This is a genomic window from Streptomyces sp. NPDC056479, from assembly GCF_042795335.1.
Classification (GTDB): domain Bacteria; phylum Actinomycetota; class Actinomycetes; order Streptomycetales; family Streptomycetaceae; genus Streptomyces.
Genome location: NZ_JBHTRZ010000007.1, coordinates 340494 through 452738, shown reverse-complemented (window position 1 = coordinate 452738; position 112245 = coordinate 340494). Strand labels below are relative to the sequence as shown.

Sequence of the window (112245 nt, the reverse complement as noted above, 5' to 3'; positions counted from 1 at the left end):
GGGCACCATCGGCAGCTGGACCACGTTCGGCATGCTCATCGGCGCGCTCACGGCCGGCAACCTCACCGACTGGCTCGGGCGGCGGCTGATGCTGGTCTCCAGCGTGACCCTGTTCTCCGTCGGCTCGGCGATCTGCGCCCTGGCAGGAGGCGTGGGCCTGTTCGGTGCCGGCCGGTTCGTCTCGGGGCTCGGCCTCGGCGGTCTGATGCCGCTGTGCCTGGCCATGGTCATGGAGTTCGCGCCGCCGCGCCGGGCGGCCCTGACCACCGGACTGCTGATGACGTCGTACCACTTCGGCGGCATGGCGGCGACCGGCCTCGGACTCACCCTGGCCCCGGCCGCGGGCTGGCGCTGGGTGTTCTGGGCCGGCGTACTCCCGGCCCTCATCGCCGTACCGCTGCTGCTCAGCCTGCTCCCGGAGTCCCCCGGCGTGCTGCTGGCACGCGGGGACCGCGCGAAGGCCGATGCCGTCGCCGACCGCTACGGCCTCCCCCGGCCCACCGCCGCGGCCGCGCCCGCCGCCGGGGCGCAGGGCCGCCTGGCCGCCGTACGGGACCTGTTCCGCCCGGGGTCGCGCTGGGCGACCCCGCTGCTGTGGCTGGCCTCCTTCAGCGGTCTGCTGCTCGTGTACGGCGTCAGCACCTGGCTGCCGCAGATGATGCGCGCCGAGGGCTACGGCCTGACCTCCTCGGTCAGCTTCCTCATGGTCATCAACGCGGGAGGCATCGTCGGCCTGCTGATCGCCGGCCGCACGGCCGACCGGTTCGGCGCGGTGCGAGTCTCGGCGATCTGGTTCGTCCTGACCGCCGTCGGAGCCCTGCTGCTCAGCACCCACCTCCCCCTGGGGCTCACCTACGTCGTCGTCGCCGTCACCGGTGTCTGGCTGTTCAGCGCGCAGGTCATGGTCTACGCCGCCACCAACACCGTCTATCGCGACAGCGAGCGGGCGGCGGGACTCGGCTGGGTCACCGGAGTCGGCCGCACCGGAGCCGTCGTGGGCCCCTGGCTGATCGGCACCCTCGCCACCAGCGGCAACCAGAGCTGGGGCTTCACCACCTTCGCCCTGGCCGGACTGCTCGGCGCGGTGGCCATCGCCCTCGTCCCGCTCGCCCGGCGCGTCGGGCGCGGCGACGCCCCGGCCATGACTCCGGTCGCGGCGACGGCGGGGGCGTCGGAGGGCTGAGGTTCGCTGAGGTTCGGTCTCTCTCACGGACCCGGAGGGCACAGGAGGGTGACGGCCCCTGGTTGTCACCTGTCCGCAGGGGCTCCGATGATGTTGCAGATGTCCGCGTCGGTGCACGTGCTCGGGTCGGTCACGGCGGCGCGTTCGGCCAGGCCGCGAAGGGCGGCTCGGGTCTTGCGCAGCTCGGCCATGCGCCGCTCGATGTCCGCGAGGTGCTGCTGGATCAGGTCCGTGACGTGAGCGCACGGTGCCTCGCCCGAATCGCGCAGCGCGAGGACCGAGCGGATCTCGGCGAGCGTGAGGCCGGCCGACCGGGCGTCGCGGATGAAGGCGAGCCGGGTGCCGGTCTGCGGCGGGTAGTCGCGGTAGCCGCCCGGTGTGCGGGGCGGGGCAGGCAGCAGTCCGGCCTGCTCGTAGAAGCGGAGCGTCTTCGGCGTCAGGTCGTTCGCCGCGGCCAGCTCTCCGATACGCATACAGCCGAGGCTACGCCTTGACCTTCCAGCGCACTGGAAGGTCTAGCGTCGGCCGCATCCGCAGTGACCTGGGAGGACGCGGCCATGCGCATCACGCTACTGACAGTGCCCGACTGCCCCAGCGCACCGCTGGCGCGGGAGCGGATCTGCCAGGCGCTGGACGGCAGGGCCGCCGTGGTGGACGTGGTCGAAGTCGCCGATGAGGCGCAGGCCGCCAGGGTGGGTATGGCCGGTTCCCCCACCGTCCTCATCGAGGGCGCCGACCCCTTCGCGGTGCCCGGTGCTGCAGCCGCCTCTGTCTCCTGCCGGCTGTACCGCACCCGGGACGGCCGGACCGAGGGGGCGCCGAGCGTGGCCGACCTGCGCCGCGTCCTGGACCTGGCGCAGGCCGACGAAGACGGCGACTGCCTGCCCCTGGACGCGGCGGTGCGAAGTGGCCGCGGTCGGCCGGCGCCGGTGGCCGGAGGGCTGCGCGCCGTGCAGCAGGCCGTCCTGCGATCCTTCGCGCGCACCGGCCGGGCACCTGCGGCCGCCGACCTGGAACAGGTGACGTGCGACTACGGCCGCCGACCCGGCGAGATATTGGCCGAACTGGCCTCCGAGGACTTCCTCACCCTCGACGCGCAGGACGGCATCCAGGCCGCATACCCCTTCTCCGTCACCCCCACCGTCCACCGCCTCCGGCTCGCCGACGGCCCCGAGGTGTGGGCCATGTGCGCGATCGACGCACTCGGCATCCCGGACATGCTCGGCACCGACGCCGTGATCACCTCGGCCGACCCGGTCACCGGCGAGGCCGTCACCGTCACCTCCACCGGCGGGCACATGACCTGGCAGCCCGCGACGGCCGTGGTCTACGTCGGCCAGCGCTCCTCCTGCACCGGCCCCGCCGCCGAAGTCGCCTGCGGCGCCCTGAACTTCTTCGCCGGCCGCGGCACCGCCGGCACCTGGGCCGAGCAGCACCCGGACTACACCGGTGCAGCCATCGGCCGGACCCGCGCCGAAGCCCTGGGCCGGTCCATCTTCGGTGACCTGCTGGAGCCGGCGGCTGTCAGCGAGCCGCAGCAGACACACGAGCACGACCAAGGGAGGGAATGATGGCCGGCATGCGCATCCGCATCGACGCCGTCGACCTGCCCGGCCTCACCTGCCCGCCCGAAGCATTCACCGGCGACGCCGTTCCGGAGTACCGCAACATCCACGTCGCCGTGCAACGCCGGGACCGGCCCGCCGAACTGCTCGACCCGCGGCCCGGCGATGCCGCCTCCGCGACCTGGACCCTGGAGTGCACCACGGCGGCCACACCGGACGGCACCGACGTGAAGGGCCCTCATGTACAGGGACGTCCGGGAGCGAGGTTCATCTACCTGTCCTGGGGCACCGTCGACGACTCCGGCACATTCACGATGTTCCGCCGCGCCAAGCTGATGCTCGACGCCGTACCCGACGAGATTCTCGACGCCTCCGCGCGCACCGGCCTCCTGGTCGGCCGCCTCGGCCTGACCGACGGCCGCGGTGGACCGCTGTGCGCACGCGTCATACCGCCACGAATCACCTGGACAGCGGGGCCAGTTGCAAACAGTACGGTGGCGCCATGAGCAATCACTCGGACGTGCCTGTCACACCCGTCGAGGCCTATGAACCCCCCTACTACGTTGCTGTCTTCACCACGGTGCGAACCCAGGACCAGAGCGGCTACAGCGAGACCGCCGCACACATGGAAGAGCTGGTGAAGGACGTCCCCGGCTTCCTGGGGATGGACCACGCGCAGACTCCGGGCGGGCTGGGCATCACCGTCGGGTACTTCCGCGACGCCGACGCCCTCACGGAGTGGCGGGGCAACGCCGAGCACCGCGCGGCGCAGGACCGCGGGCGAGCCCAGTGGTACGAGAGCTACACGCTGCATGTGGCGAAAGTGGAGCGGAGTCACGGGTTCGTGCGAGCGATGGTCCCGCAGGGCCCGACAGCAGGCTGACCGACCGAAGTCACCTCGGCGATCGTCCCGCCACGAGCTCGCAACGAGGCGCCGCGCTGCGCGCCGCGCCGGGCTGGATGCGGCGCGTAAGAAACGGCGGCGGTGGCCGTACGGCGAAGCCGAGACGGCGTACGACGTCTATGGCCCGGCGCGATTTGCGCGAGCCGCTGGACCTGGGCGCCGCGATCGGCGCGCTGGTGACCGCGCCGTCCAGGGAGCCCCCGGCGGCCGGTGCCACGCTGCATGAACGTCCGCAAGGTCAGCCGCCGTTGAGATCAAATAGAGCCCGGCCTTCTTCTTCATGGCGTCGCTGTACTCGGCCCGCAAAGCCGTCAACAGTGCCCAGGTCCCTTAGGTGACCGCCGTTCGCTGTGGGAACTGCGGCGGATGAGGCCCCGTTTCGGCGTCGCATCCGGTATCGCCACCGTCCGTGCGTCCAGGGCGGCGACGAACCCGGCGGGGCCGCCGCGCGGGGAAACGTACCTGGTCCTCGAGGACCTGACCCGTGAGCAGGTCCTGGACCGCGAACGTGCAGCGCCGGTCACGCCTCGGGCACCTCAACCTCGGCGGAATTCCCGGCTCCCTCACCTGCACTGTCGTACGCCTCGCCACGACCTGCACACTCGATGTATACATGCCGCGTATACACGGCATGTATAGTGCGGGTCATGTCCATCGGTCACACCCTTTTGGGGCTCCTGGAGTCCGGCCCGCGCCACGGCTACGACCTCAAGCGGGCCTTCGACGAGAAGTTCGGTCACGACCGGCCGCTCCACTATGGCCAGGTCTACTCGACGATGTCCCGGCTGCTGAAGAACGGTCTCGTCGAGGTCGACGGGATCGAGGCGGGCGGCGGTCCCGAGCGCAAGCGCTACGCGATCACCGACGCCGGCATCACCAACGTACAGAAGTGGCTCGCGACCCCGGAGCAGCCGGAGCCGTACCTCCAGTCGACCCTCTACACCAAGGTCGTCCTCGCCCTGCTCACCCGGCGCGACGCGGCCGAGATCCTCGACACCCAGCGCTCCGAGCATCTGCGCAGCATGCGGATCCTCACCGACCGCAAGCGCAAGGGCGACCTGGCCGATCAACTGATCTGCGACCACGCCCTGTTCCACCTGGAAGCCGACCTGCGCTGGCTGGAGCTGACCGCCGCCCGACTCGACACTCTCCGTGAGGCAGTAACCCGATGACGACTTCTCCCCCCGGTTCCCTGCTCATTGCGCACGACCTGCGCAAGGCGTACGGCCCGACCCACGCGCTGGACGGCGCCGGCTTCTCCATCCACCCCGGCGAGGTCGTCGCCATCATGGGCCCTTCCGGGTCCGGCAAGTCCACGCTGCTGCACTGCCTCGCGGGTATCGTGCCGCCCGACTCCGGGTCGATCGCCTACAACGGGCGTGAAGTGACGAGGTTGAGCGATGCCCAGCGCAGCGCGCTGCGCCGCACCGAGTTCGGGTTCGTGTTCCAGTTCGGTCAGCTGGTGCCCGAGCTGACCTGTGTGGAGAACGTCGCCCTGCCGCTGCGGCTGAACGGCTCCTCCCGCAAGGACGCCGAGCGGACCGCGCTCGGCTGGATGGAGCGCCTGGAGGTCGACGACCTCAAGGCCAAGCGTCCCGGCGAGGTCTCCGGCGGTCAGGGCCAGCGCGTTGCCGTGGCCCGCGCGCTGGTCACCGGACCGCGCCTGCTGTTCGCCGACGAACCCACCGGCGCGCTCGACTCCTTCAACGGCGAACGCGTGATGGAGTTGCTGACCGAGGCGGCCCGTGCGACCAACGCCGCCGTCGTCCTCGTCACCCACGAGACCCGCGTGGCCGCATACTCCGACCGCGAGATCGTCGTCCGCGACGGCAAGTCCCGCGACATGGAGCGCGCCGTATGAGTCCTCGCCAGTGGGCCAGAGACCTGGCCGTGGGGGCCCGTTTCGCCGTCACCGGCGGACGCGAGGGCTGGGTGCGGATGACGCTCACCGCCGTCGGCGTCGGCCTCGGCGTGGCTCTGCTCCTGCTGTGCACCGCCCTGCCCAACGTGTTCGCCGCCCGCCACAAGGTGGAGGACGCCCGCTTCGACTACACGTACTCCGAAAAGACCCCGCCGAAGGCCGGCAACACCTTCCTGATCGCCGACACCGACACCATCTGGCACGACGAGGACGTCCGCGGCCGGCTCGTCGAGCCCGAGGGCAAGCGGGCTCCGCTGCCCCCGGGAGTCGACGGCTTCCCGGGCAAGGGCGAGATGGTGGTCTCCCCCGCGCTCAAGGACCTGCTCGCCTCGGACGGCGCCAAGCTGCTGCGGGAGCGGCTGCCCTACAAGATCACCGGCACGATCGGCGAGAGCGGACTCATCGGCTCCCACGAACTGGCCTACTACGCGGGCGCCTCGGGGCTGAAACTCACCGACTCCTCCCCGGTGCACCGGCTGACCGAGTATGGCAAGCCGGACGCGACACCGGAGAAGACCGACCCGGTGCTGCTGCTCATGGTCCTCGTCGTGTTCGTGGTGCTGCTGACCCCGGTCGCCGTGTTCATCGCCGCCGCCGTCCGCTTCGGCGGCGAGCGCCGCGACCGCCGGCTGGCCGCGCTGCGCCTGGTCGGCTCGGACAGCCACATGACCCGGCGGATCGCGGCGGGCGAAGCACTCGCCGGAGCCCTGCTCGGCCTGGTCTTCGGCACCGGCTTCTTCCTCCTCAGCCGTCAGACGCTGGGCTCCACCGAGGTGCTGGGCGTGAGCGTCTGGCCCAGCTACCTCGATCCCTCCCCGGTGCTCGCCGCGCTGGTCGCGGTCGCGGTCCCGGTCGCCGCCGTACTCGTCACGCTGCTCGCGATGCGCGGCGTGGTGGTGGAACCGCTTGGCGTCGTGCGCGCGGCCAAGCAGCGCAGCCGCCGGCTGTGGTGGCGGCTGCTGCCGCCGCTGGCCGGCCTCGCGATGCTCTACCCGATGATCGGCAAGGGCCGCAAGAACGGCGACTTCAACCAGTACCTCGTCATCGGCGGTGTGCTGCTGCTGCTGATCGGCATCACCGCGCTGCTCCCCTGGGTCGTGGAGGCGGTCGTCGTCCGCCTCGGCAAGGGCGCGCTTTCCTGGCAACTCGCGGTACGGCGGCTGCAGCTGAGCAGCGGAACCGCGGCACGCATGGTCAACGGCATCGCCGTCGCCGTGGCCGGAGCCATCGCCCTGCAGATGCTGTTCACGGGAACGCAGAGCCAGTACACCAAGGCCACCGGCAAGGACCCCGGCCGGGTCCAGCTACAGGTCGACTTCAGCGACCGCAAGCCGCTGTCCGGTGTCGAGCGCGAATTCACCGGCACCAAGGGGGTACGGGCCGCAGTGGCCCTGGCCGGCTCGCAGTACGGGGACTCGCGTCGCGACCCGCAGAACACCAACGGCCTGACCGTGGGCAGCTGCACCGCCCTGCGCGAACTCGCCACGCTTCCCTCCTGCAAGGACGGCGACGTGTTCGTCACGCGAACGAGGAGCCACTACGCCTCCCCCGGCAACGCCGACGAAATCGCCGTGGTGAAGCCCGGTCGGCAGCTCTACATCGACCCGTCGTACGGCGACTCCACCGAACGCGGCATCGAGGCGCCCTGGACCGTTCCGGCGAACGTGCGGGTGGTGGATGCGCGCAAGGACTCACTGCAGGACGACAACAGTCTGCTGGTCACCTCCGCCGCCCTGCCCGCCAAGGCCGCGCCCGCGCTGTTCTCGAACGGGGTCTACCTGCGTCTGGACCCGTCGGTGCCGGACTCACGGGAGTACATACGCAACGTCGTCGCCCGGATCGACCCCCTGGCACACACCTACAGCTGGTCGGCGACCGAGGAGAACGACAAGTACGCCTCCATCCGCACCGGTCTGCTCGTCGGCTCCGTCTTCGTGCTGGCACTGATCGGCGCGAGTCTGCTGGTCTCCCAGCTGGAGCAGCTGCGCGAGCGCAGGAAGCTGCTCTCCGCGTTGGTCGCCTTCGGCACCCGGCGCCGCACGCTGAGCCTGTCGGTGCTGTGGCAGACGGCTCTCCCGGTCGGACTCGGCCTCGCACTGGCCACAACGGTGGGTATCACCCTCGGCTCGGTGCTGCTGAAGATGACCCGTACACCGGTGGTCATGGACTGGACGAGCGTCCTGACCATGACCGGCATGGGCGCGGCCGTGGTCGGCGTGGTCACGCTGCTGAGCCTGCCGCCGCTGCTGCGGATGATGCGCCCGGAAGGCCTGCGCACGGAATAACCCCTCACACATCCCCCGAAGTGGGCTCCTCCTGCCAGGAGGAGCCCACCCCTGCATGCAGACGAGCCAGTTCGGCATCAGCGGTCCAGCAAGGGTTCCCGCGTCCGTCCGCCGCCCCCGGAGGGAAAGGGGATGGTAATGCGCCGTCACCTCTGAGAAGCGTCGTGATCTTGGTGCCGACATCCTCGTCACACGAGGTCGCGTGCCGTCCTACAACCCCGCGATGGCGTTCCATCGCTTGGCGAACGCCACCCGCTCCCCGGAGGTGATGTCCCGTGCGACGGCGAGGCGTTCGCGCATCGCCGCGTCCGGGAAGATCAGCGGGTCCTCGGCCAGGGCGGCCGTCTCCTCGTCCTTGGCCGAGGCGAGCACGTCCTGGGCGGCCGGGACCGGGCAGACGTAGTTGACCCATGCGGCCAGTTCGGCGGCGGCCTCGGGCTCGTAGTAGTGGTCGATCAGCCGCTCGGCGTTGGTCTTGTGGCGGGCGAGGTTGGGGATCATCAGGGACTCCGACCACAGCTCGGCGCCCTCCTCGGGGACGACGAAGCGGATGTCCGGGTCGTCGGCCTGGAGTTGGATGACGTCGCCCGAGTACGCCTGGCAGGCCAGGACGTCGCCGCCGGCCAGGTCCTTGATGTAGTCGTTGCCGGTGAAGCGGCGGATCTGCCCCTTGCTGACCTGCTTCTCGACCTGGTCACAGACGGTGTGGAAATCGTCCGCCGTCCACCGGGTGATGTCCACGCCGTTGCCCTGCATGAGCAGCGCGAAGGCCTCGTCCAGACCGGAGAGCAGCGTCACCCGGCCCTTCAGGTCGCTCGCCCACAACTCCGAGACGTGGCGTATCTCGCGGCCGAGCCGACGGCGGTTGTACGCGATGCCGGTGATGCCGGACTGCCACGGCACGGTGAACCTCCGTCCGGGGTCGAAGGCCGGTGAACGCAGCAGCGGGTCCAGGTACTTGGTCACGTTCGGCTGCCGCGCCCGGTCCATCTCCTGCACCCAGCCCAGCCGTACGAACCGGGCGCACATCCAGTCGCTGATGACGATGAGATCGCGGCCCGTGCGCTGGTGGTTCATCAGGGAGGGGCTGATCTTGCCGAAGAACTCGTCGTTGTCGTTGATCTCCTCGACGTAGTCGACGGAGATGCCCGTGCGCTTCTCGAACGCCTCCAACGTGGGCCGACGCGTCGTGTCCTCGTCGTCCGTGTCGATGTACAGCGGCCAGTTCGCCCAGGTCAGCCGCTTGTCGCTGGCGGAGAGATCGGCAGCGGCCCGCTCACCGGGCGGCACATAGGCGGCGGGCACACCACAGCCGGCGAGGCCCCCCACCAGCGCGCCCGCACCGAGCGTGCGCAGCAGGGTCCGGCGGGACGGCGAGGGGCGTTTCGACGGGAGGGCCATTGCCGCAGCATGCCGCCGCCGACCGCGGCCGGGCAATCGACGTCGTGTCGAGCGGAACGGCACCCGCCGGACAGGTTGTCGATCAGGAACACCGCAGCCCCGGACAGCACTTGAGCCGTCCGGGGCTGCCGAAACACGATCCCTACGCGTCCAGGGACGTCATCACGTGCTTGATCCGCGTGTAGTCGTCGAAGCCATACGCCGAGAGGTCCTTGCCGTAGCCCGACTTCTTGAACCCACCGTGCGGCATCTCCGCGACCAGCGGAATGTGCGTGTTGATCCACACGCAGCCGAAGTCCAGCACCTTCGACATCCGCATCGCGCGCCCGTGGTCCTTGGTCCACACCGAAGACGCGAGCGCGTACTCGACGCCGTTCGCCCACTCGACGGCCTGCGCCTCGTCGGCGAAGGACTGCACGGTGATGACCGGACCGAAGACCTCCCTCTGGATGATCTCGTCGTCCTGCTTCAGCCCGGACACCACGGTCGCGGCGAAGAAGTACCCCTTGTCACCGACCTGGTGGCCGCCGGCCTCGACCTTGGCGTGCGCCGGCAGCCGGTCGATGAACCCGGAGACCTGCTTGAGCTGGTTCGGGTTGTTGAGCGGGCCGAACAGCACGTCCTCGTCGTCCGGCTGCCCCGTCTTGGTGTCGGCGGCGGCCTTGGCGAGCGCCTGCACGAACTCGTCGTGGATGGACTCGTGGACGAGCACGCGCGTGGCGGCCGTACAGTCCTGCCCGGCGTTGAAGAAGCCGGCGACCGAGATGTCCTCGACGGCCTTGGCGATGTCCGTGTCCTCGAAGACGACGACCGGCGCCTTGCCGCCCAGCTCCAGGTGGACCCGCTTGAGGTCCTTGGACGCCGACTCGGCGACCGACATGCCCGCCCGCACCGAGCCGGTGATGGAGGCCATCGCCGGGGTCGGGTGCTCGACCATCAGCCGGCCGGTGTCACGGTCGCCGGTGATGACGTTGAAGACACCCTTGGGCAGGATGCCACCGATGATCTCGGCGATCAGGACGGTCGACGCCGGAGTGGTGTCCGACGGCTTCAGGACGACCGTGTTGCCCGCCGCGAGAGCGGGCGCGAACTTCCATACGGCCATCATCATCGGGTAGTTCCAGGGCGCGACCTGCGCGCAGACGCCGATCGGCTCACGGCGCACGATGGAGGTCAGCCCCTCCATGTACTCACCGGCCGAGCGGCCCTCGAGCATCCGCGCCGCACCCGCGAAGAAGCGGATCTGGTCGACCATCGGCGGAATCTCCTCGGAGCGGGTCAGCCCGGTCGGCTTGCCCGTGTTCTCCACCTCCGCCGCGATGAGCTCCTCGGCCCGCTGCTCGAACGCGTCCGCGATCTTGAGCAGGGCCTTCTGGCGCTCGGCGGGGGTCGTGTCACGCCAGGCGGGGAAGGCCCTGGCGGCGGCCTCCATCGCGGCGTCCACATCCGCCTGCCCGGACAGCGGCGCGGTCGCGTACGCCTCGCCCGTCGCGGGGTTGACCACCTCGGTGGTCCGTCCGTCGGCGGCGTCCCGGAACTCACCGTCGATGTAGTTGCGCAGACGACGCAGCTCGGTGCTCACTGCCGGCCTCCTGTCAGGTCGAACTGTCCATTCTCTGAGACACCCACCCTAATCGGCAGGCTCACGTTTTCAACACCCCCACTGGTGTCACTTCTGCGAAATCCGCAGGCATCAGTCACGCAAACAACGAATTTCATCGCCTCGACCTTGCGGAACTGTCGAGACGTCGTGCACAGTGACGTCGTGGCCAGTCGAAGCGCAGAGCACAGGGACTCCCGCGAGTCCAGGAACGGCGGCAGCCCCACGCTGGACGCCGTCTCCCTCGCCATCATCGAACAGCTCCAGGAGGACGGCCGTCGGCCGTACGCCGCCATCGGCAAGGCCGTCGGCCTGTCCGAGGCGGCCGTGCGTCAGCGCGTCCAGAAGCTGCTCGACCAGGGCGTCATGCAGATCGTCGCCGTCACGGACCCGCTCACGGTGGGCTTCCGCCGGCAGGCGATGGTCGGCGTGAACGTCCAGGGCGACGTGGAGTCCGTGGCCGACGCGCTGACCGCCATGTCCGAATGCGAGTACGTGGTGATGACCGCCGGTTCGTTCGACCTCATGGTGGAGATCGTCTGCGAGGACGACGACCACCTCCTGGACGTCATCAACCGACGCATCCGGGCCCTCCCCGGAGTGCGTTCGACGGAGAGCTTCGTCTACCTCAAGCTCAAGAAGCAGACCTACATGTGGGGAACCCGATAACCGTGAGGACCCGATAACCGTGAGCACCAAGAGCCCTCAGGACCTCAGCAGGACCGCGTACGACCACTTGTGGATGCACTTCACGCGTATGTCCTCGTACGAGAAGAACCCCGTCCCGACCATCGTCCGGGGCGAGGGCACCTACATCTACGACGACAAGGGCAAGCGCTACCTCGACGGTCTCGCCGGCCTGTTCGTGGTCCAGGCCGGTCACGGCCGCGTCGAACTGGCCGAGGCCGCCTTCAAGCAGGCGCAGGAGCTGGCGTTCTTCCCGGTGTGGTCCTACGCCCACCCGAAGGCCGTCGAGCTCGCCGAGCGCCTCGCGGACCACGCACCGGGCGACCTCAACAAGGTCTTCTTCACCACCGGCGGCGGTGAGGCGGTGGAGACCGCCTGGAAGCTCGCCAAGCAGTACTTCAAGCTGGTCGGCAAGCCCACCAAGCACAAGGTCATCTCCCGCGCGGTCGCCTACCACGGCACCCCGCAGGGCGCCCTGTCCATCACCGGCCTGCCCGCCCTGAAGGCGCCGTTCGAGCCGCTGGTGCCCGGCGCGCACAAGGTCCCGAACACCAACATCTACCGCGCGCCGATCCACGGCGACGACCCGGAGGCCTTCGGCCGCTGGGCCGCCGACCAGATCGAGCAGCAGATCCTCTTCGAGGGCGCGGACACCGTCGCCGCGGTCTTCCTGGAGCCGGTGCAGAACGCGGGCGGCTGCTTCCCGCCCCCGCCCGGCTACTTCCAGCGGGTGCGCGAGATCTGCGACCAGTACGACGTGCTGCTGGTGTCGGACGAGGTCATCTGCGCCTTCGGCCGCCTGGGCACGATCTTCGCCTGCGACAAGTTCGACTACGTCCCGGACATGATCACCTGCGCCAAGGGCATGACCTCGGGCTACTCCCCGATCGGCGCCTGCATCGTCTCGGACCGCCTCGCCGAGCCCTTCTACAAGGGCGACAACACCTTCCTGCACGGCTACACCTTCGGCGGCCACCCGGTCTCGGCCGCGGTGGGCCTGGCCAACCTCGACCTCTTCGAGCGCGAGGGCCTGCCCCAGCACGTCCTCGACAACGAGGGCGCGTTTCGCTCGACGCTGGAGAAGCTGCACGACCTGCCGATCGTCGGCGACGTGCGCGGCAACGGCTTCTTCTACGGCATCGAGCTGGTCAAGGACAAGGCGACCAAGGAGTCCTTCAACGACGAGGAGACCGAGCGGGTTCTGTACGGCTTCCTGTCCAAGAAGCTCTACGAGAACGGCCTGTACTGCCGTGCCGACGACCGCGGTGACCCGGTCATCCAGCTCGCCCCGCCGCTGATCTCCAACCAGGAGACCTTCGACGAGATCGAGCAGATCCTGCGCGAGACGCTGTCGGAGGCGTGGACGAAGCTCTGATCTCCGGCGTTCGGACCGGCTTGCGGTCCGTCCCGGCTTCCCCGGCCCGGGTGCACCCGTACGAGTGAGAACGGTGTGCCCGGGCCGCGTGCTGTCCGATGATGCGCCCCCGGATCCTTAGCGTGCCCCTGTAACCGATCGGTCCTGCCTTCGTTCCCCCGCACGGGGGATTGGCAAGAAGAAATGACGATCAGAACCGAGGTGTACGCCCATGGTGGCCCCGCCGGACAACGACGTGCTCTGGGCACGCGCCCTGCACTTCTCGTACCACGACGGCTCGCCCGCGCTCAGCGGCGTCTCACTCGGTGTCCAGGAGGGCGAGATCCTCGCCGTCATCGGTCCACGGGGCAGCGGCAAGACCGCTCTCCTGCGCTGTCTGTCCGGCCTGACACAGGCGCGGCGCGGCGAGGTCTGGTTCAACAGCGTGCCGGTGCACACGATGGGCGCGGTGGCCCGCGAACGGCTGCGCCGCGACCGCTTCGCCTGGGTCGACCCGTCACCGTCGCTCGTGCCCGAGCTGAACGTCTGGGAGAACACCGCCCTCCCCCTGATGCTGCGCGGCACCAGCCGCCGGCGCGCCAAGACGGCCGCGCTGGAGTGGCTCAAGCGTCTGGACGTCGGCGAGGTGGCCGGCAAGCGCCCGCACCAGCTGGTACAGGCCGAACGCCAGCGCGTCTGCATCGCCCGTGCGCTGGCCCCCTCTCCCACGGTGCTGTTCGCCGACGAGCCGACGGCTCCCCTGCACCGCGCCGACCGCACCCATGTGCTGCGCACGCTGACGACCGCGGCCCGTTCGCACGGCATCACGGTCGTGCTGGCCAGCCATGACGCGGACACGGCAGCCCTGGCCGATCGCACCATCACGCTCCTCGACGGACGGCGCGTGAACACGGTGCACCTGCCCCCGGTCGCCGAGGCGGAAGGCCGGGCGGCGTGCTCGCTCTCCGTCTGACCCGGGGTGCACAGCCCGCCGTACAGCTGCGCCGACTGCTCGTCGCGGCCGGGGCGGCGGGCACCGGCTTTCTGCTGCTGTCCGCCCTGGGCTTCGCGATGTCCCACCCTGACTCCCCCGCCGCCGCCACGCTGCGGCTGGCCTGGTGCCTGCCGCCGCTGGCCGCGATGATCCACCTCGCGGTGGCGGTGGCCCGCACGGACCCCGGCACCAAACCCCGCCCGGGCCTCGCGGCGATGGGCCTCGGCCCCGGCCGTCTGATGCTGGTCTCGGCCACCACCACGGCCTTGTCCTGCACCCTCGGCTCGATGCTGGCCCTGCTGGTCTTCCTCCACCTCCGGGGCGACCTGACCGGCATGCCCTTCGACGGCGCGGGCTCGGCCTTCCTGGCAGCGGACAGCCCGCTGCCCCTGCCGGCCGCCCTGACACTGCTGGCCCTGGCGCCGGCCACGGCGTCGGCGACGGTCGCCCTGACGCTGCGCCCGAAGGAGCCCGGACGTGCCGTGACGCGGGGCGCGGGCAGGGCGTACGGCCGCTTCGGGGCGTACAGCGCGTCGGCGCGCCGGGAGACGTTCGGGGCGTACGGACGGTTCGGGGCGCGGTTGCGCAGGGGCGGTACCGCGAAGGGCGACGGATCCCAGCAGTCCGCTCAGGGCAACGCCGTGCCGGCCGCGGGCGGCGAGGTCACCGAGGCAGCGCCCGTTCCGCAGAAGGGCAGCACCCCGCCGGCACGGGCCGGCGACCCCACGCCGGCCGAAGCCGACGGCACCCCGCAGATGCCGGACGGCATCCCCGACCTGCTCACCCCCCGCCCGGCGCCCAAGGGCCTCCCCTGGGGCATCACCATCCTCACCGCGGGCCTGGCGGTGGAGACCTACGCCAGCCGCACCACCGTCGACGCACCCCTCAACGTCCCCGCCGCCCTGCCCACCGGCCCCGCCGGAGTCCTGGTCGGCTGGGTCCTCGCCGCCCTCGGCCTCGCCCTCGCCGCCCCCGGCCTCACCCACCTCTGCGGCCGCCTCCTGCAGTCCGTGCGACCGGGCCCCCTGCGTCTGCTGGCGGGCCGCGGCCTCATGGCGGAGGCCACCCGTATCGGCCGGCCCCTCGGCGTCGTCTGCGCCGTGGCCTCCGCCGCGTACGCCATGGCCCCGCTCTCCGACGCCGCGGCCACCGCCGCCGTCGGCCCCCTCACCACCCTCGGCGCCACCGTGATCACCGGCTGCACCGTGGCCACGCTCCTCATCACCGCCGTCGAGGCCAGACAGGCCCGCGCCGACACCACGGCCGCGCTGCTCCTCCTCGGCGCCCCCACCTCGATGCTCCGCAGCGCGGCGGCCCTGCGCACCGGCGCCCTGCTGGCGCTCTTCTGCCCGCTCACGCTGATCGTGGCCGAGCTCGCCGCACTGCCCCTGGCGCGCTGACGCCGCCGCGGTCCCCGGCCGAGCGCCACCGGAAAACCCGTACGAAGAAAATCTCCGCCCGGCGATGAGTTCCGATCGGACCCCCGGTCTACCCCACCGAACAGCAACCACCCCGATGGGAGAGACCGCGATGACCGCCCCCGCCTACCAGCAGATGATCTTCGTGAACCTGCCCGTGAACGACCTCGACGCGGCGAAGAAGTTCTTCACGGAGCTCGGCTACTCGATCAACGCCCAGTTCAGCGACGAGAACGCCGCGTCCGTCGTGATCAGCGACACCATCGTCGCGATGCTGCTCACCAAGCCGTTCTACTCGACCTTCACCAAGAAGGAGATCGCGGACGCCACGACGACCAGCGAGGTGCTGATCTGTCTGAGCGCCGAGAGCCGCGCGAAGGTCGACGAACTGGTCGAGAAGGCAGTCGCCGCCGGTGGTACCGCGTCGGACAAGGTCCAGGACATGGGCTTCATGTACGGCCGCGCCTTCGACGACCTCGACGGCCACACCTGGGAGGTCGTGTGGATGGACCCGTCGGCCATCGAGGGCTGAGGACAGCCGTACGGCACACGGTGCCTAGCATGGGCGGGTGCACACGATGCCCGCCCATGCGGCCCACCACGAAGACCGTGAGATAGAGACGCTCGAGGAGTTCGACGCGACCGTCTCGGCGCGCGGCTCCCTCGCCGGATTCCGGCTCCAGGCAGTGGACCTGACGGACCGTACGCGCGAACTGCTCGGCACGGACACGACGGGCGCCGTATTCCTCGGCTGCCCGATGCGCGAAGAAGCCGCCGCGAAGATCCGCACCGACGGCGCCCTGGTCTTCCCGCCGGTCCCGGACCTCCCCTTCGAGCCGTACCGGGGCCTGGTCTACTCCCCCGACGAGCTCTTCGCCTCCCTGGCCGACGGCTACGAGAACACGCCCGACGCCCACGCGTACGCCTGGTTCCAGCGGACCAAGGCGGACCGCGACGTGTACGACTCCATGCTCCGCGCGATCCACGACGACTCCGTCTCGGACGCGCTCGACGAACTGCTGTCCGGCGCCCGCGTGGTGGGCGTCATGGGCGGCCACGCGATGAAGCGCGGCACACAGGCGTACGAGGGTGCCGCGCGCCTCGGCCGGGAGCTGGCCCGCGCCGGGCTCACGGTCGCCACCGGCGGCGGCCCGGGTGCGATGGAGGCGGCCAACCTCGGTGCGTACGCCGCCCCGTACGACGACGAGATGCTCGCCGACGCCCTCCGGCTCCTCGCGAAGGCCCCTCTCTTCACACCGTCGATCACCGACTGGGCGGCGGCCGCCTTCGAGGTGCGTACCCGCTGGCCCAGGGGCGGCCGCTCCGTCGGCATCCCGACCTGGTTCTACGGCCACGAGCCGCCGAACCCCTTCGCCTCGCACATCGCCAAGTACTTCGCCAACGCCACCCGCGAGGACGGCCTGCTGGCGCGTTCCAACGCGGGCGTCGTCTTCCTGCCGGGCGCCGCCGGGACCGTACAGGAGATCTTCGACAACGCGACGCCGAACTACTACGAGTCGCGCGGGGAGCCCACCCCGATGGTCCTGGTCGACCGTGCGCACTGGACCGAGAAGCTGCCGGCCTGGCCGCTGCTCAAGTCCCTCGCCCGGGAGCGGTCGATGGAGGCGCGGATTGCCCTGGTTGACCGGATCGAGGAGGCGCCGGAGGCCTTGAAACGTCTCGGGTGTTAATAAGAGGGCAAAGCCAACGCCTGTAGGCTGCATATGCGTTGACAGTGCTTATGCCACGCTTATAAACCTGTGAGTCTCCTGGGGCCGGTGATGTCGCATCACGGGCTCCGTCGAACCCCCCTCTGTGGTGCAACTCCCGTAAAGGACAAACGTGTCCATAAACCGCCGTACCGTCGCACGTTCCGTGCGCGCCCTGGGCGTCGCCTCCGCCTCGGCCGCGCTCGCGCTCTCCGTAGCGGGCACCGCCGCCGCGTGCAACATCAGTGAATTCTCCGCCGAAGCCAAGTGCGACGGCGACAAGGGCGTCATCACCGTCACCGACGTGGACCCCGCCGGTGTCCCGGCGACCGTCACGGTGTTCCTGCAGAACAACGGCGCCGACCTGAAGAAGGTCGGCGAGCAGGAGGTCAAGGGCTCGCGCGAGGGTGTCACCATCACCTTCGCCGAGAACTGGAAGCCGGACGCCGAGTACCGGATCCACGTCAAGGCCGGCGGCTATGTCGACGAGGACATCAAGCCGAACCTGACGACTCCGTCCACGGCCTGCAAGAAGGAAGAGGAGGAGCCGCCGGCTCCGTCCGACACCCCGACCCCGTCGGAAACCGCCTCGACTCCGGCCGAGGAGACCGAAAGCCCGAGCCCCACCCCGTCGGAGAGCGAGAGCACCGCCCCCGCCAGCAGCGCTCCGTCCCCGGCGGCCGGTGACTCCAACCTCGCCGAGACCGGTGCCAACTCCAACACCGGTCTGATCGCCGGCATCGCGGTCGCCCTGGTCGCCCTCGGCGGCGGCGCGGTCTTCTTCGGCCTGCGCCGGCGCGGGGCGAGCAGCGACCGCTGACGCGCTCCTCACCGCAACACCGCTGTGGCCCGTCCCCTTTCCCGGGGGCGGGCCATCCGCGTGTCAGCCGAACGTCGCCCGCTCCAGCCAGAACTCCAGCAGCTCCCGCTCCCCCAGGACCTCCAACTCGGGGCTGTCCAGCGGCAGTCGACGGTAGAAGGCGAGCAGTACGGCGGTGAGGGGGCCGCGCAGGGCGACCGTCGCCTTCTCGTGGCCGCGGCGCCAGGAGATGACGTCCCCGGAAAGGTCCACGACCCACTCCGCGTTCACTTCGGGCGTCCCGTCCGTGGCATGCAGATGGATGCTGCCGCCGGGTCGGTGCAACTCCCGCGCCGGGTCGTCCGGCAGCGACCGCTGGGCCCACTCGATGATCTGCAGCCACTCGTCGATCGCGTCGGCCGCCACGTCGGGCGCGACCTCGTAGGGCAGTCCGGCGGCGAGGGTCGCGTCGGCGCGGTGGACGGTGAGCTCGTGCGTCATACGGCGAGCCCAGAACCCGGCGCTGAGATCCCCGGCCCATCCCCACACCTTGGCGTCCGGCCCGGCCTCCCGCAGGGTGGCGACGATCATCTCACCGGTCTCGGCGAGCCAGGCGTCCAGCGCCACGGGGTCGCCCTTCTCCTGCGGACCGGTGCCGAGCGGGACCTCCTCCTCCTCGATCTCCTCCTGCGCCCGCGTCCGCACCATCAGCTCCACCCAGCGCAGGGCGCCGCCCGTGTGCCGCACCAGCCGCTCCAGCGACCAGTCCGGGCAGGTCGGCACGGTGGCCGACAGATCGGCGCCGGACGTCACCACGGCCCTCAACAGGCCGACCTGGTGGGCGATCTCGTCGCAGTAGCGATCATGTGCGAGCAGCGTCATGCCCGCACCCTATGCGTCCAGTGATCAGCCGAGCACGGCAATTTCGGCCGCGTCGAACTCCACTCCGACCACATCCCCGACCTCGGGCGCTGCCCGCAGCGCACAGGCCGCTTCGAGACGCGGCGCCTCGTCCGGCTGGAGATGCACGGCGACATGGGTGCCCCTGAACGTCCGCCCGGCGACCGTGCAGCGCAGGCCCTCGTCGGGCGCGACCAGGCGCACCCCGGCCGGCCGTACGAGCAGCGTCCGCGTCCCCTGGGCGGCGCCCTCGCCCACCGGCAGCTTCCCCCAGGGCGTGTCCGCCGCCTCGCCGGCGACGGTGCCCTCGACCACGTTGTCGAAGCCGAGGAAGCGCGCCACGAACTCGTCCACCGGCCGCTGCCACACCTGCAGCGGCGTCCCGGTCTGGGCGATCCGCCCGTCCCGCATCACCACGACCCGGTCGGCGAGCGCGAAGGCCTCGCCCTGGTCATGCGTCACGGCCAGCACGGTGGTGCCCAACCGCCCGAACAGCTCCCGGAGTTCGACGACCAGCCGCTCCCGCAGCGAGCGGTCGAGCTGGCCCAGCGGCTCGTCCAGCATCAGCAGCCGGGGCCGGGGCGCGAGCGCACGGGCCAACGCCACCCGCTGCTGTTCCCCGCCGGACAGCGAGGCCACGGCGCGCCCGGCGGCGCCCGGCAGTCCGACAAGTTCGAGCAACTCCCTTACCTGCTCGGCCTGTTCGGCCTTGGAGGCGCCGTGCATCCGGGTCCCGAAGGCCACGTTGCCGCCGACGTCCCGCTGCGGGAACAGCTGATGGTCCTGGAACATCAGCCCGACGCCCCGCTTGTGCGCGGGCACCCCGGCCTGGTCCCGCCCGTCGAGCGCCACCCGCCCGGCATCGAGGGCTTGCAGTCCCGCCACGGCCCGCAGCAGCGTCGACTTGCCGCTGCCGCTCGGCCCGAGCACACACACGATCTCGTGCTCGGCGACATCGAGGTCCACGGCGTCGAGCACGGCCCGCCCGCCGAAGCGCACGGTCGCACCCGCCAGACTCAACAGCATCTAGAACTCCCCCGTCCGATCCGCACGGAGCCGCTCCAGCACCAGCAGCGCCACCGCGCACACCATCATCAGTACCGTCGAAAGGGCCATCGCCTGGCCGTAGTTGAGCTCGCCGGCCCGCCCCAGCAGCCGCGCCACGGCGACCGGCAGGGTCGGATTGTCGGGTCGCGCGATGAACACCGTCGCCCCGAACTCCCCCAGCGACACCGCGAAGGCGAACCCGGCCGCGATCAGCAGCGCCCGTCGCACCATCGGCAGATCCACCTCACGCCAGACCCGCCAGGGCGAGGCTCCCAGCACCGACGCCGCCTCGCGCAGCCGCTGGTCCACCGCCCGCAGCACGGGCAGCATGGTCCGTACGACGAACGGCACCCCGACGAGCGCCTGCGCCAGCGGCACCAGGATCCAGCTGCTGCGCAGGTCCAGCGGCGGCTCGTCCAGGGCGATCAGGAACCCGAACCCGACGGTCACCGCGGACACCCCGAGCGGCAGCATCAACAGCGCGTCGAAGCCCCGTACGAACCGGCCCGCGTCCCGTCGGGTCAACGCGGCCGCCGCCAGACCGCCGATCAGCACGGCGATGAGCGTGGCGACGACGGCGTACTCCAGCGAGTTCCCGATCGCCTCGATCGGCGCGACGAGGAAGACCCCGCCGTCGGCGCTGGTCAGCGCCCGGTAGTAGCCGAAGTCGGAGGCGCCGAGCGACCGTTGCACCAGCACGGCCAGCGGCAGCAGCAGGAGTACGGCGATGACGGCAAGCACACCGGCCAGCAGGGCCCACTGGCCCGCCCCGCGCGGCCGCCGCGCGGTCACCGACGCGTCCACCAGGCGCAGGGCGCTCTCCCGTCGCCGTACCGTCCAGGCGTGCACGGCGAGTATCGCGGCCACGGCCAGGAACTGGATGATCGTCAGGACGGCGGCCGTGGACAGGTCGAAGATCTCGGAGGTCTGGCGGTAGATCTCCACTTCGAGGGTGGAGAAGGTCGGTCCGCCGAGGATCTGCACCACACCGAAGGAGGTGAAGGTGAACAGGAAGACCATGAGCGCGGCGGCGGCCACGGCGGGCCCGAGCGCCGGCAGGGTGACCTGCCGCCAGGCTTTCAGGGGCGAGGCCCCGAGCATCCGCGCGGCCTCCTCCTGGCGCGGGTCGAGCTGCGCCCAGAGCCCTCCCACCGTGCGTACGACGACGGCGTAGTTGAAGAAGACATGCGCGAGCAGGATGGCCCACACGGTGGTGTCGAGCCGTACGCCCCACAGCTCGTCGAGGAGTCCGCCGCGGCCGACGAGCGCGAGGAACGCCGTACCGACGACGACCGTCGGCAGCACGAAGGGGACGGTCACCACGGCCCGCAGGATCTGCTTGCCGGGGAAGTCGAAGCGGGCGAAGACATAGGCGCCCGGCAGCGCGATCAGCAGGGTCAGCGCGGTGGAGGCGAGCGCCTGCCAGGTGGTGAACCACAGGACGTGCCGGATGTCGGACTCCCCGAGCACGTCCCACAGCCGCCCGAACTGCCACACCCCCTCGACCTTCAGACCGCGCGCGAGGATCGCGGCGACCGGGTAGGCGAAGAACACCCCGAAGAACGCGACGGGGACGGCGATGAGACCGAGCCGCACCGCCGCCGCGCCCTTCTTCCGCGGGGCCGCTACTTCAGTACGAGCGAGGTCCACGACTTGACCCAGTCGTCACGGTTGTCGGCGATCTTCGCCGGGTCCATGGTCTCGGGGTTCTCGGCCTGCGGGCCGTACTTCACGAACTCCGGCGGGACCTGGGCGGCCTTGAGCACCGGGTAGACGAACATGTTCAGCGGCATGTCGTCCTGGAAGGTCTTGGTGAGCAGGAAGTCGAGGAGCGCCTTGCCGCCCTCGGTGTTCTTGGCGCCTGCGAGCAGCCCGGCGTACTCGACCTGCCGGAAGCAGGTGCCGGTCGCGACACCGGTCGGCGCGGTGGTCGGCTTCGGGTCGGCGTAGATCACCTCGGCGGGCGGGGAGGAGGCGTACGACACGACGAGCGGCCGGTCGGCCTTGGCCTGCTTGCCGCCGGCGGAACCGGAGAACTCCTCGTTGTAGGCCTGCTCCCAGCCGTCGACGACCTTCACGCCGTTGGCCTTGAGCTTCTTCCAGTAGTCCTGCCAGCCGTCGTCGCCGTACCGGGCGGAGGTCCCGAGGAGGAATCCCAGCCCCGGCGAGGAGGTGGAGGCGTTCTCGGTGACGAGGAGGTTCTTGTATTCGGGCTTGATCAGGTCGTCGTACGTCGTCGGCGGGGCCAGCTTGTGCTCGCTGAAGTACGCCTTGTCGTAGTTGACGCAGATGTCGCCGGTGTCGACGGGAGTGACCCGGTGCTTGTCCTGGTCGACCCGGTACTCGGGCAGGATCAGGTCGGAGCCCTTGGGCTCATAGGACTGGAACAGCCCGTTGTCGAGCGCGCGGGAGAGCAGGGTGTTGTCGACGCCGAAGAAGACGTCGCCCTGCGGGTTGTCCTTGGTGAGGATGGCCTTGTTGACGGCCTGCCCGGCGTCGCCGTCCTCCAGGACCTTGACCTTGTAGCCGGACTGCTTCTCGAACGCGGCGAGGACGCCCTTGGAGACGGCCCACGAGTTGTGGCTGACGAGGGTCACGGTCTTGCTCTTGGACTCGGGGTTGTCGGTCCCCGAGTCGGACGACCCGCACGCGGACAGCGTGACGAGGCCGAGCCCGACGGCGAAGACCGTGGCCTTCTTGGTGATGCTCACCAGATTCCTCCTGGGGTTGACCAGGAAGAGACGCGGCCCTGCCGAGAAGCCCTCTTCTTCGGCTCCTGGGCAGGGCGCAACAGCTTGAGTGATGACCGAACTTCCTACCCAGAATGACCTGGGCGAGGTTCAGAGGGTCTGCGGCCCGATTGCCGCACTCTCAGCGCTGTGGCGCTCCCCTGTCGGAATATGAAGATGTACGTACGGGTGTACGCGCCCAGATTACCGCTCGGTGGCCGCGAGCTGACCGCAGGCCCCGTCGATCTCCTGACCACGGGTGTCCCGAACCGTCACCGGCACACCATGGGCCGCGATGGCCTCGACGAACGCCTTCTCGTCCTCGGGCCGGGAGGCGGTCCACTTCGAGCCCGGGGTCGGGTTCAGCGGAATCAGGTTCACATGCACGGGCTTGCCCTTGAGCAGCCGCCCGAGCCGGTCACCGCGCCAGGCCTGGTCGTTGATGTCCCGGATGAGGGCGTACTCGATGGACAGCCGACGGCCGCTCTTCTCGACGTACTCGAACCCGGCGTCCAGGACCTCGCGCACCTTCCACCGCGTGTTCACGGGGACGAGGGTGTCACGCAGCTCGTCGTCGGGCGCGTGCAGCGAGATCGCGAGCCGGCACTTGAAGCCCTCGTCGGCGAACCGGTTGATCGCCGGGACGAGACCGACGGTCGAGACGGTGATCCCACGCTGGGACAGCCCGAGCCCGTCCGGCTCGGGGTCGGTGAGCCGCCGAATGGCCCCCACGACCCGGTTGTAGTTGGCGAGCGGCTCGCCCATCCCCATGAAGACGATGTTGGAAAGCCGGGCCGGCCCACCGGGCACGTCCCCGTCCCGGAGCGCCCGCATCCCGTCCACGATCTGGTGCACGATCTCGGCGGTGGACAGATTCCGGTCCAGCCCCGCCTGCCCGGTGGCACAGAAGGGACAGTTCATCCCACACCCGGCCTGCGAACTGATGCACATGGTCACCCGGTCCGGATACCGCATCAGCACCGACTCGACGAGCGTCCCGTCGAACAGCCGCCACAGCGTCTTGCGGGTGTCCCCCTGATCCGTCGACAGATGCCGTACGACGGTCATGAGCTCCGGGAACAACTCCTCCCGCAGCTTGGCACGCGACCCGGCCGGGATGTCGGTCCAGTGCTCCGGGTCGTGCGTGTACCGCGCGAAGTAGTGCTGCGACAGCTGCTTGGCACGAAAGGGCTTCTCCCCGACCGCAGCGACAACGTCCTTGCGCTCACCGGGCGTGAGATCAGCAAGGTGCCGCGGGGGCTTCTTGGCTCCGCGGGGGGCGACGAATGTGAGTTCTCCGGGTGCAGGCATAACCCTTCCAGTGTGGCAGATCAACTCTGGGGGCCCAGGCCAGAACGGGGTGGGGGTGGTCACCTGTGGGTGCCGACTGTCAGCGTTGGTCGGCTTCGCACGGCCCAGGGACGGCCCAGACGGCTGAGCGGTCGCCCACGAGATCCCGCTGCCTTACCAGCCCTGAGCTTCGGAATCACTGGAACATGCCCGGCGCCACGGGCGCCGGGTACGAGGATTGCCCTTGCTGCCCGTCGCCCGCCGGGTCACGAAGGTCGCGTCCGTTGACTGTGACTGACCGTCCACTCCGGAGCGCATCTGGCACATGGATGGTTCGGAGCTGTTGCCGGTCGCCGGGCCCAGCGTTTGACACGCCCACCATGACGTAACAAAGTTGGTTGCAACAGAAGGTCACCACCGCCCAGACGGTGCGACCCCGCGCCGAGTACGAGGAGAGGTCCAGCCATGTCCACCACCACCGCCGGAACTGCACTGATCACCGGCGCGACCGCGGGCCTGGGCGCGGCCTACGCCGAGGAACTGGCCGCACGGGGACACGACATCATCCTGGTCGCGCGAGACGAGGCGAGGCTGGAGGAGGCCGCCGCGGAGCTGGCCGAGCGGTCGGGACGGAAGGTTTTCACTCTGAGCGCGGACCTGGCGACCGCCGAGGGGATCGGTTCGGTCGAGGAGCGCCTGGCCGGCGACGCGTCGATCGACACCTTGGTCAACAACGCCGGCATGGCGCTGTTCGGCCCGCTCTCGAAGGCCGACCCGGATCGGCTCGAGGGGCTGATCGCGCTCAATCTGATCTCGTTCACCCGGATCGCGGCCGCCGCGGCGAAGGCATTCGCCGGCCGCGGCGCGGGCACGATCGTCAACATCTCCTCTGTGCTCGCGCTCAACATTCTCCCGGTGGGTGCCGCGTACAGCGGCACCAAGGCCTATGCGCTGGCTTTCACCCAGGGGCTGGCCCAGGAGTTCGCGGACTCGGCGGTGCGGGTGCAGGTCGTGCTGCCGGGGGCGCTGGAGACCGCGCTCTGGAGCGGTTCGGGCATCGAGCTCGACCAGCTCTCGAAGGCGACGGTGATGTCCCCGCAGGATGCCGCCCGGGCCGGACTCGCCGGACTCGAGGCGGGCGAACTGGTCACCATCCCCTCGCTGCCCGAGTATGGCCAGTGGGAGTCCTACGACCAGGCCCGCCAGGCCATGCGCCCCAACCTGTCGCTGTCCCGGCCCGCCGCTCGCTACAGCCGTTGACCAGGCAGGCCGGGCCCGGTCACACACTGGCCCGGCACCGTCTTCGCGTTCCCCGACCCTCGCCTGGGCTCCCGGCCGCCGTGACCGCATCACCGCCGGGCCCTGCCGGTCGACCCGGTCGGCGGTGGCCGATTCGACCGCGGCGCGCGACTTCGGCGTCCGCCGCTATGTGATCGGCTCCGGATTCGCAGGCGGATCCGGACTTCCCCGGCGCGCCGTCCGTCGCGTCGCCGGCCGATCCGCCGAGCGGTGCTTGACACGCACACTCGTGACGTAACAAAGTTGGTTTCGACAGGAGGGCTTCGGCCACTCGGAAAGAAGGAGGTTCGATGAGCGCCAACAGTCGCATGACGGTGGCCACGCACGCCTTGACCTGGATGGCGATGGTCTGCCCCCGACGTTCCGACGGCATCGTGACCTCCGACCAGATCGCCGTCAGCGTCAACACCAACCCCGTCGTCATCCGCCGCATCCTCGGCAGCCTGCGCGACGCGGGCCTGGTCGTCTCACAGCGCGGGCAGGGTGCGGGCTGGAGGCTGGCACGCACCCCGGACTTGATCACGCTGCGGGATGTCCACCTGGCCGTCGAACCGGAGCCTCTCATCTCGCTGCACGCCGCACCCCCCAACCAGGAGTGCCCCGTCGGGCGGGGCATTCCACCCGTGCTGCAGGAGGCGTACAGCCGCGCGCAAGACTCGATGGCAGCCGTACTGGCCACCGTCACCGTCGCCGACGTGCTCAAAAAGACAATCGCCTGACCTCTCGAGCGAGCCGCAGTCCACCCCGGGCCGACCCATATGGATCGGCCTTTCTTCAAGCCTCAAATGTAACAGAAATTGTTACATCACCTGGGAGACCCCTCCAACGTGTACCGATCACTCCTCGTACTGACCGCTGCAATGTTCGCCATCGGCACCGACAGCTTCGTCATCGCCGGCATCCTGCCCAACGCGGCACACTCCCTCGGCGTCGACACCGGCACCGCGGGATGGCTGATCACCGCCTACGCCTTCACCTACGCCATCCTCGGCCCCGTCATGGCAGCGGCCACCACGCGCTGGCCACGCCGCACGCTCTTCCTCACCGGCCTCGGCATCTTCGTAGTGGGCAACCTCCTCACCGCCCTCGTCCCCAACTTCGGCGTGGCCCTCTTCGCGCGGGCACTCGCCGGGCTCGGCGGCGCCATGGTCACTCCCACCGCCGTCGCCGCGGCCGCCGCGCTCGCACCACCGGAGCGCCGGGGACGCGCCATCTCCGCCGTGATGGCCGGTCTCAGCGCCGCGACCGCGCTCGGTGCTCCCCTCGGCACGGCGATCGGCAGCCTCACCGGCGACTGGCGTGCCACCATGCTCTTCGTCTCCGCCCTCGGCGTCCTCGCCGCCGCCGGAATCGCCCTGCTGCTGCCCAAGATCCCCAACCCGCCGCTGGTCCCGCTGCGCGCCCGCCTCGCCCCGCTCGGCGACCGCCGCATCGGCCTGACCCTGCTGACCACCCTTCTGCTGTTCACCGGCCTGTACATCGTCTACTCCTACATCGCCGAGGGCCTGGACCGCGCCACCGGCGGCAGTGGCACCACCCTCGCCATCCTGCTGTTCGTCTGGGGCGTGGCGTCCACCATCGGAACCCTCGGCTCGGGGAACCTGGTCGACCGCCTCGGCTCCCGGCGGATCATCAACGTCGCCCTCGTGGTGCTCGCACTGGACTTCGCCCTGCTGCCCTGGTCCAGCGCACACCTGGGTACCGCCGTCGTGGCCCTGGTCGTCTGGGGCCTGTGCGGCTGGGGATTCATCACCCCGCAGACCCACCGCCTGATCGGCGCCATGCCCGCCGCGGCCCCCATGCTCAGCGGCCTGAACTCCGCCACCGTATACGTCGGCGTCTCCCTCGCCCCGCTGCTCGGACAGGCCGGAATGACCTGGTCCGGCGCCCACTGGCTCGGCCCCATCGGCACCGTGCTCATCGTGCTCTCCCTGATCGCAGCGGAGACGGCACACAACGTCATCCGCCGCCACGAGGCACACCACACACCCACGCCGCACGCAGAGCCAGTGCCGGCCAGCTGACCCGCACCTGCTCACCAGCCGCCACCGTCCTACAGCGGGTCGGCCCCCGACTCGCCTTGCAATGCCACAACCCCCTTCGAGAGAGCCGTGGGCCATGTGTGGGCCAGCGAGGACACTTGACCTAGCAAAGCGCGCTCCAATGCAGATCAGAGCCCCAAAGAGGCTTGATGCGCGGCGGTCTTGAAAACCGTCGTGGCAGCGATGTCACCGTGGGTTCAAATCCCACACCCACCGCCAGGTGAAACGGCCCCTGACCAGGAAGATCGGTCAGGGGCCGTTGTGTTGGGCGCTGTCCGTGGTTGGCCGCGGCTCCCCGTTGACGGGCGGTCGTACTCCCCGGATCGTTACCGGCAACCAAGGCCCTCCGCCGGAAGGAACTCCCATGGTCGCCCACCCGCCGTCCAGGGGATCGGTGATGTGATCGCCGGCGGTCCAAAGGGCGAGCGGATCGATGAGATCGACATCACGACGGACTACGACGAGGTCGGCAGGGCGGTCGACGAGCTGAATCGGGCCGTCGAGGAATACAACGAGGCCTTCCTCGACCGCGACCGCCACCCGTACTCCGGCCGGATCGACGCCGCGGCGAAGGAGCTCCGGGACGTCTGTGCGTCGTAGGCGCGGGACTAGTCGGTTCTGCGCTCCAGCCGGTCCTTGAGGAGTTGTTCGTCGCGCGGGAGTTCCTTGCGGACCTGCGGGCGGACCACGAGGGGGATCAGGACCTTGCCGACACCGTGCCCCTCGAAGTCGATGTCGATCGTCACGCGGGAGCGGCGTCCGTCGTCGAGCGGTTCGATCTCGCCGTGGGTGCGGGGCCGTACGGGGCCGTCGATGCCGTGCAGATCCCAGCTGTGCGGAGGGTCGAGCTCGTCGAACCGCACGGTCATCGGAATCTGACGGCTCCCGACGCGCCGGGTGACCCGCACCCGGGAGCCGGCGTGGATCGGCCCCTCGTCCAGCGACTCCGCCGAGACCGCGCTCAGTTGCCATTCCGGCAGGTGAGAGGGGTCGGTGAGATAGGCGTAGACCTCGTCCGGCGGGCGGTCGACGTCGATGATTTCTCGGATGGCGGCCATGCTGACCCCCTTCTGAGTGCCTTGAGGGCGTACGTCGAAATCGTCCCATATTGCAGGGAGCCTCCGCTCTGTAAGAACGGAGGCTCCTTGGATGGTCTGACCGATTCGTGATTCGGCCGACCGATCCGTCAGCCCGATCCCACGAACAGCACCAGCAGCAGCCACACCACCGGCGCCGTGGGCAGCAGGGAGTCCAGTCGGTCCATGATCCCGCCGTGACCCGGCAGCAGCGTGCCCATGTCCTTGATGCCCAGGTCCCGCTTGATCATCGACTCGCCGAGGTCGCCCAGCGTCGCACTGGCCGCGACCGCGAGGCCCAGCAGCAGACCCTGCCACCAGGTGCCGTCGTCGATCAGGAACTGCATGCACAGCGCGCCCGCCACCATCGCGAAGCTCACCGCGCCGAGCAGGCCCTCGCGGGTCTTGCCGGGGCTGATGCGCGGGGCGAGCTTGGTCTTGCCGAAGCGCCAGCCGATCGCATAGGCGCCGGTGTCGCTCACGACCGTCAGGAGCAGGAAGGTCAGGACGCGCCACGGGCCGTCGTCGGCCGTGAGCATCATCGCGACGAACGTCGCCAGGAACGGCACATAGAACGCCGCGAAGACACCCGCGGTGACGTCTCTGAGATAGCCCTCCGGCGGCTCGGTCATCCGCCAGACCAGTACGGCCAGAGCGGTCAGCGCCATCGCCACCCAGGCGCCCTCGGCACCCCGGACATATCCGGAGACCACCATGGCCGCACCGCCGAGCGCCAACGGCACGAGCGGCGCGTTGATGCCCTTGCGCTCCTCGAGCCGCTTGGTCAGCTCCCACAGACCCACGACGACCGCGACCGCGACCACGCCGACGAACACGGCCTTGACGACGAACAGCGACGCGACGATCACCACGCCCAGTCCGACGCCCACCCCTATGGCCGCACTCAAGTCGCGCCCCGCGCTCTTCTTCTGCGGCTGGGGCGCCGGCTGTGGTGCGTCGGGCATGGGCTCCGGATTCTGCGGCGCCGCCTCGAAGGGCCGCGCCTGCGGCGTGTCGTGAGACCGCGTCTGGGGTGGCCGGCCGTGGAACAAAGGGCCGCCCGTCCGAGCGGCCCCCCGGTCGTCATCCTGGTCTCCGCCATACGCGGGCACGTCGGGCACGATGGGCATGGGGCGAGTGTGCTGCGCCTCAGGCGCATCGTACGCGGGACCCGCCGGGGCAGCCCCCTGGACAGGTCCACGCGCGGTGGCCCCCCAGTACCCGGCCTGCCCGGCCCCGGTCTGCGGCCCCCAGGAAGAGTCGTTCATCAGACCTCGAGCAGCTCTGCTTCCTTGTGCTTGAGGAGCTCGTCCACCTGTGCGACGTACTTGTGCGTGGTGTCGTCGAGCTCCTTCTCCGCGCGGCGGCCCTCGTCCTCGCCGATCTCGCCGTCCTTGATCAGCTTGTCGATGGCGTCCTTGGCCTTGCGGCGCACGGAGCGGATGGACACGCGCGCGTCCTCGGCCTTGCCCTTGGCGACCTTGATGTAGTCGCGGCGGCGCTCCTCGGTGAGCTCGGGGAACACCACCCGGATGATGTTGCCGTCGTTGCTCGGGTTGACGCCCAGGTCGGAGTCGCGGATCGCCTGCTCGATGTTGCGCAGCGCGCTCTTGTCGAACGGGGTCACGACCGCCATGCGCGGCTCCGGCACGGAGAACGAAGCCAGCTGGTTGATCGGCGTCGGCGCGCCGTAGTAGTCGGCCACGATCTTGTTGAACATCGCCGGGTGCGCACGGCCGGTGCGGATCGCGGCGAAGTCCTCCTTGGCGACCACGACGGCCTTCTCCATCTTCTCCTCGGCCTCGAGGAGGGTCTCTTCGATCACCACTTGCTCCTGCGTGTCTTGAGTAAGGCCCGGCTGCGGTTCCTCGGTGGGGCGGCGGCCGGCTGCGTCGCGTCTTCTTCCTGCACGGTTCCCGACCGGCAGGACATTGTCCATCCCCCGGTCAGGGTCCGCCCCGTCCGTCCCCCGGACGGGTTCGTTGTCGGAGCTGTCGGAGCGTCAGCCCCGACCGCCCTGCTCACCCACGAGCGTGCCGATCTTCTCACCCTTGACGGCGCGGGCGATATTGCCCTCCGCCAGAAGCTCGAAGACGAGGATCGGGAGCTTGTTGTCGCGGCACAGAGTGACCGCCGTGGCGTCGGCGACCTTGAGGTCACGGGTGATGACCTCGCCGTAGCCCAGGGAGTCGAACTTGACCGCGTCCGGGTTGGTCTTCGGGTCGGAGTCGTAGACCCCGTCCACGCCGTTCTTGCCCATCAGCAGCGCCTCGGCGTCGATCTCCAGGGCGCGCTGCGCGGCGGTTGTGTCGGTGGAGAAGTACGGCATGCCCATACCGGCGCCGAAGATGACCACGCGGCCCTTCTCCAGGTGCCGTACGGCGCGCAGCGGGATGTAGGGCTCGGCGACCTGTCCCATGGTGATGGCGGTCTGGACCCGGCTGTCGATCCCCTCCTTCTCCAGGAAGTCCTGGAGGGCGAGGCAGTTCATCACGGTGCCGAGCATGCCCATGTAGTCGGAGCGGGCCCGGTCCATGCCGCGCTGCTGGAGTTCGGCGCCGCGGAAGAAGTTGCCCCCGCCGATGACGACCGCCACCTGCGCGCCGTCGCGCACGACTGCCGCGATCTCGCGGGCGATCTTGTGCACCACGTCCGGGTCGACGCCGAGGCCCCCGCCGCCGGAGAAGGCCTCTCCGGACAGCTTCAGCATGTACCGGCCGCGTACTTTGCCGTCGTCGCTCTTCTTGGCCTTGGTGGTCATCGAGATCCCGCCTTTGTTACGTGGTGCACATACGAAGAAGGCCATTGCCGGTTGGGGTGTGTTTCGCATCCCATGCGCGGCAATGGCCTCCTCGTCAGATCTGCTGTCGTCCGTCACACGCGCGTGCGCGGTGACGACGTCCGCCAACGACTGCCCTCGACCCTATAGGTGTCGGGCACCTATCGCGGTAAGGACTCAGATGCCGACCTTGATGCGCGAGAAGCGCTTCAGGGTGACACCGGCCTCGTCCAGGATCTTCTGGACGGACTTCTTGTTGTCGAGCGCGTAGGGCTGACCGAGCAGCGTGGCGTCCTTGAAGAAGCCGTTGAGGCGACCCTCGACGATCTTCGGCAGGGCGGCCTCGGGCTTGCCCTCGGCGCGGGTGGTCTCCTCGGCGACGCGGCGCTCGGACTCGACGACCTCGGCCGGCACGTCCTCCTTGGAGAGGTACTTCGGCGCGAAGGCGGCGATGTGCTGAGCGACGCCCTTGGCGACCTCGGCGTTCGGCTTGTCCAGCTCGACGAGGACACCGATCTGCGGGGGCAGGTCGGGCATCGTGCGGTGCATGTACGCGAGCACGAAGCCGTCGGTGAACTGCGCGAAGCGGTCCAGGACGATCTTCTCGCCGAGGTTGGCGTTGGCCTCGTCCACGAACGCCTGGACGGTCTTGCCGGCCTCGATCTCGGAGGCGAGCAGGGCCTCGATGTCGGCCGGGGAGGTCTTGGCGACGTGCTCGGCGATGGCGGTGGCCACGGCCTGGAACTTCTCGCCCTTGGCGACGAAGTCCGTCTCGCACTTCAGCTCGACGAGGACGCCGGAGGAGTTGTCGTCGGCGATGATCGAGACCACGGCGCCGTTCTCGGCGGAGCGGCCCTCGCGCTTGGCGACGCCCTTCTGGCCCTTGATGCGGAGCGCCTCGACAGCCTTCTCGACGTTGCCCTCGGCCTCGTCCAGCGCCTTCTTGCAGTCCATCATGCCGGCGCCGGTGAGCTCGCGGAGCTTCTTGACGTCAGCGGCGGTGTAGTTCGCCATGAGTCTGTGAATCTTTCTCGAAGTCTGGAAGATCGAAGATCTACGGGGTCTACGGCCCATGGAATAGCCGGGGCCGCCGACCTTCCGTCGACCTACGGGTGAACGGCGGGAGCGGACTTCACCGCACCGGAGGCGCTGGTGGATGCAGTACCGCTCCCGCCGTCAACGCTGACGGTGTCAGGCCTGCTCGCCCTCGGCGGCCTTCTCGTCCTCGGCAGCCTTCTCGCCCTCGACGGCCTTCTCGGCCTCGGCGGGAGCGGCCTCAGCAGCCGGAGCCTCGGCAGCAGGCGCCTCAGCGGCCGGAGCCTCAGCAGCCGGAGCCTCAGCGGCGGGAGCCTCGGCAGCCGGGGTCTCCTCGGCCTTCTTCTCGCCCTCGAGCAGGTCGCGCTCCCACTCGGCGAGCGGCTCGCCGGCGGCCTTCTCGCCCTTGTCACCGGTGGCGACGCGGGAACGGGAGATGAGGCCCTCGGCGACCGCGTCCGCGATCACACGGGTGAGCAGGGTGACGGAGCGGATCGCGTCGTCGTTGCCCGGGATCTTGTAGTCGACCTCGTCGGGGTCGCAGTTGGTGTCGAGGATCGCGACGACCGGGATGTTGAGCTTCCGGGCCTCGCCGACCGCGATGTGCTCCTTCTTGGTGTCCACGATCCAGACGGCGCTGGGCACCTTCTGCATCTCGCGGATACCACCGAGGGTCTTCTCCAGCTTGGCCTTCTCGCGCGAGAGCACGAGAAGCTCCTTCTTGGTCAGACCCGAGGCCGCGACGTCCTCGAAGTCGATCTGCTCGAGCTCCTTGAGGCGCTGCAGACGCTTGTAGACGGTGGAGAAGTTGGTGAGCATGCCGCCCAGCCAGCGCTGGTTGACGAAGGGCATGCCGACGCGGGTGGCCTGCTCGGCGATGGCCTCCTGCGCCTGCTTCTTCGTGCCGACGAACATGACCGTGCCGCCGTGGGCGACGGTCTCCTTGACGAACTCGTAGGCGCGGTCGATGTACGACAGCGACTGGAGCAGGTCGATGATGTAGATGCCGTTGCGCTCCGTGAAGATGAAGCGCTTCATCTTCGGGTTCCAACGACGGGTCTGGTGACCGAAGTGGACGCCGCTCTCCAGCAGCTCCCGCATCGTGACGACGGCCATGGCCGTTCTCCTTGAATTTCTCGGTTGTGCCGCGAGTGCCGGACGGCTCCCGCGCCTGACGCCCACATGCGCCGTGCCACGAAGGACCGAGGGGCGCTGATACGGACCGTCTCCGGTTGCCGTATCGGGGCGTGCGAAGTCGACCCGGTGACCCGGATCGCCAGAAGAAGTGTACGGGACCCGGGAGGCACCGGGTGACGCCGCTGTCCACAACCCATCAGTTATCCACAGATACCGGCCATGATCCGCGAGGGTACGGGACGGTTCTCGCATGCGAGCGATGCGATGTGCGAGGACAGCGATGATGGCGGGCCCGACGAAACCGGCCACGATGGCCAGGATGGCCACCACGGCCAGGGCAGGGAGGGCAGCGAGGGCATGCCGGCGGCTGGTGCTGCTGCTGGTCCTGACGACAACCACCCTGCTGGCCCCGGCCCCACGACTGACGCCGACCGCCGCGGGCGCGCCTGCCGCGCCCGCCCCGGCCCCCACCGTGCCGACGGTCGGCAGGGCATGGCCCGTGGGGGTACGTCCGCCGATCCTCCGCGGCTGGGAACCCCCGGCAACGACATACGGCCGCGGCCACCGGGGCGTGGACCTGGCGGCACCCTCCGGAACACCGGTACGGGCGGTAGCGACGGGGAGGGTGTCGTACGCCGGTCGGGTGGCGGGCAAGGGGGTCGTGTCGGTGGAGTTGACGGGGACCGGGGATCCGCCGTTGCGAACGACGTACGAGCCGGTGCGGGCGGTGGTGGAGAAGGGCGACGAGGTGGCGGCCGGCGAGGTGGTCGGGACGGTGGAGGCGACCGGGGCACACTGCGCGGGAACGTGCGTGCACTGGGGCCTGAGGAGCGGCGAGACGTACCTGAACCCGCTTTCCCTGCTACCGGCGTGGCTGCTGAACAGGGGGCCGTCGCGACTGCTGCCGGTGCTGGGGGTGCCGTTGCCGTCCTAGCCGACCGAGTTGCAGGCAGCGGGTGCTCGCGGGCGGCACTCCCTCTCCGTCAGCGCCGGGCTATGAGAGGCCCGGCCTCGGCTGCAACGCCGGGCGCCTGTCGGCACCGGGTCGCGCAGCCCTGACCTCATCCCCGGACGCCCCTCAGCGCCATGGCCACGGCCGCCTCCGTGATCGCCGAGGGCTCCTCCGCCGCCCCCAGCTCGATCCGCCGCACAGCCGCATCCACGACCCCCTGCAGCAGCATCGCCGCCAGCCGAGGCTCCGCGTGTCCCATCTCCGCCAGCGCCTCGACGATCATCGCGACCAGCCCACCGTGCGCCGCCCGGATCTTCTCCCGGGCCCCGGCGTCCAGCTCGCTCGCGGAGATCGCCACCACGGCCCGATGCCGCCGGTCCCCCACCAGCGCGAGCTGCCGGCGCACATAGGCCTCGACCTTGCCCTCGGCCGTCGCCTCCTGCTCCATCGCCGCCGAGACCTCCGCGGCCCACACGGGGAAGTCGACCGCGCACAGTTCCTCGACCACGGCGGCCCGCGACCGGAAGTACTCGTAGACGGATGAACGCGCGAGTCCCGTGCGCTCGGCGAGCGCCGGGAAGGTCAGCGCCTCCGTCCCGCCCTCGGACAACAGGGATCGCGCCGCGTCCAGCAGGGCGGCTCGCTGCATCGACCGGTGCTCGGCCACGGAGGCCGCTCGAATCCTTGGCACGTCAACCACTTTACGGACGCGCCCTCGCCGACGGGAGTCTCTCCACCGAACCCCACGCGGTCCGGCCAGGTCAGCGACCGAACCCGGCCAGTTTCGCCCGCAGCTGGAGCACCGACTTGGTGTGGATCTGGCTCACCCGGCTCTCGGTCACCCCGAGTACGTTCCCGATCTCGGCGAGGGTGAGGCCCTCGTAGTAGTACAGGGTCACCACGGTCTTCTCCCGCTCGGGCAGCGTGTTGATGGCCCGCGCCAGGAACCTCCGCAGCTCCCGGTCCTCGGCGACCTCCACGGGATTGTCCGCGGCGGTGTCCTCCAGGGTGTCCATGACGCTCAGGCCGTCGCCGCCCTCGCCCCCGACGTGCAGCAACTCCTCCAGCGCCACCACGTTCGCCAGCGACAGCTGACTGAAGACCGAGTGGAGTTCGTCCACCGCGATCCCCATCTCGACGGCCACCTCGGCCTCCGTCGGCGTCCGTCGCAGCCGCGCCTCCAGGGTCGCGTACGCCCGCTCCACGTTCCGTGCCTTCTGCCGCACCGACCGCGGGATCCAGTCCAGCGCCCTGAGCTCGTCGATCATCGCGCCCCGGATCCGCGTGATCGCGTACGTCTCGAACTTGATCTCCCGGTCGATGTCGAACTTCTCGATCGCGTCGATCAGTCCGAACACCCCCGACGACACGAAGTCCGCCTGCTCCACGTTGGGCGGCAGACCGACGCTCACCCGGCCCGCCACGTACTTGACGAGCGGCGAGTAGTGCAGGATCAGCTGCTCGCGCAACCGCTCGTCCCCCGTCCCCTTGTACGACCGCCACAGCTCGTCGAGCGTCGAGGGAGCGGGCGGCCGCACGCTGCCATCGTCACGGGCGGCTGGGGGGATCGCCGCCCGGTCGGACCCGGAGGTGTGCTGGGGCATTCGTTGCCTAGTGCCGTTCTGCCGTGAAGTGCGGGGGTGCTTTGGGGGAGCTGTCGGTCTGATGTCGTTCTGGTGCCGTTCTGGAGACCTTCCGGTGCCGAGATGCCGGTCTGAGCCGGAATCCTCGTGAGCGTAGCGTGACTGAAGTGTCGCGGTGCGCGAAGACCGCAGCACATGCCGTACGCAGATACGTTCCGCTGGACGCCCCACCGGGGCATGGCGATCGCACTGAGTGATCACCCGAACACCCCAACTGGGGGAATTTCCAAGGGCGTCCGTGTTCCCCCGTACGGCCGAACACGCTCGGTCAACAGCTGCCGCGACCGGCCCGAACGGACATCATCGCCTGGCGTGTCAACTTCCAGCCGTCGCCGTGTCGTTCGACGTAGCCAAGTGAGCGGAGTTCGTACAGTCTCGCGATCGCGTCGTCCTCGGTGGTCTGCGCACCGCGTGCGATCTCGTCCGCTCTCGCCGCGCGCCGGCCGGGCAGCGCGGCCAGGACGCGACGGGCCGCCGACTCCAGCAGATCGCGCGGCAGAACCGGTCCGCGGCGCTCGGGGGCCAGCTCTCCCATGTCGCCGACCAGTTCGACGACCTCGGCGGCGTCGGTGACGAGGACGGCGTCCCCGCGCAGCAGTTCGTGGACGCCGGCGGAGAGGCCGCTGGTGGCTGCTCCGGGGACCCCTATCGTGTGACGGCCCAACCGCTGTGCCGCCCGGGCGGTGGCCAGCGAGCCGCTGCGGTGGGCGGCCTCGACGACGACCGTGCCCCGGGTCAGCGCCGCGATCACCCGGTTCCGCACGATGAATCTGCTGGGCGTGGGATGGTCGCCCGGCGGCAGCTCCCCGAGCACGAGTCCCTGTTCCGCGATTCTGTTGATCAGCTGGGTGTGCCCGCGCGGATAGGGCCGGTCGACCCCGCAGGCGAGCACCGCGACCGTGGCCCCGCCGGCACCGAGGGCGCCCCGGTGAGCGGCTCCGTCGACCCCGTAGGCACCGCCGGACACGACCACCCAGCCCCGTTCGGCGAGCCCACCGGCGACGGTGGCCGCCATATGGGCGCCGTACTCGGTGCAGGCGCGGGCCCCGACGACGGCCACGGACCGCAGGGCCCACATCCGCAGACTGGCCCGCCCTCGCACCCACAGTCCGACCGGCCGCGCGTCCCCGAGGTCGTCGAGCTGCCCCGGCCACTCCATGTCCCCCGGACACAGAAACCGCACCCCGGCATCCCGGGCGACGGCGAGGTCCCGACCGGGCTCGGCCCGCGCCCCCCGAGCCCGCAGCCCCTCCCACCGCTTGAAACTGACCCCGGGCAGGGGATCGGCCCCGTCCCGCAACCGCCGCACCACCTCCCCCACCCCGAACTCCCGTACCCACCGCCCGGCGATCTCGTCGCCGGGTTCGAGGACCCGGCTGAGAAGGACCCGGCCGAGCAGTTCCCCGTCCGGGTCCTCGCTCCCGGTCACGTCAGCGCCCCGATGGCCATCGGCACGCCGCGCGGCACTCCGGTGCGCAGTTGCAGCGCCAGGGCGACGTCGGTCGCGTCGGGCCGGTCGTGGCCGACCAGGTCGGCGACGGTCCAGGCGACGCGCAGGACGCGGTCGAGTCCACGGGCGGTCAGCACACCGCGCTCCAGGTTCCGCTCCGCCTCGTCCATGGCGCCGACCGCGGCGTACCAGCGGCTGCGCAGCTCACGTCCGGGGATCTCGCTGTTGGTCCGCCACGGGGTACCGGTGAGCCGGACAGCCGCCCGCTCGCGGGCCGCGCGCACCCGCTCGGCGACCGTGGCGGTGGACTCGCCTCTGGCTCCGCGCTCGGTCAGCTGGGCGCGGGTGACCCGGTCCACCTCGACTCGTAGGTCGACCCGGTCGAGCAGGGGCCCGGACAGCCTCGCCTGGTAGCGGCGGATCGCCGAGGGCGGGCATTCGCACATGTCGTCCATCTGGGAGAAGCGGCCGCAGGGGCAGGGGTTCGCGGCGAGCACCATCTGGAACTTCGCCGGAAAGCGCACCACGCCCGCACTGCGCGCGATCACGACATGCCCGGCCTCCAGGGGCTGGCGCAGCGCGTCGAGGGCTTGACCGCTGAACTCCGGCGTCTCGTCCAGGAAGAGAACGCCCCGGTGGGAGAGGGAGACCGCGCCGGGCCGTGCGATGCCGGGTCCCCCGCCGACGAGTGCCTGCATCGTCGCCGAGTGATGCGGGGCGCAGTAGGGCGCCACGTCGATCAGGGGCTTGCCCGCAGGCAGCAGACCCGCCACCGAGTGCACCGCCGTGACCTCCAGCGACTCCTCCCTCCTGAGCCGCGGCAGGATGGCCGGCAGCCGCTCCGCGAGCATCGTCTTGCCGGCGCCGGGCGGCCCCTCCAGGAACAGGTGGTGTCCGCCCGCCGCGGCGATTTCCACGGCCGTGCGCGCCGAGATCTGGCCCACCACATCGGCCATGTCGTGGCCTTGGTCGAGCTGGGCTGCGCCCATGCTGTGCATGCCCGTGGCCGCGCCCGTCCCCGGCACCCGCAGGCCCGCGAGCAGCGGATCCGGACGGCCCTGCTCCGCGGGCTCTTCGTCGGGTACGGGTTCGTCGGCGAGGACGGCGATCAGCTGGCGCAGGCTGCGCACTCCCAGGACGGACACCCCCGGCACCAGCGACGCCTCGGCCGCGGCGCACTCCGGGACGACCACCTGCTCGTAGCCGGCGTCCGCCGCGGCCAGGACGGCGGGAAGGATGCCCCGGACCGGGCGCACGCGTCCGTCCAGTCCCAATTCGCCGATCATCACGATGTCGGCGAGAACCCGCGGATCGATCCGCTCCGCGGCACCGAGGACGGCGCACGCGACGGCCAGGTCGAAACCGCTGCCCGCCTTGGGCACCGATGCCGGGCTGAGCCCGACGGTGAGCTTCTTCTGCGGCCACTCACCGCCCGAGTTCACCACAGCCGCCCGCACCCGGTCGCGGCTCTCGGTCAAACTCTTGTCCGGCAACCCCACCAGCGTGAACGCCGCCACCCCGGGCTCCAGGTCCGCCTGGACCTCGACCACCACACCCTCGACGCCGACCAGCGCCACCGAGCACGTACGTGCGAACCCCATCTCAGGCCACCCCCCGCGCATGCTCCACGACGGGCGCGCCCCGCTCCGGCAGGACGACGCCGATCAGGTCGATGCGGACGCCTCCCGGTGGGGCGCCTCCGTGGGTGTGGAGCCAGCTCTCCGCGAGGCCCCGCAGGCGCTGCGCCTTCTCCGGGGTCACCGCGGCCATCGGATGCTCGAAGGCACCCTTCCTGCGCGTCTTGACCTCGCACACGACCAGGACGTCGCCGTCCCGCGCCACGATGTCGATCTCTCCGGTCCTGCCACAGCGCCAGTTGCGCTCCAGAACCGTCATCCCGGTCTCGACCAGCCGCCGCGCGGCCAGGGTCTCGCCGTACCTGCCGAGTGCACTCCGTGCGTTCATGTCGGCACCACCTCCGGTGCCAACCGTCACGCAAGCGCCTCCACGAAGTGGATCTTGGTGGATAACTCAGCGGTTGTGGATAAGTCCGTCACCCACCCGGACCGTCACCGGCCCGAACCGTCACCCACCCGGCAACTCCAGATCACTCTTGTTCAGCTCCTCAATGTTCACGTCCTTGAACGTCAACACCCGGACCTGCTTCACAAAGCGAGCCGGCCGGTACATGTCCCAGACCCAGGCATCAGCCATGGACACCTCAAAGAACACCTCACCCTGGACCGAATGCACCTGCATCTCATAGTCGTTGGTCAGGTAGAAGCGGCGCTCGGTCTCGATCACATACTTGAACAGACCGACGACATCGCGGTACTCCCGATAGAGCTTGAGCTCCATCTCGGTCTCGTACTTCTCGAGGTCCTCGGCGCTCATGGCATCCCCTTCAGCCGTGCGATCCCACCATTGTGCGCCAGTCCCGTCAGCACCTAGACAATTTCGGGGTCAAGGGTCACGGGCCCGGCGGGGGGACCTTCGTCGAGCAGAGTGTGCAGCAGCTCGGCGAGTCTGGTCGGATACACCGTCTCACGTGCTCGGGCAAGTTCCTGACACGTCCACCAGCGCGCACCGGCGACGCTGCGCCGCTCCAGTTCGGTGAGGGCGACGGCCCTGGTCGCCGTCTGTGTCGTACGGGCCAGGTAGTACCACTCGTCCTGGTCCCAGCGGCGTCCCGCGAACGGGAAGGAGCACCTCCGCCGCCACAGCACGGGGCCGAGTTCGACCTCCGTGATGCCGGTCTCCTCGGCGAGTTCCCGCAACGCGGCCTCTTCGCGCGTCTCGTCGCCCTCGAGTCCCCCGCCGGGCGTGAACCACCAGTCGTCGGCCGGATCCTCCGGCTCATGGCCGTACAGGAGCAGGATGCGGTCGTCGGGGTCGAGCAGGACGACCCGGGCCACCTTGCGCAGCCCGCGGGCGTGGTCCTCGGTCGCCTCAGCGGGCACCCGCGGGCTCCGTCCGCGCGCCGGCGCGGCCTCCGAGCCGCTTCGCGATCGGGCCGTACGCCCCGCCGCCCAGCACCAGCACGGCGCCCGCGACGATCAGCGCGCCGACCGTGCCCAGTGGCCCCTGCGGCGACAGCGCGCCGAGCTTCTCGAAGCCCGTGGGGCGCTCGAGCATGCCGTCCATGGGCCAGACGACGGCGTCCACGCGGGCCGACACGGCGCTGCGCGCCACCGTTCCCCTCGCGGCGTCCGTGAGGTGGGCCGTGGAGTCCAGGGAGCCGCTTCGCTCGTCACCGAGCAGGAAGAGCCTGTCCTTCGGGACCGTCACGGTCGGGAAGCCCTGGAGCTCGGCCAAGCCGTCCTCGGCCAGGTACGGCTCGTCGATCTGCTTGCCGTTGACGGTCAGCTTGCCGTCGGTGCAGCAGGCCACCGTGTCACCGCCGACGGCGACCACGCGCTTGACGACGGGCGCGTTGGTCACCCAGGTCTTGTCGGTGAAGACGACCACGTCACCACGGCGTATGTCCTCACCGTCGATGCGCTGGGCCAGCACCCGGTCACCGGCGCCGATCGTCGGCGCCATCGAACTGGTGGGCACGGTGTACGGCCGGTACTCCACCGCTCCCCAGGCGAAACCGCCCAGGAACAGCACCAGGCCCAGCGCCACGGCCAGTCCGGACAACAACTGTCCGAGCCGGCTGCCCGCCGGGCCCCTGCTCGCGCCACCGTCACGCGGCGCCGTACGTGTCGTGCTCTCGCCACCCATGGGTCCGCACCCTACCCGGCGGTACCGACACCGGGCAGCCCCTCCCCGGCCCCGGGGTCAGGGGCTCGGCAAAGCTTTGCCCAGCAATCACGCTCCGGGCCGGCCGCTCGGCCGGTCAGCGCGTCTGCGCAGCCTTGTTCCGCTGCCGGCGCCACAGCACCAGCGGCACCGCACCCGCCAGGGCGAGCCCCTGCGGCGCGACGGTCAGCGCGGCCGACCGGGCGTTCAGGTTCTGCTCGAAGGTGTCCGGGACCGGCAGGTTGTCCCAGCGGTTGACCGGCCAGGCGATCACGATGGCGCGGCCGACGACCTCGTCGACGGGAACCATGCCGTGATTCTTGTCGGACTGGTTGTAGCGCGAGTCCCGGGAGTTCTGCCGGTGGTCGCCCATGACCCAGATGAAGCCCTCGGGGACCTTGACCTTGAACTCGCCGCCCTGGTCGTCCAGGCTGCACGGCGTGTTGCCGGGATAGACGTACGGCTCGTTCAGCGCCTTGCCGTTGACCAGCAGCGGGCCGGTCTTCTTGCACTCGATCGTGTCACCGCCGACGCCGACCACGCGCTTGATGAGGTCCTTCTCCTCCGCGGACGGCATCAGGCCGATCCAGCTGAGGAAGGTCTGCAGGGCGTTGGGGTCCGGGGTGGGCTCGCCCGCCAGCCAGTTGTCGGGGTCGTGGAAGACGACGACCTCGCCGCGCTCGGGCTCGGAGCCGAACCAGGGGGTGAGCTTGTCGACCAGGACGCGGTCACCCTGCTGGAGGGTGTTCTGCATCGAGTCGGAGGGGATCGAGAACGCCTGCACCAGGAACGTCTTGATCAGCAGCGCCAGGACGAGCGCGATGCCGATCAGGATGGGCAGCTCCTTCCAGAAGGAGCGCTGCTTCTTCGGCTGGGGGGCAGCCCCGGGCCCCTGACCGTCGGTCGGCGGCTGCCCGCTCGACCCTGAACCGCCACCGGCCTCTCCGGGCTCATTCCCGGAGGTCACGGCGCCGTCCGCGGCCGGGTCGGCTGCTTCCACGGGGTGTCCGCGGTGCTCCTCGCCGTCGTGCCCGGATCGTGCGCCAACCGCCACATCCCCCACGCCAACTCCTTACTCTGTGCCGCTGCCTGCCCCATAGCCGGCGCAGGCCCACCACTCCCATAACGAGCGGGAGTTCCGCAGGGGTCGGGAGCTGGATCGTTCCGTTCGAATCGTCGGAAGCAACCCTATGCGACAGCCGGGGAGCCGCGGTCGACCCCGTCGCCGAGTCGGACACCGAAGCGTAGGTATTCGGCTCCTCCAGGGTGGTCATGTGACCGAAGGGCCAGGCGATCCACATCGCCCGTCCGACCACCTCCCCCTCGGAGACCGTGCCGCCGTAGCCCTGGTCCTGGTGCGCGCGGGAGTCCGCGGAGTTGGCCCGGTGGTCTCCCATCACCCACAGCCGGCCCTGCGGGACGGTGATGTCGAACCTCGCCTCGGAGGGGGAGTTGCCGGGGTACAGATAGTCCTCGTTCAGGGGAATCCCGTTGACCGTGACCCGCCCCTGCGTGTCACAGCATTTGACGCGGTCCCCGCCGACGCCGACGACCCGCTTGATGAGGTCCTTCTCGTCGTCGGACGGCAGCAGGCCGATGAAGGTGAGCGCCTCCTTGACCTGCTTGACGACGACGGGGTCCTCCTTCTTCACCGTCGTCTGCTCGTCCTGGAGCCAGCCGCCGGGGTCCTTGAATACGACGACGTCACCGCGCTGCGGCTTGGAGCCGAACCAGGGGGTGAGCTTGTCGACCAGGACGCGGTCGCCGATCTGGATCGTCTGTTCCATGGAGCCGGACGGGATCACGAAGGCCTGGACGAGGAAGGTCTTCAGGACCAGCGCTATGAGGACCGCGACACCTACGAGGAGGGGTATCTCCTTGATCGCGGAACGCCTGCGGCGCCGCTTGACCTTGCGCTGGAGCTTGCGTCGCTCCGCGCGCGTACGACCGCCGGCCGGACTGGCGGCGCGCCGCGCACCGGTGGGCAGCAGATTGTCGGCGGCGCTGCTGGGCACGCCGCGGGGCCTGCCACGGTTACCCATGCGCGCCCTCCGTCGAGGGCACGCGCGCGTAGCCGTCCGGACGGTGCAGGCGGGTCCAGTGGGCGGTCGGCCATACGATCCAGTCGGCGCGGCCGACGACGTCCTCGACCGGGATCATGCCGCCGCCGGGCGAACCCAGATGGTCGCGGGAGTCGCTGGAGGCGCTGCGGTGGTCGCCGAGGACGAACAGGCCCCCGTCGGGCACGACGACGTCGAAGCGCACCGTGGACGGGCTGTCGCCGGGGTACAGGAACGTCGACTCGTCGACCGACCGGCCGTTCACCCGGATCCTCCCCTTCTTGTCACAGCAGACCACGTGGTCTCCCCCCACACCCACAACGCGCTTGATGTAGTCGGCATCCCCGAAATACCCGGTTCCGTCGAACACGACAACATCCCCGCGCCGCGGATCGGCACCGAAACGGTACGCCAACTTATTTACGAGAACGCGGTCCCCGATCCTCAATCCGGACTCCATGGATCCGCTGGGAATCTCGAACGGCCGTACCACGAACGTGTTGAGCAGCAGCAGAAACACCAGCAGGACCAGCATCGTCAGGCTGATCCGCCCGCCCGGCAGCCACTCGGCGATCCATGGCACCAACGCGAAACGCGACCGTCCCTCCTGGCCCTCCGGGTCCGAGATCGCCTCGGAGTCGGAAGGGCGGGAGGAGCGGTCGCGCTCCGTCGGCTGTGCTTCGGTGTCCATCGGGGCCAGATGCTATCCGGCCCCGCTTTGGACCCCGTGGGGGCGAGCCCCCGAAAGCGCTCAGTTCTCGCGCTTCTCCTTGATCTTCGCCGCCTTGCCGCGCAGCTCGCGCAGGTAGTACAGCTTGGCGCGGCGCACGTCACCCTTGGTGACCAGCTCGATCTTCTCGACGATCGGGGTGTGCACCGGGAAGGTGCGCTCGACGCCGACGGAGAAAGAGACCTTGCGGACCGTGAAGGTCTCGCGCACGCCGGCACCCTGGCGGCGGATGACAACGCCCTTGAACTGCTGCACACGAGAGCGGTTGCCCTCGATGACGCGGACGTGGACGTTGACGGTGTCACCCGGGCGGAAGGCCGGGACGTCGCTGCGCAGCGACGCGGAGTCGACGGAGTCGAGCAGGTGAGACATTTCGTCTGCTTTCTTCGCCCATGCCACAGGTCATAGGCGGGAGCTAGGTGTTTCTTGAGGATGCTGTCCGTGTCGGGGCGGGCGTCGTGTCCCCCTGTGGCAGGGGCGCGCGCCGGACGACGCACAACAGCGGGCTATTCTTCCACGCCGTCGGCCCTGCGCCAAAATCGGCCGAACGGCTCCCCCTCCGGATCGGGCATCCAGCCCAGGATGGAGAGCATCTCGCGGTCCTTCTTGTCGAAGGCCTTGGGGTCGCAGCGCTCGATGAGGTCGGGCCGGTTGGCCGTCGTACGCCGCAGGGCCTCGTCCCGCCGCCAGCGTGCGATCTTGCCGTGGTGACCGCTGAGCAGCACGTCCGGGATGTCCCGGCCACGCCACTCGGGGGGCTTGGTGTAGACGGGGCCCTCCAGCAGGCTCGCCATCGCGCCGGGCGCGAAGGAGTCGTCCCGGTGGGACTCGGCGTTGCCCAGGACGCCGGGCAGCAGCCGGGCCACGGCCTCGGTGATGACCAGTACGGCCGCCTCGCCGCCGGCGAGGACGTAGTCGCCGATGGACACCTCGTGGACGGGCATACGGGTGGCGTACTCGTCGATGACACGTCGGTCGATGCCCTCGTAGCGGGCCGGCGTGAAGATCAGCCAGGGCCGCTCGGAGAGTTCGACGGCGAGTTCCTGGGTGAAGGGGCGGCCGCTGGGCGTGGGGACGATCAGGCAGGGTCCGCGGGAGCCGGCCTCGTAGCCGTCGGCCAGGACGGAGTCCAGCGCGTCGCCCCAGGGGTCGGTCTTCATGACCATGCCGGGGCCGCCGCCGTACGGGGTGTCGTCGACGGTGTTGTGGCGGTCGTACGTCCAGCCGCGCAGGTCGTGCACCTGGACGTTCAGCTGCCCACGCGCGCGTGCCTTGCCGACGAGGGAGACGTTCAGGGGCTCCAGGTACTCGGGGAAGATCGTGACGACGTCGAGGCGCATTACGACTCGTCCCTGCTGGAAGCGATCTCCGCGCGGTCGTCGATCAGACCGGGCGGAGGTGTGATCACCGCCCGCTGCTCCTCGAGGTCGATCTCCGCGACGATCTCCTCGACGAACGGGATCAGGACCTCGCTGCCGTCGGGGCGCTCCACGATGAACAGGTCCTGCGAGGGCAGGTGCGAGATCTCGGTGATCCGGCCGACCTCGACACCGTCCTTGGTGACCACGTCCAGATCCATCAGCTGGTGGTCGTAGTACTCGCCCTCTTCCTCGGGCAGCTCATCCGGGTCGATCTCGGCGATCAGCAGGATGTTGCGCAGCGCTTCGGCGGCGTTGCGGTCGGCGACGCCCTCGAAGCGCAGCAGGAGACGGCCGCTGTGGACGCGTCCCGTCGCGATGGTGAGCGGTCCCGCGGTGGCGGGATCGGTGGCGAGTACGGCGCCGGGCCCGAGCCTGCGCTCCGGCTCATCGGTGCGGACCTCGACGGTGACCTCGCCCTTGATGCCATGGGCACGGCCGATCCGTGCGACTACCAGCTGCACGAGTCCAAATCTCCTGTCGTACGACTACGGGCCGGGGACGGCCCAGTGGCCCTCCCCGGCCCGAGCCGGTGCTGCGTTCGGCGTCAGCGGACGTGGTCCACGTCGACGAGGTCGACGCGGACACCGCGGCCGCCGATGGCGCCCACGACGGTGCGCAGAGCGCGTGCGGTGCGGCCGTTGCGGCCGATCACCTTGCCGAGGTCGTCGGGGTGGACCCGGACCTCCAGCACACGCCCGCGGCGCAGGTTGCGGGATGCGACCTGCACATCGTCAGGGTTGTCGACGATGCCCTTCACGAGGTGCTCGAGAGCCTCCTCGAGCATGCTCAGGCCTCGGCCGACTCGGACTCGGCGGCAGCCTCGTCCTTCTTCTCCGCCTTCTTCTTCTGGGTGATCGCCTCACCCTTGCCCTCGTCGTCGCCACCGAGGGCCTCGAACGACGGGCGCGCCTTCTTCGGCTCGGCAACCAGCAGCGGAGCCGGGGCGGGCTCGCCCTTGAACTTCTGCCAGTCGCCGGTCTTCTTCAGAATGGCGAGGACGGGCTCGGTCGGCTGCGCGCCGACACCCAGCCAGTACGCCACACGGTCGCCGTCCACCTCGATGACCGACGGGTTGTAGGTCGGGTGGTACTTGCCGATCTCCTCGATCGCACGGCCGTCACGGCGGGTGCGGGAGTCGGCGACGACGATGCGGTAGTGAGGCGAACGGATCTTGCCCAGACGCTTCAGCTTGATCTTGACTGCCACGGGAGTGGGTTCTCCTGGTTTTGACGTGGTTGGGCACGGCGAGATGGCCGCGTGGGGTTGCGGTACCCGAGTGCCCGATGGACGCGTCAGCCGGAGGCGAGAGGGTTCCTGTGCGGCTGTCGAGTACAGCTAGCCATTGTGCCACACCCTGCGGGTCGCTTTTGGCCGAGGGGGCGGGAGGGCGCCCGGGGCATGGCTGAGGGGCACCCGGCGATCGGGGTGCCCTGCGAGGTGGGTCGCGCAGCCCGGCGCCTGCGGGGCGCCGCTGCTACTGCGCAGCGGCACCCCGCCATCGACGCCGCGTCCTGAACCGACAGCCACGAGATGCCGGTGCCGACGCGTCTGCGTTACGCCGCTCCGACCACCTCGGGGATCCGGAACGGCTTCCCGCAGCCGCCGCACACGATCGGGGCCTGGGCCAGGACCGACGGGACGACCCGGACGTTGCGGCCGCAGTCGCAGACCGCCTTGACGCGGACGCCGCCTCCTGAGGAGCCGTGGCGGGCCGCCGGACCACGGAAGGTGCGGCTGGTGTCGGCGGAGGTCGCCGCGGTATGGGCCTTCAGGGCGCGCTGGAGGCGTTCGATGGTCGGGCGGTAGCGGCGCTTGGCCTCGGGGTTCAGCGTGACCAGGGAGAAACCGCTGCTCGGGTGCGGCTCCTCGGGGTGGTCGAGGCCCAGCTCCTCGGCGATCGCAAGGAATCTGCGGTTGTGGTACCGGCCGGCCCGGGAGGTGTCGCGGACGCCGCGCGAGGCGGCGACGCCATGGACTGCCTCATGAAGCAGTCGCTCGAAGGAGAGCTCGTGACCGCACGCGGACGACGACTCCCCGATCAGGGACTCTGGCGCGGCGAGATCCGGCAGCTCGGGGTGGTACCGCTGAATGTCGGCCCACGCCTGCGCCAGCTCTGCGGCGAGTACAGGTGGTGTCTGTGTCGTGCTCACGTAATGACAACGAGCCGGAGTGCCGCTGTGTTCCGATTCCGGGCCATCCCAAATAATTTGCACGTACCCGTCAGTTCCGAATGATGCGCCCGGACGAGGGCGGGTGCGCTGATCTGCGGAGAAGCCTCACAGCTCATACCAAGCCGGTGCGTAGTCTGACGTACGCCCCGGCGCGTACGCCCCGTCCACGCGCCGGTGCGGCTGTGGTCCGCGGATGCGCAAGAGGCGTTTCGGCCGCTCTCGTTCCACACGGGCGTCATCTCAGTAAGCGCGCGCGACGACGGCGACGTTACCGGGTGCGTCGTCGGCGTCCGGCACCGACCCGTCCTCGGCGACCAGACACCGTACGGTCACGGCGTGCGCGGCCAGTCTGGCCTCGCCTTCTTCGCCGAGCGTGGCCCACGGCAGGCGCGCCCAGCCGCCGGCCGTGGCCGCCTCGACGGCTTCCTCGATCGTCGACACCTCCGACGTACGGGATTCGCGGCGCTCGCGGGACCGGCGCAGCAGCAGCGCCTGGTCCTCCTCGAGGATCGTGGGGAGCAGCCCGGCCAGTGCGTCGAGCGGAACCGGCTCCTTGCCTCCCGGGATCCGCCGGGCCAGCATCGCCGTGCCGCTGTCCAGGTCACGGGGCCCGACCTCGATCCGTACCGGCACACCCTTGAGCTCCCAGTCGACCGCGCGGCGTCCGAACGGCGTGTCCGTGCGGTCGTCGACACGGACCCGGACGCCCGCCGCGGCCAGCCGGTCGCCGATCTCACGGACCTTGGCCAGAACCGGCTCGTCCCCCTTGATCGCCAGGACGACCGCCTGAATGGGCGCGAGCCGCGGCGGCACCCGCAGCCCGTCGTCGTCGCCGTGCGTCATGATCAGTCCGCCGACCATCCGGGTGGAGGAGCCCCAGGAGGTCTGCCAGACGTATTCCTCGCGGCCTTCCTTCGACAGGTACCGGGTCTGGAAGGCCTTGGCGAAATTCTGGCCGAGCTCGTGGCTGGTGCCCATCTGGAGGGCCTTGCCGTCGCCCATCATCGCCTCGAGGGTGAGGGTGTTGATCGCCCCGGCGAAGCGTTCGCTCGCGGTCTTGCGGCCCAGCACCACGTCGATCCCGAGGACATCGACCATGAAGTCGGCGTACACCTCCTTGTGGATGTACGCGGCGTAGTCCCGGGCGTCCTCGTAGGAGGCGTGTGCGGTGTGGCCCTCCTGCCAGAGGAATTCCGTCGTTCGCAGGAACACACGCGGGCGCATCTCCCAACGCACCACGTTCGCCCACTGGTTGATCAGCAGCGGCAGATCGCGGTAGCTCTGCACCCACTTGGAGAAGGAGTCGTTGATGATCGTCTCGGAGGTGGGCCGGACGACGACGGGCTCCTCGAGCTCCTTGCCGCCGCCGTGCGTGACGACGGCCAGCTCGGGGGCGAAGCCCTCGACGTGCTCGGCCTCCCTGGTCAGATACGACTGCGGGATGAACAGCGGGAAGTAGGCATTGGAGGCACCGGCCCGCTTGATGCGGGCGTCGAGCTCCGCCTGCATCCGCTCCCACAGCCCGTATCCGTACGGCCGGATCACCATCGTGCCGCGCACCGGACCGTTGTCCGCGAGCTCCGCCTTGCTGATCAGATCCTGGTACCAGCGCGGGAAGTCATGTGCCTGTGGCGTCAGTACAGGTGCCTTTGCCATGGCCAGATGGTACGGGCGCATGTTGCCGGAATGTGAATTTCGGCCACGGACACGACGAACCCACAAGCCGGGCTCCGCGACCCCTGGACGCGGAGTCGGGTGCGGAGTTTCCTGGCATACGGGGGACCGCGACCGCTTGCCACGGGGGCGAAGGAATCGGGCACGGCGACAACTCTGGGCGGATTGGGGCGCTTTACATGACACCTACGCTCGTGCGGCAGCACCTACCTCACGCGGGCCCGACGCCCCACGTGGACCTGTGTGCACGCGCGCGTGACTGGTCCGAGATCCAGGAGCGGATGCTGGTTCCGCTCCACGAGGCCGTCTACGAGCGACTGGACGTGGGCCCGGGCACCCGGCTGCTGGGCCTGGGCTGCGGCAGCGGGCTCGCCCTCCTCGCGGCGGCGTCCAGAGGCGCGGCCGTCACCGGTGTCGAGTCCGCCTCCCCCGAACGGCTGGCCCTCGCCCGGCAGCGGCTGCTGCCCGAGGCGTGGGACACGCGCGCGCGTGCCGGGACCCGGCTCGTCGACGGCGCGCCGAGCACCGCGGCGGAGGCGTACACCGTGGTGACCGCGTTCGAGCCGATCGGGTGCCTCGCGGGTGACTCCGAAGGGCTCGGCGAGGCGCTCGCCGCCGCGACTCCGCTGGCCGAGCGGGGGGCGCCCGTCGTGCTCGCCGGCTGGGGGCCGCCGGAGCGCTGCGCCACGTCGTCGGTGCTGCGGGTCGCCACCAAGCTGGCCGATCCCCTGCGCAGTACGGGCAGTTGGCGCCCCGCCCTGCGTGACGACCTGGAGGAGGTCGTACAGCGCGCGGGCCTGCGACCCGACGGTTCCGGGCGGGTGGCGTGCCCGTTCGGATACGCGGACGTCGACAGTGCCGTACGCGGACTGTTGTCGACGGGGTTGTTCGACGCGGCGATCTCCGCGACCGACCAGGTGCAGGTGGACAAGGAGTTGGCGGAGGCGCTGCATCCGTATCTGCGGCAGGACGGGACGGTGTGGATGCCGAACGTGTTCCGGTACCTGATCGCCCGCGTGCCCTGAGGCGTGGCGTCGCCTAGGAGGTCTCCTCCTTCGACAGCCGTGTGATCCCGGCGATCCGGTACGCGTCCGCCTCCTCCAGCGTCTCGTGCTCCAGCAGCGCCTCCGCGAGCGCGGTCAACTGCCCGCGGTGGTCGCGGAGTTTGCGGCAGGCCTCCTCGTAGCAGTCGTCGACGATCCGGCGCATCTCGGAGTCGATGGCGTCGAGCGTCTGCGGCGCGGCGGACAGTCCGTAGGCCTGCTGGGCATCGCTCGGCAGGGCGGACAGCCGGCCGACGCGCTCGCTCATGCCCCAGCGGGCCACCATCCCGCGCGCGATGTTGGTGACCTGTTCGAGGTCGTTCTCGGCTCCGGTGGTGACGACCCCGTAGACCACGTCCTCGGCCGCCATGCCACCCAGGGCGCCGATGATCCGGCCGCGCAGATACTCCTCGGAGTGCGCGTACCGCTCCACCTCGGGGGTCGACATCGTCACGCCGAGTGCCCGACCGCGCGGCACGATGGTGATCTTACGGACCGGGTCGGCGCCCGGCTGCAGCATGCCCAGGAGGGCGTGCCCGCTCTCGTGGTACGCGGTGCGGCGGCGGTCCTCCTCGGGCATCACGAGGGTGCGTTCGGCGCCCAGCTGCACCTTCTCCAGCGCCTCGGACAGATCCGCGGCCGTCACCTGCTCCTGTCCCCGCTTGACCGCGAGCAGGGCGCCCTCGTTGGCGAGGTTGGCCAGATCCGCACCTGTCATGCCCGGCGTCTTGCGGGCGAGCTGGACGAGGTCCACGTCCTCGGCGAGCGGGATGTCGCGGGTGTGGATCGCCAGGATCGCCTCGCGCCCGCGGCGGTCCGGCGGGGAGACGTTGACCACCCGGTCGAAACGGCCGGGCCGGGTCAGTGCCGGGTCCAGGATGTCGGCGCGGTTCGTCGCCGCGATGACGATCACGCCCTCGGAGCCGGAGAAGCCGTCCATCTCCGTGAGGATCTGGTTCAGGGTCTGCTCGCGCTCGTCGTGACCGCTCACCGAGGCGCCGCCGCTGCGCACCCGTCCGATGGTGTCGATCTCGTCGATGAAGATGATCGACGGCGCCACCTTGCGGGCCTCGGCGAACAGCTCCCGCACGCGGGAGGCCCCGACACCGACGATCATCTCGATGAACTCGGACGCGGAGGCGGAGAAGAACGGCACGCCCGCCTCGCCCGCGACCGCACGCGCCAGCAGCGTCTTGCCGGTGCCGGGCGAGCCCGCGAGCAGCACGCCGCGCGGCATCTTCGCGCCCATCCTGCGGTAGGCGTCGGGATGCTCCAGGAAGTCGACGACGTCGTCCAGCTCGCCCTTGACCTCGTCGATGCCGGCCACGTCGGCGAACGTCGTGCGGTGCTTGCCCGGCAGCAGCTCGACCGGCTTGGGAGGCGCCTTGCGCCCGAACATGCCGCCCGCGCCGCGGCCGGCGAACCGCCGGGCGACGAAGAGCCACACCGCGACGATGATCACGAGGGGCGCCAGCGAGATCAGCAGGTTGACGAGGGGACCGCGCTGCTTCACGACCGGTTGCGCGGTCACCGTGACGTCGTGGCTGCTCAGCTCCTGCCAGAGGTCGTCGTCCGCGAAGGCCGGCCGCTGGGTCCTGAACTTGGTGTAGTCACCGTCGCCCTCGGGGTTGTCCCGTGCCTTCTTGAGCTCGCCCTGGATGGCGTCGCCCTTGGAGTAGATCTTGGAGACATTGCCGTCGTCGACCTGCCGGCTGAACTCCGTGTAGGAGATCGTCGGCTCGTCGCCCTCGTCGAGGTACGTCAGTCCGACCCAGGCCAGCAGGAACACGATCACGGCGGTGACCAGCAGGCTCCACCAGCGGCCGCGTGGGCGCCGGCCGCCGGACTTCCTGGGCGGCTCGTCCGGGGTGCCCTCGGTGCGCCACGGCTGGTCAGGGGCCTTGCGCGGCGGCGCGGCATCGCTCATATCTGGACGTTACGGCAGACAGCGGGCCATGGCATGCGCAGAGGGCGCCCTCGTGGCGAAGGGCGCCCTCTGCGACGTACGGGACGGACTCAGCCCATGAACTTCTTGAACTCGTCCGGCAGCTCGAAGTCCTGCGCTGCCTGCTGACCCGGCAGTCCGAGGGCGCCTCCGGCCTGAGCGGCGGCGGCCCGGCGGGCTGCCTCCTCCTGCTCCTGCTGCTTGCGCTTCATCGGGTTGCCGGAGCGCTGCTTGCCCTTGGCCTTCTTCGGCTGCTTCTTCGTACGGCCCGGACCGCCACCCATGCCAGGCATCCCCGGCATACCGGGCATTCCGCCGCCCTGGGCCATGCGGGACATCATCTTGCGGGCCTCGAAGAAACGCTCGACCAGGTTCTTGACCGCGCTGACCTCGACACCGGAACCCTTGGCGATACGAGCGCGGCGCGAGCCGTTGATGATCGTCGGTTCCTGGCGCTCGCCCGGCGTCATCGACTTGATGATCGCGGCGGTGCGGTCGACGTCGCGCTCGTCGAGGTTGTTGATCTGGTCCTTGATCTGGCCCATGCCGGGGAGCATGCCGAGCAGCTTGGAGATGGAGCCCATCTTCCTGACCTGCTCCATCTGGGCCAGGAAGTCGTCGAGGGTGAAGTCCTGGCCCTTCTTGGAGGCCAGCTTCTCGGCCATCTTCTGGGCTTCGGCCTGGTCGAACGTCTTCTCCGCCTGCTCGATCAGGGTGAGCAGGTCACCCATGTCGAGGATGCGGGAGGCCATCCGGTCCGGGTGGAAGGCGTCGAACTCGTCGAGCTTCTCGCCGTTCGACGCGAACATGATCGGCTTGCCGGTGATCTGCCGGATCGACAGGGCCGCACCACCGCGGGCGTCACCGTCGAGCTTGGAGAGCACCACGCCGTCGAAGCCGACGCCGTCACGGAAGGCCTCGGCGGTGTTGACCGCGTCCTGACCGATCATCGCGTCGACGACGAAGAGGATCTCGTCCGGCGAGACCGCGTCCCGGATGTCTGCGGCCTGCTGCATCATCTCCTGGTCGATGCCCAGGCGGCCGGCGGTGTCCACGATCACGATGTCGTGGACCTTGGCCTTGGCGTGCTCGATGGAGTCCTTGGCGACCTTGACCGGGTCACCGACGCCGTTGCCCGGCTCGGGCGCGTAGACCGCCACGCCGGCGCGCTCGGCGACGACGCTCAGCTGGTTCACGGCGTTCGGGCGCTGAAGGTCGGCGGCGACCAGCAGCGGCGAGTGGCCCTGCTCCTTCAGCCAGTGGGCGAGCTTGCCCGCGAGGGTGGTCTTACCGGCACCCTGCAGACCCGCGAGCATGATCACGGTCGGCGGCTGCTTGGCGAAGCGCAGACGCCGGGTCTCCCCGCCGAGGATCGTCACGAGCTCGTCGTTGACGATCTTCAGGACCTGCTGGGCCGGGTTCAGCGCCTTGGAGACGTCGGAACCGAGCGCGCGCTCCTTGACGTTCTTGATGAACGACCGGACGACCGGCAGCGCCACATCCGCTTCGAGGAGTGCGATGCGGATCTCGCGCGCGGTGGCGTCGATGTCCGCCTCGGAGAGCCGTCCCTTGCCGCGCAGGTTCTTGAAAGTCGCTGAGAGGCGATCGGAGAGAGTATCGAACACGGCGCTCGCGGTCCTCGGGGTCGGTGGCAGCTGGGAATCGCCCTCCAGGGTATCCCGGCGACGCAGGTTGCCGGGATCCCTGGTTCAGCCCCGCAACATCTCCTCCAGCTTCCTGGCCACGGACGCCGCCTCCTCACCGGGCAACGGCGCGCCTTCCGGCCCTGTGACATAAAACGCGTCGACTGCGTTCGCGCCCAGCGTGCTGACATGAGCGCTGCGGACCCGCACGCTCGCGTCCTCCAGCGCCCGGCCGATCCGGAACAGCAGTCCCGGCGCGTCCTGGGCCCGCACCTCGATCACCGTGGCCAGCCGGGAGGCGGCCGGATGGACCGTCACCCTGGGCGGCGGCGCGAGCACGCCCCGGCGGCGCGGATACGCCGCGTCCCGCTCGGCGAGACGGCCCGCGATGTCCAGGGAGCCGTCCAGGGCGCGTACCAGGTCGGCGCGCAGCCGGGCGGCCTGCGGCAGGGAGCCGTACTCGGCGGCGACCCGCCAGTTCAGCAGCAGGACGGAGCCCTCGACGCCGTCCGGCAGGTCCAGCGCGCGCAGTTCCGCGGTGCGGACGGTCAGGCGGTGCATCGCCAGGACACCGGCCACGGCGGGCAGCACGCCGGGCTGGTCGGGGACGGCGATGAGGAGTTCCACGCCGAGCGGCTCGGGGTCGCCCGGGGACTGCTCCTCCGTCGGCGGCTCGGTCTGGGCACGCAGGGCCAGGACGGGGCTGCCGGTGGCGACCGCCTCGATGGCGAGCCGTTCCTGCTCGGCGGTGGGCGCGGCGGCCTCGGGCTCCTCGGGATCGTCCCCGGCGAGCACGGCCCCGACCCGTTTCACCAGGTCGGTGACGAGAGACCCGCGCCAGGACGACCACGCCGCCGGTCCGGTGGCCAGGGCGTCCGCCTCGGTCAGTGCGTGCAGCAGCTCCAGCGTGCCCTGCGAGCCGACGGCCTCGGCGACCGAACGCACGGTGGCCGGGTCCTCCAGATCGCGCCGGGTCGCCGTCTCGACGAGCAGCAGGTGATGCCGTACGAGGGTGGAGAGCACGAGCACGTCGTCGCGGTCGAAGCCGATGCGCGCGGCCACGTCCTTGACGATGATCTCGCCGGCCACCGAGTGGTCGCCGGGCCAGCCCTTGCCGATGTCGTGCAGCAGCGCGGCGACCAGGAGGAGGTCGGGGCGGTGGACGCGGCGGGTGAACTCGGAGGCGCGCACGGCCGTCTCGATGAGGTGCCGGTCGACGGTCCAGATGTGCACGGCATTGCGCTGCGGACGGCAGCGCACCCGTTCCCAGTCGGGCAGGAGGTGGGTGATCAGCCCCTCGGCCTCCAGCGCCTCCCACACCTCGACCGTGGGCCGCCCGGAACCCAGCAGGGTCACGAGCTGCTCGCGCGCCTCGGCGGGCCAGGGCGTGGGCAGCGGGCGCGCGCCGGCCGCCATGCGCCGTACGGCGTGCAGGGAGAGCGGTAGTCCGGCCTGCGCGGCGGCGGCCGCCGCGCGCAGGGGCAGTACGGCGTCACGGTCGGGGCGAGCGGCACGGGCGAGCACGACCTCGCCGTCCTGCTCCACCACGCCCTCGGCGAGCGGAGAGCGCTCGGCGGTCGGCTTCGCGCCGCCCAGCATGGCGCGCAGACGCGGCCGCACAGCGCGGGCCCTCAGTACGCGCCCCACTTCGCGCCAGGTGACGTCACTGGCATACGAGATGACCCGCGCCGCCTCGTAGACCTGCCGCAGCAGGGTGTCCGCGTCGAGAAGTCCGAGCTCGGCGGCGACCTGGTCCTGCTCCTGGAGCGAGAGCCGGTCGGTCGCCCGCCCCGTGGTCAGATGCAGGGCGTCGCGTACGTCGAGCAGCCGGCGCCGGGCGTCGTCGAGGCCCTCGCGCGGGGCGTCGGCCAGCCAGGACGCTGCGACGGCGCGCAGGATGGTGGCGTCCCGCAGACCGCCGCGCGCCTCCTTCAGGTCGGGTTCCAGGAGGTACTGCAACTCGCCCTGGCGCTCGGCGCGCTCGGCGGACAGCTCCTGGAGTTCGGGCAGCTGCTTGGGCGCCTGGTTGCGCCAGTCGGCGAGGACGGCGGTGCGCAGTCCGGCCGTGAGGCCGAGGTCGCCCGCGATGTGGCGGGCGTCCAGCAGGCCCAGCTGGGCCTTGAGATCCTCGCCGGCCGTCTTGCGGGCCTCGGCCGGGGTACGCACGGAGTGGTCGAGGGCGAGACCGAGATCCCAGACCGGATACCAGATGCGGTCGGCCAGCGCGGCCACCGCCTTGCTGTCGCCGCCGTCGTGCAGCAGGAGCAGATCCAGGTCGCTGCGCGGGGACAGCTCGCCCCGGCCGTACCCGCCGACGGCGACCAGGGAGACACCGCGCAGTCCCTCCGCGCCGGCGGCGAACAGCCCGGTCAGCCACTCGTCGGTCAGCTCCGCGAGGGCGGCACGGCGCGGCGGCCCGGACCGCGCCCCCTCGGTGAGGAGACGCAGCCGGGCCGCCGCGTAGCCGCTGGGTCCCGAGTCCTCTGCATCCTTGGAAACGTCCGTGCTCGTCACCCAGCGACTCCTGTTCTGTTGCCCTGCCTCAGAGCGCGTCGGGCCCGCGCTCACCGGTCCGCACCCGTACGGCCGTCTCGACCGGCAGGGACCAGACCTTGCCGTCACCGATCTTGCCGGTACGGGCGGCCTTGACGATGACGTCGATCAGCTGCTCGGCGTCGTCGTCCTCGGCCAGGACCTCGATGCGGATCTTCGGGACCAGGTCGACGGTGTATTCGGCACCCCGGTAGACCTCGGTGTGGCCCCGCTGACGACCGTAGCCGCTGGCCTCGGTGACCGTCAGGCCGTGCACGCCGAAGGCCTGGAGGGCTTCCTTGATCTCGTCGAGCCGGTGGGGCTTGACGACTGCGGTGATGAGCTTCATGCGTCCACCTTCTTGCTCGCGGCCGCGGCGACCGGGGCGGGGGCGGCCGTCCGGGCGGCGCCGCCACCGGCGCCGCTGAAGTCGTATGCGGTCTCGGCGTGCTCGGCCTGGTCGATGCCGGCGACCTCGTCGTCCTCGGAGACCCGCATTCCGATGGTCTTGTCGAGGATGAAGGCGAGGAGCGCGGAGACGATCAGCGAGTAGGCCAGGACGGCGAAGACACCGGCGCACTGCTTCCAGAACTGGTCGAGGCCGCCGCCGTAGAAGAGGCCCTTGACCTCGGACTGGCCCTTGCCGCTGGCGAAGAAGCCGATCAGCAGGGAGCCGACGACACCGCCGACGAGGTGGACGCCGACGACGTCGAGCGAGTCGTCGTAGCCGAGCTTGTACTTAAGGCCCACGGCCATGGCGCACAGCAGACCGGCGATGGCACCGACGGCGATCGCGCCGAGCGGGGAGACGGCACCACCGGACGGGGTGATGGCGACCAGACCGGCGACCGCGCCGGAGGCGGCGCCCAGCGTGGTGAACGCGCCGTGGCGGATCTTCTCGTAGATGAGCCAGGCCAGCATGGCGGCGGCGGTGGCGACCTGCGTGTTGACGAACATCAGCGCGCCGACGCCGTCGTCGTTGCCGAGCCACGAGCCGGCGTTGAAGCCGAACCAGCCGAACCACAGCAGACCGGCGCCGAGCATGACCAGCGGGAGGCTGTGCGGACGCATCGGGTCCTTCTTGAAACCGATGCGCTTGCCGATGACGAGGATCACGCCGAGCGCCGCGGCACCGGCGTTGATGTGGACCGCCGTACCACCGGCGAAGTCGATCACACCGAGCTCGAAGGCCCAGCCGCCGGAGCCCCAGACCCAGTGGGCGACCGGGAAGTAGACGACGGTGACCCACAGCGCGACGAACAGCGCCCACGCCGTGAACTTCACACGGTCGGCCAGGGCACCGCTGATCAGGGCGGGTGTGATGATCGCGAACATCAGCTGGAAGACCATGAACACGAAGATCGGGATGGTGTAGCCGTCCCACAGCTCCGTCAGGCCGATGTTGCTGAGGCCGACCCAGTCGGAGTTCCAGCCGATGAGGCTGCCGGAGTCCGTACCGAAGGCCATGGAGAAGCCGTACAGCACCCACAGGATGGTGACGATCCCTATGCTGATGAAGCTCATCATGAGCATGTTCAGCGTGCTCTTGACGCGAACCATGCCTCCGTAGAAGAAGGCAAGGCCCGGGGTCATGATCAGGACCAGGGCGGAACAGATAAGCATGAAGCCTGTGTTGGCGGACGACAGCGTGGGTGCGTCCGCCGCAAGCGTGATGGCGGCTGATGCCATCGGCGTCTCCTCGTCATTGGTACGGCCCCGTGCGGGCGAAGCCTGAGCGGTATGAGGGGTGGGCCGGTTATGCGCCATGAGATTGGCGCAGCGCCGTTTCGGTGGAAGCCCCTCGTTGTTTCGCCGCCGTGACGAAGGCGCCCTGCGTGTTACGCGTCGATGAACTGCCGGATGTTCGGCCGTCTGATCGTTATCGTGGCGCAACCTTCACTGAAGGTGAGAAACCGGCCGCGGTCGGCCTTCCGATGACTGGCATGGGGGAGCCGAGTCGGGCAGTTCGGGAGGGCCGGCCGCGGCCGGGGTTCTGGGGCCCAGGGATGGGTCCTGGGGGTTAGACCGCCTCGGCGGTCTCCGGCAGCTCCAGGGCGAGCTTCTCGGTGAGGTCCACGACCTCGGCGAGATCCCCGAAGTCGCGTACGGCCGTGTCGACCGTCTTTCGAATACGAGTGTTGACGCGCTCGGAGCGCACCTTCTTGGCGACCAGCATGGCCTGCTCGGCGTAGACCGCGCTCTGCTCGGGCTCGCGCCGCAGCAGATGGACCGTGGCCACCCCGATGAGGTTCAGCGCATACGACCGCTGGTGCTCGTCGTCCTTCGCGAACAGGTCGACGGCCTGCTGCATCAGGGGTTCGGCCAGCGAGGCGTACGTCGGGCTGCGGCCGGCGACATAGGCGAGGTCGCGGAAGGAGTGGGAGTTCTCGCCGTAGAGCTCGGCCTCGGAGAAGAAGCGGATCCAGTCGGGGTCCGGCTCGTCCCAGTCGTCGGCCTCGGAGAAGGTGTCCTCGGCCATCCGCACCGCCCGCTTGCACTTACCGGGCTGACCCATGCTGGCGTACGCGCGGGCCTCCATCGCATACAGCATCGACTGGGTGCGCGGGCCGGCGCAGTCCCGGCTGCCGTACTGCGCGAGGTGGATCAGCTCCAGGGCGTCGTCGGGCCGGCCCAGGTGGATCATCTGGCGGCTCATGCTGGACAGGACGTACGAGCCGAGCGGCCGGTCACCGGCCTCCTTGGCGGCGTGCAGCGCGAGGACGAAGTACTTCTGCGCGGTCGGCTGGAGCCCGACGTCGTACGACATCCAGCCGGCCAGCTCGGCCAGCTCGGCGGCGACCTTGAACAGCTTGCGGGTGGTGGCCTCCGGGTGGGGCTCCTGGAGCAGGTCGGTGACCTCGTGCAGCTGGCCCACGACCGCCTTGCGGCGCAGGCCGCCGCCGCACTGGGCGTCCCACTGCCGGAACATGACCGTCGTGGACTCCAGCAGGTCCAGCTCCGGCCTGGAGAGGCGGCCACGCGCGCGTGAGGACGGCACGGGCCGGGGCTCCTGATAGGGAGCGGACGGCGCGGGGACCAGCCAGCGCTGCATCGGCTCGATGAGCGCCGGGCCCGCGGACAGGGCCAGCGAGCTCCCCAGGAAGCCGCGCCGCGCCAGCATCAGGTCGCTGCGCGAGAACTCGCTGAGCAGGGCCACCGTCTGCGGGGCCGTCCAGGGCAGGTCGACGCCGGACACGGAGGGTGACTGGCGGGCGGCACGCAGGCCGAGGTCCTCGACCGAGACGACACAGCCGAATCGCTCGGAGAACAGCTCCGACAGGATCCGCGGGATCGGCTCCCGGGGGTTCTCGCCGTCCAGCCAGCGGCGGACGCGGGAGGTGTCGGTGGAGATGTGGTTGGCACCCAACTGGCGTGCGCGGCGGTTGACTTGGCGGGCCAGTTCACCCTTCGACCAGCCGCTGCGCACGAACCAGGACGCGAGCAGCTCGTTGGGGCGCTTGTCAGCGTGCGATGCGCTACCGGCATTCGTACCGCTTCCGCCGTTGCCGCTCACTGGAACGCCCCCATCCGTTGGACCACTTGATCCCTTGGACCACTTGTCACCGAGTGCGCCAAGCCCTATCAGAATGCCGGTAAATACGGTTGCCCGTCCGGCAGTTCTCACCCTTCGAACGGAAAGCCGACTTGCCCCCGGCATACCCACGAGCGCATGTGCCCCGAAGCTGTGTGCACTCACAGTAATCCTACGATCACGCCTCCAGCCATGGCGATCCCGGAATCGCCACCATTCGCCACCCCTTCGAATGAACTCACGGTGGCCTTCCCGCGATTCACTTGACATAGGACGACCGGAAGTGGGCGGAGCGAAGCACTCAGGGGCGCGTGTCGCCCGGTCCGCAACCCACGGCACTTCCAAGCGCCGAGTAGACCGAGCGGCGCCTGGGGGTACGAGGGCCGGCCGGGGAACACACAGAGTCACGTTGCGCATTCGCGTCGTAACCACCGGCGCGCTGGACCGTTGGAGGGGGCATGGGGTTCACGATCGGCGGCATCCGGGAGATCCGCTCCGGCTCGCGGCGACGCGGCCGCTCCTCGGAGTGCACCGCCGTCGCCGAGTTCACCGGGCTCTGGGGATGGGACGCGGTGCCCGGCGCACGCGCTGCCGCGGGCGCCTGTTCGTGCGGCCGCTCCGAATGCGACGCGCCAGGCGCACACCCCCTCGACTTCGCGCCCGAGGTCCCGGCCGGGGCCACGCTCGACGAGGTCACCAGGGCGTGGTCGGAGTATCCGGGCGCCTCGGTCATGCTGCCGGTCGGGCGGGCGTTCGATGTGATCGAGGTGGCCGAGCCCGCCGGACGCCGCGCGCTGACCCGGCTGGAACGCATGGGCCTGCCCCTCGGCCCGGTCGTCGCCACCCCCGACAGCCGCGCCCACTTCTTCGTCGCCCCCGGTGCCGCCGCCGAGCTCCCCGAGCTGCTGTACCGCATGGGCTGGGACGACCCGACCCACCTCGACCTGCACGGCCTCGGCCCCGACACGCACATCACCGCTCCGCCGTCCGACCGGGGCGGGCTCGGCCCGGTCCGCTGGCTGCGGCCACCGGCGCTGGACACCGCGACGAAGCCGCCGGCGGCGCGGCTGCTGCTGGGCACGCTGGCCTACGTGGCCCACCGGTCGCGCGCATAGTCGTACACAGCGAAGCGCCCGTCCCCCAACTGCACCTTGGGAGGCGGGCGCTTCTTCGAGCTCGTACCAAATTCGGTGGGTCGGGTCACTCTCCGATAAGGGCGTCAATGAACGCCTCCGGCTCGAACGGCGCCAGATCGTCGGCACCCTCGCCCAGCCCGACCAGCTTCACCGGCACACCGAGCTCGCGCTGCACCGCGACGACGATGCCGCCCTTGGCCGTGCCGTCCAGCTTGGTGAGGACGATGCCGGTGATGTCGACGACCTCGGCGAAGACACGGGCCTGGACCAGGCCGTTCTGCCCCGTCGTCGCGTCCAGCACGAGCAGCACCTCGTCGAGCGGCGCGTGCTTCTCCACGACCCGCTTGACCTTGCCGAGCTCGTCCATGAGGCCGGTCTTGGTGTGCAGACGCCCGGCGGTGTCGATGAGGACGACGTCCGACCCGATCTCCTTGGCCTCCTTCACCGCGTCGAAGGCGACGGAGGCGGGGTCGCCGCCCTCCGGCCCGCGCACGGTGTGGGCGCCGACCCGCTCGCCCCAGGTCTGGAGCTGATCGGCGGCGGCGGCACGGAAGGTGTCGGCGGCGCCCAGCACCACGCTGCGGCCGTCGGCCACGAGGACGCGGGCGAGCTTGCCGGTGGTGGTGGTCTTACCGGTGCCGTTGACACCGACGACCATCACGATGCCGGGCTTGCTGGTCTCCGGCTCGGTCTTGACCACGCGGTCCATGTCGGTGCCGACCAGCTTGAGCAGCTCCTCGCGCAGCAGGCCGCGCAGCTCCTCGGGGGTGCGGGTGCCGAGGACCTTGACGCGTTCGCGCAGTCCGTCGACCAGTTCCTGGGTGGGCTGCACGCCGACGTCGGCGGTGAGCAGCGTGTCCTCGATCTCCTCCCAGGTGTCCTCGTCGAGGTGCTCGCGCGACAGGAGCGTGAGCAGCCCCTTGCCGAGGGCGTTCTGGGAGCGGGAGAGCCTGGCGCGCAGGCGGATCAGGCGGCCGGCGGTGGGCTCCGGGACCTCGATCTCGGTCGGCGGGAGCTCTTCGACGACGGGCGGTTCCTCGACGGCGACCCCGGTCGAGCCGTCGGGAAGGTCCACCTCCTCTATGGTCCGGCGCGGTTCGTCGCGCGGTGTCTCGGCCTCGTCGCCGACATGCGGCTCGGCCGGAGGGGCGGTGATGTCGGGGGCGGCGGGCGGCGGCGGGGGCAGCTGCTTCTTACGGCGCGTGCCGACGATGAGCCCACCGAGCGCGGCGAGCACCACCACGGCGATGACTACAGCAAGGATGACGATGTCCATAACCCGTCCAGTATCGGCCATGGAGTCCCGCGACACCCCTATGGATGTCTGACACACCGTCAGCTAACGTCCCCCTCCACACCCGCCCGGTGAAGGGGGACCCCCATGCCCGTCACGGTCGTACGCTTCAACCTCGTCGAGCCCGACGCGAGCCCCGCCTCGCTCGCCGCCCGCTATCGGGCGGCCCTGGAGATGGCCGCGTACGCCGACGAGCACGGCATCACCACGGTCCAGACCGAGGAGCACCACGGCGCCGACAACAACTGGCTGCCGTCACCGTTCGCCTTCGGGGCCGCGGTCTTCGGCGCGACGCAGCGCCTCGCGGTCACCGTCTCGGCGATCATCGGCCCGCTGCACGACCCGCTGCGGCTCGCCGAGGAGATCGCCGTACTGGATCTGCTGAGCGGCGGGCGGCTGGTGACGGTGGCCGGGATCGGGTACCGGCCCGAGGAGTACGCGCTGTTCGACGTGGAGTGGAAGCGGCGCGGCAGGCTCCAGGACGAGCTGCTGGAGACGCTGCTCAAGGCATGGACCGGCGAGCCCTTCGAGTACCGGGGCCGTACGGTACGGATCACCCCGCGCCCGTACACCGACCCGCACCCCCTGCTCCTGGTCGGCGGCTCCTCGAAGGCCGCCGCCCGCCGGGCCGCCCGCCTCGGCCTGCCGTTCTTCCCCAGCGCGCATCTGCCGGAGCTGGAGGCGTACTACAAGGAGCGGCTGCTGGAGTACGGCACCGAGGGCTGGACCATGATGCCGGCGGCCGAGACGCCGCTGCTGCACATCGCCGAGGACCCCGACCGGACCTGGGCCGAGCACGGCCACCACTTCCTGCACGAGGCGCGGACGTACGCCTCCTGGCAGTCCGGGGAGATCCGCTCGGCGGTGAAGTCGGGGGCCACGACCGTGGACGAACTGCGTGCCGAGGGGGTGTACCGGATCGTGACGCCCGAGGAGTGCGTGGCGCTGGGCTTCGACAATTACGTGCTGCATCCGCTCTCGGGCGGGATGCCGGTGGAGGAGGGGTGGCGGAGTCTGCGGCTGTTCGCGGAGGAGGTGCTTCCGGCACTGGAGGGCTGACCTGGGGCCATATCCGGTGGTCGGGGCCTGCCCGGCGGTGGTCCACTGGGGCGCATGAGTCTGTGCGTGGATGTGTTCCTCCGTGACCCGAACGGCGAGTGGCGGGTCCTGGACGTGCCCGAGGGGTGCGACGACTCGGCCGGGTTCGAGGTCTGGCGCGAGACGGTGTGGGGCTCCGGGACGGTGCGCTCGCTGGGCGCCCGCTTCCTGCCGGGACTGGCAGGGGACGACCTGTATGTCGAGGCGGACGAGGTGCCGGACTTCCTGGACGAGGTCGCGCTGCTGCGGGCGAACCTGGAGCTGATCGCCACCACCACCCGGCGCCCGCGGGAACTCCCGGAACACCGTGGCCAGATCGAGCGGCGGCTGGACAACATCGAGGCGAGCGCCCTGCGCGCCCGGGAGGTCGGGGGCGGCGTCCTGATCTGGTGATCCGTCCCGTTGCGGCACGAAGCCGCCGCCCCGGCTCGGGCAGTGGCCGAGCCGGGGCGGCGGCGGGGTTACGGGAGGAGGGGCAGCGGGGACTTGGCCCTTCCCCCCGAGTTCGAGGGCCGGTCAGCCCATCTCCTCCAGCTTCTTGCCCTTGGTCTCGGGCACGAACTTGAGGATGAACGGGATGGAGAGGAAGGCGAACACCGCGTACGCCACGTAGGTGAGCGACAGGTTCCAGTCCGCCAGGTCCGGGAAGGTGATCGTGATCAGCCAGTTGGCGATCCACTGGGCCGAGGCGGCCACACCCAGCGCGGCGGCGCGGATCTTGTTCGGGAAGACCTCGCCGAGCATGACCCAGACGACCACGCCCCAGGACATGGCGAAGAAGAGCACGAAGGCGTTGGCGGCGATCAGCGCGACGTAGCCCTGCGCGGTCGGCAGCGGGTCGTTGCCGTTCTGGAAGGAGAAGGCCCAGGCAGCCGCCGCGAGCGAGATGCCCATGCCGACGGAGCCGATGAGGGCCAGCGGCTTGCGGCCGAGGCGGTCGACGAAGATCATCGCGATCACGGTGCCGATGATGTTGATGATCGAGGTCTCGAACGAGTAGAAGAACGAGCTCGACGGGTCGACACCCACGGACTGCCACAGCAGGTTCGAGTAGTAGAAGATGACGTTGATGCCGACCAGCTGCTGGAAGACGGAGAGGCCAATGCCGATCCACACGATCGGCAGCAGACCGAACTTGCCGCCCAGCAGGTCCTTGAAGGTGGACTTGTGGTCGCTGTGCATGGCCTGCTCGATCTCGGCGACCCGGCCGTCCAGGTCGCTGTCGCCCTCGACGTCGGCGAGGACCTTCTTCGCGTCGGCGATACGGCCGACGCTGATCAGGTAGCGCGGGGACTCGGGGATGGCGAAGGACAGCAGCCCGTAGATCACGGCGGGCACGAGCATCACGCCGAGCATCCACTGCCAGGCCTCGATGCCCGCGACGGTGCCGCGCTCCTCGCCGTCGGCCATGTTCAGGATGGCCCAGTTGACGAGCTGGGAGACGGCGATGCCGATGACGATGGCCGCCTGCTGGAACGAGGCGAGCCTGCCGCGGTACGCGGGCGGGGCGACCTCGGCGATGTAGGCCGGGCCGATGACCGAGGCCATACCGATGGCGATACCGCCGAGCACCCGCCAGGCGGCGAGGTCCCATGCGGCGAACGGCAGTCCGGAACCGACGGCGCTCACGGCGAACAGCACCGCCGCGATCTGCATGACGCGGATCCGGCCGATGCGGTCGGCTATGCGGCCGGCGATCGCGGCGCCGAGGGCGCTGCCGAGCAGGGCGCTCGCGGCGACGGTACCGGTGACGCCCGAGCTGAGGTCGAACCGGGCCTGGATGCCGCCGTTGGCTCCGTTGATGACGGAGCTGTCGTAACCGAAGAGGAAGCCGCCCATGGCGGCCGCCGCGGTGATGAAGACGACGTGCCCGAGATGTTCGGGCGGGGCCGTCCTGGCTCCTGACGTGGATGCCTGCGCTGTGCTGGTCACGTGTACTCCTCGGGCGCCGGCAACGCTGCCGGGTGGGGTCAGCCACTCCAAGTGGTGAAACCTGAACGTAAAAACAACGTTGCTGAGACTATGCCTTCAAGTTTCGAAGTCAATAGGGGGTCTGCTGTGAGCTTGGAGATGCGACCGGGTGGCATGCGTTCACTTCTTGAAGTGAATGTGAACGTAATGAGGTGAGAGTGGGGAGGGCCGGCCGTCCGGGAACGGCGTCAGCGCAGCCGCTGGCTGATGACCTTCGACACGCCGTCGCCCTGCATGGAGACGCCGTACAGCGCGTCGGCGACCTCCATGGTGCGCTTCTGGTGCGTGATCACGATCAGCTGCGAGGCCTCCTGCAGCTCCTGCATGATGCGGATCAGCCGCTGCAGGTTGGTGTCGTCCAGGGCCGCCTCGACCTCGTCCATGACATAGAACGGGCTCGGCCGGGCCTTGAAGATCGACACCAGCATCGCGACGGCGGTGAGTGAGCGCTCACCACCGGAGAGCAGAGACAGCCGCTTGACCTTCTTGCCCGGCGGGCGCGCCTCGACGTCGACGCCGGTGGTGAGCATGTTGTCGGGGTCGGTCAGGATCAGCCGCCCCTCACCACCGGGGAACAGCCGGCTGAAGACGCCCTCGAACTGCCGGGCGGTGTCCCGGTAGGCCTCGGTGAAGACCTGCTCGACGCGCTCGTCGACCTCCTTGACGACCTGGAGCAGATCGGCCCGGGTCTTCTTCAGGTCCTCCAGCTGCTCACTGAGGAACTTGTGCCGTTCCTCCAGCGCCGCGAACTCCTCCAGGGCGAGCGGGTTGACCTTGCCGAGCTGCTGGTAGGCCCGCTCGGCCGCCTTGAGCCGCTTCTCCTGCTCGGCCCGCACGAACGGCTTGGGCTGGTTGCGGGGGTGCTCGGGGTCCTCGGGAAGCTGCTCGCCCTCGGCGGCCAGGGAGGGCGGTACGAGCTGGTGGGGGCCGTACTCGGAGACGAGCCCGGCGGGCTCCACGCCCAGCTCCTCCAGCGCCTTGGTCTCCAACTGCTCGATCCGCATCCGCTTCTCGGCGCCGAGGACCTCGCCGCGGTGGACGGAGTCGGTCAGCTTGTCGAGCTCGGCCTTGAGGTCGCGACCGGTGTTACGGGCGGCGGTCAGCTCCCGTTCCCGCAGGGCTTTGGCGGCCTCCGCCGCGCCGCGCTCCTGCTCGGCGCGGGCCAGGGACACCTCGACGTGTGCGAGCAGCTGGCGGGCACCGGAGGCGACGGCTTCCGCGACGGCCGCCTCGTGCCGCAGCCGGGCCTGCCGCTGCTCCGCACGCGCGCGTGCCTCGCGTTCGGCGCGGGCGGCCCGGTCGAGGGAGTCGGCCCGTCCGGTCAGTCCCTTGACCCGCTCCTCGTGCGTACGGACCTGGAGGCGGGCCTCCATCTCGGTCTGGCGCGCGTTGGCGCCATCGGCGGCGAGCCGGTCCCGTACCGAGGTGTCGGGCTCCTCCTCGACCGGCATCTCCTCGGCGACGGCCAGCCGCTCGGCCAGTTCCTCGACCTCCGTCAGGGCCTTGTCGAGCGCCTCCTGGGACCGCGCGGCGGCGGCGACGGAACGCTCCGCTTCGCCCGCCGCGCCCCGTGCCTGCCCGGCGAGCCGGCCGAGCTGCTGGGCCACACCCGACTTCTCCCGGTCGGCGGCCCTGCGCCGCTCCCCCAGCTCCTCGACGAACGCGGCACACTCCTTGCGCCGCTCCCCCGCCGCATGCTGGGCCTCGCCCAGCTCCTCGCACCGCACGGCCAGCTCCTCCAGCTCGGCGGCGGCCTCGTCGACGGAGGCCTGCACTTCGAGGAGGCTCGGGGCCCCGGCGGACCCGCCGTGCGCGAAGTGCGCCCCGAGCAGGTCGCCTTCGGCGGTCACGGCGGTGAGGTCGGGGTGGGCGTAGACCAGGTCCTCGGCGTCCTCAAGGGTGCCGACGACCACGATGCCGTTCAGGAGGCGTCTTACGGCCGGCATGAGATCGGAGGGAGCGCGGACCAGATCTGCCGCGTGCTGATGTGTGGCGTCTGCCGGTTCGTCGTGGCTGGTCGCGCCCGGCGGAGCCGCGTATTGATACAGCCCCGCGCCCCTCAGGGGCACCTCCGGCGCCCCCGCCAGCAACAGAGACGCCCGGCCCCCGTCCTGCTTGCGCAGCAACCGGATCGCCTCGGCCGCGGCCGAGGGCGACGTCACCGCGATCGCGTCCGCCGCCGCCCCGAAGGCCGCCGCCAGCGCTACCTCGTAGCCCGGCGTCACCGTCAGCAGTTCCGCGGCCGGCCCCAGCAGTCCGGTGAGGCGATCCTTCGCGCCGAGCAGCGCGCCCGTGCCGTCCTTGCGGCGCAGGCCCAGGGCGAGGGCCTCGTGGCGGGCCTGGGTCGCGGCACGCTTGCGTTCCGCCGCCGTGGCCGCCTCGCGGGCCGCCGTCAGGGCTGCCTCCGCCTGAGTGAGCTGCGACTTCGCCGCCTCGTGCTGCTCGGCGAGCTCCGCGTCACCGGCGTCCAGGCCGTCGACCTCGGCCTTCAGCGCCTCGTACTCCTCCTGCGCGGTGAAGGCCCGCTCCTGGGCCTCGTCCCGCGCGGCTGCCAGACGCTCTATCTCCGACTGGGCGGCGGCGGCACGCGAACGGGCCGCGTTGACCTGGCCGTTCAGCCGGGCGAGCCCCTCGCGCCGGTCGGCGATGGCGCGGGCCACGTCCTTCAGCCGGCGCTCTTCCAGGGTGAGCTCCCGCTCCAGTTCGGCGCGATGGGCGACCGTGTCCTCAAGGGCCCGCTCGGCCGCCTCCAGGGCCGCTTCCAGCTCGGCCTCCTGCTCGCGGATGCGGGCGGCCTCGCGCTCCATGTCCTCGGGGTCGCGGCCCCGGCGCTCCTCCGGCGGCGCGGACGTCGCGCTCTTCACCCGCGCGTCGGCCAGCGAGATCGTGCCGCGCACCCGCTCGGCCAGCTGGGAGAGCTCGTACCAGGTCTGCTGGGCCCGCTGAAGACGTGGCGTGAGCTGCCGGACCTCGTCCTCCAGGAGGGCCTCGCGCTGGAGCGCCTTCCTCAGCTCCTGCTCGGCCGTCTCCTTGCGCTCCTTGAGCGCGGCCTCGTCGGCGACCTCGGTCTGGAGCGCCTCCCGCAGCCGTACGAGATCGTCGGCGAGGAGTCGGAGCCGGGCGTCGCGCAGGTCCGCCTGGATGACGGCGGCCCTGCCCGCGACGGCGGCCTGGCGGCCCAGGGGCTTGAGCTGGCGGCGCAGTTCGTCCGTCAGGTCCTGCACGCGCGCGAGGTTGGCCTGCATCGCGTCCAGCTTGCGGAGCGCCTTCTCCTTGCGCTTGCGGTGCTTGAGGACGCCCGCGGCTTCCTCGATGAAGGCGCGGCGGCCCATCGGATCGGCGTGCAGGACGGAGTCGAGCTGGCCCTGGCCGACGATCACATGCATCTCGCGGCCGATGCCGGAGTCGGACAGCAGTTCCTGGATGTCGAGGAGGCGACACGTGTCGCCATTGATCTGGTACTCGCTGCCGCCGTTGCGGAACATGATCCGCGTGATGGTGACCTCGGAGTACTCGATGGGCAGTGCCCCGTCGGAGTTGTCGATGGTCAGCGACACCTCGGCGCGGCCCAGCGGAGGGCGGCCGGTGGTGCCGGCGAAGATGACGTCCTCCATCTTGCCGCCGCGCAGCGACTTGGCACCCTGCTCGCCCATGACCCAGCTGAGCGCGTCCACGACATTGGACTTGCCCGAGCCGTTCGGCCCGACGACGCACGTGATGCCCGGCTCGAACCGGAGCGTGGTCGCCGACGCGAACGACTTGAACCCTCGGAGGGTCAGGGCCTTGAGGTGCACGCCGGTGGACTCTACCTTCCGGGGAAGTGTCACTCCATGAACGCACGGTTTCACCGATGAACGTGCAGGGCACACCAGACGTTAAAGAGGGTGAAAGGATGCGCGGGGCATTAAGTCGGGGGAAAGAAAGAAGGGACGCCGAAGCGTCCCTTGCAACTTCCTAACGGCTGGCATGCCAGTCGTCTGACAACTACTTAGCGGTTGGATACGGGCCGCCCAACCACTGCTTGCTGTCTTGGAGCGATGCAGTGATCAGGTGAGCGCAGGCTCCGCCTGGTGTGCGTCGATGCTCTCCATGATCCTGTCGTGAGAAGCGGCAGCCGTCAGCGCGTCGTTCTCCGCCTGGATCCGTCCGAGCTCGGATTCCAGGTCCTGGACACGCTGCTGGAGCCGTCGCATCTCGGCGAGGAGTCGAGGGTCGGAGCCGCCGACGTAACCGAGAAGCGCCTTTGCCATGATGGATGGTCCTCCACACTGAGTGACCGACCGAAGCGGTGTGGGTCGTGAGGGATTCGCACCCGCGGTTGCTTGGCAGGCCTGGTGTTGTACTGCCGTTCAGCCACGCCAAACAGCGAAGGTGCGCGGGGCTTTCAGCGTCTCACCAAAAAGTTTGACGGTCAACACGATCACGCCCCGTATTGGCGGGCGAACCCGGGGGCACACGGCCGAAAGCGGCGATGCGACGACTCCTGCGGGACCCTCTGCGCGTGGCGATCATCCTTCAGTGGCGAGCCTGCCACCGTGAGCCGTTCTTGGCAACCACCTGCTCATTTCTGCTCGGGGCAGTTGCCGGTGGCAGGTCCCTCCGCTTGTGCCAGGGCCGCTTTACAGAATCGCCTCAGCGGATGGCGAAGCCGTCGTAACCCCCGCGAGGTGTGTCCCAGATCTCGGTCACCCCGTCCACCCGTCCGGGCGTGTCGTCACCCTGGAGCCAGTCCAGAAGTCCCTCACAGCCCCTGCGCGGGCCCTCCGCGACCACCTGGACCCGGCCGTCGCCCAAATTGAGAGCAAAACCACTCAGGCCGCCGATCTCGAGGGCCTTGGCCCGCGTGAACCAGCGAAAACCCACACCTTGGACGCTTCCACGCACCCAGGCGACCAGCCGCACATCCTCGCTCATGACTGCAACCTAACGGGCCAATGTCTCTCCGGGCACTTCCTCCTCTGGCGCCATGCGGTACCGTCCCCACCCAATGAATCTCATATGAAACTCACCCGATCGTGTGAGTTCTGTGAGGACGTTGAGACGCAGGGACGAGGAAGGCCAGGACATGGGACGCCACCGACGCTCCGCCGCCGGACGCGCCGCCACGGGCCGCGCCACGGGGGTCACACATACGGACGGCTCCTACACGGAGAGCCACAACCCCCGGGACTCGTACGCGAGCGACCGACCGAGGGGCATCGCGCCCTATCTGAACCCGGAGGCGTACGCCGAGGCCTACGCGAGGAGTGACGCCTACCTCTTCGCCACGGACGAGGGCTACGACCGGATCACCGACCCCACGACCTTCCCGAGCGACGGGGCGGACACCGCGGTCTTCCACAGTGACGGCTTCACGCCCGACGCCGGCTCCCGGCGGCCCGGCGGGCACCGCCGCCGCAAGAAGAAGGCCGCGGCACCGGTGAAGACCGGGCTGCTCGGGGTCTCCGCCGCGGTGGCCCTCGGCACGGTCGCGGTCGCCACGGGCGTGGTGCCCGGCATCGACAACTACCAGCTCGGCGGCGGAAACGGCAGCGACCGGGTGCAGGCCGCCGACACCCCGACCAACTCCCCCGCGGAGCAGGGCGGCACGTCCGGCAGCGCCGACCGGGACGACAGCGGCGACTCGACCAGCCGCGACGTCCAGCGGCCCGCTTCGCCGGCCCCGTCGACGTCGTCGGCCGCACCGACGAAGACCCCGTCGAAGAAGCCGTCGGCCACGCCCAGCAAGAAGCCGGTGGAGACTCCTTCGCGTACGGCCACCAAGGCGCCGCAGAAGGAGAAGGAGAAGGCCCCGGACAAGGGGAACGAGCAGGCCGGCGCCCCCGTCCAGGTCTCCGCGGAGGCCGCCGCCGCGGCCGAGGTGCTGAGGCTCGTGAACGAGGAGCGCGCCCAGGTGGGCTGCAGCGCGGTCGCCGCCAACAGCTCGCTCACCGATCTGGCCCAGGCCTTCAGCGAGGACATGGCCGCGCGGGACTTCTTCGACCACACCGACCCGGGCGGCGCCTCTCCCTGGGACCGTGCCGCGAAGGCCGGCATAACCGACCTCGGCGGCGAGAACATAGCCCGCGGCCAGTCCGACGCCGCCGCGGTGATGGAGGCCTGGATGAACAGCCCGGGCCACAAGGCCAACATCCTGAACTGCGACTTCAAGACGCTGGGCGTCGGCGTGCACTTCGGTGCGGGCGGGCCCTGGTGGACGCAGGACTTCGGCTACTGAGATAACCGCAGGTCAGAGACCTAGGAACCCTTCTGGGCCGTCTCGGGGCCGTCATCCGCAGGTTCGTCGTCCTTGCAGACACCATCGACGGCGGCCCTGGTCCCGGTTTCGCTCGACGGCATCAGGTGCGTGTTCGTGCGCAGTGTGAAGCCGGGGTCATGGTGGCCCAGGTACTCGCTCAACGCCTTGACGCTCTCACCCGCGTCCAGGAGCACCGACGCATAGAAGTCCCTCAGCGCGTGCATACCGTTGTCCCGCCCTGTCTCGACATCCACGGCCCGCAGAGCCGAACGCCACGCGGTCATTGAAGCGGTTGCGATCCAGGGCCAGGGTGGCGGAACCCGTGAAGAGCAGCGACGCTGTGACCGGTGAGCCATCGACGGTCTTCCACGGCAAGGTGATCTCCGTAGCGGATGACGCTTCAGGTGCGCGGCGAGCGCGAAGGCAACGGGCTCAGGCAAGGGAACGTCTCGCTCCTTGCCACCCTTGGGCGGAGCGAACACCGGCCGGTGGCGCTGGAGCAGCTTGACCTGTCGCACGACGTGCACGACACCGCCCAGGAAGTCCACGTCTTCCACGGCCAGGCCGAACGCTTCGCCCTGTCGCAGGCCGAGGCCAGCCGCCACGCTGACGAGAGCCTGATAGGGATCCGGCATCGCAGCCCGAACGACCATGACGCGTTCGGTAGACCAGGGCTTGACCTTGCGGGGCTCCAGCCGAGGCGCCCGAACGGATCGTGCTCTGCACGGATTCTCACGGATCACCCGGTCCTCAACGGCGGCCGTGAAGACGGTCGATACGTGCGCGAAGATCCCCCGCCGGTACCCCGCCGACAGCCCTCGATCTTCCAAGACCCGCAGCCACAACCGGAGATGCGAGGCGTGAACGACCCCATGGGCGGGTGCCCAGGTACGGAATCGCGTGGAGCCGTAGCCGACTCTCGACAGACTCCCGAGTCAGAGGATCCGTGATCTGCGTGGTCATCCACTCAGTGGCGAACTGCTCGAACGTGACCCTCCCCGCGTCAGGACTGACGTAGTCGCCACGCGACATGTCCGCCTCGATGTTGGACAGCCACTGTTCAGCCTTGCGCTTCTGCTTGTCCGGGAAGCTCTTTGACTTCTCAGTCCCGTCTGGGCCGGTGTAGCGAGCGCGGTACCGCAGACCAACGCCATATCGATCGGCCTTGACCCTGACTTGCCTGCCGTCCGGTCCGGGCTCGGTCTTGTGCCAGCGGTCCTGAATGTGTCCGGCCATCAGGCGGCCCCTTCCATCTGGGACTCGACCCAGGTCCGTACGTCCTCGGGGTCGAAGCGGAGGTGCCGGCCAACGCGGAAGCCACGCGGACCGGTGCCCTTGCGGCGCCACTGATAGACGGTCTCGATCGGCACGCCGAGCAGGTCAGCCAGATCCACCGGAGTCAGGTAGCGGGTAGGCAGAGGGCGCCTCATGCGAGCACCTCTCACTCGTACATGTCGGGTTGGTCGGCGAGGGCTTCGCGTGCCAACTCGCGGTTCAGCCGGATGTCTTTCGCGATCGATGCAGCAAGCCAGGACTCACCCGGCGTGTGCCCCTGTCCGGCGTAGGTCCAGTGGGCGAGGACCAGCGTGGATCCCTCCGAGTCGTCGAGGTCTTCGGGAAGGCCCCGTTCACGGCGTTCCTGGCGGGCTCGGTAGTCGGCGCGGACCTGACGGCGCTCGGACAGGGTGGTGGAGTAGGTCCGCGACTTGGTCATGAAGTGCCGCGGAAGCCGAGCATGTGAGCCCACTTCCACAGGAGCCGATCCGGGTAGGCGTCATCGAGCACGTGGCACGCCTCGATCAACCGGCACGTGGGCAGAGGCAGGGACAGCCGATCGAGTTCGGAGAGCTCCCCGATCCTGCGGTCCACGGTCTCGGTCGTCTCGGCAGCCTAGGTGGCGTACTTGGCGACGTAGGAGGCGACCGCCTGATCGGTCAGCTCAACCCCGTCCATGCTGCCGATCGCCTGCACGTCGACCTGCGAACCCCACCGCAGCACGCGGGCCGGGAAGTCGCCAGCGGACTTCACCGGCACGGCCACCCGAGCGGCAGCAGCCTTGATCGAGTCGTCCAGAAGCGCGACCGTCGCCCATGCCGGGGGCGGGGAGTCGGGCCCGACCCAGTCGGCCATGAAGGAGGTGTGCCGGGTCTCCTTCGGCAAGGTCGCACGGGCACGGGGACGAACGGTGATCCCCAACAGCGCAGATCAAAGGCGCTTTGTGTTACCGAAAGAGGCCGGATCGTGGTGGCGGTGACATACGGGCCGACGCTGCCAGATGCGCGGGCGTCCGTACGGCCCGCAGATCCTGCACCGGGCCGCCGGCCGAACGACGCACGCGGCCATGACGTGGGAGAAACCCCGTCGTGGCTGGGGCGGTCGGCTCCACGACTTTAGCCAGCCACTTTGGCGCGAGCCTCGAAGATCATGGCCCCAACGTCGTGCTTTAACGGGCAGGTACACAGACTGCCCGACGCGCCGGATGCTTACGGGGTCATGATCACTCGCGCCAAAGCAGCTCCCGGCCAAAGTCGCTCCCCCGACCGGTATTCGGCCATCCCTGCGCGTAACCAACCCACACCACGCCGCGCAGCCGCGGTTCCGGATGTCACTCACAGTGAGTGCCCCGCTCCAGGCAAACAATCGTCAACTTAGCGATACTTTGCGCACGTCACACGCATGAGTGAAGCATTCGAGCTTTCGAGGCGCCAGATCCGATGGTCAGAGCATCTCGCCCGACATCATGACTCTCCGTATCCGCTCATGCACGTCACGCAACGCGCGAGCATGGCCACTGTCCGCCTAGCAGAGGGCGGACGCTCAACGGATCGTGAGCAGTAAGGCGGAGCGGCGGTATTCCGACCTGGCAGTTGGCACCGCTCCGCCCCTGCGCACGACTCCACCAGCCACAACTGGAGCGTCGTGCACATCTTTGGTATCCGCTTTCCTTGCTCCGGCGGAGGGGAAGCCCGTGTCAATCCCCCAGATGGAGGTCACTCATCCACTTGGGGACGGGTGAGATCCCCCCGTGGTATGGCCACCCTCGCCTCCACCGGCCTGCTCCTCTCCGCCATCGGACTAGCCGCCGTTGGTGAGGTCTTCTTGTCACAGATCCTCTTCGGGGTTGCGGCCACCCCCATTCCGCTCACCGAGGCAGTGCGATGGTTGATCTCAGGTAGTTAGCGACCACCTGGGAGCGCCGGGATGAACATGCGTGCCCCCTGCGTGCCCGATCGAGCGGCGACCGGCGGGGAGTTAGCGGGGAGCGTCGGAACAGCAAGGAAGCAGGCAGGTCAGCGCCTCACCTGGACACCGACGGACCGCATACACGATCTTCCAAACTGGTGCTCCACGACCCGGGCAGCGCGCTTGACTGAATCCTCCGCCGACCTCACGCGGTCGTAGCGGCGAGGACACACTCTGTAACGCTGATGCCCCGGACCTCGCTGTACTGAGCAGAAGCGGAAAACGGAAAAGGGGCAAAGTGGAAGATATACTCTTTGTAGTGCTCTTATTACTGTTCCTCGTTGCGCTCGACAAGAAAAATGAGGGCAAATCGCGCTTTTTCTACATCTGCCTTACCTTCCTGACCCTCTATCTGGGGTTTGTCGTCCTCAATACGATCGTTGACTAGGGCCTACGATCTTTGCTGTATAGAGAAACCTCCAGGGTCGTCGCTGGGCCGTCCATGGGCCGTGCGGGGGTGCTCAACAACAACCAACGCTGACAACCTCCGACAGCTAAGTCCGAGGTCGCAGCGTTGATCGACTGCATGGCCGCAGCTCAGAGACTCGGCCCTTCACTTCTTCGGCTACTGAGACAGGCACGGGTCAGAGACCTGAGAACCCTTGCGGTGGTCTCAGCGCCAGTCGTCGATCACATACGCGTCGGGGTGGCTGTACCCGGGTTCGTTGGGCCTGTGCATGGTCACGCCCTGCAACCATGTGCGGAAACCGCGGTCGATCATGCGCCGGTAGGCATCCGGGCGGCCCAGGTTCATGCCGGCGTCCAGTTGCCCCAGGCCGCGCTCGGCGGCCAGCCGCTCGCACGCGTCGAGCAGTCGCTCGAACCGGTCGGCGGCCTCCGGACCAGGACGTACGGCGCCGAATTTGACGAAGCACACGTCCTCGCCGGCCTCCGACCCGGCTCCGCAGTGGCAGACGGCCAGGCCATCGAGCTCGGAGGCGGCGCCATGGAGCAGGATGGTGTCACCGAGTCCCTGCGCGTGCGCGGCCTCGATCTCGCGTTCCAGGCTCAGGCCCTCGTACACGGCTCCGGTCAGTGCGCGACAGAGACTCAGTGCGTCAGGCCGCTCGGCAGCGGGCAGTTCGCCGTAGAGCACCCGGCCGGGGACCGCGGCACCGTCTGTGACCTGCTTCTTCATGATGGCTGTGAGGAATCGGGGCCAGAAACCGTACCGGCGGTAGAGCTCAAGATGCTTGGGACTGTGCGCGAAGGTGAACAGGCCGAGGTGGCGGTTCCCCCAGGCGTCGAAGCAGTCCATGACCGGCTCCATCAGACGCCTGCCGATGCCCTGGTCCCACAGATCCGGACGCACGGTCAGCGGTCCGAAGAACCCGACGCTGCCCCAGTTGGTGGCGAAGTTCGTTCCAACCACTTCGCCCTCGGCCGTCGCCGCGAATGCCGCCCGCGGATCGGCCGCCCAGCGCGTACGGACATAGTCGACGGTCCCGAAAGGATCAGGGACCCCCAGGAACGTCCCGAAAGCGACCCTGCAGATCTCATCGGCCCGATCCAGATCCGCCTCACCCAGCGGGCGGACTGGGGCCGCGCCACTCTTGCGCTCCGCTGCTGGCGGGATCATCGCTCTTTCCCTCCGACGCCCCTTTCCATCGCACCACGGAGGTGCGCCGCAGGCGAGGCGAGCGGTCCGGCGACCGCCAGCGATCACGTTCCCCGCGCGTATCCACAGGTCAGAAGCCCAATAGCCTCTCTCAGGCCCTCTGGCCGTGGTGGGCCTCCCTATGCATACCCGTGCACAGGGCCCAGACGATGAAGATGTTGATGGCGACCAGCGCCAGCGCCCACAGGGGGTAGTACGGCACCCAGAGGAAGTTGGCGATCGCGCCCAGCCCGGCCACGAAGACGCCGAAGAATCGTGCCCATAGTGCTCCGCCGAGTACGGCGCAGCCTGCGAGGACGATGAGGATGCCCAGGATGAGGTGGACCCAGCCCCAGCCCGCCAGGCTGAAATCGAACACGTAGTGACGTGTCGCGAGGAACAGGTCGTCCTCGGCGATGGCGGCGATTCCCTCGAAGATCGCCATTGCTCCGCCGAAGATCATCAGTGCGGCGGCGAAGAGGGTGGTCCCGGACGTGGGCCCGTGCCAGGGCTGCGGGTCGGCGTTGGCCCATTCGGGTTGGGGGGCGTCACGGGCCATGTCGGCCTCCTTGGGTCGCAGAGCCGTGCGGTCAGCCGAGCTTCCTGGACTGACTCGATCCCTGATCTTCAGCGTGGCACGACGGCACCCGGTCGGCACTCCGGCACCGTGGCGTCGGCACCGTGGCGCCGGCACCGGCTCAGTCGTCGGCAAGCCCGAGGGGCCGCAGGGCCGACGTGTAGTCGCCGGTGACGACGAGGTGGTCGATGACGTCGACCATGGCGGGGATGCCGGGGTCCCGGACCATCAGGTTGTCCCAGCAGTAGAAGTAGCGGCCGCCGAGGGACTCCCCGGTGTCCTGCCAGCGGTCCATCAGGCGGCGCGCCTCGTCGAGGGTGAAGACGGTCCCGGACCAGCGCTTGCCATCGGCGAACGTCACCCACATGTCGATGTTGCAGACCTCGTCGAGGTCCTCCCCCGCGCCGGGCACGAAGCAGATCTCGTATCCGTCCCTGCGCACCCGGTAGAACGGGCCGTCCCACATGCTTCCCCCAAGACGCCGTCCCCCAGCGGCCGGCTCGGTGGGCAGGCTACTGGGGGACGGTCCGTCGTGCGTGTTCTTTACGGCCTGGCTCAGGCGGCCACGCGACCCAGGGAGAACACCTTCGCGGTCTCGGCCACCCGGCGCCCCAGGTGCTCGGCGGTCGCCACATCGGCCTTGTGGACGGCCTCCGGGCCCTGGTCGGCGTTGGTCTGCGCGGCGGCACCGGCGAAGACACCGAGGCGGTTGAGGTCGTTCTCGGAGCCGGCGCTGTTGTTCCAGCCGGGGAGCAGGCCGAGGTTGACCCAGTGCATACCGAGCTGGGCGGCCAGGATCTGGAAGAACTGCAGGGTGTGCAGCTTGTCGCCGCTCTTGGAGGCGGAGTTGGTGAAGCCGGCGGCCAGCTTGTCCGTCCAGGCCTGATCGGCCCAGCGCTTCGAGGTGGCCTCCGCGAAGACGTGGAAGGCGCCGGACGCGGTGCCCATGTAGGTCGGCGAGCCGAACACGATGGCGTCCGAGCCGTCGAGGATCGCCCACTGCTCCTCGGTGATCTCGTCCACCTTGATCAGATGCACCTCGGCACCGGCCTCGGCGGCCCCGGAGCGGACGGCCTCGGCGATGACGGCGGTGTGGCCGAAGCCGGAGTGGTAGGCGATGGATACGACAGGGGTGGTCACGTGGGTACTCCTGAAATAGGCAGCTCACTGGCGATGACCAAAGGAAAGCACTAACTTCTAGTTAGTGCAACCTACGGGTTGGCGCTGCGTTCGAGTACGCTTCAAACATGGACACCACGCAGGAGCGCACGGAGGCGCAGGACCTCCCGTACAACGTGTTCGCCAAGGCCTGCCCCTCGCGCGTCACGCTGGAGCACGTCACGGGCCGCTGGGGCGGGCTCACGCTCGGCGCCCTGTACGAGGGCTCGCTGCGCTTCAACGAGCTGCGCCGCCGGATCGACGGCGTCAGCGAGAAGATGCTGTCCCAGACGCTGCACGCCCTGGAGCGGGACGGCCTGGTGCACCGCGAGGCCCAGCCGACCAACCCACCGCGGGTCGACTACGAGCTGACGCCGCTGGGACGCGGGATCGCCGAGCGGCTGCTGAACCTCATCCACTTCGTGGAGGGGCAGATGGACGACGTGCTGGAGGCACGTGAGCGCTACGACGAGACGCGCGGCGCCCTCTGACACTTGGGGCAGAAGTAGCTGGACCGGTTCATCCAGGGCCGCCGGCGCATCGGCGTACCGCACCGCTTGCAGGGCAGCCCTTCACGGCCGTACGCGTCGAGTGAGCGGTCGAAATAGCCCGACTCGCCGTTGACGTTGACATACAGGCTGTCGAAGCTCGTGCCGCCGACCGAGAGGGCGGCGTTCATCACGTCCCTTACGTGGCCCAGGAGTTCGAGGCTGCGCGGGCGGGTGAAGGTCGCGGTCGGGCGGTCGTAGTGCAGGCGGGCGCGCCAAAGGGCCTCGTCCGCGTAGATGTTGCCGACGCCGCTGATCAACGACTGGTCGAGCAGGGCCCGTTTGATGGTCGTGCGCTTGCGGCGCAGGGCCTGGTGGAAGGCCTCGTCGTCGAAGAGCGGGTCCAGCGGATCGCGGGCGATGTGCGCGATGACGTCGGGCAGGCCGTCGGGGGTGTTGTCGTGCAACGACAGGCCGCCGAAGGTGCGTTGGTCGACGAAGCGCAGTTCGGTGTCGAGCGCGTCCGCGAACCGCACCCGGATCCTGAGGTGCTTCTCGTCGGGCGCGGTGCTCGGCTGGACCAGCAGTTGGCCGCTCATGCCGAGGTGGGCCAGGATCGACTGGTGCGTGTCCTCCAGGGGCAGCCACAGGTACTTGCCGCGGCGGCTCGGCGTGCCGATCCGGTGACCCTTGAGGCGGTGTGCGAAGTCGTCGCCGCCCGCGATGTGCCGGCGTACGGCACGCGGGTGCAGGACCTCGGCGTCGGCGACCGTGCGGTGGGCGACCCACCGCTCCAGACCGCGCCGGACGACCTCGACCTCGGGCAACTCGGGCATGGGATCCCCCGTACACACCTTGCGGGTAAGGGCCGAGCGCCCGTCCCATGGGCCGGGACGGGCGCTCGGGTCGCGCTGTTCGGTCAGGCGGAGGCCGACGCGTCGGCGTCGGGCTCGGCGGCGTTCGCGGCCGCCTTCTTGGCGCGCTCCTCCGCGGCGGCCTTGATGGCCCGCCAAGCGGATTCCGCGGCCTGCTGCTCCGCCTCCTTCTTGCTGCGGCCGGTGCCGGTGCCGTACGAGACGCCTCCGACGCGGGCGGCAGCAGTGAAGGTCTTCTCGTGGTCGGGGCCGGTCTCCGTGACCAGGTACTCGGGTACACCGAGCCCCTCGGTCGCGGTGAGCTCCTGGAGACTGGTCTTCCAGTCCAGGCCGGCTCCGAGATTCGAGGACTTCTCGATCAGGGGGTCGAAGAGGCGGTGCACCAGCTCCGCCGCCGATTCCAGGCCCTGGTCGAGATAGACCGCGCCGATCACCGCTTCCAGGGTGTCGGCGAGGATGGACGCCTTGTCCCGGCCGCCCGTGCCCTCTTCACCGCGGCCGAGCCGGATGAAGGAGCCCAGGTCGAGCCCACGGCTGACCTCCGCCAGCGCACGCGAGTTGACCACCGCGGCCCGCAACTTGGCCAGCTGGCCTTCGGGCAGGTCGGGGTGGGTGCGGTACAGCGTGTCCGTGACCACGAGGCCGAGGACGGAGTCCCCGAGGAACTCCAGGCGCTCGTTGGTCGGCAGACCGCCGTTCTCGTACGCGTAGGAACGGTGGGTCAGCGCACGCACCAGAAGGGCGGACTCGAGCTTGTACCCGAGCCGCCCTTCCAACAGCGTGTGGGACGAGGCTGTGTTGTCCGCTGCGTTCTTCTTCGGCGTGGACACAGTGCCTCTCACCAGCCGCTCAGACCTCGAGGACCTGGCGCTTGTTGTAAGTGCCGCAAGACGGGCACGCAATGTGCTGCAGCTTGGGCTCGTGGCAGCGCTCGCACGCAACCAGGGTGGGGACCGCAGCCTTCCACTGCGACCGGCGGTGGCGCGTGTTGCTGCGCGACATCTTCCGCTTCGGAACAGCCACGGCTACTTCTCCTGCTTCTCGTCGACGCCCGGTTCGGCGCCGCTCATCTCGTCCTTCTCGCCGTCTTCGAGTGAACCGGCGAGTCCCTGCAGTGCCGCCCAACGGATGTCGACGGCGTCATGGTGGTGGTCCGGGTCGTCCGCGAGACGTGCTCCGCACTCGGCGCACAGTCCCGGGCAGTCTTCCTGGCACACCGGCTGCATCGGCAGTGCGAGCACCACCGCATCACGCAGCACGGGTTCGAGGTCGAACATGCCGTCCTCGAGAAAGAGCCTGCCCTCGTCGTCCTCGGCGTCGTCGCCGGGTTCCGCGTGCTGGACGCGGCCCCGATCGTCGGCGTCAGGGTACGAGAACATCTCCTGGAATTCCGCTTCGACGTCGAGCTGAAGCGGCTCCAGACACCTTACGCACTCCCCCTCGGCCTGTGCACGGGCGGTGCCTGTGACAAGCACCCCTTCCATGACCGACTCGAGTCGGAGTTCGAGCTCCACCGGGGCGCCTTCCGGCACCCCGACGACCTCTTGGATACCGAGATCCTTGGGGGCGTCGATCGTGCGGGTCAGGCGCTGCAGCGCACCGGGCCGCCGACCCAGCTCGTGTGTGTCGAACACGAGAGGATTGCGGTGGTCGAGGCGGGCTGTCACGCCATTCCTGCTTTCGATCTGCTGAGCTCAAGAGGTCACTGCCCTCGGTGTTCCCGGGCAGCTTTGATCGCGGACGTACGCGCGACCGAACAGCCAGGATACTGGACCTTTCGCTCACGGCCCAATCCGGTGGGTCCCTTACTGGCCGCGCCCCTGCTCGTAGGCCCTCAGCTGCTCCGGAGTGATCATGCCGGTGTCGAAGAGGCTCGTCTCGTCGAGGGCGTACGACTGCTGGGCGGCCTGCTGGGGCTGTTGCTGGTCGTAGGCCGCCTGCTGGCCGTCGTAGCCCTGATAGGCGTAGGGATCGGCCTGCTGGGCCTGCTGGTAGCCGTACGGGTCCTGCTGGCCGCCGTAGCCCTGCTGGTAGCCGGCGTAGGCGTCCGGCTGCTGGTAGCCGTACGCCGGCTGCACGGTCTGCGGGTCGTACTGCGGCTGTGCCGGTACGGCCGGTGCCGGCTCGGCGGGGGCCGCCGGGGCGTCCTGCTCCGCGAGCGCGGCGAGGTCGGCGAGGTAGTCGGCGTCGCTGGAGTGCCGGACGCTGCTGTCGTCGTCGGCGAGGGCGCCGAGGTCGTCGCTGGCGATACGGCCGTGCAGCTTCTGCCGGCCGCGGCCGACGGCCTCCAGGGTCTTGGCCAGGACCGCCTCGAAGGCGCCGAGCTTGACGTCGACGTATTCGTCGGCGTTGCGGCGCAGGGTCTCCGGGTCGTGGCTGCGCTCGGGTGCGTCCTCGTCCTCGTAGCCCTGCTCGTCCAGGCCCGGACCGGTGCCGAGGAGCTTCTCGCGGCCACGGCCGACGGAGCCGAGGGTCTTGGTGAGGACGACCTCGAAGTTGGCGAGCTTGGAGTCGACGTAGTCGTCGGCCTCCGCGCGGATGTCCTCGGCGTCCTTGCGGGCCTCGGCGACGATACGGTCGGCCTCGGCCTGGGAACGGCGGGCGACCTCGGTGTCGGAGATCAGGGAGCCGCGCTCGGCGTGCGCCTGCCCGATGATCCGCTCGGCCTCCTGGCGGGCCTGCTCGACCATCTGCTCGCGGCCGCCGATCAGCTCCTGCGCCTGGGCGAGGGAGCCGGGCAGGGCCGCACGGACCTCGTCCAGCAACGAGAGCAGTTCGGCGCGGTTGACCACGCACGAGGCCGACATGGGCATCGACCGGGCGCCAGAGACCGCCGTGACGATCTCGTCGAGCTTCTTCTGTACGTCCACCGTGTGCTCGCCACTCTCTACAGCTGTGATGGAGACGGACGGGACGACTGTAGCCGCCCGTTCAGCCCTGGCGCAGACGCTTGTTGAGGGCCTCCAGCACCAGCGGCGGCACCAGATGGGAGACGTCGCCGCCCCACGTGGCGACCTCCTTCACCAGGGAGGAGGAGAGGAAGCTGTAGGTGGGGTTGGTCGGCACGAAGAGCGTCTCCACGCCCGACAGGCCGATGTTCATCTGTGCCATCTGCAGCTCGTAGTCGAAGTCGCTGACGGCGCGCAGGCCCTTGACGATGGCCGGGATGTCGCGCTGCTTGCAGAAGTCGACGAGGAGGCCGTGGAAGGCCTCGACGCGGACGTTGCCGTACTCGGCCGTGACCTGGCGGATCAGGTCGAGCCGCTCGTCCACCTCGAGCAGGCCCTTCTTGGCCTTGTTGATCATGACGGCGACGTAGACCTCGTCGTACAGCCTTGAGGCGCGGGAAATGATGTCGAGGTGTCCGTTGGTGATCGGGTCGAACGACCCGGGACAGACGGCGCGGCGCACTTGTGATCCCTCGCTCTCCGGTCCGGTCATCGTGCGTCTTCGCACGTAGAGGCGGCGCGACCGTACCAAAACGTTCCCTCGCCGTAACGACGGGCCCGGATCGCTTCAAAACCGTCCGGCCACCGGAACTCCCCGCCTCTGGTGCTGCGCTCCACGGTGACGAGCGCGCCCGGCGCGAGCCAGCCCCCCGAGCGGAGTGTGAGCAGAATCTCGCGAAGATCGTGATCTGTGACTCGGTACGGCGGGTCCAGGAAGACGAGGTCGTACGGCTCGGTGGGCGCCGGGGTCTGGATGATCTGTTCGGCTTTGCCCGACCTCACCTCGGCGCCGGGGAGGCCGAGATTCTTGACGTTCTCGCGGACGATGCGGGCCGCTCTTGCGTCGGCCTCGACGAGGAGGGTGTGGCCGGCGCCGCGCGAGAGTGCCTCCAGGCCGACGGCGCCGGAGCCGGCGTACAGGTCGAGGACCCTCTCCCCCTCCAGGGGGCCGCCGAGGAGGGACTGCCAGGTGGAGAAGAGACCCTCGCGTGCGCGGTCTGATGTTGGCCGGGTGCCCGTGCCGGGCGGCACGGCTAGACGACGTCCGCCGGCTGCGCCGGCGATCACGCGGGTCATCTGGGGTCCTTGGTTGTGGGCGGCTTCTAGGTTCAGTGTGGCTGGTCGCGCAGTTCCCCGCGCCCCTGGGTCGGCATCCCTCACCCCTTTTCCAGGAACTGTTCCCTTTCGTCGTCCAAGAGGGCGTCCAATGCTGTGCGCAGACCGGGGAGATGCTCGAGCTCCGGATCCGCCGCCACCAGCGTCACCGCCTCCTCCCTCGCCTCCGCGATGATCTCCTCGTCCTCGATGACCGCCAGCATCCGCAGACTGGTGCGGGCACCGGACTGGGCCTGGCCCAGGACGTCGCCCTCGCGCCGCTGTTCGAGGTCGATGCGGGAGAGCTCGAAGCCGTCGAGGGTGGCGGCGACGGCGTTGAGGCGCTGGCGGGCGGCGCTGGCCTCCGGCATCTCGGTGACCAGGAGGCAGAGGCCGGGTGCCGAGCCACGGCCGACCCGGCCGCGCAGCTGGTGCAGCTGGGAGACGCCGAAGCGGTCGGCGTCCATGATCACCATTGCCGTGGCGTTCGGGACGTTCACGCCGACCTCGATGACCGTCGTGGCGACCAGGACGTCGGTCTCGCCGGCGGCGAAGCGACGCATCACGGCGTCCTTGTCGTCGGGATGCATCCGGCCGTGCAGGACCTCGACCTTGAGGCCCTGGAGTGGTCCCTTGGCGAGGTGGTCCGCCACGTCGAGGACGGCGAGCGGCGGCCGCTTCTCGGCCTCGTCCTCCGGGGACTTCTTCTTGCCGGCCTTCTTCGGGTCGTCCTCCTCGTCCCCGATCCGGGGGCAGACGACGTACGCCTGATGCCCCTTGCCGACCTCCTCGCGCACCCGCTCCCAGGCGCGGGCGAGGAAGTGGGGCTTGTCGGCGGCCGGGACGACATGGGAGGCGATGGGCGAGCGGCCGGCCGGGAGCTGGTCGAGGACCGAGGTCTCCAGGTCGCCGAAGACGGTCATCGCGACCGTGCGCGGAATGGGCGTCGCGGTCATCACGAGCAGATGGGGCGGCTGCTTGCCCTTGCCGCGCAGGGCGTCGCGCTGCTCGACGCCGAAGCGGTGCTGTTCGTCGACGACGACCAGGCCGAGGTCGTGGAACTGCACCTTGTCCTCGATGAGCGCGTGTGTGCCGATGACGATCCCGGCTTCCGCGGTGACGAGATCGAGCAGCGCCTGCCGGCGGGCTGCCGCGCCCATCGACCCGGTGAGCAACACGACCTTCGTGGCCTGCTCGGCCCCGCCCAGCATCCCGCCCTCGGCCAGCTCGCCCATCATCTCCACGATCGACCGGTGATGCTGCTGGGCGAGCACCTCGGTGGGCGCGAGCATGGCGGCCTGCCCGCCCGCGTCGACGACGGCGAGCATGGCGCGCAGCGCCACCATCGTCTTCCCCGATCCGACCTCGCCCTGGAGCAGCCGGTGCATCGGATGCTCGGTGGCCAGGTCGTCGAAGATCTCCTTCGAGACCTTGCGCTGGCCCTGGGTGAGGGTGAAGGGGAGGCGGTCGTCGAAGGCGGTCAGGAGGCCGTCGGGGCTGGGTCTGCGGGCGACCGCCGGGAGTTGGGCGTCGGCGCGGCGGCGGCGGGCGAGGGCCACCTGGAGGACGAAGGCCTCGTCCCACTTGAGGCGTGTGCGGGCGTCGTCGATGTCCGCCTTGGTGTGCGGGCGATGGATCTTGAGCAGGGCCTCGGGGAGGGAGACCATGCCCCGGCCCTCGCGCAGGGCGTCCGGCAGCGGGTCGAGGGCTTCCTGGGCGCTGGGCAGGACCGTCTGGACGGCCTTGCCGATCTTCCAGGACTCCAGTTTGGCGGTGGCGGGGTAGAGCGGGATCAGGGCGCCGGCCCAGGTCTCGACCGCCTCCTCGGAGTCGCCGCGGAGCAACTCGTACGCCGGGTGTGCCAGTTGGACGCGGCGGTTGAAGACGGAGACCTTGCCCGCGAACATCGCGCGTGTGCCCGGCAGGAGCTCCTTGTGGGGCTTGTGAACGCCGTTGCCGAAGAAGACCAGTTGGAGGCGGCCGTTGCCGTCGGTGATCGTGACTTCGAGACGCTGGCCCTTGCCGCGCGGCGCCTTGGCGGAGGCGAAGGTGTGCAGGCGGGCGTCGGCGACCATGGCGACCACGGTGACGTGCTCGTCCATGGGGAGGTCGGCGAGGTGGGTGAGCTGGCCGCGCTCCTCGTATCTGCGCGGGTAGTGGTGCAGGAGGTCGCCGACCGTGTGCAGGCCGAGGTGCTCGGCCATCACCTTCGCGGTGGCTGGGCCGAGCACTTTCTTCAGTGGTTCTTCCAGTGCGGGCACGAGATCCATTCCACACCACACCACTGACAATGCCGTAGAGGCCGGTGCGGCCGTCCCGGTAAACGTCGCGGAAACCCCTGGTCAGGCGGCTCGCTTCGGCCCTAGGATGGCGCGCTCCGGCCATCCTTTCGCGGTCACCGCCTCACCGGGGCCGCCCGACCCCGCGCCGTCGCCAAGTCCCCCCAACGGCGCTGTGACGATGGACTCCCAGACCTCACAGTCATCCCAGGCCCCTCAGCCGCCCCAGACACCTCATTCGTTCCAGGTCGACCTGCGCGGTCTGGTGGACCTGCTCTCCCACCATCTCTACTCCAGTCCGAAGGTCTATCTGCGCGAGCTGCTCCAGAACGCGGTCGACGCCATCACCGCCAGACGCGCCGAGGAGCCGGGCGCGCCGGCCAAGGTGCGGCTCCACCCCGGCGGCGGCGCGCTGCGGGTCGAGGACTCCGGGGTCGGGCTGACCGAGGCGGACGTGCACAGCCTCCTCGCGACCATCGGGCGCAGCTCCAAGCGTGCCGAGGGTCTGCAGGAGACCCGGTCCGACTTCCTGGGGCAGTTCGGCATCGGTCTGCTGGCCTGTTTCGTGGTCGCCGAGCGGATCCGCGTGGTCAGCCGCAGCGCCCGTACGCCGGACGCGCCGCCCGTGGAGTGGACGGCGACGGACGACGGTTCGTACACCGTGCGGACGCTGCCGGACGACGCCCGCCCCGAACCGGGCACCACCGTGCACCTGGTGGCGCGGGCCGGGGCCGCCGAGTGGCTGGCCGAGGACCGGGTCCTGGCGCTGGCGCGGGACTTCGGCTCGCTGCTGCCGTACGACGTCCGGGTCGGCGACGAGGCGGTCACCGACCTGCCCGCGCCCTGGGACCGGCCGTACCCCTCCCCCGCCAACCGCAGAGTGGCCCTGGCCCGGCACTGTCACGACCTGTTCGGCTTCACCCCGCTGGACTCGATCGAGCTGAACGTGCCGCTCGCCGGGATCCGCGGGGTGGCGTACGTCCTTCCGTCGGCGGTCAGCCCCGCCCAGCGGGCGGGCCATCGCGTCCACCTCAAGGGCATGCTGCTGACCGAGCGCGCCGAACAGCTGCTGCCCGACTGGGCGTTCTTCGTGCGCTGCGTCCTGGACACCGACAGCCTGCGGCCGACGGCCTCGCGCGAATCGCTGTACGAGGACGAGACGCTGGCGGCCGTACGGGAGGCGCTCGGCGAAAGGATTCGGTCCTGGCTGACCGGGCTCGCGGCCGGCGATCCGGAACGGCTGGCGGCGTTCCTGTCCGTGCACCACCTGGGCGTGAAGTCCCTGGCGCGGCACGACAAGGAGATGCTGCGCACGATGCTGCCGTGGCTGCCCTTCGAGACCACCGACGGACGGCTGTCCCTGGAGGAGTTCGCGCAGCGGCACCCGGTGGTGCACTTCACGCGGACGGTCGAGGAGTACCGGCAGGTCGCGCCGATCGCGTCCGCGCAGGGCGTGGGGGTGATCAACGGCGGCTACACGTACGACAGCGAGCTGGTCGAGGCACTGCCGTCGGTGCGGCCGGGGACGGTCGTCGCCGAGCTGGACGCGGACACCGTGACCGCCCATCTGGACGCGGTCGACCCGGCCGAGGAGCTGGCCCTGTCGGGCTTCCTGGCGGCCGCGCGGGCGAAGCTCGACCCGCTGGGCTGTGATGTCGTCCTGCGCGCCTTCCATCCGCTGTCGGTGCCCGCGCTGCATCTCGACGACCGGGCGGCCCGGCACGAGCAGGCGCGCGCGGACGCGGAGGAGCAGGCCGACGACCTGTGGGCGGGCATCCTGGGCTCGCTGCGCGGCAGTGCGCCACGCGCGCGTCTGGTGCTGAACCACCTCAACCCGCTGATCCGCAGGATCAGTTCGCTGGGCGATCCGGAACTGATCGGCACCGCCACCGAGTCCCTCTACGGGCAGGCCCTGCTGATGGCGCAGCGCCCGCTCAGGCCCGCCGACTCGGCGCTGCTGAACCGGGCCTTCATCGGGCTGCTGGAATGGGCCACGAACGGCGACGGAGGCCGCTGATGAGTGAGATCGCCGACTTCGACGCGCTGCGTCAGGCGATGGCGGAGAACTCCGAGGAGCCGGAGGGTCCCGCCCGCAACGCGCGCGCGGAGCGGCTGCTCGCCGAGGCGGAGAAGCTGAAGATCCCGCTCGCGGTGATCGAGGCGCTCGGGCACCAGCTGAAGGTCTACAACTACAGCTCCGAGAAGGACAAGATGTTCGTCCCCTTCGCGCGTCTGCTGCGCATGTGGGACGAGCGGCCCGAGGACTTCGACGAGTACGAGACGCATTCGCTGCACTGGGTCTTCAAGTGGATGTCGTCCGGCATGCTCGACCAGCCGCATGTCCCGCTGGCCTCGATCGAGAAGTGGCTCGGCGAGATGGAGCACCGCTACCGGCTCGCCGGGCACTCCGAACGGGCGGTGCGCGGTGCCGAGTTCAGCGTGGCCGCGCATGTCGGGGACGTGGCGCGGGCCGAGCGGGCGTACGGCGCCTGGCTGAGCGCGGACCGGGACGGCATGGCCGACTGCCACGCGTGCGAGCTGCACGGGCAGGGGTGGTGGCAGTCCGAGCTGGGCCGGGACGACGAGGCGATCCGGCTGTGGGAGCCGGTCCTGGAGGGCGAGTTCACCTGCGCCCACGAGCCGCACACGGTCCTCGCGTCCTCCCTGGTGCCGCTGCTGCGGCTGGGCCGCGTGGACGAGGCCCGCGCCCATCATCTGCGGGGCTTCCGACTCGTACGGGCGATGGAGAGCATGCGCGGTGCGTACGCGGACCATGTGGAGTTCTGCGTGCTCACCGGCAACGAGGCGCGCGGTCTGGAGCTGCTGGCGGAGCGTCCGGCGTACTTCACGGACGACGGGCATCCGCGCAGCAAGCTGGAGTTCATGACGGTGGTGGCCCTGCTCATGGACCGCCTGAGCGTGCTCGGGCTGGGCGATCAGCGGGTGCCCGGTCCGGCGGGCCGCACCTGGACCGCCCGCGAACTCGCCGCGCACGCGCGCGAGGAGGCCCTGGCGCTGGCCGCGCGCTTCGACGAGCGCAACGGCACGGCACACCTCAGCGAGCGGGCACGCGCGCGTATGGAACAGCTGCCCCTGGTGGAGCGGTTGCCTCTGGGGGTGCGTACGGCGGCCCGGCCGACGGCCCCGTCGATGCCCGCGCCGGCCGCGGTGAGCGTGTCCGAGGACGCGCCGTCCGACCTGCCCGCCCTGATCGCCGAGGCACGGCGGCTGTCGGACACCCTCCAGCCCAACGCCGTCGAGGCGTGGGCCGCCGTCTCCCGGGCCGCCCGGGGCGTCGAGCTGGCCGCCCTCGACCGCGCGGAGATCGCCGACCACCGGGCGATGGACCTGGGCCCCGAGGGCATCCCGCTGTTCGAGGAGGCCGCGAAGCTGTACGCGGAGGCGGGCGACCCTGGGGAGGCGCTGGCGGCACGCGCGCGAGGAGCGTACGTACGTGCGCTCACGGGCGAGGTGTCCGAGGCCCTGACGACGATCGACGGCCTGTACGACCAGGTGCTCGCGCTGTACGCCGAGGACGGCACCGGCGTACGTCAGACGGCGGCCGTGCTGATGAGCCGGGCGCGGATCCTGATGCGGCGGGTGCACGAGGCCGAGGACGCGGTGCCGCAGTCCGTCGTGACCGACGCCGGGACCGCCGCCCGTGAGGTGCTGGCGATGGTCGACGGACAGGCCGGTGACGACGTACGGCTGGCCTCGCGGGCCGCGGAGGCGCAGGCGATGCTGGCGGAGCTGGCGGCGCTCGCGGGGGACGTGGAGAGGGCCGCGGGGCTGTTCGCGCGGGCCTCGGCGGCGTTCGTCGGGGCGGGGCTGCCGTGGTTCGCGGTGGAGTACGAGGCCCGGCTGGCCGGGCTCGCGCATCACCTCGGCGACACCGCGGAGGCCGAGCGGGCGCTGCGTGCGGCCCTGGAGCACGGCGGGCCGCACCTGGAGGCCACGGGACGGGCCCAGCTGCACCTTCAACTGGCCGAGGTGCTCGGTGGCCGGGGGCTGTCCGAGGAGGCCGCGGAACACGCCCTCCAGGCCGCGCACTGGGCCGACGAGGCGGGCGAGAGCCGGACGCTGGGCGCCTGGGCGCGGCATCAGCTCGGCGGGTTCCTGCTGCGGCAGGGACGGTTCGCCGAGGCCGCCGAGGTGCTGGAGTCGGCGCTGCCCGACCTGAGCGCCGAGACACACGGCGACGGGGTGGTCGTCCAGACGCAGTGGTGGCTCGGCGACTGTCTGAGCGAGCTCGGCGAGCACCGGGCGGCGGCCGAACGCCGGTTGCAGGCCGCCGAGATCGCCCGGCTCTGGCCCGAGCAGCACGACCACGCCACGCTCGCCCACCTGGCCGCCGAGTCGCTCGGCCACGCGGGTCTGCACGCCGAGGCGGACCAGGCGTACGCGCGCGCGGGGGCGCTGTGGCGCTCCCTGGGCAATGTGCACGGCCTCGTTCGCTCGCTGCGTGCCCGCGCGTGGCTGGCGCTGGGCGCGGAGGGCCTCGACGAGACGGGGGCCGAGCTGATGGCGAGCGCGGTCGAGGAGTGCCGGGCGGCGCTGGACGCGGTCGACGACCCGGAGGCCCGTGAGCGGCTCACCCTCGAACTCGCGCACACCCATCGGCAGTTCGGCGACCTCCTCGCCCGTTCCGCCGCCGAGGACGCCGAGGACGAGTCGATCCGAAGCGCGCTGGAGGACGCCCTGTCCCAGGTGACGCGGGCCGTCGCGGTGTTCACGTCCCTGGGCGACGAGGCCCTGCACGGCCGCACCGGCGCCGAACTCGCCGCGGGCTGGCTGGAGGCGGACCTGAGCCGTCCGGCCGAGGCGGCCGCACGCGCGCGTGCGGTGCTGGCGGCGTACGGCGGTGCCGGGGAGGACGACGAGGCGGCCCGGGAGCGGCGGGTGGAGGCGGAGCAGATGCTTCAGGTGGTGGCGGAGCAGGAGACGCCGTAGGGCTCACTCCACGCCGATGAGCAGCAGCGCCCCTTGCCGCCCGCCCCGGTAGACCACCGTGTCGACGGCGAGGTACGACTCACGCACGCGTGCTTCGAGGTGCTCGGCGATGGTCTCGGGGGCCTCGTCGCCGAGGACGAGGGTGACGAGTTCGCCGCCCGCGGAGAGCATGCGGTCGAGGACGGTCTCGGCGGTGGCGGTGACATCCGTGCCGATCACGGCCACGTCGCCGTCGATGAGGCCCAGGACGTCGCCGGCCTGGCAGATGCCGGCCATGGTCCAGGACTGGCGCTCGGCGACGGCGACCTCGGCGTAGCGGGTCGCGCCGGCCGCCGAGGTCATCGACACGACGTCCTCGTCGAAGCGGCGCTCGGGCTCGTGCACGGCGAGCGCCGCGATGCCCTGGACGGCGGAGCGGGTGGGGATCAGGGCCACGCGGATGCCCTCGACGCGGGCCTGTTCGGCGGCCGCGGCGGCGGTGTGGCGCAGGTCGGCGTCGTTGGGCAGCAGCACGACCTCGCGCGCGTGGGCACGCCGTACGGCCTCCACGAGCTCCCCACTGGCGGGCGGCTCCCCGGGGCGCGCGAGGACGGTCGTCGCGCCGGCCTCGCCGTACAGCCCGACCAGGCCCTCACCGGGCACGACGGCGACGACGGCCCGCTGGATCCGTTCCCGGGGCGAGCGCTCCCCGGTGGTGTGCGCGTCACCATCCGCGAAGTGGGTGATCCGGATCCGGTACGGCCGCCCGGCCTCGACCCCCGCCTCCACGGCGGCCCCGGCGTCGTCGACGTGCACATGCACGTTCCACAGCCCGTCACCGCCGACGATCACGAGCGAGTCCCCGAGACCGTCGAGCCGCTCCCGCAGCCGCGCCACGGCCGCGTCCTCGGCCTCCAGGAGGTAGATCACCTCGAAGGCGGGGCCGCCCGTCTCCACGACATCGGCGCACTCCTCGACGACGGCGAGCAAGGCACCGTCACCGGCGACCGGGGCCCCGGCCGAAGCGCCCCGCACGCGCGTGTGCACCCCGGAAGCCGCGGGGACCGCCTCGCCCGTGAACGTCTCCACCAGCGCGCCCAGCACCGCCACCAGCCCCCGCCCGCCGGCGTCGACCACCCCCGCGCGCTCCAGGACCGCCAGCTGTCCGGGCGTAGCGGCCAGTGCCGCACGCGCCCCTTCGTAGGCGGCCCGGGCGACCGCACCGCAGTCCCCCTCGGCCCCGTCGGCCGCGTCGGCGGCGGCCGAGGCGACCGTGAGGACCGTGCCCTCGACCGGGTGGGCCACGGCCTGGCGGGCGGAGTCGGCGGCCCGCCGCAGGGCGACGCGGAGACCGGAGCCGTCGGTGTGAGCCGTCTCACCGTCGGCGGCGAGCACCTGGGCCATGCCCCGCAGCAGCTGGGCGAGGATCGTCCCGGAGTTCCCGCGGGCCCCGATCAGGGCTCCGTGCGCCATCGCGCGCGCGGCGTCCGCCAGGGTGGGCCGCCCCACGTCGTAGGCGGTGAACACGGCCTCCACGGCCGCGACCGCCGACTCCACGGTCAGGTACAGGTTGGTCCCGGTGTCCCCGTCGGCCACGGGATAGACGTTGATCGCGTCGATCTCCTCACGCGCCCGTCCGAGTGACTCCAGCGCGAGACCGCACCAGGTGCGCACCGCGAGAGCATCGAAGAACGTCTGCGGCACCTGCGCCACCTGCGCCTCCTTGAGCTGCCGACCGTGGCACGCAGCGTAGACCCAGGGCCCGGGTGCGCCGGAAGAGGGCCGGGAGCGGGGGTCTGAGCAGCCATGGTAGTTTCGTTGCACTGGCGCAGTCGTTGTATGCTGCTCCGGTTGCCCGATGCAGATCGGGCCGTTCCCCTGGCAGCGCCACTCAGATCTCTGATCCTGCGATCTCGATCCCGACGGCATGCCGGGATTAACCGTAAGTGCATCTGAAGTCTTTGGAGTGACCCGTGGCTGCCAACTGCGACGTCTGCGGCAAGGGGCCGGGCTTCGGCAACAACATCTCGCACTCGCACCGCCGTACACCCCGTCGCTGGAACCCGAACATCCAGCGCGTGCGTACTGTGGTCGGTGGGACGCCGAAGCGCGTGAACGCCTGCACCTCTTGCATCAAGGCCGGCAAGGTCTCGCGCTGACGCCAACAGCTGAGCGCGCGGCCACTGCTGGTTCGCTGCATTGAGCCGGTCCACCTGAGGGTGGACCGGCTTCTTGCTGTGCCCGGGTGGCGCCCGCGCGGCTACGCGCCCTCGCGGAACCGCCACCCGTGATCCACCGGCCCGATCCCGCCGCCGAGCGCGAAGCCCGCCTCGATCGCCCCGGTGACGTACTCCTTGGCCGCCATGACCGCCTCCGGCACGGACAGGCCCTTCGCGAGCCCTGAGGCGACCGCCGAGGCGAGCGTGCAGCCCGTGCCGTGGGTGTGCCGGTTGTCGAGCCGGGGGGCCCGCAGCCAGTGCTCCGCGGAGCCGTCGGTGAGCAGATCCACGGCATCCCCGGGCAGATGACCGCCCTTGATCAGCACCCAGCGCGGCCCGTACGCCAGCACCGCCTCCGCGGCCTGCCGCAACTGCTCCTCGGACACGACGTGCACGCCGGTCAGCTGTGCCACCTCGTCGAGGTTCGGTGTCGCCACGGTCGCCACCGGCAGCAGCTTGGTCCGCACCGATTCGAGCGCGGAGGACGCCAGCAGCGAGTCACCGTGCTTGGAGACACCGACCGGATCGATCACGGCGGGCGCGTCCGTGCCGCCGATCAATTCGGCCACCGCCTCGACGAGTTCCGCCGAGGCGAGCATGCCCGTCTTGATCGCCTGGACGCCGATGTCGTCCACGACACTGCGGAACTGCGCCCGCACCGCGTCCACCGGCAGTTCCCAAGCACCCTGCACGCCGAGGGAGTTCTGCGCGGTGACCGCGGTGATCACGCTCATGCCGTGCACGCCGAGGGCGAGCATCGTCTTCAGGTCGGCCTGGATGCCCGCCCCGCCGCCGGAGTCGGAACCGGCCACCGTAAGGACACCCGGGATCATGACTCGATGTCCCCGCCGAAGTGGTCCCAGCCGCCCTTCCTGGTCCACGGCGCCCCGTCCACCGTCACATGGGGCAGCGCGGAGGGGTTGAGGACTTCGCCGATGACCTTCCAGCGGGCCGGCAGCTTCACATCCGGCGGGAAGGTCGCCACGATCGCGTGGTCCTCTCCCCCGGTCAGCACCCACTGCATGGGATCGACGCCGACGGCCTGCCCGATGTCGTTCATCTGCGTCGGGATGTCGATCGCACCCGAGCGGATGTCGATCCGGACCTTGCTGGCCTCGGCGATGTGCCCGAGGTCGGCGATCAGTCCGTCGCTCACGTCGCACATCGCGGTCGCGCCGAGCCCGGCGGCGGCCGGACCCGCGTGATACGGCGGTTCGGGGCGCCGGTGCGCCTCCACGAAGGCGCGTGGTGAGCGGAAACCCCGGGACAGCACGGCGTATCCGGCCGCGGACCAGCCCAGCCAGCCCGTCACGGCGACGAGGTCGCCGGGCTGGGCTCCCGCCCGCGTCACGGGCTCCTGGTTGCGCAGATCGCCGAGCGCGGTGATCGACACCATGATCGTGTCGCCCCGTACGACGTCCCCGCCGACCACCGAGGCGCCGGCGACCTGGCACTCGTCGCGCAGGCCGTCCATCAGCTCGCTCGGCCAGGTCACCGGGAGTTCGGCCGGCACGACCAGACCGAGGAGCAGCGCCGTCGGCACCGCTCCCATGGCCGCGATGTCCGCGAGGTTCTGCGCGGCGGCCTTGCGGCCGACGTCGTAGGCCGTGGACCAGTCGCGGCGGAAGTGCCGTCCCTCCAGCAGGATGTCGGTGCTGGCGACCACCCTGCGGTCGGGCGCGGCCACCACCGCGGCGTCGTCGCCGGGGCCGACCCGGACCGCCGGGGTGGTGGTGAGACGGGAGGTGAGCTCCCTGATGAGCCCGAACTCGCCAAGCTCACCAACAGTGCCCTTCATTGCCCTTACGCCCCTTCTGTCCCTGTCCGCACCCACTCGCGCGTCCCTACTGTCCTCGATACGGTCGAGGTGTACGTCAACTTCTGTCGTGCGTGCACCGCGGCGCGGGGTCCCTGGCCACCGGGGGTCTCCCCGTGACGAGCGGCGACGCGATACCGTGGCGTTCCTTTTCCCCACATGATCCTCGTGGCCGCCCTGGAGGTTCCGTGGTACAGGCGTACATCCTGATCCAGACGGAGGTCGGCAAAGCGTCGACCGTCGCCGAGACGATCAGCAAGCTCCCTGGAGTCATCCAGGCCGAGGACGTCACCGGACCGTACGACGTCATCGTGCGCGCACAAGCAGACACCGTCGACGAACTGGGTCGCTTGGTGGTCGCCAAGGTCCAGCAAGTGGACGGCATCACCCGCACCCTGACCTGCCCGGTCGTACATCTGTAGCCCCCGTCTACCCTTGGCCGGTGAACTCTTTCCGTCACCGGCACATTTCTGTCTTCGGGCTGCCCGCGCTCGTCCTGCTGATCACCGCAGCGGGCTGCTCATCAGCAGACGGCAGCGCGTCGGCGGCGGTTCCCAGCCCCGGCGCGAAGGCCGCCGAGCTGTGCCAGAACCTCGACAAGGTACTGCCGGCCAAGGTGGACGGTGCCGGCCGTGAGGATCCCTCGCCCGCGTCCACGCTGACCGCTGGCTGGGGAGACCCGGCGATCATACTGCGGTGCGGTGTCGTACGGCCGACGAAGATGAGCGACCCCAAGGTGGCCGAGGGCCGGGACGACGACGCGGTGGCGGGTGGCGTGAACGGCGTCCGGTGGCTGATGGAGGAGGACGGCGACGGGGGTTACCGGTTCACCACCGCGTTGCGCCGCGCATACGTCGAGGTCAGCGTGCCGGAGGGCCGGGACAGTTCGAGTGTGCTGATCGACCTGGCGTCGGCCGTGAAGAAGGCGATCCCCGAAGGGATCGCCGACTGAAGGGTGCCCGCCTGAGGCGTACGGCTTCTACCTGTTCTACCGGAGACCGGTGGAGCGCCTGAGCGCCGCCTGGATCAGCCGGTCCACCAGGTCGGGGTAGCTGATCCCGCTCGCCTGCCACATCTGCGGGTACATCGAGATCGGCGTGAAACCGGGCATCGTGTTGATCTCGTTGATCACGAACTCCCCGTCCTCGGTGAGGAAGAAGTCCGCCCGCACCAGCCCCTCGCACGAGGCCGCCTCGAAGGCGTCCACCGCCAGGCGCTGGACCTCCGCCGTCTCCTCCGGCGTCAGAGGCGCCGGCACGATCCCCGGCGTCGAGTCGATGTACTTGGCCTCGAAGTCGTAGTACGCGTGTGCGTCCGGCGGCGGGATCTCGGCGGGCGCGGAGGCGTGCGGGCCGTCCTCGAACTCCAGGACGCCGCACTCGATCTCACGGCCGCGCAGCGCCGCCTCGACGAGGATCTTCGGGTCGTGCCGCTGCGCCTCGGCGATCGCCTCGTCCAGCCCCGACAGGTCCTCGACCTTGGTGATGCCGATCGACGAACCCGCGCGCGCGGGCTTCACGAAGAGCGGCCAGCCATGGTCGCCGGCGAGGTCGATGATCTTCTTGCGGGCGGCGGACTCGTCCTGCTCCCACTCGCGCGGCCGGATCACCACATACGGGCCCACCTTGAGCCCGAAGGAGGTGAACACCCGCTTCATGTACTCCTTGTCCTGGCCGACGGCCGAGGCGAGCACGCCGGAACCCACATACGGCACCCCGGAGAGCTCCAGCAGACCCTGGAGGGTGCCGTCCTCGCCGTACGGCCCGTGGAGCACCGGGAAGACGACGTCGATCTCACCCAGCGCCTTGGGCACCGATCCGGGCTCGGCGTAGACGACTTCGCGGTTCGCCGGGTCGACGGGGAGCACCACGCCGCCCTCGCTCGACTCGGCCAGCTGCTCGACGTTGGGCGTACGGCGCTCGGTGATCGCCATGCGTTCCGGATCGTCGGCGGTGAGCACCCAGCGGCCACTCTGCGTGATGCCGATCGGCAGGACGTCGTACTTCGCCCGGTCGATCGCGCGCAGCACGGCGCCGGCGGTGACCATGGAGATCCCGTGCTCGGAACTGCGGCCGCCGAACACGACGGCCACACGCGGCTTGCGCTGCGGCTGGTCTGGGCTCTGGGGGAGGTTCTCGGTGCTCATATCGCGATGAGCGTACCCGCCCGTAGGGTCCGAGTCAGCGTCCGGAGGGTGGCGTTCCCCCGGCGTCGCTCAGCGTCGCTCGGGCTTGGCGCTGCGCGACATCAGCTCCTTGAGGGCGACCACCGGTGGCTTGCCCTCGTGCACGATGTCGACGACCGTCTCCGTGATCGGCATCTCGACGCCGTGCCGGCGGGCCAGATCCGCCACCGACTCGCAGGACTTGACGCCCTCCGCCGTCTGCCTGGTGACCGCGATGGTCTCCTGGAGGGTCATGCCCTTGCCGAGGTTGGTGCCGAAGGTGTGGTTGCGCGACAGCGGCGAGGAGCAGGTCGCCACCAGGTCGCCGAGGCCGGCGAGTCCGGAGAACGTCAGCGGGTCGGCGCCCAGCGCCATCCCGAGCCGGGTCGTCTCGGCGAGGCCGCGAGTGATCAGCGAGCCCTTGGCGTTGTCGCCGAGGCCCATGCCGTCCGCGATGCCGACGGCGAGGCCGATGACGTTCTTCACGGCTCCGCCCAGTTCGCAACCCACCACGTCCGTATTGGTGTACGGGCGGAAGTACGGCGTGTGGCAGGCGGCCTGCAGACGCTGGGCGACGGCCTCGTCGGTGCAGGCGACGACGGCGGCGGCCGGCATGCGGGAGGCGATCTCACGGGCCAGGTTGGGGCCGGTGACGACGGCGATGCGGTCGTGGCCGACCTTCGCGACGTCCTCGATGACCTCGCTCATCCGCATGGTGGTGCCGAGTTCGACGCCCTTCATCAGGGACACCAGGACCGTGCCCGGCGCCAGCATCGGGGTCCACTCGGCGAGGTTGGCGCGCAGGGTCTGGGAGGGGACGGACAGCACGGTGAAGTCGGCGCCGGCCATGGCCTCGGCGGGGTCGGTGGTCGCCCGCATGCCCTGCGGGAGCTCCACGCCGGGGAAGTAGTCGGGGTTCGTCCGGGTCGAGTTGATGGCCTCGGCGACCTCGGGGCGGCGGGCCCACAGGGTGACGTCGCAGCCGGCGTCGGCGAGGACGATGCCGAACGCCGTGCCCCACGAACCGGCACTCAGGACTGCCGCCTTGACGGGCTTGCTCACGTGCCCTGCCCCTCTTCCTGCTCGGCCTTCTGCGTCTGCCGGTTCTGCGCGGCGGTCCTGCGGCGCTGCTCGATGCGCTCCTGGCGCGGGTCGTACGGCGTCTCGGGCGCCTTCTCGCCGCGGATCTCCTCCAGGTGGCGAGTGATGGCGGCCATGATGACCTCCGTCGCCTCCTTCAGCAGCTCCGGGGACATCTCCTTGTCGTAGAAACGCGCGAGGTCCACGGGCGGGCCGGCGAGCACCTGGTGGGTCTTGCGCGGAAGGAGGTTGAGCTTCTTGGCGTACGGCGGCAGAAGTTCGTTGGCGCCCCACTGCGCGACGGGGATCACCGGACACTTGGTCTCGAGGGCGACGCGCGCGGCACCGGTCTTGCCGGTCATGGGCCACTGGTCCGGGTCCCGGGTGATGGTGCCCTCGGGATAGAACGCGACGCATTCTCCGCGCTCCACGGCGTCGATCGCGGCCCGGAAGGCGCTCAGTGCGTCGGTGGTCTCCCGGTAGACCGGGATCTGCCCCGTGCCACGCATCGCGGCTCCGACGAACCCCTTTTTGAAAAGCGCGCTCTTCGCGAGGAATCGCGGCACCCGGCCGGTGTTGTACTGAAAGTGCGCGTACGCGAAGGGATCGATGTGCGAATTGTGGTTCACCGCGGTGATAAATCCGCCCTCGGCCGGAATGTGCTCCATTCCACGCCAGTCCCGCTTGATCAGAACCACCAGCGGCGGTTTGCAGAGCACCGCGGCGAAGCGGTACCAGAAGCCGATTCTGCGGCGGGGCACGCGTGCACCTTCCTCTAGGGATCAAGGACGTCGGGCCTGGGGGCCGCACAAGTGTCGCCCCAGGCCGCCGGTCTGTCGAGAACACCGTACGCCTCGCCGACCCGACCGCCAGATGGCCCTGGTGACGGCTGAGTGACAATGACCGCGACTAGAGAGGGACGGAACACTCGTGCAGTGGACCTTGGTCGTACCCCTGAAGCCCTTGGCGCGGGCGAAGAGCAGGCTTTCCGACACCGCGGCGGACGGACTGCGCCCCGGCCTGGCGCTGGCTTTCGCCCAGGACACCGTGGCGGCGGCCCTGGCCTGCCCCGCGGTAAAGGATGTGGCAGTCGTCACGGGCGACGCCCTTGCCGGGCGTGAGCTGGGCGCACTTGGCGCGCACATCGTCCCCGACGAGCCCGGCGGCGGCCTCAACGCCGCGCTGGCGCACGCGGCGGCGGTCGTACGCATCTCCCGCCCCGAAAGCGCCGTGGCGGCCCTGAACGCCGACCTCCCCGCCCTGCGCCCGCTGGAATTGGCCCGGGTTCTGGATGCGGCGGCGGAATTCCCGCGCGCATTTCTCCCGGACGCCGCGGCAATCGGCACGACTCTGCTGACGGCGGCCGCCGGATATGAATTGCTGCCCGCATTCGGCGAGGATTCCCGGGCCCGCCACCGCGCCTCGGGTGCGACGGAACTCCGCCTCGACGGCGTGGACTCCGTACGCCAGGACGTGGACACCGGCGCCGACCTGAGAGCCGCACTGGCCCTGGGCGTGGGCCCCCGCACAGCGACGGCGGCAACACTCCTGCTGTCAGGGGCACGGGGCACTGCGCGACCGACCCCCACCGAGCCGCACCCGAACCACAACCCGTCGTAGGCTGACACCCATGCAGGCCACCGCATACACCTACGACCCCGAAACCCGCTCCGGCAGCGTCCTCCTGGACGACGGCACACCCGTCCTCTTCGACGCCCCGGCCTTCAACGCCGGAGGCCTACGGCTGCTGCGCCCCGGACAACGGGTCCGCATCGAGACGGAGGGCAAGGGCGAGTCCCTGCACATCACGCTGGTGACGCTGCAGACCCTCTGAGAACACGCCGCGGGCCGGACTCCCCACGGAGTCCGGCCCGGCGCGTGAGTGCCCCTGTGCGGTCCTTACCTGCTGCGCGTGGTCCTCTTGGCGGTGGACTTGCGCGCCGTCGACTTCTTGGCCGGCGCCTTCTTGGCCGTCGCCTTCTTCGCCGGGGCCTTCTTGGCCGTCGCCTTCTTGGCGGTGGTCTTCTTCGCGGTGGTCTTCTTGGCGGCGGCCGTCGTCTTCTTGGCCGTCGTCTTCTTCGCGGTGGTCTTCTTGGCGGCGGCCGTCGTCTTCTTGGCCGTCGTCTTCTTCGCCGCCGCCTTCTTCGCCGCGGCCGCCTTGGTGGTCTTCTTCGCGGCGGCCTTCTTGACCGTCGCCGAGGCACCACCGGTCAGGCTGCCCTTGGGCGCCTTCTTGACCGCGACCTCGCCGCCCCGCGGGAGCTTCTTCGAGCCGCTCACCAGGTCCTTGAAGCCCTGACCCGCACGGAAGCGCGGAACAGAGGTCTTCTTGACCCGAACCCGCTCGCCGGTCTGAGGGTTACGGGCGTACCGAGCCGGGCGGTCGACCTTCTCGAACGAACCGAAGCCGGTGACCGAGACCCGCTCACCCGAGACAACCGCGCGGACGATCGCGTCCAGTACGTGGTCGACAGCATCGGCGGCCTGCTGGCGGCCGCCCATCTTGTCGGCAATCGCTTCTACGAGCTGCGCCTTGTTCACGTCTTCCCCTTCGGAGACATCGCCAGAACGAATGTGTTCAAGCTTTTTCGCACGTTAGGCAGATATATACCGCAAATCAAACACGAAACGGGCTAATCACCCTTGTGCCGCAACAGACTCGACTGTCTCGAAGGTGTTCAGCGTTCCTCTTCGGGGAATCGCCCCGCGTCGAGATCCGCCATGAACCGCTCCAGACGCCTTGTCGCTTCGGCGACGTCGTGCTTGGCCGCGGCCGTAATGACCAGCAGCTTCCGGGTCAGCGCCATCCGTACGCCCTCCGGGACTTGCAGTGCGCGCACCCTTGCATGCGCTTCCTTCAGTTGGTCCGCGACTGCCGCATAGAGCTCGAGTTGGCCGTCGTGTTCCATGCACAGATTGTGCCATCTGGGGCGAGTTGTCGCCTGCCAGGGGTGCAACTCCGGCCTCAATTGGCCTTCCGGGCACTTGCGGAAGCCGCGGATACACCACTCGCGTACCCCGCCAACACCCGTCGTAACGCGGGAAGTTGGGCCGGGGACGCAAGCGGTGCAGGGCCGTTCGGGTGCAGACATGGCAGTACCCCCGATCGGGCTGATCGGGGGTACTGAAGGGGCGTTGCGGTGTCCGAAAGTCGCCTTGCGCGCGAGCTCGGCCCCGGAAGCGGGGGTGCTTCGGCTCAGGCCTGAAGCGTGCGCGGCTTGAACGACGGCCGCTTCGCCTCGTAGGCGGCGATGTCGTCCTCGTTGCGGAGCGTGATCGAGATGTCGTCGAGGCCGTTCAGCAGCCGCCAGCGGGAGTTCTCGTCCAGCTCGAAGGAGGCGGTGATGCCCTCGGCGCGCACCTCACGGCTCTCCAGGTCGACCGTGACCTCGGCCTGCGGGTCGTTCTCGGTGAGCTCCCAGAGCGCGTCCACGATCTTCTGCTCCAGAACCACCGTGAGCAGGCCGTTCTTGAGCGAGTTGCCGCGGAAGATGTCCGCGAAGCGCGAGGAGATGACGGCCTTGAAGCCGTAGTTCTGCAGCGCCCACACCGCGTGCTCACGGGAGGAACCGGTGCCGAAGTCGGGACCGGCGACCAGCACCGTGGCGCCCTGCCGCTCGGGCCGGTTGAGGATGAACGTCTCGTCCTTGCGCCAGGCCTCGAACAGCCCGTCCTCGAACCCGTCCCGGGTCACCTTCTTGAGCCAGTGAGCAGGGATGATCTGGTCGGTGTCGACGTTGGAGCGGCGCAGCGGGACGGCCCGGCCGGTGTGCTTGGTGAATGCTTCCATGACTGATCAGACTCCAGCGGGCGTACGGGTCTCGGCGTCGGACAGGTCGGCCGGGGAGGCCAGGTGGCCCAGGACCGCGGTGGCCGCCGCGACCTGCGGCGACACCAGGTGCGTACGACCGCCCTTGCCCTGCCGGCCCTCGAAGTTGCGGTTGGAGGTGGACGCGGAGCGCTCACCGGGCGCCAGCTGGTCGGGGTTCATGCCCAGGCACATCGAGCAGCCCGCGTGCCGCCACTCGGCGCCGGCCTCCTTGAAGACGACGTCCAGGCCCTCGGAGACGGCCTGCAGACCCACCCGCGCGGAGCCGGGGACGACCAGCATCCGTACGCCGTCGGCGACTTTGCGGCCCTTCATCAGCTCGGCGGCGGCGCGCAGGTCCTCGATGCGGCCGTTGGTGCAGGAACCTACGAAGACGGTGTCCACGTTGATGGAGCGCAGCGCCTGGCCGGCCTCCAACCCCATGTATTCCAGGGCCTTTTCGGCGGCGTGCCGCTCCGAAGCGTCTTCGTACGAAGCAGGGTCGGGGACGGACGCCGAAAGCGGTGCGCCCTGGCCCGGGTTGGTGCCCCAGGTGACGAACGGCGACAGCTCGGCGGCCTCGATGACGACCTCGGCGTCGAACTCGGCGTCCTCGTCCGTCTTCAGCGTCTTCCAGTACGCGACCGCGGCGTCCCAGTCCTCGCCCTTGGGGGCGTGCGGACGGCCCTCGAGGTAGTCGAAGGTGGTCTGGTCGGGGGCGATCATGCCCGCGCGGGCACCGGCCTCGATCGACATGTTGCAGATGGTCATCCGGGCCTCCATCGAGAGATTCTCGATGGCGGAGCCGCGGTATTCCAGGACATAGCCCTGGCCGCCGCCCGTACCGATCCGGGCGATGATCGCCAGGATCAGGTCCTTGGCGGTGACGCCGTCGGGCAGCTCGCCGTTGACCGTGATGGCCATGGTCTTCGGGCGGACCAGGGGCAGCGTCTGGGTGGCCAGCACATGCTCGACCTGGGAGGTGCCGATGCCGAACGCCAGACCGCCGAAGGCGCCGTGGGTGGAGGTGTGGGAGTCACCGCAGACCACGGTCATGCCCGGCTGGGTCAGACCCAGCTGGGGGCCGACGACGTGCACGACGCCCTGCTCGACGTCGCCCAGCGGGTGCAGGCGCACACCGAAGTCGGCGGCGTTCTTGCGCAGCGTCTCCAGCTGGACGCGGGAGACCGGGTCCGCGATGGGCTTGTCGATGTCGAGGGTCGGGGTGTTGTGATCCTCGGTGGCGATGGTCAGGTCGAGCCGGCGCACCTGGCGACCGCTCTTGCGAAGGCCGTCGAAGGCCTGCGGGCTGGTCACCTCGTGCAGCAGGTGCAGATCGATGAAGAGGAGGTCGGGCTCGCCCTCGGCGCGCCGGACGACATGGTCGTCCCAGACCTTCTCCGCGAGTGTCCTACCCATCGCTTTCCCTCCGGCCGGCATACGGTCCACCGGCCCAACTAGAGATCTTGAGAAGGCGTCCTGCGCCCGCGCCCCTGGTTCCGGGCGTCCGCCGCCAGGCCCGTTCTGGTCCACGGGCCGCTCTGCCTTCGTTCTTCCAGAGTGGCGTGTTCCACGGAAAATTGAACTTGCGTTTCACAGAGTGAGACGCGAGTATCGTTTCATGGACAACAGTAGCGGCGTCGGCGTTCTGGACAAGGCAGCCCTTGTCCTGAGCGCCCTGGAGTCCGGTCCGGCCACCCTCGCAGGGCTCGTCTCGGCCACCGGATTGGCACGACCCACGGCCCATCGGCTGGCCGTGGCTCTGGAACACCACCGCATGGTGGCGCGTGACATGCAGGGCCGTTTCATTCTCGGCCCTCGGCTTGCGGAACTGGCCGCGGCGGCCGGTGAGGACCGTCTCCTGGCCACGGCGGGCCCGGTCCTCACCCACCTCCGTGACATCACCGGCGAGAGCGCACAGCTCTACCGCCGCCAGGGCGACATGCGCATCTGCGTCGCCGCGGCGGAACGCCTGTCCGGCCTTCGGGACACGGTCCCGGTCGGCTCGACGCTCACGATGAAGGCGGGCTCCTCCGCGCAGATCCTCATGGCCTGGGAGGAGCCGGAGCGCCTGCACCGGGGCCTGCAGGGCGCCCGCTTCACGGCGACCGCGCTCTCGGGCGTACGACGCCGTGGCTGGGCCCAGTCGATCGGCGAGCGCGAGCCGGGCGTCGCGTCCGTCTCCGCGCCGGTGCGCGGCCCGTCGAACCGCGTGGTGGCCGCCGTCTCGGTCTCCGGTCCCATCGAGCGTCTGACCCGTCACCCCGGCCGTATGCACGCCCAGGCGGTCATCGACGCGGCGGCCCGCCTCTCCGAGGCGCTGCGCCGCACCGGCTGACAACGCGGAGATCGCCGTAGGGAAAGAGCAGCCTCAACGCCGCGGCAGCTCCTCCCCCACGGCGCGGACGACGCCGCTCAGGCGCTCAGATCGCCCCGGACCGATGAGCGAACCGATCCTTCGCGTACCGCCCGCGTGCAGCGACCGGCACCTGCCCGTGCGCCGCCGCCAGCCCGAACGCCGGCATGTCCGAGTAGATCGACTCGTAGGACCCCTCCGGCACGACGTACGTCTCGTGCCACACCCCCACGTGCTGCCGGACCTTTCCCGCCTTCTCCTTGCGGTTGAAGATCGCCCACGCCCGGTGGTGGAGCTTGTCCGGCGCGTGTGCGTAGGCGTACAGCTTCTCCTTCGACTCCCAGTACTGGACGACGTAGAACGTCCGCGGCGAGGCCGTCAGCAGGACATGGCCGAGCAGACCGTGCTCGGGCGCCTTCCCCAACTCGCGCAGCATCCGCGGCATGGCCACCACCACCGGCAGCCAGTGATGCACGGCCCAGAAGTGGTTGATGCGCATCCCGATCAGCAGGACGACCACATCGCCCTCGGTGTCCGCGGTGGTGCGACCCGGTACCGGCTTGGCAGCCATGCGGCCCCTGCTTCCCCTGTCGGATAGCGGCACTATCCTTGCGAGCAATGCTTGGATAGTGGCACTCCCCAAGGAAGGCCACAAGAGATGCGGCTGGCTGAACTGAGCGAGCGCAGCGGGGTGTCCACCTCGACGATCAAGTACTACCTGCGCGAAGGACTGTTGGCCCCCGGCCGCCAGATCAACACGACGACGGCCGAGTACGACGAGGAGCACCTGCGCCGACTGCGGCTGATCCGCGCGATGATCCAGGTCGGCCGGATGCCGGTGGCCACGGTCAGGGAGGTGCTGGGGCATGTGGACGACGACTCCCTGCCCCGTGCGATCCGCCTGGGCACGGCGGTGTGGACGCTGCCACAGGTGCCGGAGCCGGACGAGGAGGACGAGTACGTCCAGGCCGCACACCAGGAGGTCGCCACACTCCTGGACCGGCTCGGCTGGGAGAACGCCAAGCAGCTCACGACCGTCTCCCCCGCGTACCGCTCCCTGGTGACGGCGGTCGCCGCGTTCCGCCGGCTCGGCTACGACTGGGGAGCCGAACAGATCGCGCCGTACGCCGAGTTGATGCACCGGACCGCCGTCCTCGACCTGGACTCGATGGAGGCACACCCGTCGGAGGCGGAGCAGATCGAGTTCGCGGTCCTGGGGGCGATCCTCAACGAGCCGACACTGCAGGCGCTGCACCGGCTGGCCCAGGAGGAGGAGACGACGCGTCGGTACGGCTTCGAGTAGCCGACGCCGGGCACGACGAAGGCCCTCCGCCGAAGCGAAGGGCCTTCCTGTTGTACCCCCGACCGGATTCGAACCGGCGCTACCGCCTTGAGAGGGCGGCGTGCTAGGCCGCTACACAACGGGGGCGTGGATCATACGTTTCCGCAGATCCGAGCTGGTCTACCTGGACTCGAACCAAGACTAACTGAACCAGAATCAGTCGTGCTGCCAATTACACCATAGACCAATGTGGTTTAGACCAGTTCGTACCCCCGACCGGATTCGAACCGGCGCTACCGCCTTGAGAGGGCGGCGTGCTAGGCCGCTACACAACGGGGGCCCTAGCGATCCTGCATCGAGATCGGCGGGAGCTACCCGAACCGTCCTCGCGGGAAGGATCTGTACCCCCGACCGGATTCGAACCGGCGCTACTGCCTTGAGAGGGCAGCGTGCTAGGCCGCTACACAACGGGGGCGTTGCAGATGAGCTCTGCGAGCTGGCCTACCTGGACTCGAACCAAGACTAACTGAACCAGAATCAGTCGTGCTGCCAATTACACCATAGGCCACTGGAACGCAAGCCCCTGCGGGGATCTTGTTCTAGTTTGCTCCTCCGGTTTCCGGCCTTTCGGCCCGCTCCCCGGCGGCGCAGGAAGAACATTACCTGAAGGTGGACGGGGCTCCAAAACGGGTATCCGCGCCGAGGATCGCGGGGAGTTCGGCGAGGGAGGCGATCCGCTGCGGTTCGCCGGGGCCGTCGCCGCTGGTGTACGCCCCGTCGCGGTCGATCCACACCGACAGCATCCCGGCGGCCGCGGCACCGCGTCCGTCGATGTCCGGGTGATCTCCGACATACGCGACCTGGTGCGGCGCGAGGTCGAGAGCGGTGCAGGCGGCATGGAAGGCACGGGCCTCCGGCTTGGAGACGCCGAGCTCGGCGGCGCAGAGGATCGCCTCGAAACGGTCGTGGACGCCGAGCACGCGCAGCTTGCGGTCCTGGACGGTGAGGCTGGAGTTCGACAGCACCGCGTGCCGGTGGCTGGCGGCGAGAACGTCCAGGACGGGCAGGACGTCCGGGAAGAGGGCCCAAGCGGCCTCGTAGTGCCCGATGTAGCGCTCGAACCAGGCGTCGGCCTCGGCGTCGGTCAGCTCCATGCCCAGGAAGACCCGTACGCGATCACGCCGCTGGCCCTGGAAGGTCGCCTCCCCGGCGGAGAACCGTGCCCACTGGGCGTTCGTGACCTGCCGCCATCGCACGAGGGCCTGCTCGACGTCGTCGTATCCGTCGAGCAGGCCCTCGGTCAGCAAGTGCGCCCGCATTCCCGCGCGGTCCGCCGCGGTGTAGTCGAAGAGGGTGTCGTCCACATCCCAGACCACGGCCCGAATCCCCATGATCCGACGGTAACGCGGACGACGGGGATCTGTCCGTCAGTTGACCGTCGTCGTCCCGGTCGCGGTGAGGGCGGGTCCCTCGTCGTCGCGGGGCTGGGCGGTCAGTTTCCAGGTGTACGTGCCGTTGATCCGGCGGCCGTCCTCTCCGTAGCCGTCCCAGGCGGCGCGGACGGCGGCGCCCTTGGTGCTGCCGGTGAGGGTGCGCACCGTCGTGCCGCTGCTGTTACTCAGGGTGAGCGTCCAGGTGGCCGGCTTGCTGAGCTGCCAGACGGGCTGCCAGGGGCTGCTCTTCGTCGGTCCGAACGGCACGGCGTCCGTCTGGGCCTCCATCTGCGCGAGCGCCGAGGCGGGGACCCCGCTGCCCACGATCGACACCTCACCGAACGTGCCGTTGAGGTAGGCGATGTGGCCGCCGAAGCGGTCGACGGCCCAGCGGCCGTTGCTGCCTCCGGTGTTCCAGTCCCCGGTGGGCAGCTTGACCAGGGTGCGGGTGGTGGCCGTACCGGTGTGGAAGTCGGTGAGCAGCAGTTCGTGGGTGGTGCGGTTCTCGCGGAGCAGGTAGCCGTCGGCGAGGCGGGCCGGGCCGTTGTCGGCCGGGACCGTGATCTTCCGGTTGGTCGCGCGGTCGTAGACTCCCGCGGTGCCGCCGCAGGCCCAGTACAGCCAGGTGTTGACGGCCTGGATGTCGGTGGGCGTGCAGGGCGCGCCGGTGGCCACGGTGGTGACCGTCTGGCCGGTCTTGAGGTGCTTGCCGACGACGGAGCCCTGGGTGGTGCCGGGGGTCCACAGCACCTGGCCCCAGACGGCGGCGGCGGTGCGGGGGCGGGTGAGGACGGTCTCGCCGTTCGTCTTGCCGCTCGGGAAGTCGACGACCTTCTGGGTGCCGGAGCCGCCGTTGTACAGCACATAGCGGCCGCTGCCGCCGGGGATGCGGCCCGCGGCGTCGCCCGTGGGCCCGTTGCGGATGGTGGTGGTGTCGAGGCCGGCGTTGAGGACGGACTCCTGGCCCTCCGCGTCGGTCCACAGGTGGGAGACCCGGCCGTCGCCCAGGGCCTCCAGCTGGGGGCAGGCGGCGTCGCCGGGGAGGCAGGTGCTGCCGCTCAGCGCCGGGCTGCGGGGGGTCTGCTGACCGATGGGCCTGCCGCTCGTGTCCAGTTGGAAACTGTTGATCCGATAGGACGGGCCGGGCGTCGAGCCGTAGATGAGCAACTCGCCGCCGGCGACGGCCAGTCCATGGACGCCGGCCGCCATGGCGGGGATCTGGGCGACCTTCTCGGTGGCGGTGCCGCCGTCCTCGGTGGGCGTGATCCGGTGGACGTTCCAGTCGAGGCTGGACGGTCCGGCCGTGGCGAGGGCGCCGCCGTCCAGGGTGGGACCGATGCCGCCGAACGACGAGCTGAGCAGGGTGGTGTCGGCGCCGGTCACCAGGGAGCGGGCGGTCAGCGCGGCGTCGGTGCCGCCCAGGACGAACTCCGGGTTTCCGATCAGGAGTCGGTCGCCGACGACGGCTTCGAGGTCGGCGGCCAGACGGGGGTGCGCCGTCGGCGGGGTGCCGGGCTCGGCGTCCACCCGTATCGACTTCCAGTCGGCGACGAGCCAGCTGTCGTTGTAGACGACCTCCGGGTTCTCGATGACACCGGTGACGTAGGTGCGGAAGGTGCCGTCGACGAGGTCGATGAGGCCGACGGAGCGCGTGCCGTCCAGCTGGTACACGACCGCGATCCGGCGGACCGAGCCGCCGAGCGGATACGCGGTGGGCTGGGCGCCCGCCGGGAGGCCGGCAACCGGCAGATCCGTCGTGCTGCCGTCGGAGGCGGTGCGCAGCACGTGCAGGGCACCCGTGGTGTCCCGGGTCAGCGCGCTCCAGCCCACGGCGCCCTGGTAGGTCTGGCCGGCCGGGATCGTGATGGTCGCGGTCACACCCGTGGACCGGTGCTTCTGCGTGATGGTCGCACCGCTCACCGTGGTGATGACGTCGGTGCCGGTGGCCAGGTCGTCCGGCCCCGCGTGCGCGGGCGGGACGAAGCCCGGGTAGTCGACCCAGGTGGTGGAGCCGCCGCCGCTGACCGGGCCCCACCGGAATCCGGACGCGCCGGCCCAGACGTACCGGATCTCCTGCCGCTTCTCCGCGCTGAGCCGGACCGTCCCCACCGGCGAGTCCGCGGCTTGCGCGGGGGTGATCGGCAAGGCGCACGTCAGGGCCACCGCGCCGCTGAGCGCCACCAGGCCAAGTCTTCGTGAACGAGTCACGTTCCCTCCCCCTGAAACAGGGTGCACACGCTGATCATGTGCACCAGGGACATCCAACGTGCCCTCGGGGAGCGGAAGTTGACCGGACGGGTGAACTCCGGGTGACGGCTGGGCGGACACGCGAAGGGCGGCGTCCGAACCGGACGCCGCCCCGCTGTGAACGTGCTATGCGGCGAGCTTCGCCAGCGCCGCGTCGATCCGGGCCAGGGTCGTCTCCTTGCCCAGGACCTCCAGGGACTCGAAGAGCGGCAGACCGACCGTGCGGCCGGTGACGGCGACGCGGACCGGGGCCTGGGCCTTGCCGAGCTTGAGGCCGTGGGCCTCACCGGCGGCCAGGACCGCCTCCTTGAGGGAGTCCGGGGAGGACCAGTCGGCCGCGTCCAGCCTCTCGCGGGCGGTGCGCAGCAGGGCGTCGGAGCCCTCCTTCATCGCCTTCGTCCAGGACGCCTCGTCGACGACCGGCTCCGCGAGGAAGAGGAAGTCGACGTTGTCCGTGATCTCGGAGAGGACCTTCAGTCGGGTCTGGGCGTGCGGGGCGATCGCGTGCCACTTGGTCTCGTCGAAGTCCTCCGGCGCCCAGGGGGCGAACGGGGCCTTCAGCCAGGGGGCACAGCGCTCGGTGAAGTCCTTCACGTCGAGCATGCGGATGTGGTCGCCGTTGATCGACTCGCACTTCTTGAGGTCGAAGCGGGCCGGGTTGGGCTGGACGTCGGCGACGTCGAAGGCCGCGACCATCTCGTCGATCGTGAAGATGTCCTGGTCGGCGGAGAGCGACCAGCCGAGCAGGGAGAGGTAGTTGAGCAGACCCTCCGGCAGGAAGCCTCGCTCGCGGTAGAGGTTCAGCGAGGACTCCGGGTCCCGCTTGGAGAGCTTCTTGTTGCCCTCGCCCATCACATACGGCAGGTGGCCGAACTGCGGGATCTGCTTGGCGATTCCGAGCTCGATCAGCGCCTTGTACAGGGCGATCTGGCGAGGCGTGGAGGAGAGCAGGTCCTCGCCGCGCAGGACGTGGGTGATCTCCATCAGGGCGTCGTCGACCGGGTTCACGAGCGTGTAGAGGGGCGCCCCGTTGGCTCGTACGATCCCGTAGTCCGGGACGTTCTCCGGCGTGAAGGTCAGCTCGCCGCGGACGAGGTCCGTGAAGGTGATCGTCTCGTCGGGCATGCGGAAGCGCACGATGGGCGCGCGGCCCTGGGCCTTGTACTCCTCGACCTGCCCGGCCGTGAGGTCGCGGCAGTGACCGTCGTAGCCCGACGGCTTGCCCGCGGCCCGAGCCGCCTCGCGGCGGGTGTCCAGCTCGTCCTGGGAGCAGTAGCAGTGGTAGGCGTGGCCGCCGTCCAGCAGCTTCTGGGCGACCTCCTTGTAGAGGTCCATGCGCTGGGACTGGCGGTACGGCGCGTGCGGGCCGCCGACCTCCGGGCCCTCGTCCCAGTCGAAGCCCAGCCAGCGCATCGAGTCGAGCAGCTGGTCGTAGGACTCCTCGGAGTCGCGGGCCGCGTCGGTGTCCTCGATGCGGAAGACGAGCGTGCCCTGGTGGTGCCGGGCGAACGCCCAGTTGAACAGGGCGGTGCGGACCAGGCCCACATGGGGGTTACCGGTGGGCGAGGGGCAGAAACGTACGCGGACGGGTGCGCTAGCCACGCTTGACAACCTTGTTGGTGAGAGTGCCGATGCCTTCGATGGTGACGGCGACCTCGTCGCCGACGTTGAGGGGGCCGACCCCTGCCGGGGTGCCCGTGAGGATCACGTCGCCGGGGAGCAGCGTCATGGCCTCGGAGATGTTGACGATCAGATCCTCGATGGAGTGGATCATCTCGCTGGTGCGCCCGAGCTGGCGCTGCTCGCCGTTGACGGTGAGCTGGATGGTCAGGTCGGACGCCTTCTCGAGGTCCAGGTCCGTCTCCACCCAGGGGCCCAGCGGGCAGGAGGTGTCGAAGCCCTTGGCCCGGGCCCACTGCTTCTCGCGCTTCTGGACGTCCCGGGCGGTGATGTCGTTGGCGCAGGTGAAGCCGAAGATGACGTCCTTGACGCGCTCACGCGGGACCTCGCGGCACATGCGGCCGATGACGACGGCCAGCTCGGCCTCGTGGTGGAGGTCCTCGGTGAAGGACGGGTACTGGATCTCGTCGCCGGAGCCGATCACCGCGGTGGACGGCTTGAGGAAGGCGAACGGGGCGTCGGGCACCTCGTTGCCGAGTTCGCGGGCGTGCTCGGCGTAGTTGCGGCCGAAGGCCACGACCTTGTTGGGGAGCACCGGCGGCAGCAGCCTGACCTTGCCGAGCGGGACCTTGGTGCCGGAGAGCTCGAAGTCCGCGAAGGGGATGCCCTTGATGATGTCGAGGACGAGCTCGTCCGGCCTGTCGCCCTCGACCGCGCCGAAGGCGACGTTCCCGTCGATGGAGAATCTGGCGATGCGCACGGGATCCTGCGCCCCTCACTTGAGCCGGCTGGAGTCTGACGCTCCAGGCTAGCGCGGCAAGGAGCGGGCGCCTCGCGCATTACCGCGGGCGCCCTGACCGTCGTACGGAAGCCGTCGCACGACCGATGATCGCCTATGGGGATGATCGGTATGTGATTGAACAATCCACCATCGGCCCGCGTACTACAGGGCGGCGGCGACAGGGATCTCCTGGAGGATGGTGCGCTTGGGGTTCGCGGTCTGAGCGGGAAGATCGACGGAGTGCTCCGGCTGCAGCGGGATGTGCAGTTCCTCGGCGTCGGCGAGGTGCGCCAACGTCGTGCGCCGCGGGTTGGCTATCGTGTGGATCATCGTCGTCTTCACGGCTGTACAGGGTCCTGTCGTCTCGGGTTGGCAGAAACATCCCTCTTGTAAAGCGTCAGGCTAAACATGCGATTCCCGCCGGAAGTCGTGAGAGCCCCCTGATCGGTATGTGAGTTTGCTCACGGCCCTACGGGCAAACCGGTCAATTCAGGCCTGCAATTCAGGCCCGCAAAACGGACATTGGCCCCCTGAAGCCATCATTCCGCTCCTGATCATGGCGACTGGGACACCTCCCGCGCCCGAGCGGCTCGCGGGCATAAGTCCGTTATGGACGAGATTGCTTTCTACGGCAGGTAATCTCGCCCTCACGTGGTGTCACGTATGTCACGGCTCGACCTACGGGCCTTGTTGGAGATCCTGCACTGTGCTGGAATTCCACGGACCGCCGCAGGATCGAGCCGGCGCGCAGGGGGCGCTTCGAGCGCCGAGCGGCGGCAAGAAGGGGGAGCCAGCGCCGGTCACTCACGACCATCGGGG

107 protein-coding genes, 5 tRNA genes, 2 pseudogenes and 1 riboswitch (1 of these 115 cut by a window edge) are annotated in these 112245 nt (G+C 70.0%); of the genes and pseudogenes, 34 read left to right on the top strand and 80 right to left on the bottom strand.

Annotated features, from left to right (window positions below; translation table 11 throughout):
• Nucleotides 1-1183: the 3' portion of an MFS transporter gene (locus tag ACFQ6S_RS28375; protein ID WP_383415555.1), read on the top strand. 179 nt of this gene lie to the left of the window's left edge; the window shows 1183 of its 1362 coding nt (coding positions 180-1362); its start codon lies beyond the left edge, outside the window; the stop codon is at nt 1181-1183.
• Between the two features lie 65 nt (nt 1184-1248).
• On the opposite strand, the gene ACFQ6S_RS28370 is transcribed toward ACFQ6S_RS28375, so the two are convergent.
• A complete protein-coding gene (locus ACFQ6S_RS28370) occupies nt 1249-1656 on the bottom strand; it encodes a heavy metal-responsive transcriptional regulator (RefSeq protein ID WP_383415552.1) in 408 nt (135 codons plus the stop codon).
• Between the two features lie 84 nt (nt 1657-1740).
• Here ACFQ6S_RS28370 and ACFQ6S_RS28365 point away from each other — a divergent pair, with 84 nt between their 5' ends.
• Genes ACFQ6S_RS28365 through ACFQ6S_RS28355 form a run of 3 tightly spaced genes read left to right on the top strand, consistent with a single transcriptional unit; the run spans nt 1741 to nt 3631 of the window.
• Nucleotides 1741-2754 carry an alkylmercury lyase family protein gene (locus ACFQ6S_RS28365; protein WP_383415550.1) on the top strand — a complete coding sequence of 338 codons (1014 nt, stop codon included), beginning with the start codon at nt 1741-1743 and terminating at the stop codon, nt 2752-2754.
• An 8-nt stretch (nt 2755-2762) separates the two neighbouring features.
• The gene (locus ACFQ6S_RS28360) at nt 2763-3254 is read left to right on the top strand and encodes a DUF5990 family protein (protein ID WP_383415547.1); all 492 of its coding nucleotides are present in this window, start codon (nt 2763-2765) and stop codon (nt 3252-3254) included.
• Complete coding sequence (locus ACFQ6S_RS28355; RefSeq protein WP_383415544.1) at nt 3251-3631, top strand: antibiotic biosynthesis monooxygenase family protein; 381 nt, start codon at nt 3251-3253, stop codon at nt 3629-3631. The genes ACFQ6S_RS28360 and ACFQ6S_RS28355 overlap by 4 nt, the downstream gene beginning before the upstream one ends.
• A 389-nt stretch (nt 3632-4020) precedes the next feature.
• On the opposite strand, the pseudogene ACFQ6S_RS28350 reads toward ACFQ6S_RS28355, so the two are convergent.
• Nucleotides 4021-4110: pseudogene (locus tag ACFQ6S_RS28350) on the bottom strand (pyridoxamine 5'-phosphate oxidase); the annotation flags it as partial.
• Between the two features lie 189 nt (nt 4111-4299).
• Here ACFQ6S_RS28350 and ACFQ6S_RS28345 point away from each other — a divergent pair.
• From ACFQ6S_RS28345 to ACFQ6S_RS28335, 3 genes are read left to right on the top strand one after another with little or no spacing between them, the layout of a single operon-like run.
• Nucleotides 4300-4824, top strand: a complete 525-nt coding sequence (locus ACFQ6S_RS28345; protein ID WP_383415541.1) for a PadR family transcriptional regulator — start codon at nt 4300-4302, stop codon at nt 4822-4824.
• Nucleotides 4821-5513: an ABC transporter ATP-binding protein gene (locus ACFQ6S_RS28340; RefSeq protein ID WP_383415539.1), complete on the top strand. Its 693-nt coding sequence runs from the start codon at nt 4821-4823 to the stop codon at nt 5511-5513. Before ACFQ6S_RS28345 ends, ACFQ6S_RS28340 begins: the two co-directional genes overlap by 4 nt.
• Nucleotides 5510-7858: an ABC transporter permease gene (locus ACFQ6S_RS28335; protein ID WP_383415536.1), complete on the top strand. Its 2349-nt coding sequence runs from the start codon at nt 5510-5512 to the stop codon at nt 7856-7858. The genes ACFQ6S_RS28340 and ACFQ6S_RS28335 overlap by 4 nt, the downstream gene beginning before the upstream one ends.
• A gap of 210 nt (nt 7859-8068) precedes the next feature.
• Here ACFQ6S_RS28335 and ACFQ6S_RS28330 read toward each other — a convergent pair whose 3' ends face one another.
• Both ACFQ6S_RS28330 and ACFQ6S_RS28325 read right to left on the bottom strand, forming a co-directional pair.
• Entirely contained in the window at nt 8069-9259 is a 1191-nt protein-coding gene (locus tag ACFQ6S_RS28330; RefSeq protein WP_383415533.1) for a PotD/PotF family extracellular solute-binding protein, read from the bottom strand.
• Between the two features lie 142 nt (nt 9260-9401).
• On the bottom strand, nt 9402-10841 hold the full coding sequence (locus ACFQ6S_RS28325; RefSeq protein ID WP_383415530.1) for a gamma-aminobutyraldehyde dehydrogenase: 1440 nt from the start codon (nt 10839-10841) through the stop codon (nt 9402-9404).
• Nucleotides 10842-11009: 168 nt separating this feature from the next.
• On the opposite strand from ACFQ6S_RS28325, the gene ACFQ6S_RS28320 reads away from it, so the two are divergent.
• The 7 genes from ACFQ6S_RS28320 to ACFQ6S_RS28290 all read left to right on the top strand — a co-directional run bounded on the left by ACFQ6S_RS28320 (nt 11010) and on the right by ACFQ6S_RS28290 (nt 17841).
• On the top strand, nt 11010-11528 hold the full coding sequence (locus ACFQ6S_RS28320; protein ID WP_383415527.1) for an Lrp/AsnC family transcriptional regulator: 519 nt from the start codon (nt 11010-11012) through the stop codon (nt 11526-11528).
• A 19-nt stretch (nt 11529-11547) separates the two neighbouring features.
• Complete coding sequence (locus tag ACFQ6S_RS28315) at nt 11548-12921, top strand: aspartate aminotransferase family protein (protein WP_383415524.1); 1374 nt, start codon at nt 11548-11550, stop codon at nt 12919-12921.
• A 211-nt stretch (nt 12922-13132) separates the two neighbouring features.
• Nucleotides 13133-13873, top strand: coding sequence for an ABC transporter ATP-binding protein (locus ACFQ6S_RS28310; protein ID WP_383415521.1), 741 nt, complete (start codon nt 13133-13135; stop codon nt 13871-13873).
• Complete coding sequence (locus ACFQ6S_RS28305; RefSeq protein WP_383415518.1) at nt 13855-15294, top strand: hypothetical protein; 1440 nt, start codon at nt 13855-13857, stop codon at nt 15292-15294. Before ACFQ6S_RS28310 ends, ACFQ6S_RS28305 begins: the two co-directional genes overlap by 19 nt.
• Before the next feature lie 130 nt (nt 15295-15424).
• Nucleotides 15425-15844 carry a VOC family protein gene (locus ACFQ6S_RS28300; RefSeq protein ID WP_383415515.1) on the top strand — a complete coding sequence of 140 codons (420 nt, stop codon included), beginning with the start codon at nt 15425-15427 and terminating at the stop codon, nt 15842-15844.
• Between the two features lie 37 nt (nt 15845-15881).
• Nucleotides 15882-17003 carry an LOG family protein gene (locus ACFQ6S_RS28295; RefSeq protein WP_383415512.1) on the top strand — a complete coding sequence of 374 codons (1122 nt, stop codon included), beginning with the start codon at nt 15882-15884 and terminating at the stop codon, nt 17001-17003.
• Between the two features lie 151 nt (nt 17004-17154).
• Nucleotides 17155-17841: an LAETG motif-containing sortase-dependent surface protein gene (locus ACFQ6S_RS28290; protein ID WP_383415509.1), complete on the top strand. Its 687-nt coding sequence runs from the start codon at nt 17155-17157 to the stop codon at nt 17839-17841.
• 63 nt (nt 17842-17904) lie between these two features.
• Here the strand turns inward: ACFQ6S_RS28290 and ACFQ6S_RS28285 are convergent, their stop codons facing one another.
• From ACFQ6S_RS28285 to rlmN, 5 genes are all read right to left on the bottom strand, one after another.
• Complete coding sequence (locus ACFQ6S_RS28285) at nt 17905-18702, bottom strand: maleylpyruvate isomerase family mycothiol-dependent enzyme (protein WP_383415506.1); 798 nt, start codon at nt 18700-18702, stop codon at nt 17905-17907.
• A gap of 24 nt (nt 18703-18726) precedes the next feature.
• The gene (locus ACFQ6S_RS28280) at nt 18727-19746 is read right to left on the bottom strand and encodes an ABC transporter ATP-binding protein (protein WP_383415503.1); all 1020 of its coding nucleotides are present in this window, start codon (nt 19744-19746) and stop codon (nt 18727-18729) included.
• On the bottom strand, nt 19747-21417 hold the full coding sequence (locus ACFQ6S_RS28275; protein WP_383415500.1) for an ABC transporter permease: 1671 nt from the start codon (nt 21415-21417) through the stop codon (nt 19747-19749).
• Nucleotides 21393-22478, bottom strand: a complete 1086-nt coding sequence (locus ACFQ6S_RS28270) for a thiamine ABC transporter substrate binding subunit (protein WP_383415498.1) — start codon at nt 22476-22478, stop codon at nt 21393-21395. The genes ACFQ6S_RS28275 and ACFQ6S_RS28270 overlap by 25 nt, the downstream gene beginning before the upstream one ends.
• Before the next feature lie 83 nt (nt 22479-22561).
• A riboswitch (TPP riboswitch) is annotated at nt 22562-22669 on the bottom strand.
• A 31-nt stretch (nt 22670-22700) separates the two neighbouring features.
• Nucleotides 22701-23807 (bottom strand): 23S rRNA (adenine(2503)-C(2))-methyltransferase RlmN, encoded by a 1107-nt coding sequence (gene rlmN / locus ACFQ6S_RS28265; RefSeq protein WP_383415495.1) that lies wholly within the window; start codon nt 23805-23807, stop codon nt 22701-22703.
• Between the two features lie 444 nt (nt 23808-24251).
• Here rlmN and ACFQ6S_RS28260 point away from each other — a divergent pair, with 444 nt between their 5' ends.
• The 4 genes from ACFQ6S_RS28260 to ACFQ6S_RS28245 all read left to right on the top strand — a co-directional run bounded on the left by ACFQ6S_RS28260 (nt 24252) and on the right by ACFQ6S_RS28245 (nt 27727).
• Nucleotides 24252-25046, top strand: coding sequence for an SDR family NAD(P)-dependent oxidoreductase (locus ACFQ6S_RS28260; protein WP_383415492.1), 795 nt, complete (start codon nt 24252-24254; stop codon nt 25044-25046).
• Between the two features lie 329 nt (nt 25047-25375).
• Nucleotides 25376-25804, top strand: a complete 429-nt coding sequence (locus tag ACFQ6S_RS28255) for an Rrf2 family transcriptional regulator (protein WP_383415488.1) — start codon at nt 25376-25378, stop codon at nt 25802-25804.
• A gap of 108 nt (nt 25805-25912) precedes the next feature.
• Entirely contained in the window at nt 25913-27109 is a 1197-nt protein-coding gene (locus ACFQ6S_RS28250; RefSeq protein ID WP_383415485.1) for an MFS transporter, read from the top strand.
• A gap of 417 nt (nt 27110-27526) precedes the next feature.
• Nucleotides 27527-27727, top strand: a complete 201-nt coding sequence (locus ACFQ6S_RS28245) for a hypothetical protein (protein WP_383415482.1) — start codon at nt 27527-27529, stop codon at nt 27725-27727.
• 8 nt (nt 27728-27735) lie between these two features.
• Here the strand turns inward: ACFQ6S_RS28245 and ACFQ6S_RS28240 are convergent, their stop codons facing one another.
• The 6 genes from ACFQ6S_RS28240 to rpsB form a co-directional block, all read right to left on the bottom strand.
• A complete protein-coding gene (locus ACFQ6S_RS28240; protein ID WP_383415480.1) occupies nt 27736-28185 on the bottom strand; it encodes an SRPBCC family protein in 450 nt (149 codons plus the stop codon).
• Between the two features lie 128 nt (nt 28186-28313).
• Nucleotides 28314-29471, bottom strand: a complete 1158-nt coding sequence (locus ACFQ6S_RS28235; RefSeq protein WP_383415477.1) for a phosphatidate cytidylyltransferase — start codon at nt 29469-29471, stop codon at nt 28314-28316.
• Nucleotides 29471-30028, bottom strand: coding sequence for a ribosome recycling factor (frr, locus tag ACFQ6S_RS28230; RefSeq protein ID WP_147994035.1), 558 nt, complete (start codon nt 30026-30028; stop codon nt 29471-29473). Before frr ends, ACFQ6S_RS28235 begins: the two co-directional genes overlap by 1 nt.
• Before the next feature lie 177 nt (nt 30029-30205).
• Nucleotides 30206-30964 carry a UMP kinase gene (pyrH, locus tag ACFQ6S_RS28225; RefSeq protein WP_383415472.1) on the bottom strand — a complete coding sequence of 253 codons (759 nt, stop codon included), beginning with the start codon at nt 30962-30964 and terminating at the stop codon, nt 30206-30208.
• Nucleotides 30965-31159: 195 nt separating this feature from the next.
• On the bottom strand, nt 31160-31996 hold the full coding sequence (tsf, locus tag ACFQ6S_RS28220; RefSeq protein ID WP_383415469.1) for a translation elongation factor Ts: 837 nt from the start codon (nt 31994-31996) through the stop codon (nt 31160-31162).
• A gap of 177 nt (nt 31997-32173) precedes the next feature.
• Nucleotides 32174-33133: a 30S ribosomal protein S2 gene (rpsB, locus tag ACFQ6S_RS28215; protein ID WP_383415466.1), complete on the bottom strand. Its 960-nt coding sequence runs from the start codon at nt 33131-33133 to the stop codon at nt 32174-32176.
• A 340-nt stretch (nt 33134-33473) separates the two neighbouring features.
• On the opposite strand from rpsB, the gene ACFQ6S_RS28210 reads away from it, so the two are divergent.
• Entirely contained in the window at nt 33474-34088 is a 615-nt protein-coding gene (locus ACFQ6S_RS28210; protein ID WP_383415464.1) for a M23 family metallopeptidase, read from the top strand.
• A gap of 127 nt (nt 34089-34215) precedes the next feature.
• On the opposite strand, the gene ACFQ6S_RS28205 is transcribed toward ACFQ6S_RS28210, so the two are convergent.
• From ACFQ6S_RS28205 to proS, 18 genes are all read right to left on the bottom strand, one after another.
• Nucleotides 34216-34773: a TetR/AcrR family transcriptional regulator gene (locus ACFQ6S_RS28205; RefSeq protein ID WP_383415878.1), complete on the bottom strand. Its 558-nt coding sequence runs from the start codon at nt 34771-34773 to the stop codon at nt 34216-34218.
• Nucleotides 34774-34867: 94 nt separating this feature from the next.
• Nucleotides 34868-35710: an RNA polymerase sigma factor WhiG gene (whiG, locus tag ACFQ6S_RS28200; RefSeq protein WP_383415461.1), complete on the bottom strand. Its 843-nt coding sequence runs from the start codon at nt 35708-35710 to the stop codon at nt 34868-34870.
• A 307-nt stretch (nt 35711-36017) separates the two neighbouring features.
• Nucleotides 36018-37178 carry a DNA-processing protein DprA gene (gene dprA, locus ACFQ6S_RS28195; protein WP_383415459.1) on the bottom strand — a complete coding sequence of 387 codons (1161 nt, stop codon included), beginning with the start codon at nt 37176-37178 and terminating at the stop codon, nt 36018-36020.
• Complete coding sequence (locus ACFQ6S_RS28190) at nt 37175-38800, bottom strand: YifB family Mg chelatase-like AAA ATPase (protein WP_383415456.1); 1626 nt, start codon at nt 38798-38800, stop codon at nt 37175-37177. The genes dprA and ACFQ6S_RS28190 overlap by 4 nt, the downstream gene beginning before the upstream one ends.
• Nucleotide 38801: 1 nt before the next feature.
• Complete coding sequence (locus tag ACFQ6S_RS28185; RefSeq protein WP_383415454.1) at nt 38802-39164, bottom strand: YraN family protein; 363 nt, start codon at nt 39162-39164, stop codon at nt 38802-38804.
• Nucleotides 39165-39284: 120 nt separating this feature from the next.
• A complete protein-coding gene (locus tag ACFQ6S_RS28180) occupies nt 39285-39593 on the bottom strand; it encodes a DUF2469 domain-containing protein (RefSeq protein WP_003965949.1) in 309 nt (102 codons plus the stop codon).
• Nucleotides 39594-39646: 53 nt separating this feature from the next.
• Entirely contained in the window at nt 39647-40159 is a 513-nt protein-coding gene (locus tag ACFQ6S_RS28175; protein ID WP_383415452.1) for an NUDIX hydrolase, read from the bottom strand.
• The gene (lepB, locus tag ACFQ6S_RS28170) at nt 40149-40925 is read right to left on the bottom strand and encodes a signal peptidase I (RefSeq protein WP_383415449.1); all 777 of its coding nucleotides are present in this window, start codon (nt 40923-40925) and stop codon (nt 40149-40151) included. The genes ACFQ6S_RS28175 and lepB (ACFQ6S_RS28170) overlap by 11 nt, the downstream gene beginning before the upstream one ends.
• Nucleotides 40926-41040: 115 nt before the next feature.
• Complete coding sequence (lepB, locus tag ACFQ6S_RS28165; RefSeq protein ID WP_383415446.1) at nt 41041-42006, bottom strand: signal peptidase I; 966 nt, start codon at nt 42004-42006, stop codon at nt 41041-41043.
• Nucleotides 41894-42985: a signal peptidase I gene (gene lepB / locus ACFQ6S_RS28160; protein ID WP_383415443.1), complete on the bottom strand. Its 1092-nt coding sequence runs from the start codon at nt 42983-42985 to the stop codon at nt 41894-41896. Before lepB (ACFQ6S_RS28160) ends, lepB (ACFQ6S_RS28165) begins: the two co-directional genes overlap by 113 nt.
• Nucleotides 42978-43694, bottom strand: a complete 717-nt coding sequence (gene lepB, locus ACFQ6S_RS28155; RefSeq protein WP_383415440.1) for a signal peptidase I — start codon at nt 43692-43694, stop codon at nt 42978-42980. Before lepB (ACFQ6S_RS28155) ends, lepB (ACFQ6S_RS28160) begins: the two co-directional genes overlap by 8 nt.
• Nucleotides 43695-43754: 60 nt before the next feature.
• On the bottom strand, nt 43755-44105 hold the full coding sequence (gene rplS / locus ACFQ6S_RS28150; RefSeq protein ID WP_190098062.1) for a 50S ribosomal protein L19: 351 nt from the start codon (nt 44103-44105) through the stop codon (nt 43755-43757).
• A gap of 134 nt (nt 44106-44239) precedes the next feature.
• Nucleotides 44240-45073, bottom strand: coding sequence for a tRNA (guanosine(37)-N1)-methyltransferase TrmD (gene trmD / locus ACFQ6S_RS28145; RefSeq protein ID WP_383415437.1), 834 nt, complete (start codon nt 45071-45073; stop codon nt 44240-44242).
• Entirely contained in the window at nt 45073-45615 is a 543-nt protein-coding gene (gene rimM, locus ACFQ6S_RS28140) for a ribosome maturation factor RimM (RefSeq protein ID WP_383415434.1), read from the bottom strand. The genes trmD and rimM overlap by 1 nt, the downstream gene beginning before the upstream one ends.
• 83 nt (nt 45616-45698) lie before the next feature.
• The gene (locus tag ACFQ6S_RS28135) at nt 45699-45938 is read right to left on the bottom strand and encodes an RNA-binding protein (protein ID WP_003973401.1); all 240 of its coding nucleotides are present in this window, start codon (nt 45936-45938) and stop codon (nt 45699-45701) included.
• A 2-nt stretch (nt 45939-45940) separates the two neighbouring features.
• Entirely contained in the window at nt 45941-46360 is a 420-nt protein-coding gene (rpsP, locus tag ACFQ6S_RS28130) for a 30S ribosomal protein S16 (RefSeq protein ID WP_030953383.1), read from the bottom strand.
• Between the two features lie 347 nt (nt 46361-46707).
• Nucleotides 46708-47304: a hypothetical protein gene (locus ACFQ6S_RS28125; protein ID WP_147994015.1), complete on the bottom strand. Its 597-nt coding sequence runs from the start codon at nt 47302-47304 to the stop codon at nt 46708-46710.
• A 261-nt stretch (nt 47305-47565) separates the two neighbouring features.
• A complete protein-coding gene (gene proS, locus ACFQ6S_RS28120) occupies nt 47566-48981 on the bottom strand; it encodes a proline--tRNA ligase (protein ID WP_383415430.1) in 1416 nt (471 codons plus the stop codon).
• A gap of 197 nt (nt 48982-49178) precedes the next feature.
• Here proS and ACFQ6S_RS28115 point away from each other — a divergent pair, with 197 nt between their 5' ends.
• Nucleotides 49179-50024 carry an SAM-dependent methyltransferase gene (locus ACFQ6S_RS28115; protein ID WP_383415427.1) on the top strand — a complete coding sequence of 282 codons (846 nt, stop codon included), beginning with the start codon at nt 49179-49181 and terminating at the stop codon, nt 50022-50024.
• A gap of 13 nt (nt 50025-50037) precedes the next feature.
• Here the strand turns inward: ACFQ6S_RS28115 and ftsH are convergent, their stop codons facing one another.
• The 6 genes from ftsH to ACFQ6S_RS28085 all read right to left on the bottom strand — a co-directional run bounded on the left by ftsH (nt 50038) and on the right by ACFQ6S_RS28085 (nt 59676).
• Nucleotides 50038-51969, bottom strand: coding sequence for an ATP-dependent zinc metalloprotease FtsH (gene ftsH, locus ACFQ6S_RS28110; protein WP_383415424.1), 1932 nt, complete (start codon nt 51967-51969; stop codon nt 50038-50040).
• Between the two features lie 89 nt (nt 51970-52058).
• Nucleotides 52059-53612, bottom strand: coding sequence for a signal recognition particle protein (gene ffh / locus ACFQ6S_RS28105; protein WP_383415421.1), 1554 nt, complete (start codon nt 53610-53612; stop codon nt 52059-52061).
• A gap of 84 nt (nt 53613-53696) precedes the next feature.
• Nucleotides 53697-56144: a [protein-PII] uridylyltransferase gene (locus ACFQ6S_RS28100; RefSeq protein ID WP_383415418.1), complete on the bottom strand. Its 2448-nt coding sequence runs from the start codon at nt 56142-56144 to the stop codon at nt 53697-53699.
• A 28-nt stretch (nt 56145-56172) separates the two neighbouring features.
• The gene (locus ACFQ6S_RS28095) at nt 56173-56511 is read right to left on the bottom strand and encodes a P-II family nitrogen regulator (protein WP_003997576.1); all 339 of its coding nucleotides are present in this window, start codon (nt 56509-56511) and stop codon (nt 56173-56175) included.
• The gene (locus ACFQ6S_RS28090; protein ID WP_383415414.1) at nt 56508-57851 is read right to left on the bottom strand and encodes an ammonium transporter; all 1344 of its coding nucleotides are present in this window, start codon (nt 57849-57851) and stop codon (nt 56508-56510) included. Before ACFQ6S_RS28090 ends, ACFQ6S_RS28095 begins: the two co-directional genes overlap by 4 nt.
• Nucleotides 57852-58182: 331 nt before the next feature.
• Nucleotides 58183-59676 (bottom strand): hypothetical protein, encoded by a 1494-nt coding sequence (locus ACFQ6S_RS28085; RefSeq protein WP_383415412.1) that lies wholly within the window; start codon nt 59674-59676, stop codon nt 58183-58185.
• 476 nt (nt 59677-60152) lie between these two features.
• Between ACFQ6S_RS28085 and ACFQ6S_RS28080 the strand changes: the two genes are divergently transcribed.
• Complete coding sequence (locus ACFQ6S_RS28080) at nt 60153-60809, top strand: bifunctional DNA primase/polymerase (RefSeq protein ID WP_383415409.1); 657 nt, start codon at nt 60153-60155, stop codon at nt 60807-60809.
• Nucleotides 60810-60894: 85 nt separating this feature from the next.
• On the opposite strand, the gene ftsY is transcribed toward ACFQ6S_RS28080, so the two are convergent.
• Entirely contained in the window at nt 60895-62106 is a 1212-nt protein-coding gene (ftsY, locus tag ACFQ6S_RS28075; protein WP_383415406.1) for a signal recognition particle-docking protein FtsY, read from the bottom strand.
• Between the two features lie 105 nt (nt 62107-62211).
• On the opposite strand from ftsY, the gene ACFQ6S_RS28070 reads away from it, so the two are divergent.
• Nucleotides 62212-63183 (top strand): LLM class flavin-dependent oxidoreductase, encoded by a 972-nt coding sequence (locus ACFQ6S_RS28070; protein WP_383415403.1) that lies wholly within the window; start codon nt 62212-62214, stop codon nt 63181-63183.
• Between the two features lie 54 nt (nt 63184-63237).
• Nucleotides 63238-63615: a hypothetical protein gene (locus tag ACFQ6S_RS28065; RefSeq protein WP_383415400.1), complete on the top strand. Its 378-nt coding sequence runs from the start codon at nt 63238-63240 to the stop codon at nt 63613-63615.
• Nucleotides 63616-63738: 123 nt separating this feature from the next.
• Here the strand turns inward: ACFQ6S_RS28065 and ACFQ6S_RS28060 are convergent, their stop codons facing one another.
• The 4 genes from ACFQ6S_RS28060 to ACFQ6S_RS28045 form a co-directional block, all read right to left on the bottom strand.
• Nucleotides 63739-65154 (bottom strand): sugar porter family MFS transporter, encoded by a 1416-nt coding sequence (locus ACFQ6S_RS28060; RefSeq protein ID WP_383415397.1) that lies wholly within the window; start codon nt 65152-65154, stop codon nt 63739-63741.
• A 227-nt stretch (nt 65155-65381) separates the two neighbouring features.
• Complete coding sequence (gene smc / locus ACFQ6S_RS28055; RefSeq protein ID WP_383415395.1) at nt 65382-68987, bottom strand: chromosome segregation protein SMC; 3606 nt, start codon at nt 68985-68987, stop codon at nt 65382-65384.
• Between the two features lie 252 nt (nt 68988-69239).
• Nucleotides 69240-69443 carry a hypothetical protein gene (locus ACFQ6S_RS28050; protein ID WP_030048901.1) on the bottom strand — a complete coding sequence of 68 codons (204 nt, stop codon included), beginning with the start codon at nt 69441-69443 and terminating at the stop codon, nt 69240-69242.
• Between the two features lie 382 nt (nt 69444-69825).
• Nucleotides 69826-70107, bottom strand: a complete 282-nt coding sequence (locus tag ACFQ6S_RS28045; RefSeq protein ID WP_383415391.1) for an acylphosphatase — start codon at nt 70105-70107, stop codon at nt 69826-69828.
• 151 nt (nt 70108-70258) lie between these two features.
• Between ACFQ6S_RS28045 and ACFQ6S_RS28040 the strand changes: the two genes are divergently transcribed.
• A complete protein-coding gene (locus ACFQ6S_RS28040) occupies nt 70259-71410 on the top strand; it encodes a CAP domain-containing protein (protein WP_383415389.1) in 1152 nt (383 codons plus the stop codon).
• Between the two features lie 20 nt (nt 71411-71430).
• Here ACFQ6S_RS28040 and ACFQ6S_RS28035 read toward each other — a convergent pair whose 3' ends face one another.
• The 7 genes and pseudogenes from ACFQ6S_RS28035 to ACFQ6S_RS28005 form a co-directional block, all read right to left on the bottom strand.
• Nucleotides 71431-72066 (bottom strand): tyrosine-type recombinase/integrase, encoded by a 636-nt coding sequence (locus ACFQ6S_RS28035; RefSeq protein ID WP_383415876.1) that lies wholly within the window; start codon nt 72064-72066, stop codon nt 71431-71433.
• A 600-nt stretch (nt 72067-72666) separates the two neighbouring features.
• On the bottom strand, nt 72667-72861 hold the full coding sequence (locus ACFQ6S_RS28030; protein ID WP_383415387.1) for a helix-turn-helix domain-containing protein: 195 nt from the start codon (nt 72859-72861) through the stop codon (nt 72667-72669).
• An 11-nt stretch (nt 72862-72872) separates the two neighbouring features.
• Nucleotides 72873-73546: pseudogene (locus tag ACFQ6S_RS28025) on the bottom strand (replication initiator); the annotation flags it as partial.
• A 1741-nt stretch (nt 73547-75287) separates the two neighbouring features.
• Nucleotides 75288-76253: a GNAT family N-acetyltransferase gene (locus tag ACFQ6S_RS28020; RefSeq protein WP_383415385.1), complete on the bottom strand. Its 966-nt coding sequence runs from the start codon at nt 76251-76253 to the stop codon at nt 75288-75290.
• Nucleotides 76254-76383: 130 nt separating this feature from the next.
• Nucleotides 76384-76734, bottom strand: a complete 351-nt coding sequence (locus ACFQ6S_RS28015; RefSeq protein ID WP_383415874.1) for a hypothetical protein — start codon at nt 76732-76734, stop codon at nt 76384-76386.
• 235 nt (nt 76735-76969) lie between these two features.
• A complete protein-coding gene (locus ACFQ6S_RS28010; RefSeq protein WP_383415383.1) occupies nt 76970-77314 on the bottom strand; it encodes a hypothetical protein in 345 nt (114 codons plus the stop codon).
• An 89-nt stretch (nt 77315-77403) separates the two neighbouring features.
• The gene (locus ACFQ6S_RS28005; RefSeq protein WP_383415380.1) at nt 77404-77988 is read right to left on the bottom strand and encodes a flavodoxin family protein; all 585 of its coding nucleotides are present in this window, start codon (nt 77986-77988) and stop codon (nt 77404-77406) included.
• Nucleotides 77989-78095: 107 nt separating this feature from the next.
• On the opposite strand from ACFQ6S_RS28005, the gene ACFQ6S_RS28000 reads away from it, so the two are divergent.
• Nucleotides 78096-78497, top strand: coding sequence for a winged helix-turn-helix transcriptional regulator (locus ACFQ6S_RS28000; protein ID WP_383415377.1), 402 nt, complete (start codon nt 78096-78098; stop codon nt 78495-78497).
• Here ACFQ6S_RS28000 and mutM read toward each other — a convergent pair.
• The 8 genes from mutM to recG all read right to left on the bottom strand — a co-directional run bounded on the left by mutM (nt 78470) and on the right by recG (nt 85682).
• Nucleotides 78470-79330 (bottom strand): bifunctional DNA-formamidopyrimidine glycosylase/DNA-(apurinic or apyrimidinic site) lyase, encoded by an 861-nt coding sequence (gene mutM / locus ACFQ6S_RS27995; protein ID WP_383415374.1) that lies wholly within the window; start codon nt 79328-79330, stop codon nt 78470-78472. The genes ACFQ6S_RS28000 and mutM overlap by 28 nt on opposite strands.
• An 83-nt stretch (nt 79331-79413) precedes the next feature.
• Nucleotides 79414-80199, bottom strand: coding sequence for a ribonuclease III (gene rnc, locus ACFQ6S_RS27990; protein WP_383415872.1), 786 nt, complete (start codon nt 80197-80199; stop codon nt 79414-79416).
• A 19-nt stretch (nt 80200-80218) separates the two neighbouring features.
• Nucleotides 80219-80392, bottom strand: coding sequence for a 50S ribosomal protein L32 (gene rpmF / locus ACFQ6S_RS27985; RefSeq protein WP_007493396.1), 174 nt, complete (start codon nt 80390-80392; stop codon nt 80219-80221).
• A gap of 2 nt (nt 80393-80394) precedes the next feature.
• Nucleotides 80395-81036 carry a YceD family protein gene (locus tag ACFQ6S_RS27980; RefSeq protein ID WP_383415371.1) on the bottom strand — a complete coding sequence of 214 codons (642 nt, stop codon included), beginning with the start codon at nt 81034-81036 and terminating at the stop codon, nt 80395-80397.
• Nucleotides 81037-81174: 138 nt separating this feature from the next.
• Complete coding sequence (locus ACFQ6S_RS27975; RefSeq protein ID WP_383415368.1) at nt 81175-82239, bottom strand: ATP synthase F0 subunit B; 1065 nt, start codon at nt 82237-82239, stop codon at nt 81175-81177.
• 61 nt (nt 82240-82300) lie between these two features.
• The gene (gene coaD, locus ACFQ6S_RS27970; RefSeq protein WP_383415869.1) at nt 82301-82780 is read right to left on the bottom strand and encodes a pantetheine-phosphate adenylyltransferase; all 480 of its coding nucleotides are present in this window, start codon (nt 82778-82780) and stop codon (nt 82301-82303) included.
• Nucleotides 82781-82806: 26 nt separating this feature from the next.
• Entirely contained in the window at nt 82807-83394 is a 588-nt protein-coding gene (rsmD, locus tag ACFQ6S_RS27965; protein ID WP_383415365.1) for a 16S rRNA (guanine(966)-N(2))-methyltransferase RsmD, read from the bottom strand.
• A gap of 80 nt (nt 83395-83474) precedes the next feature.
• On the bottom strand, nt 83475-85682 hold the full coding sequence (gene recG, locus ACFQ6S_RS27960; protein ID WP_383415362.1) for an ATP-dependent DNA helicase RecG: 2208 nt from the start codon (nt 85680-85682) through the stop codon (nt 83475-83477).
• A gap of 190 nt (nt 85683-85872) precedes the next feature.
• On the opposite strand from recG, the gene ACFQ6S_RS27955 reads away from it, so the two are divergent.
• Both ACFQ6S_RS27955 and ACFQ6S_RS27950 read left to right on the top strand, forming a co-directional pair.
• On the top strand, nt 85873-87708 hold the full coding sequence (locus tag ACFQ6S_RS27955) for an HSP90 family protein (RefSeq protein WP_383415359.1): 1836 nt from the start codon (nt 85873-85875) through the stop codon (nt 87706-87708).
• Nucleotides 87708-90641, top strand: a complete 2934-nt coding sequence (locus tag ACFQ6S_RS27950) for a tetratricopeptide repeat protein (RefSeq protein WP_383415357.1) — start codon at nt 87708-87710, stop codon at nt 90639-90641. Before ACFQ6S_RS27955 ends, ACFQ6S_RS27950 begins: the two co-directional genes overlap by 1 nt.
• A 3-nt stretch (nt 90642-90644) precedes the next feature.
• On the opposite strand, the gene ACFQ6S_RS27945 is transcribed toward ACFQ6S_RS27950, so the two are convergent.
• Nucleotides 90645-92333: a DAK2 domain-containing protein gene (locus tag ACFQ6S_RS27945; protein ID WP_383415354.1), complete on the bottom strand. Its 1689-nt coding sequence runs from the start codon at nt 92331-92333 to the stop codon at nt 90645-90647.
• Between the two features lie 260 nt (nt 92334-92593).
• Here ACFQ6S_RS27945 and rpmB point away from each other — a divergent pair, with 260 nt between their 5' ends.
• Complete coding sequence (rpmB, locus tag ACFQ6S_RS27940; RefSeq protein WP_004924906.1) at nt 92594-92779, top strand: 50S ribosomal protein L28; 186 nt, start codon at nt 92594-92596, stop codon at nt 92777-92779.
• 101 nt (nt 92780-92880) lie between these two features.
• On the opposite strand, the gene thiD is transcribed toward rpmB, so the two are convergent.
• A complete protein-coding gene (gene thiD / locus ACFQ6S_RS27935) occupies nt 92881-93672 on the bottom strand; it encodes a bifunctional hydroxymethylpyrimidine kinase/phosphomethylpyrimidine kinase (protein WP_383415351.1) in 792 nt (263 codons plus the stop codon).
• Entirely contained in the window at nt 93669-94637 is a 969-nt protein-coding gene (locus ACFQ6S_RS27930) for a thiamine-phosphate kinase (RefSeq protein ID WP_383415348.1), read from the bottom strand. The genes thiD and ACFQ6S_RS27930 overlap by 4 nt, the downstream gene beginning before the upstream one ends.
• A 206-nt stretch (nt 94638-94843) precedes the next feature.
• Here ACFQ6S_RS27930 and ACFQ6S_RS27925 point away from each other — a divergent pair, with 206 nt between their 5' ends.
• Nucleotides 94844-95077, top strand: coding sequence for an Lrp/AsnC family transcriptional regulator (locus ACFQ6S_RS27925; protein ID WP_271666007.1), 234 nt, complete (start codon nt 94844-94846; stop codon nt 95075-95077).
• Between the two features lie 20 nt (nt 95078-95097).
• Nucleotides 95098-95607, top strand: a complete 510-nt coding sequence (locus tag ACFQ6S_RS27920) for a DUF3515 domain-containing protein (RefSeq protein WP_383415344.1) — start codon at nt 95098-95100, stop codon at nt 95605-95607.
• A 36-nt stretch (nt 95608-95643) separates the two neighbouring features.
• Here the strand turns inward: ACFQ6S_RS27920 and ACFQ6S_RS27915 are convergent, their stop codons facing one another.
• The 3 genes from ACFQ6S_RS27915 to ACFQ6S_RS27905 all read right to left on the bottom strand — a co-directional run bounded on the left by ACFQ6S_RS27915 (nt 95644) and on the right by ACFQ6S_RS27905 (nt 98660).
• Entirely contained in the window at nt 95644-96801 is a 1158-nt protein-coding gene (locus ACFQ6S_RS27915; RefSeq protein WP_383415341.1) for a D-alanine--D-alanine ligase family protein, read from the bottom strand.
• A 69-nt stretch (nt 96802-96870) separates the two neighbouring features.
• Nucleotides 96871-97881 (bottom strand): NAD(P)H-dependent glycerol-3-phosphate dehydrogenase, encoded by a 1011-nt coding sequence (locus tag ACFQ6S_RS27910; RefSeq protein ID WP_383415338.1) that lies wholly within the window; start codon nt 97879-97881, stop codon nt 96871-96873.
• On the bottom strand, nt 97878-98660 hold the full coding sequence (locus ACFQ6S_RS27905) for a lysophospholipid acyltransferase family protein (RefSeq protein WP_383415335.1): 783 nt from the start codon (nt 98658-98660) through the stop codon (nt 97878-97880). Before ACFQ6S_RS27905 ends, ACFQ6S_RS27910 begins: the two co-directional genes overlap by 4 nt.
• Before the next feature lie 169 nt (nt 98661-98829).
• Between ACFQ6S_RS27905 and cofC the strand changes: the two genes are divergently transcribed.
• Both cofC and ACFQ6S_RS27895 read left to right on the top strand, forming a co-directional pair.
• The gene (cofC, locus tag ACFQ6S_RS27900) at nt 98830-99519 is read left to right on the top strand and encodes a 2-phospho-L-lactate guanylyltransferase (RefSeq protein WP_383415332.1); all 690 of its coding nucleotides are present in this window, start codon (nt 98830-98832) and stop codon (nt 99517-99519) included.
• A gap of 10 nt (nt 99520-99529) precedes the next feature.
• Nucleotides 99530-99733 (top strand): hypothetical protein, encoded by a 204-nt coding sequence (locus ACFQ6S_RS27895; protein ID WP_383415329.1) that lies wholly within the window; start codon nt 99530-99532, stop codon nt 99731-99733.
• A gap of 65 nt (nt 99734-99798) precedes the next feature.
• Here the strand turns inward: ACFQ6S_RS27895 and ACFQ6S_RS27890 are convergent, their stop codons facing one another.
• From ACFQ6S_RS27890 to leuC, 4 genes are all read right to left on the bottom strand, one after another.
• Nucleotides 99799-100440, bottom strand: coding sequence for an HU family DNA-binding protein (locus ACFQ6S_RS27890; protein WP_383415327.1), 642 nt, complete (start codon nt 100438-100440; stop codon nt 99799-99801).
• A gap of 137 nt (nt 100441-100577) precedes the next feature.
• Nucleotides 100578-100808, bottom strand: coding sequence for a hypothetical protein (locus tag ACFQ6S_RS27885; protein ID WP_217215076.1), 231 nt, complete (start codon nt 100806-100808; stop codon nt 100578-100580).
• A gap of 287 nt (nt 100809-101095) precedes the next feature.
• Entirely contained in the window at nt 101096-101689 is a 594-nt protein-coding gene (gene leuD, locus ACFQ6S_RS27880; protein ID WP_383415323.1) for a 3-isopropylmalate dehydratase small subunit, read from the bottom strand.
• Nucleotides 101690-101695: 6 nt separating this feature from the next.
• Nucleotides 101696-103126, bottom strand: coding sequence for a 3-isopropylmalate dehydratase large subunit (gene leuC, locus ACFQ6S_RS27875; protein ID WP_383415320.1), 1431 nt, complete (start codon nt 103124-103126; stop codon nt 101696-101698).
• A gap of 202 nt (nt 103127-103328) precedes the next feature.
• Between leuC and ndgR the strand changes: the two genes are divergently transcribed.
• Nucleotides 103329-104045 carry an IclR family transcriptional regulator NdgR gene (ndgR, locus tag ACFQ6S_RS27870; protein ID WP_093910054.1) on the top strand — a complete coding sequence of 239 codons (717 nt, stop codon included), beginning with the start codon at nt 103329-103331 and terminating at the stop codon, nt 104043-104045.
• 85 nt (nt 104046-104130) lie between these two features.
• On the opposite strand, the gene ACFQ6S_RS27865 is transcribed toward ndgR, so the two are convergent.
• Nucleotides 104131-104634, bottom strand: coding sequence for a DUF4188 domain-containing protein (locus tag ACFQ6S_RS27865; protein ID WP_383415316.1), 504 nt, complete (start codon nt 104632-104634; stop codon nt 104131-104133).
• Between the two features lie 87 nt (nt 104635-104721).
• Between ACFQ6S_RS27865 and ACFQ6S_RS27860 the strand changes: the two genes are divergently transcribed.
• Nucleotides 104722-105366 (top strand): MerR family transcriptional regulator, encoded by a 645-nt coding sequence (locus ACFQ6S_RS27860; protein ID WP_383415313.1) that lies wholly within the window; start codon nt 104722-104724, stop codon nt 105364-105366.
• Nucleotides 105367-105419: 53 nt separating this feature from the next.
• On the opposite strand, the gene ACFQ6S_RS27855 is transcribed toward ACFQ6S_RS27860, so the two are convergent.
• From ACFQ6S_RS27855 to ACFQ6S_RS27810, 10 genes are all read right to left on the bottom strand, one after another.
• A tRNA-Glu gene (locus ACFQ6S_RS27855) sits at nt 105420-105492 on the bottom strand.
• A 28-nt stretch (nt 105493-105520) separates the two neighbouring features.
• Nucleotides 105521-105592: transfer RNA gene (locus tag ACFQ6S_RS27850), tRNA-Gln, on the bottom strand.
• Nucleotides 105593-105612: 20 nt separating this feature from the next.
• A tRNA-Glu gene (locus ACFQ6S_RS27845) sits at nt 105613-105685 on the bottom strand.
• Between the two features lie 62 nt (nt 105686-105747).
• A tRNA-Glu gene (locus tag ACFQ6S_RS27840) sits at nt 105748-105820 on the bottom strand.
• Nucleotides 105821-105841: 21 nt separating this feature from the next.
• Nucleotides 105842-105913: transfer RNA gene (locus tag ACFQ6S_RS27835), tRNA-Gln, on the bottom strand.
• A 91-nt stretch (nt 105914-106004) separates the two neighbouring features.
• Nucleotides 106005-106736: an HAD family hydrolase gene (locus ACFQ6S_RS27830; protein ID WP_383415310.1), complete on the bottom strand. Its 732-nt coding sequence runs from the start codon at nt 106734-106736 to the stop codon at nt 106005-106007.
• A 36-nt stretch (nt 106737-106772) separates the two neighbouring features.
• On the bottom strand, nt 106773-108986 hold the full coding sequence (locus ACFQ6S_RS27825) for a FlgD immunoglobulin-like domain containing protein (protein ID WP_383415307.1): 2214 nt from the start codon (nt 108984-108986) through the stop codon (nt 106773-106775).
• A 165-nt stretch (nt 108987-109151) separates the two neighbouring features.
• The gene (gene gltX, locus ACFQ6S_RS27820; RefSeq protein WP_383415305.1) at nt 109152-110636 is read right to left on the bottom strand and encodes a glutamate--tRNA ligase; all 1485 of its coding nucleotides are present in this window, start codon (nt 110634-110636) and stop codon (nt 109152-109154) included.
• A complete protein-coding gene (locus ACFQ6S_RS27815) occupies nt 110620-111405 on the bottom strand; it encodes a fumarylacetoacetate hydrolase family protein (protein ID WP_383415302.1) in 786 nt (261 codons plus the stop codon). Before ACFQ6S_RS27815 ends, gltX begins: the two co-directional genes overlap by 17 nt.
• A gap of 183 nt (nt 111406-111588) precedes the next feature.
• Nucleotides 111589-111768: a hypothetical protein gene (locus ACFQ6S_RS27810; protein WP_383415299.1), complete on the bottom strand. Its 180-nt coding sequence runs from the start codon at nt 111766-111768 to the stop codon at nt 111589-111591.
• Nucleotides 111769-112245: the final 477 nt, after the last annotated feature.

What these genes read in the sequence shown, in the direction of transcription:
- ACFQ6S_RS28095 (WP_003997576.1), bottom strand. Translation starts at nt 56,511, where the DNA reads ATGAAGCTCATCACCGCAGTCGTCAAGCCCCACCGGCTCGACGAGATC.
- ACFQ6S_RS28345 (WP_383415541.1), top strand. Translation starts at nt 4,300, where the DNA reads ATGTCCATCGGTCACACCCTTTTGGGGCTCCTGGAGTCCGGCCCGCGC.
- ACFQ6S_RS28340 (WP_383415539.1), top strand. Translation starts at nt 4,821, where the DNA reads ATGACGACTTCTCCCCCCGGTTCCCTGCTCATTGCGCACGACCTGCGC.
- ACFQ6S_RS28370 (WP_383415552.1), bottom strand. Translation starts at nt 1,656, where the DNA reads ATGCGTATCGGAGAGCTGGCCGCGGCGAACGACCTGACGCCGAAGACG.
- ACFQ6S_RS28235 (WP_383415477.1), bottom strand. Translation starts at nt 29,471, where the DNA reads ATGAACGACTCTTCCTGGGGGCCGCAGACCGGGGCCGGGCAGGCCGGG.
- ACFQ6S_RS28210 (WP_383415464.1), top strand. Translation starts at nt 33,474, where the DNA reads ATGGCCACCACGGCCAGGGCAGGGAGGGCAGCGAGGGCATGCCGGCGG.
- ACFQ6S_RS28010 (WP_383415383.1), bottom strand. Translation starts at nt 77,314, where the DNA reads ATGTGGGACGGCCCGTTCTACCGGGTGCGCAGGGACGGATACGAGATC.
- whiG (WP_383415461.1), bottom strand. Translation starts at nt 35,710, where the DNA reads ATGCCCCAGCACACCTCCGGGTCCGACCGGGCGGCGATCCCCCCAGCC.
- ndgR (WP_093910054.1), top strand. Translation starts at nt 103,329, where the DNA reads ATGGACAACAGTAGCGGCGTCGGCGTTCTGGACAAGGCAGCCCTTGTC.
- ACFQ6S_RS28080 (WP_383415409.1), top strand. Translation starts at nt 60,153, where the DNA reads ATGGGGTTCACGATCGGCGGCATCCGGGAGATCCGCTCCGGCTCGCGG.
- ftsH (WP_383415424.1), bottom strand. Translation starts at nt 51,969, where the DNA reads ATGAGCGATGCCGCGCCGCCGCGCAAGGCCCCTGACCAGCCGTGGCGC.
- rplS (WP_190098062.1), bottom strand. Translation starts at nt 44,105, where the DNA reads ATGTCTCACCTGCTCGACTCCGTCGACTCCGCGTCGCTGCGCAGCGAC.
- thiD (WP_383415351.1), bottom strand. Translation starts at nt 93,672, where the DNA reads ATGATCCCGGGTGTCCTTACGGTGGCCGGTTCCGACTCCGGCGGCGGG.
- ACFQ6S_RS28065 (WP_383415400.1), top strand. Translation starts at nt 63,238, where the DNA reads ATGAGTCTGTGCGTGGATGTGTTCCTCCGTGACCCGAACGGCGAGTGG.
- ACFQ6S_RS28360 (WP_383415547.1), top strand. Translation starts at nt 2,763, where the DNA reads ATGCGCATCCGCATCGACGCCGTCGACCTGCCCGGCCTCACCTGCCCG.
- ACFQ6S_RS28300 (WP_383415515.1), top strand. Translation starts at nt 15,425, where the DNA reads ATGACCGCCCCCGCCTACCAGCAGATGATCTTCGTGAACCTGCCCGTG.
- ACFQ6S_RS28190 (WP_383415456.1), bottom strand. Translation starts at nt 38,800, where the DNA reads ATGGGGTTCGCACGTACGTGCTCGGTGGCGCTGGTCGGCGTCGAGGGT.
- proS (WP_383415430.1), bottom strand. Translation starts at nt 48,981, where the DNA reads ATGGCAAAGGCACCTGTACTGACGCCACAGGCACATGACTTCCCGCGC.
- ACFQ6S_RS28045 (WP_383415391.1), bottom strand. Translation starts at nt 70,107, where the DNA reads ATGAGCGAGGATGTGCGGCTGGTCGCCTGGGTGCGTGGAAGCGTCCAA.
- ACFQ6S_RS27830 (WP_383415310.1), bottom strand. Translation starts at nt 106,736, where the DNA reads ATGGGGATTCGGGCCGTGGTCTGGGATGTGGACGACACCCTCTTCGAC.
- ACFQ6S_RS28365 (WP_383415550.1), top strand. Translation starts at nt 1,741, where the DNA reads ATGCGCATCACGCTACTGACAGTGCCCGACTGCCCCAGCGCACCGCTG.
- rsmD (WP_383415365.1), bottom strand. Translation starts at nt 83,394, where the DNA reads ATGACCCGCGTGATCGCCGGCGCAGCCGGCGGACGTCGTCTAGCCGTG.
- ACFQ6S_RS28180 (WP_003965949.1), bottom strand. Translation starts at nt 39,593, where the DNA reads ATGAGCGCCGAGGACCTCGAGAAGTACGAGACCGAGATGGAGCTCAAG.
- pyrH (WP_383415472.1), bottom strand. Translation starts at nt 30,964, where the DNA reads ATGACCACCAAGGCCAAGAAGAGCGACGACGGCAAAGTACGCGGCCGG.
- ACFQ6S_RS28115 (WP_383415427.1), top strand. Translation starts at nt 49,179, where the DNA reads ATGACACCTACGCTCGTGCGGCAGCACCTACCTCACGCGGGCCCGACG.
- lepB (WP_383415443.1), bottom strand. Translation starts at nt 42,985, where the DNA reads ATGGGTAACCGTGGCAGGCCCCGCGGCGTGCCCAGCAGCGCCGCCGAC.
- ACFQ6S_RS28035 (WP_383415876.1), bottom strand. Translation starts at nt 72,066, where the DNA reads ATGCCGGATCCCTATCAGGCTCTCGTCAGCGTGGCGGCTGGCCTCGGC.
- leuD (WP_383415323.1), bottom strand. Translation starts at nt 101,689, where the DNA reads ATGGAAGCATTCACCAAGCACACCGGCCGGGCCGTCCCGCTGCGCCGC.
- ACFQ6S_RS28355 (WP_383415544.1), top strand. Translation starts at nt 3,251, where the DNA reads ATGAGCAATCACTCGGACGTGCCTGTCACACCCGTCGAGGCCTATGAA.
- ACFQ6S_RS28310 (WP_383415521.1), top strand. Translation starts at nt 13,133, where the DNA reads ATGGTGGCCCCGCCGGACAACGACGTGCTCTGGGCACGCGCCCTGCAC.
- ACFQ6S_RS27930 (WP_383415348.1), bottom strand. Translation starts at nt 94,637, where the DNA reads ATGAAGGGCACTGTTGGTGAGCTTGGCGAGTTCGGGCTCATCAGGGAG.
- ACFQ6S_RS28330 (WP_383415533.1), bottom strand. Translation starts at nt 9,259, where the DNA reads ATGGCCCTCCCGTCGAAACGCCCCTCGCCGTCCCGCCGGACCCTGCTG.
- ACFQ6S_RS28185 (WP_383415454.1), bottom strand. Translation starts at nt 39,164, where the DNA reads ATGAACGCACGGAGTGCACTCGGCAGGTACGGCGAGACCCTGGCCGCG.
- ACFQ6S_RS28040 (WP_383415389.1), top strand. Translation starts at nt 70,259, where the DNA reads ATGGGACGCCACCGACGCTCCGCCGCCGGACGCGCCGCCACGGGCCGC.
- ACFQ6S_RS28020 (WP_383415385.1), bottom strand. Translation starts at nt 76,253, where the DNA reads ATGATCCCGCCAGCAGCGGAGCGCAAGAGTGGCGCGGCCCCAGTCCGC.
- ACFQ6S_RS27895 (WP_383415329.1), top strand. Translation starts at nt 99,530, where the DNA reads ATGCAGGCCACCGCATACACCTACGACCCCGAAACCCGCTCCGGCAGC.
- ACFQ6S_RS27860 (WP_383415313.1), top strand. Translation starts at nt 104,722, where the DNA reads ATGCGGCTGGCTGAACTGAGCGAGCGCAGCGGGGTGTCCACCTCGACG.
- ACFQ6S_RS28000 (WP_383415377.1), top strand. Translation starts at nt 78,096, where the DNA reads ATGGACACCACGCAGGAGCGCACGGAGGCGCAGGACCTCCCGTACAAC.
- ACFQ6S_RS27865 (WP_383415316.1), bottom strand. Translation starts at nt 104,634, where the DNA reads ATGGCTGCCAAGCCGGTACCGGGTCGCACCACCGCGGACACCGAGGGC.
- ACFQ6S_RS28260 (WP_383415492.1), top strand. Translation starts at nt 24,252, where the DNA reads ATGTCCACCACCACCGCCGGAACTGCACTGATCACCGGCGCGACCGCG.
- ACFQ6S_RS27915 (WP_383415341.1), bottom strand. Translation starts at nt 96,801, where the DNA reads ATGAGCACCGAGAACCTCCCCCAGAGCCCAGACCAGCCGCAGCGCAAG.
- rpsB (WP_383415466.1), bottom strand. Translation starts at nt 33,133, where the DNA reads ATGGCCGTCGTCACGATGCGGGAGCTGCTGGAGAGCGGCGTCCACTTC.
- recG (WP_383415362.1), bottom strand. Translation starts at nt 85,682, where the DNA reads ATGGATCTCGTGCCCGCACTGGAAGAACCACTGAAGAAAGTGCTCGGC.
- leuC (WP_383415320.1), bottom strand. Translation starts at nt 103,126, where the DNA reads ATGGGTAGGACACTCGCGGAGAAGGTCTGGGACGACCATGTCGTCCGG.
- ACFQ6S_RS27955 (WP_383415359.1), top strand. Translation starts at nt 85,873, where the DNA reads ATGGACTCCCAGACCTCACAGTCATCCCAGGCCCCTCAGCCGCCCCAG.
- ACFQ6S_RS28030 (WP_383415387.1), bottom strand. Translation starts at nt 72,861, where the DNA reads ATGAGGCGCCCTCTGCCTACCCGCTACCTGACTCCGGTGGATCTGGCT.
- ACFQ6S_RS27885 (WP_217215076.1), bottom strand. Translation starts at nt 100,808, where the DNA reads ATGGAACACGACGGCCAACTCGAGCTCTATGCGGCAGTCGCGGACCAA.
- ACFQ6S_RS28335 (WP_383415536.1), top strand. Translation starts at nt 5,510, where the DNA reads ATGAGTCCTCGCCAGTGGGCCAGAGACCTGGCCGTGGGGGCCCGTTTC.
- ftsY (WP_383415406.1), bottom strand. Translation starts at nt 62,106, where the DNA reads ATGGACATCGTCATCCTTGCTGTAGTCATCGCCGTGGTGGTGCTCGCC.
- ACFQ6S_RS28015 (WP_383415874.1), bottom strand. Translation starts at nt 76,734, where the DNA reads ATGATCTTCGGCGGAGCAATGGCGATCTTCGAGGGAATCGCCGCCATC.
- ACFQ6S_RS27950 (WP_383415357.1), top strand. Translation starts at nt 87,708, where the DNA reads ATGAGTGAGATCGCCGACTTCGACGCGCTGCGTCAGGCGATGGCGGAG.
- ACFQ6S_RS28090 (WP_383415414.1), bottom strand. Translation starts at nt 57,851, where the DNA reads ATGGCATCAGCCGCCATCACGCTTGCGGCGGACGCACCCACGCTGTCG.
- trmD (WP_383415437.1), bottom strand. Translation starts at nt 45,073, where the DNA reads ATGCGCCTCGACGTCGTCACGATCTTCCCCGAGTACCTGGAGCCCCTG.
- ACFQ6S_RS28050 (WP_030048901.1), bottom strand. Translation starts at nt 69,443, where the DNA reads ATGGCAAAGGCGCTTCTCGGTTACGTCGGCGGCTCCGACCCTCGACTC.
- tsf (WP_383415469.1), bottom strand. Translation starts at nt 31,996, where the DNA reads ATGGCGAACTACACCGCCGCTGACGTCAAGAAGCTCCGCGAGCTCACC.
- ACFQ6S_RS28240 (WP_383415480.1), bottom strand. Translation starts at nt 28,185, where the DNA reads ATGGCCGCCATCCGAGAAATCATCGACGTCGACCGCCCGCCGGACGAG.
- ACFQ6S_RS28255 (WP_383415488.1), top strand. Translation starts at nt 25,376, where the DNA reads ATGAGCGCCAACAGTCGCATGACGGTGGCCACGCACGCCTTGACCTGG.
- ACFQ6S_RS28285 (WP_383415506.1), bottom strand. Translation starts at nt 18,702, where the DNA reads ATGACGCTGCTCGCACATGATCGCTACTGCGACGAGATCGCCCACCAG.
- ACFQ6S_RS28070 (WP_383415403.1), top strand. Translation starts at nt 62,212, where the DNA reads ATGCCCGTCACGGTCGTACGCTTCAACCTCGTCGAGCCCGACGCGAGC.
- rlmN (WP_383415495.1), bottom strand. Translation starts at nt 23,807, where the DNA reads ATGCCTGCACCCGGAGAACTCACATTCGTCGCCCCCCGCGGAGCCAAG.
- mutM (WP_383415374.1), bottom strand. Translation starts at nt 79,330, where the DNA reads ATGCCCGAGTTGCCCGAGGTCGAGGTCGTCCGGCGCGGTCTGGAGCGG.
- ACFQ6S_RS28135 (WP_003973401.1), bottom strand. Translation starts at nt 45,938, where the DNA reads ATGCTCGAGGAGGCTCTCGAGCACCTCGTGAAGGGCATCGTCGACAAC.
- ACFQ6S_RS28280 (WP_383415503.1), bottom strand. Translation starts at nt 19,746, where the DNA reads ATGCTGTTGAGTCTGGCGGGTGCGACCGTGCGCTTCGGCGGGCGGGCC.
- lepB (WP_383415449.1), bottom strand. Translation starts at nt 40,925, where the DNA reads ATGGGTGGCGAGAGCACGACACGTACGGCGCCGCGTGACGGTGGCGCG.
- lepB (WP_383415440.1), bottom strand. Translation starts at nt 43,694, where the DNA reads ATGGACACCGAAGCACAGCCGACGGAGCGCGACCGCTCCTCCCGCCCT.